The 115343-nt window shown below is 65.6% G+C and carries 101 protein-coding genes (2 of these 101 running past the window's edge); 49 read left to right on the top strand and 52 right to left on the bottom strand.

Annotated features, from left to right (window positions below):
- Both HWX87_RS19920 and HWX87_RS19915 read right to left on the bottom strand, forming a co-directional pair.
- A protein-coding gene (locus HWX87_RS19920; protein ID WP_176048709.1) for an MFS transporter crosses the window boundary here: on the bottom strand, positions 1-1088 show its 5' portion. Its footprint begins 187 nt before the window's first position; only the first 1088 of its 1275 coding nucleotides appear in the window; the start codon lies at positions 1086-1088; its stop codon lies off the left edge, out of view.
- Positions 1089-1287: 199 nt separating this feature from the next.
- Positions 1288-2508, bottom strand: a complete 1221-nt coding sequence (locus HWX87_RS19915) for an aminotransferase class V-fold PLP-dependent enzyme (RefSeq protein ID WP_176048708.1) — start codon at positions 2506-2508, stop codon at positions 1288-1290.
- A gap of 183 nt (positions 2509-2691) precedes the next feature.
- On the opposite strand from HWX87_RS19915, the gene HWX87_RS19910 reads away from it, so the two are divergent.
- The gene (locus HWX87_RS19910; protein WP_176048707.1) at positions 2692-3396 is read left to right on the top strand and encodes a GntR family transcriptional regulator; all 705 of its coding nucleotides are present in this window, start codon (positions 2692-2694) and stop codon (positions 3394-3396) included.
- Between the two features lie 49 nt (positions 3397-3445).
- Here HWX87_RS19910 and HWX87_RS19905 read toward each other — a convergent pair whose 3' ends face one another.
- From HWX87_RS19905 to HWX87_RS19875, 7 genes are all read right to left on the bottom strand, one after another.
- Entirely contained in the window at positions 3446-4516 is a 1071-nt protein-coding gene (locus tag HWX87_RS19905; protein WP_176048706.1) for a porin, read from the bottom strand.
- 66 nt (positions 4517-4582) lie between these two features.
- On the bottom strand, positions 4583-5683 hold the full coding sequence (locus HWX87_RS19900) for a porin (protein WP_176048705.1): 1101 nt from the start codon (positions 5681-5683) through the stop codon (positions 4583-4585).
- Positions 5684-5830: 147 nt separating this feature from the next.
- Positions 5831-7465 (bottom strand): aromatic amino acid ammonia-lyase, encoded by a 1635-nt coding sequence (locus HWX87_RS19895; RefSeq protein WP_176048704.1) that lies wholly within the window; start codon positions 7463-7465, stop codon positions 5831-5833.
- 17 nt (positions 7466-7482) lie between these two features.
- Positions 7483-8805 (bottom strand): MFS transporter, encoded by a 1323-nt coding sequence (locus tag HWX87_RS19890; RefSeq protein WP_176048703.1) that lies wholly within the window; start codon positions 8803-8805, stop codon positions 7483-7485.
- Between the two features lie 36 nt (positions 8806-8841).
- Entirely contained in the window at positions 8842-10482 is a 1641-nt protein-coding gene (locus HWX87_RS19885; RefSeq protein ID WP_176048702.1) for a urocanate hydratase, read from the bottom strand.
- A 15-nt stretch (positions 10483-10497) separates the two neighbouring features.
- On the bottom strand, positions 10498-11589 hold the full coding sequence (locus HWX87_RS19880) for a DUF917 domain-containing protein (RefSeq protein ID WP_176048701.1): 1092 nt from the start codon (positions 11587-11589) through the stop codon (positions 10498-10500).
- A gap of 260 nt (positions 11590-11849) precedes the next feature.
- Positions 11850-12740: a LysR family transcriptional regulator gene (locus HWX87_RS19875; RefSeq protein ID WP_176048700.1), complete on the bottom strand. Its 891-nt coding sequence runs from the start codon at positions 12738-12740 to the stop codon at positions 11850-11852.
- A gap of 99 nt (positions 12741-12839) precedes the next feature.
- On the opposite strand from HWX87_RS19875, the gene HWX87_RS19870 reads away from it, so the two are divergent.
- Positions 12840-14225, top strand: coding sequence for an amidohydrolase family protein (locus HWX87_RS19870; RefSeq protein ID WP_176048699.1), 1386 nt, complete (start codon positions 12840-12842; stop codon positions 14223-14225).
- The gene (locus HWX87_RS19865) at positions 14222-15499 is read left to right on the top strand and encodes a Zn-dependent hydrolase (protein ID WP_176048698.1); all 1278 of its coding nucleotides are present in this window, start codon (positions 14222-14224) and stop codon (positions 15497-15499) included. Before HWX87_RS19870 ends, HWX87_RS19865 begins: the two co-directional genes overlap by 4 nt.
- Positions 15500-15517: 18 nt before the next feature.
- Here the strand turns inward: HWX87_RS19865 and HWX87_RS19860 are convergent, their stop codons facing one another.
- From HWX87_RS19860 to HWX87_RS19840, 5 genes are all read right to left on the bottom strand, one after another.
- A complete protein-coding gene (locus tag HWX87_RS19860) occupies positions 15518-16540 on the bottom strand; it encodes an AraC family transcriptional regulator (RefSeq protein WP_176048697.1) in 1023 nt (340 codons plus the stop codon).
- 94 nt (positions 16541-16634) lie between these two features.
- Positions 16635-17831 carry a porin gene (locus HWX87_RS19855; RefSeq protein ID WP_176048696.1) on the bottom strand — a complete coding sequence of 399 codons (1197 nt, stop codon included), beginning with the start codon at positions 17829-17831 and terminating at the stop codon, positions 16635-16637.
- A 138-nt stretch (positions 17832-17969) separates the two neighbouring features.
- Positions 17970-19154, bottom strand: a complete 1185-nt coding sequence (locus HWX87_RS19850) for an MFS transporter (protein WP_176048695.1) — start codon at positions 19152-19154, stop codon at positions 17970-17972.
- A complete protein-coding gene (locus tag HWX87_RS19845) occupies positions 19151-20551 on the bottom strand; it encodes a D-arabinono-1,4-lactone oxidase (RefSeq protein WP_176048694.1) in 1401 nt (466 codons plus the stop codon). Before HWX87_RS19845 ends, HWX87_RS19850 begins: the two co-directional genes overlap by 4 nt.
- A 68-nt stretch (positions 20552-20619) precedes the next feature.
- Positions 20620-21846 (bottom strand): amino acid deaminase/aldolase, encoded by a 1227-nt coding sequence (locus tag HWX87_RS19840; RefSeq protein ID WP_176048693.1) that lies wholly within the window; start codon positions 21844-21846, stop codon positions 20620-20622.
- 430 nt (positions 21847-22276) lie between these two features.
- Here HWX87_RS19840 and plcR point away from each other — a divergent pair, with 430 nt between their 5' ends.
- A complete protein-coding gene (gene plcR / locus HWX87_RS19835) occupies positions 22277-22990 on the top strand; it encodes a phospholipase C accessory protein PlcR (RefSeq protein WP_176048692.1) in 714 nt (237 codons plus the stop codon).
- A 66-nt stretch (positions 22991-23056) separates the two neighbouring features.
- Positions 23057-24433 (top strand): pectin acetylesterase-family hydrolase, encoded by a 1377-nt coding sequence (locus HWX87_RS19830; RefSeq protein WP_176048691.1) that lies wholly within the window; start codon positions 23057-23059, stop codon positions 24431-24433.
- Positions 24434-24504: 71 nt separating this feature from the next.
- Here the strand turns inward: HWX87_RS19830 and HWX87_RS19825 are convergent, their stop codons facing one another.
- The 3 genes from HWX87_RS19825 to HWX87_RS19815 all read right to left on the bottom strand — a co-directional run bounded on the left by HWX87_RS19825 (position 24505) and on the right by HWX87_RS19815 (position 28598).
- A complete protein-coding gene (locus HWX87_RS19825; protein ID WP_176048690.1) occupies positions 24505-25632 on the bottom strand; it encodes a molecular chaperone DnaJ in 1128 nt (375 codons plus the stop codon).
- Between the two features lie 107 nt (positions 25633-25739).
- A complete protein-coding gene (locus tag HWX87_RS19820; protein WP_176048689.1) occupies positions 25740-26060 on the bottom strand; it encodes a DUF4148 domain-containing protein in 321 nt (106 codons plus the stop codon).
- A 153-nt stretch (positions 26061-26213) separates the two neighbouring features.
- Positions 26214-28598, bottom strand: a complete 2385-nt coding sequence (locus HWX87_RS19815) for a DNA polymerase II (protein ID WP_176048688.1) — start codon at positions 28596-28598, stop codon at positions 26214-26216.
- A gap of 450 nt (positions 28599-29048) precedes the next feature.
- Between HWX87_RS19815 and HWX87_RS19810 the strand changes: the two genes are divergently transcribed.
- From HWX87_RS19810 to HWX87_RS19790, 5 genes are all read left to right on the top strand, one after another.
- Entirely contained in the window at positions 29049-31907 is a 2859-nt protein-coding gene (locus tag HWX87_RS19810) for a type VI secretion system Vgr family protein (protein WP_176048687.1), read from the top strand.
- A complete protein-coding gene (locus tag HWX87_RS19805; protein WP_176048686.1) occupies positions 31904-33928 on the top strand; it encodes a phospholipase D-like domain-containing protein in 2025 nt (674 codons plus the stop codon). The genes HWX87_RS19810 and HWX87_RS19805 overlap by 4 nt, the downstream gene beginning before the upstream one ends.
- 2 nt (positions 33929-33930) lie before the next feature.
- A complete protein-coding gene (locus HWX87_RS19800; RefSeq protein ID WP_244137715.1) occupies positions 33931-35238 on the top strand; it encodes a sel1 repeat family protein in 1308 nt (435 codons plus the stop codon).
- An 81-nt stretch (positions 35239-35319) separates the two neighbouring features.
- Complete coding sequence (locus tag HWX87_RS19795) at positions 35320-36357, top strand: sel1 repeat family protein (RefSeq protein WP_176048684.1); 1038 nt, start codon at positions 35320-35322, stop codon at positions 36355-36357.
- Between the two features lie 207 nt (positions 36358-36564).
- Positions 36565-37482, top strand: a complete 918-nt coding sequence (locus tag HWX87_RS19790; protein WP_176048542.1) for a hypothetical protein — start codon at positions 36565-36567, stop codon at positions 37480-37482.
- A gap of 97 nt (positions 37483-37579) precedes the next feature.
- Here the strand turns inward: HWX87_RS19790 and HWX87_RS19785 are convergent, their stop codons facing one another.
- Positions 37580-38560 carry a LysR family transcriptional regulator gene (locus HWX87_RS19785; protein ID WP_176048683.1) on the bottom strand — a complete coding sequence of 327 codons (981 nt, stop codon included), beginning with the start codon at positions 38558-38560 and terminating at the stop codon, positions 37580-37582.
- A gap of 102 nt (positions 38561-38662) precedes the next feature.
- On the opposite strand from HWX87_RS19785, the gene HWX87_RS19780 reads away from it, so the two are divergent.
- A complete protein-coding gene (locus HWX87_RS19780; protein WP_176048682.1) occupies positions 38663-39037 on the top strand; it encodes a nuclear transport factor 2 family protein in 375 nt (124 codons plus the stop codon).
- A 148-nt stretch (positions 39038-39185) separates the two neighbouring features.
- Here the strand turns inward: HWX87_RS19780 and kdgT are convergent, their stop codons facing one another.
- A complete protein-coding gene (gene kdgT, locus HWX87_RS19775) occupies positions 39186-40205 on the bottom strand; it encodes a 2-keto-3-deoxygluconate transporter (protein ID WP_176048681.1) in 1020 nt (339 codons plus the stop codon).
- 280 nt (positions 40206-40485) lie between these two features.
- On the opposite strand from kdgT, the gene kduI reads away from it, so the two are divergent.
- From kduI to kdgR, 3 genes are read left to right on the top strand one after another with little or no spacing between them, the layout of a single operon-like run.
- A complete protein-coding gene (kduI, locus tag HWX87_RS19770; RefSeq protein ID WP_176048680.1) occupies positions 40486-41322 on the top strand; it encodes a 5-dehydro-4-deoxy-D-glucuronate isomerase in 837 nt (278 codons plus the stop codon).
- Positions 41323-41326: 4 nt separating this feature from the next.
- Positions 41327-42133, top strand: a complete 807-nt coding sequence (gene kduD, locus HWX87_RS19765) for a 2-dehydro-3-deoxy-D-gluconate 5-dehydrogenase KduD (protein ID WP_176048679.1) — start codon at positions 41327-41329, stop codon at positions 42131-42133.
- 58 nt (positions 42134-42191) lie between these two features.
- Entirely contained in the window at positions 42192-43073 is an 882-nt protein-coding gene (gene kdgR / locus HWX87_RS19760; protein WP_176048678.1) for a DNA-binding transcriptional regulator KdgR, read from the top strand.
- A gap of 16 nt (positions 43074-43089) precedes the next feature.
- Here the strand turns inward: kdgR and HWX87_RS19755 are convergent, their stop codons facing one another.
- From HWX87_RS19755 to HWX87_RS19745, 3 genes are all read right to left on the bottom strand, one after another.
- Positions 43090-44694, bottom strand: a complete 1605-nt coding sequence (locus HWX87_RS19755; RefSeq protein ID WP_176048677.1) for an EAL domain-containing protein — start codon at positions 44692-44694, stop codon at positions 43090-43092.
- A 499-nt stretch (positions 44695-45193) separates the two neighbouring features.
- The gene (locus HWX87_RS19750; protein ID WP_176048676.1) at positions 45194-45499 is read right to left on the bottom strand and encodes a hypothetical protein; all 306 of its coding nucleotides are present in this window, start codon (positions 45497-45499) and stop codon (positions 45194-45196) included.
- A 50-nt stretch (positions 45500-45549) separates the two neighbouring features.
- The gene (locus tag HWX87_RS19745; RefSeq protein WP_176048675.1) at positions 45550-46596 is read right to left on the bottom strand and encodes an AraC family transcriptional regulator; all 1047 of its coding nucleotides are present in this window, start codon (positions 46594-46596) and stop codon (positions 45550-45552) included.
- 94 nt (positions 46597-46690) lie between these two features.
- On the opposite strand from HWX87_RS19745, the gene HWX87_RS19740 reads away from it, so the two are divergent.
- Positions 46691-47716 (top strand): sterol desaturase family protein, encoded by a 1026-nt coding sequence (locus tag HWX87_RS19740; RefSeq protein ID WP_176048830.1) that lies wholly within the window; start codon positions 46691-46693, stop codon positions 47714-47716.
- 36 nt (positions 47717-47752) lie between these two features.
- On the top strand, positions 47753-48433 hold the full coding sequence (locus HWX87_RS19735; protein ID WP_176048674.1) for an alanyl-tRNA editing protein: 681 nt from the start codon (positions 47753-47755) through the stop codon (positions 48431-48433).
- Positions 48434-48457: 24 nt separating this feature from the next.
- On the opposite strand, the gene HWX87_RS19730 is transcribed toward HWX87_RS19735, so the two are convergent.
- From HWX87_RS19730 to HWX87_RS19720, 3 genes are all read right to left on the bottom strand, one after another.
- Complete coding sequence (locus HWX87_RS19730; protein WP_176048673.1) at positions 48458-50083, bottom strand: histidine-type phosphatase; 1626 nt, start codon at positions 50081-50083, stop codon at positions 48458-48460.
- Positions 50084-50262: 179 nt separating this feature from the next.
- Entirely contained in the window at positions 50263-50697 is a 435-nt protein-coding gene (locus HWX87_RS19725; RefSeq protein ID WP_176048672.1) for a phosphatase, read from the bottom strand.
- A 325-nt stretch (positions 50698-51022) separates the two neighbouring features.
- Entirely contained in the window at positions 51023-52381 is a 1359-nt protein-coding gene (locus HWX87_RS19720) for an NAD(P)/FAD-dependent oxidoreductase (RefSeq protein ID WP_176048671.1), read from the bottom strand.
- A 100-nt stretch (positions 52382-52481) separates the two neighbouring features.
- On the opposite strand from HWX87_RS19720, the gene HWX87_RS19715 reads away from it, so the two are divergent.
- Positions 52482-53435 carry a LysR family transcriptional regulator gene (locus HWX87_RS19715; protein ID WP_176048670.1) on the top strand — a complete coding sequence of 318 codons (954 nt, stop codon included), beginning with the start codon at positions 52482-52484 and terminating at the stop codon, positions 53433-53435.
- A gap of 21 nt (positions 53436-53456) precedes the next feature.
- On the opposite strand, the gene HWX87_RS19710 is transcribed toward HWX87_RS19715, so the two are convergent.
- Positions 53457-53654, bottom strand: a complete 198-nt coding sequence (locus HWX87_RS19710) for a hypothetical protein (RefSeq protein WP_176048669.1) — start codon at positions 53652-53654, stop codon at positions 53457-53459.
- A gap of 193 nt (positions 53655-53847) precedes the next feature.
- On the opposite strand from HWX87_RS19710, the gene HWX87_RS19705 reads away from it, so the two are divergent.
- The gene (locus tag HWX87_RS19705) at positions 53848-54765 is read left to right on the top strand and encodes an AraC family transcriptional regulator (RefSeq protein ID WP_176048668.1); all 918 of its coding nucleotides are present in this window, start codon (positions 53848-53850) and stop codon (positions 54763-54765) included.
- 295 nt (positions 54766-55060) lie between these two features.
- Positions 55061-55948: an NAD(P)H-binding protein gene (locus HWX87_RS19700; RefSeq protein WP_176048667.1), complete on the top strand. Its 888-nt coding sequence runs from the start codon at positions 55061-55063 to the stop codon at positions 55946-55948.
- 34 nt (positions 55949-55982) lie between these two features.
- Here the strand turns inward: HWX87_RS19700 and HWX87_RS19695 are convergent, their stop codons facing one another.
- Both HWX87_RS19695 and HWX87_RS19690 read right to left on the bottom strand, forming a co-directional pair.
- The gene (locus HWX87_RS19695) at positions 55983-57185 is read right to left on the bottom strand and encodes a benzoate/H(+) symporter BenE family transporter (protein WP_176048666.1); all 1203 of its coding nucleotides are present in this window, start codon (positions 57183-57185) and stop codon (positions 55983-55985) included.
- Positions 57186-57370: 185 nt separating this feature from the next.
- Positions 57371-58396, bottom strand: coding sequence for a fatty acid desaturase (locus tag HWX87_RS19690; protein WP_176048665.1), 1026 nt, complete (start codon positions 58394-58396; stop codon positions 57371-57373).
- A 244-nt stretch (positions 58397-58640) separates the two neighbouring features.
- Between HWX87_RS19690 and HWX87_RS19685 the strand changes: the two genes are divergently transcribed.
- Positions 58641-59465: a PhnD/SsuA/transferrin family substrate-binding protein gene (locus tag HWX87_RS19685; protein WP_176048664.1), complete on the top strand. Its 825-nt coding sequence runs from the start codon at positions 58641-58643 to the stop codon at positions 59463-59465.
- Between the two features lie 46 nt (positions 59466-59511).
- On the opposite strand, the gene dbpA is transcribed toward HWX87_RS19685, so the two are convergent.
- The 5 genes from dbpA to HWX87_RS19660 all read right to left on the bottom strand — a co-directional run bounded on the left by dbpA (position 59512) and on the right by HWX87_RS19660 (position 64414).
- Entirely contained in the window at positions 59512-60909 is a 1398-nt protein-coding gene (gene dbpA, locus HWX87_RS19680; RefSeq protein WP_176048663.1) for an ATP-dependent RNA helicase DbpA, read from the bottom strand.
- Positions 60906-61103 carry a hypothetical protein gene (locus tag HWX87_RS19675; protein WP_048243036.1) on the bottom strand — a complete coding sequence of 66 codons (198 nt, stop codon included), beginning with the start codon at positions 61101-61103 and terminating at the stop codon, positions 60906-60908. Before HWX87_RS19675 ends, dbpA begins: the two co-directional genes overlap by 4 nt.
- Before the next feature lie 265 nt (positions 61104-61368).
- Positions 61369-63030 carry a malate dehydrogenase (quinone) gene (gene mqo / locus HWX87_RS19670; RefSeq protein WP_176048662.1) on the bottom strand — a complete coding sequence of 554 codons (1662 nt, stop codon included), beginning with the start codon at positions 63028-63030 and terminating at the stop codon, positions 61369-61371.
- 522 nt (positions 63031-63552) lie between these two features.
- Positions 63553-63840, bottom strand: a complete 288-nt coding sequence (locus HWX87_RS19665; RefSeq protein ID WP_176048661.1) for a hypothetical protein — start codon at positions 63838-63840, stop codon at positions 63553-63555.
- 85 nt (positions 63841-63925) lie between these two features.
- Positions 63926-64414 (bottom strand): Lrp/AsnC family transcriptional regulator, encoded by a 489-nt coding sequence (locus tag HWX87_RS19660; RefSeq protein ID WP_078041221.1) that lies wholly within the window; start codon positions 64412-64414, stop codon positions 63926-63928.
- 129 nt (positions 64415-64543) lie between these two features.
- Here HWX87_RS19660 and HWX87_RS19655 point away from each other — a divergent pair, with 129 nt between their 5' ends.
- On the top strand, positions 64544-65581 hold the full coding sequence (locus HWX87_RS19655; protein ID WP_176048660.1) for a histone deacetylase family protein: 1038 nt from the start codon (positions 64544-64546) through the stop codon (positions 65579-65581).
- A 70-nt stretch (positions 65582-65651) separates the two neighbouring features.
- Positions 65652-66794, top strand: a complete 1143-nt coding sequence (locus tag HWX87_RS19650; protein ID WP_176048659.1) for a branched-chain amino acid ABC transporter substrate-binding protein — start codon at positions 65652-65654, stop codon at positions 66792-66794.
- Positions 66795-66899: 105 nt separating this feature from the next.
- Here the strand turns inward: HWX87_RS19650 and HWX87_RS19645 are convergent, their stop codons facing one another.
- From HWX87_RS19645 to HWX87_RS19630, 4 genes are all read right to left on the bottom strand, one after another.
- Positions 66900-67484 (bottom strand): fasciclin domain-containing protein, encoded by a 585-nt coding sequence (locus HWX87_RS19645; RefSeq protein ID WP_176048658.1) that lies wholly within the window; start codon positions 67482-67484, stop codon positions 66900-66902.
- Positions 67485-67611: 127 nt separating this feature from the next.
- Positions 67612-68334: an anti-sigma factor gene (locus tag HWX87_RS19640; protein WP_176048657.1), complete on the bottom strand. Its 723-nt coding sequence runs from the start codon at positions 68332-68334 to the stop codon at positions 67612-67614.
- Positions 68331-68987, bottom strand: a complete 657-nt coding sequence (locus tag HWX87_RS19635) for a sigma-70 family RNA polymerase sigma factor (protein WP_176048656.1) — start codon at positions 68985-68987, stop codon at positions 68331-68333. The genes HWX87_RS19640 and HWX87_RS19635 overlap by 4 nt, the downstream gene beginning before the upstream one ends.
- A gap of 593 nt (positions 68988-69580) precedes the next feature.
- Positions 69581-70450, bottom strand: coding sequence for a mechanosensitive ion channel family protein (locus HWX87_RS19630; RefSeq protein ID WP_176048655.1), 870 nt, complete (start codon positions 70448-70450; stop codon positions 69581-69583).
- 332 nt (positions 70451-70782) lie between these two features.
- On the opposite strand from HWX87_RS19630, the gene HWX87_RS19625 reads away from it, so the two are divergent.
- The 3 genes from HWX87_RS19625 (at position 70783) to HWX87_RS19615 (ending at position 75951) form a co-directional block, all read left to right on the top strand.
- On the top strand, positions 70783-72147 hold the full coding sequence (locus tag HWX87_RS19625) for a M23 family metallopeptidase (RefSeq protein ID WP_176048654.1): 1365 nt from the start codon (positions 70783-70785) through the stop codon (positions 72145-72147).
- A gap of 100 nt (positions 72148-72247) precedes the next feature.
- Positions 72248-72553 (top strand): hypothetical protein, encoded by a 306-nt coding sequence (locus tag HWX87_RS19620; RefSeq protein WP_176048541.1) that lies wholly within the window; start codon positions 72248-72250, stop codon positions 72551-72553.
- Positions 72554-72645: 92 nt separating this feature from the next.
- Positions 72646-75951 carry an autotransporter outer membrane beta-barrel domain-containing protein gene (locus tag HWX87_RS19615; protein ID WP_176048653.1) on the top strand — a complete coding sequence of 1102 codons (3306 nt, stop codon included), beginning with the start codon at positions 72646-72648 and terminating at the stop codon, positions 75949-75951.
- 70 nt (positions 75952-76021) lie between these two features.
- On the opposite strand, the gene HWX87_RS19610 is transcribed toward HWX87_RS19615, so the two are convergent.
- Positions 76022-76861: an AraC family transcriptional regulator gene (locus tag HWX87_RS19610; protein WP_176048652.1), complete on the bottom strand. Its 840-nt coding sequence runs from the start codon at positions 76859-76861 to the stop codon at positions 76022-76024.
- Positions 76862-77044: 183 nt separating this feature from the next.
- Here HWX87_RS19610 and HWX87_RS19605 point away from each other — a divergent pair, with 183 nt between their 5' ends.
- Entirely contained in the window at positions 77045-77566 is a 522-nt protein-coding gene (locus HWX87_RS19605; protein ID WP_176048651.1) for an Rrf2 family transcriptional regulator, read from the top strand.
- A 73-nt stretch (positions 77567-77639) separates the two neighbouring features.
- Here HWX87_RS19605 and HWX87_RS19600 read toward each other — a convergent pair whose 3' ends face one another.
- From HWX87_RS19600 to HWX87_RS19585, 4 genes are all read right to left on the bottom strand, one after another.
- Positions 77640-78845, bottom strand: a complete 1206-nt coding sequence (locus HWX87_RS19600) for an NAD(P)/FAD-dependent oxidoreductase (RefSeq protein ID WP_176048650.1) — start codon at positions 78843-78845, stop codon at positions 77640-77642.
- Between the two features lie 356 nt (positions 78846-79201).
- Entirely contained in the window at positions 79202-79936 is a 735-nt protein-coding gene (locus HWX87_RS19595) for a fucose-binding lectin II (protein WP_176048649.1), read from the bottom strand.
- Between the two features lie 152 nt (positions 79937-80088).
- Positions 80089-80922, bottom strand: a complete 834-nt coding sequence (locus HWX87_RS19590; protein ID WP_176048648.1) for a fucose-binding lectin II — start codon at positions 80920-80922, stop codon at positions 80089-80091.
- A 120-nt stretch (positions 80923-81042) separates the two neighbouring features.
- The gene (locus HWX87_RS19585) at positions 81043-81432 is read right to left on the bottom strand and encodes a fucose-binding lectin II (RefSeq protein WP_059237917.1); all 390 of its coding nucleotides are present in this window, start codon (positions 81430-81432) and stop codon (positions 81043-81045) included.
- Between the two features lie 940 nt (positions 81433-82372).
- Here HWX87_RS19585 and leuA point away from each other — a divergent pair.
- Together leuA and HWX87_RS19575 are read left to right on the top strand one after the other, a co-directional pair.
- On the top strand, positions 82373-84082 hold the full coding sequence (gene leuA, locus HWX87_RS19580; protein ID WP_176048828.1) for a 2-isopropylmalate synthase: 1710 nt from the start codon (positions 82373-82375) through the stop codon (positions 84080-84082).
- Positions 84083-84217: 135 nt separating this feature from the next.
- Positions 84218-84622 carry a peptide ABC transporter ATPase gene (locus HWX87_RS19575; RefSeq protein ID WP_176048647.1) on the top strand — a complete coding sequence of 135 codons (405 nt, stop codon included), beginning with the start codon at positions 84218-84220 and terminating at the stop codon, positions 84620-84622.
- A 168-nt stretch (positions 84623-84790) separates the two neighbouring features.
- Here the strand turns inward: HWX87_RS19575 and HWX87_RS19570 are convergent, their stop codons facing one another.
- Positions 84791-85300 (bottom strand): GNAT family N-acetyltransferase, encoded by a 510-nt coding sequence (locus HWX87_RS19570; protein WP_176048646.1) that lies wholly within the window; start codon positions 85298-85300, stop codon positions 84791-84793.
- Positions 85297-85590 carry a DUF1778 domain-containing protein gene (locus HWX87_RS19565; RefSeq protein ID WP_176048645.1) on the bottom strand — a complete coding sequence of 98 codons (294 nt, stop codon included), beginning with the start codon at positions 85588-85590 and terminating at the stop codon, positions 85297-85299. The genes HWX87_RS19570 and HWX87_RS19565 overlap by 4 nt, the downstream gene beginning before the upstream one ends.
- Before the next feature lie 146 nt (positions 85591-85736).
- Between HWX87_RS19565 and HWX87_RS19560 the strand changes: the two genes are divergently transcribed.
- The 4 genes from HWX87_RS19560 (at position 85737) to arsH (ending at position 88518) form a co-directional block, all read left to right on the top strand.
- Entirely contained in the window at positions 85737-86072 is a 336-nt protein-coding gene (locus HWX87_RS19560; protein WP_176048644.1) for a metalloregulator ArsR/SmtB family transcription factor, read from the top strand.
- A 22-nt stretch (positions 86073-86094) separates the two neighbouring features.
- Complete coding sequence (locus HWX87_RS19555; RefSeq protein ID WP_176048643.1) at positions 86095-86589, top strand: arsenate reductase ArsC; 495 nt, start codon at positions 86095-86097, stop codon at positions 86587-86589.
- A 70-nt stretch (positions 86590-86659) separates the two neighbouring features.
- Complete coding sequence (arsB, locus tag HWX87_RS19550; RefSeq protein ID WP_176048642.1) at positions 86660-87730, top strand: ACR3 family arsenite efflux transporter; 1071 nt, start codon at positions 86660-86662, stop codon at positions 87728-87730.
- A 65-nt stretch (positions 87731-87795) separates the two neighbouring features.
- Positions 87796-88518: an arsenical resistance protein ArsH gene (arsH, locus tag HWX87_RS19545; protein WP_279612969.1), complete on the top strand. Its 723-nt coding sequence runs from the start codon at positions 87796-87798 to the stop codon at positions 88516-88518.
- 366 nt (positions 88519-88884) lie between these two features.
- Here arsH and HWX87_RS19540 read toward each other — a convergent pair whose 3' ends face one another.
- Positions 88885-89484, bottom strand: coding sequence for an NAD(P)H-dependent oxidoreductase (locus HWX87_RS19540; RefSeq protein ID WP_176048641.1), 600 nt, complete (start codon positions 89482-89484; stop codon positions 88885-88887).
- A 137-nt stretch (positions 89485-89621) separates the two neighbouring features.
- Between HWX87_RS19540 and HWX87_RS19535 the strand changes: the two genes are divergently transcribed.
- On the top strand, positions 89622-90512 hold the full coding sequence (locus HWX87_RS19535; protein ID WP_244137714.1) for a LysR family transcriptional regulator: 891 nt from the start codon (positions 89622-89624) through the stop codon (positions 90510-90512).
- A 34-nt stretch (positions 90513-90546) separates the two neighbouring features.
- On the opposite strand, the gene HWX87_RS19530 is transcribed toward HWX87_RS19535, so the two are convergent.
- The 3 genes from HWX87_RS19530 to HWX87_RS19520 all read right to left on the bottom strand — a co-directional run bounded on the left by HWX87_RS19530 (position 90547) and on the right by HWX87_RS19520 (position 93703).
- Positions 90547-91356 carry a TlpA disulfide reductase family protein gene (locus HWX87_RS19530; RefSeq protein ID WP_176048639.1) on the bottom strand — a complete coding sequence of 270 codons (810 nt, stop codon included), beginning with the start codon at positions 91354-91356 and terminating at the stop codon, positions 90547-90549.
- Positions 91357-91900: 544 nt separating this feature from the next.
- The gene (locus HWX87_RS19525) at positions 91901-92491 is read right to left on the bottom strand and encodes a DUF4410 domain-containing protein (protein ID WP_176048638.1); all 591 of its coding nucleotides are present in this window, start codon (positions 92489-92491) and stop codon (positions 91901-91903) included.
- Positions 92492-92713: 222 nt separating this feature from the next.
- The gene (locus HWX87_RS19520; protein WP_176048637.1) at positions 92714-93703 is read right to left on the bottom strand and encodes a hypothetical protein; all 990 of its coding nucleotides are present in this window, start codon (positions 93701-93703) and stop codon (positions 92714-92716) included.
- A gap of 198 nt (positions 93704-93901) precedes the next feature.
- Between HWX87_RS19520 and HWX87_RS19515 the strand changes: the two genes are divergently transcribed.
- From HWX87_RS19515 to HWX87_RS19505, 3 genes are all read left to right on the top strand, one after another.
- Positions 93902-94627, top strand: a complete 726-nt coding sequence (locus tag HWX87_RS19515) for a class I SAM-dependent methyltransferase (protein WP_176048636.1) — start codon at positions 93902-93904, stop codon at positions 94625-94627.
- Between the two features lie 93 nt (positions 94628-94720).
- Entirely contained in the window at positions 94721-94972 is a 252-nt protein-coding gene (locus HWX87_RS19510) for a type II toxin-antitoxin system Phd/YefM family antitoxin (protein WP_176048635.1), read from the top strand.
- Positions 94972-95391 (top strand): type II toxin-antitoxin system VapC family toxin, encoded by a 420-nt coding sequence (locus HWX87_RS19505; protein ID WP_176048634.1) that lies wholly within the window; start codon positions 94972-94974, stop codon positions 95389-95391. Before HWX87_RS19510 ends, HWX87_RS19505 begins: the two co-directional genes overlap by 1 nt.
- Positions 95392-95580: 189 nt before the next feature.
- Here the strand turns inward: HWX87_RS19505 and HWX87_RS19500 are convergent, their stop codons facing one another.
- Positions 95581-96618, bottom strand: a complete 1038-nt coding sequence (locus HWX87_RS19500) for an aldo/keto reductase (RefSeq protein ID WP_176048633.1) — start codon at positions 96616-96618, stop codon at positions 95581-95583.
- 119 nt (positions 96619-96737) lie between these two features.
- Between HWX87_RS19500 and HWX87_RS19495 the strand changes: the two genes are divergently transcribed.
- The 3 genes from HWX87_RS19495 (at position 96738) to HWX87_RS19485 (ending at position 99472) form a co-directional block, all read left to right on the top strand.
- A complete protein-coding gene (locus tag HWX87_RS19495; protein ID WP_176048632.1) occupies positions 96738-97625 on the top strand; it encodes a LysR family transcriptional regulator in 888 nt (295 codons plus the stop codon).
- Positions 97626-97799: 174 nt separating this feature from the next.
- A complete protein-coding gene (locus tag HWX87_RS19490; RefSeq protein ID WP_176048631.1) occupies positions 97800-98099 on the top strand; it encodes a metalloregulator ArsR/SmtB family transcription factor in 300 nt (99 codons plus the stop codon).
- 20 nt (positions 98100-98119) lie between these two features.
- Positions 98120-99472, top strand: coding sequence for an aminotransferase class V-fold PLP-dependent enzyme (locus HWX87_RS19485; protein WP_176048630.1), 1353 nt, complete (start codon positions 98120-98122; stop codon positions 99470-99472).
- A gap of 3 nt (positions 99473-99475) precedes the next feature.
- Here HWX87_RS19485 and HWX87_RS19480 read toward each other — a convergent pair whose 3' ends face one another.
- Positions 99476-100393 carry a LysR substrate-binding domain-containing protein gene (locus HWX87_RS19480; RefSeq protein ID WP_176048629.1) on the bottom strand — a complete coding sequence of 306 codons (918 nt, stop codon included), beginning with the start codon at positions 100391-100393 and terminating at the stop codon, positions 99476-99478.
- A 144-nt stretch (positions 100394-100537) separates the two neighbouring features.
- Here HWX87_RS19480 and HWX87_RS19475 point away from each other — a divergent pair, with 144 nt between their 5' ends.
- The 4 genes from HWX87_RS19475 to HWX87_RS19460 all read left to right on the top strand — a co-directional run bounded on the left by HWX87_RS19475 (position 100538) and on the right by HWX87_RS19460 (position 107904).
- Positions 100538-101761 (top strand): Zn-dependent hydrolase, encoded by a 1224-nt coding sequence (locus HWX87_RS19475; RefSeq protein ID WP_060221451.1) that lies wholly within the window; start codon positions 100538-100540, stop codon positions 101759-101761.
- A 118-nt stretch (positions 101762-101879) separates the two neighbouring features.
- The gene (locus HWX87_RS19470; protein WP_176048823.1) at positions 101880-102347 is read left to right on the top strand and encodes a cupin domain-containing protein; all 468 of its coding nucleotides are present in this window, start codon (positions 101880-101882) and stop codon (positions 102345-102347) included.
- A gap of 328 nt (positions 102348-102675) precedes the next feature.
- Entirely contained in the window at positions 102676-105141 is a 2466-nt protein-coding gene (locus HWX87_RS19465; protein ID WP_176048628.1) for a GH92 family glycosyl hydrolase, read from the top strand.
- Between the two features lie 114 nt (positions 105142-105255).
- A complete protein-coding gene (locus HWX87_RS19460) occupies positions 105256-107904 on the top strand; it encodes a GH92 family glycosyl hydrolase (RefSeq protein ID WP_176048627.1) in 2649 nt (882 codons plus the stop codon).
- A 60-nt stretch (positions 107905-107964) separates the two neighbouring features.
- Here HWX87_RS19460 and HWX87_RS19455 read toward each other — a convergent pair whose 3' ends face one another.
- Positions 107965-108639 (bottom strand): metalloregulator ArsR/SmtB family transcription factor, encoded by a 675-nt coding sequence (locus HWX87_RS19455; RefSeq protein WP_176048626.1) that lies wholly within the window; start codon positions 108637-108639, stop codon positions 107965-107967.
- A gap of 72 nt (positions 108640-108711) precedes the next feature.
- Between HWX87_RS19455 and HWX87_RS37895 the strand changes: the two genes are divergently transcribed.
- The 3 genes from HWX87_RS37895 to HWX87_RS19440 are packed head-to-tail and all read left to right on the top strand — an operon-like array spanning position 108712 to position 110943.
- Positions 108712-108861: a hypothetical protein gene (locus HWX87_RS37895; protein WP_208456542.1), complete on the top strand. Its 150-nt coding sequence runs from the start codon at positions 108712-108714 to the stop codon at positions 108859-108861.
- 4 nt (positions 108862-108865) lie between these two features.
- Positions 108866-110107, top strand: a complete 1242-nt coding sequence (locus tag HWX87_RS19445; RefSeq protein ID WP_176048625.1) for an MFS transporter — start codon at positions 108866-108868, stop codon at positions 110105-110107.
- Positions 110108-110121: 14 nt separating this feature from the next.
- Positions 110122-110943, top strand: a complete 822-nt coding sequence (locus HWX87_RS19440; RefSeq protein ID WP_176048624.1) for an SDR family oxidoreductase — start codon at positions 110122-110124, stop codon at positions 110941-110943.
- A 479-nt stretch (positions 110944-111422) separates the two neighbouring features.
- Here HWX87_RS19440 and HWX87_RS19435 read toward each other — a convergent pair whose 3' ends face one another.
- The gene (locus HWX87_RS19435) at positions 111423-112853 is read right to left on the bottom strand and encodes a PLP-dependent aminotransferase family protein (RefSeq protein WP_176048623.1); all 1431 of its coding nucleotides are present in this window, start codon (positions 112851-112853) and stop codon (positions 111423-111425) included.
- A 92-nt stretch (positions 112854-112945) separates the two neighbouring features.
- Here HWX87_RS19435 and HWX87_RS19430 point away from each other — a divergent pair, with 92 nt between their 5' ends.
- The 3 genes in view from HWX87_RS19430 to moeB are tightly spaced (at most 40 nt apart) and all read left to right on the top strand, a layout consistent with a single transcriptional unit that may run on beyond the window.
- Positions 112946-113881: an EamA family transporter gene (locus HWX87_RS19430; RefSeq protein WP_205713874.1), complete on the top strand. Its 936-nt coding sequence runs from the start codon at positions 112946-112948 to the stop codon at positions 113879-113881.
- Between the two features lie 30 nt (positions 113882-113911).
- Positions 113912-114325 carry a Mov34/MPN/PAD-1 family protein gene (locus HWX87_RS37890; protein ID WP_244137713.1) on the top strand — a complete coding sequence of 138 codons (414 nt, stop codon included), beginning with the start codon at positions 113912-113914 and terminating at the stop codon, positions 114323-114325.
- 40 nt (positions 114326-114365) lie between these two features.
- On the top strand, positions 114366-115343 hold the 5' portion of the coding sequence (gene moeB, locus HWX87_RS19425) for a molybdopterin-synthase adenylyltransferase MoeB (RefSeq protein WP_208456540.1). The gene runs 441 nt beyond the window's last position; only the first 978 of its 1419 coding nucleotides appear in the window; its start codon is at positions 114366-114368; its stop codon lies off the right edge, out of view.

The following is a 115343-nucleotide window of genomic DNA, read 5'->3' as shown; positions in this document are numbered from 1 at the left end:
AGCGCCGAGCCGGAATTCATCATCCCGCTCGCGGTGCCCGAGTATTCCGGTGCGATGTCCATCGGCACGGCCCACATCGGGCCGATCGTCATTTCGGCGAAGAAGAACCCGGCCGCGAGGCACGCCATCGACACGTACAGGTCGTGCATGAACAGCAGCGGCAGCAGCGACAGCAGCGTGAACAGCATGCAGATCGACACCATCCAGCTGCGTGCGCGCTTGAGGCTGCCGGTGCGCGCATAGATGCGGTCGGTGACGATGCCGCCGAGCGTGTCGCCGATCACGCCCGCGAAGAACACCGCGGATGCGAACACGGCCGATTTCTTCAGGTCGAGGTCGTAGCTGTGCAGGAAGTACTGCGGAATCCAGCTCAGGAACAGCCACAGCGTCCAGCCGTAGCAGAAGTAGACGATCGTGACGGGCATCATCCGGCGGAACAGCGGGCCCCACGGCACGGTGGCGGGCTTCTGTTTGGGCGGCGGCAGCGCATCGAGTTCGGCCTGCGTGATGCGCGGGTGATCCTTCGGATGCTCGGTGTAGACGAGCGCCCACACCGCGACCCACACGATGCTGATCACGCCGCAGATGTAGAACGATTCGCGCCACCCGTACACGGCCATCACCGCGACGACGGCGGCCGGCGCGACCGCGTTGCCGACGCGCGAAAACGCATGCGTGATGCCCTGCGCGAAGCCGCGTTTCTCGCGCGGCACCCAGCGCGACATTGCCGACGTGGCCGCCGGGAACGTCGCGCCTTCGCCGAGCCCGAGCAGCAGGCGCGCGGCGAGCAGCGACGCGAGGCCGCCGGCCATCCCGGTCAGCAGCGTCGCGACGGCCCACAGCAGCCCGCATGCGAGCAGCGTGCGGCGCGCGCCGAAGCGGTCGCTGACCCAGCCGCCGATGATCTGGAATACGAGGTACGGATACGCGAACGCGGAGAACACGAGGCCGATCTCCGTCTTGTTCAGCCCGAATTCCTTGCCGAACCCGGCGGCGGCCGTGCTCACGTTCACGCGGTCGAGGTACGTGATGAAGTACATCACGCATAGCATCACCAGCACGATGCCGGTCGCTCGGAACAGCTTCATGTGTCGTCTCCTGGATGTTGTCTGGCTTGCTGCCCGTGCCGGCGTCGAGGCCGGCATCTGGGCGGGTCGTGCTGATGAAGCGGGGCGGGCGCGCGTCGGCAGCGGACGGTGCGCGTCGTGACGACTGCGTGCGGCCGCCCGTGAAGAGGAACGGGTGCGTCGGGCGGCGCGCCGGGATCGCGCGTGCTGCCGTCCGCGCTCAGGCCGCCGCGCGCAGCGCCGGCGTGTGCGTGTTCGACGCGAGGTAGTCCATCGCCGCGACGACGCCGCTCGCGGCAACCGGCACGCCGGCGAGCTTCAGCCCCATCTCGCAGCCGGTGAGCGTGGCCATCAGCGTGAGGTCGTTGCAGTCGCCGAGATGGCCGATGCGGAACATCTTGCCGCGCATCTTGCCGAGCGCCTGCCCGAGCGACATGTCGAAGCGTTCGTAGATCAGCTTGCGCACGGCGTCCGCGTCGACGCCGTCGGGCATCATCACGCCGGTCAGCACGGGGCTGTAGACGGCCGGGTCCGCGCACTGGATCTCGAGACCCCATGCGCGCACCGCGCGGCGCGTCGCTTCCGCGAGCCGCTGGTGGCGCGCGAACACGTTGTCGAGCCCTTCGCCGAGGATCATGTCGAGCGCTTCGGCCAGCCCGTACAGCAGGTTGGTGTTCGGCGTGTACGGCCAGTAGCCGTTCTTGTTCGCCTCGATGATCTCGTGCCAGCCCCAGAACGCGCGCGGCAGCCTGGCGTGCTCGCTCGCCGCGAGCGCCTTCGGCGACACCGCGTTGAAGCTGATGCCCGGCGGCAGCATCAGCCCCTTCTGCGAGCCCGACACCGTCACGTCGACGCCCCATTCGTCATGGCGGTAGTCGGCGGACGCAAGCCCCGAGATCGTGTCGACCATCAGCAGCGCCGGGTGGCCGGCCGCGTCGATCGCGCGGCGCACGGCCGCGATGTCCGAGGTGACGCCGGTGGACGTTTCGTTGTGCACCACGCACACGGCCTTGATGTCGTGCGCTGTGTCGGCGCGCAGGCGCGCTTCGATCATGTCGGGCTGCACGCCGCGACGCCAGCCTTCGATGCCCGGCAGCCCGAGGAATGCGGGCTTCAGGCCGAGCGCCTCGGCCATCTTCTTCCACAGCGTCGCGAAGTGGCCCGTTTCGAACATCAGCACGGTATCGCCGGCGCTCAGCGTGTTGGTCAGCGCGGCTTCCCACGCGCCGGTGCCCGACGCCGGGTAGATGACCACCGGCTGGGTGGTCTTGAAGATCTTCTTGATGCCCGCCAGCACCTTGAGGCCGAGCGCGCCGAATTCGGGGCCGCGGTGGTCGATGGTCGGATAGCTCATCGCCCGCAGGATGCGGTCGGGCACCGGGCTCGGCCCCGGAATCTGCAGGAAATGGCGGCCGGACGGGTGGAAGTCGAGTTGCAGCATGGTCGTTCTGTCTCCTTGGTTGCATTTTGAATTTTGCATGCAAAATACTTTAGCAGAGGGATCGCAGCAGAACCAAGCGCTGATTTCGCCGAAAATGCCGGTGTTTACCCGACATTGGCGTGGCGATATTCGGGTCGGGCGAGTTGCAGTAGAATCGCGGGAAGCAAGAAGGAAGGACTTTGCATGCAAGATTTGAATGATCTGGAGCATGCCGGCGGCGCGCCGGCACTGCCGAAACTGGAGCGGCAACGGCTGCACGACACGGTCGTCGAGCACCTGCGCAAGTTCATCGTCGAAGGCGTGCTGACGCCCGGCATGCGGCTGAACGAGCGCGAGTTGTGCGAGACGCTCGGCATTTCGCGTACGCCACTGCGCGAGGCATTCAAGGTGCTGGCGTCCGAGGGGTTGCTGGTGCTGTCGCCGAACCGCGGCGCGAGCGTGTACCGGATGAGCGAATCGGAGATCCGCGAGACGTTCGAACTGATGTCGGGGCTGGAGGCGTTTTCAGGCGAGCTGGCCTGCGAGCGCATCACGCCGGCCGAACTCGCGGAGATCAAGGCGCTGCATTACTCGATGCTCGCGTGCCGGATGCAGAACGATCTGCCCGGCTACTACAGCCGCAACCAGGAAATCCACGACCGCATCAACGAGGCCGCGCGCAACTCGGCGCTGCGCGGCACGTACCAGGCGATCAACCGTCGGATCATGTCGATGCGGTTCCGCTCGAACCAGCACGTCGAGAAGTGGGATCGCGCGGTGCACGATCACGAGGAGATGATCAAGGCGCTGGAGGCGCGCGACGGCAAGGCGCTCGCGGCGATCCTGCGGCGGCACTTGCTGGAGAAGCGCGACGCGGTGTTGCTGCTGCACGCGGAAGTCGACGCGTAGTCGCCCGCCGCACACGAACGGTCTTGGCGCCGCGTTGGCGTGTGCCGGCTCAGAATGCCGTGCGCAGGCCGAGCCCGGCCGAATCGCCGCTCCCGTAGCCGCTCGCACGATCGCGCATGAACGCGACGTAGACGTCGGTCCGTTTCGACAGCCGGTAGTCGTAGCCGAGCGCCCAGGTCGTTCTCGACGGGCGGTCGCGCCCGTGGCTCTTCGCGGCCATCACCGACGCGAGCACCGTGCCGAAGCCGATCGGTACCGCTGCGCCTACCTGCCCGCTGTGCGTGCCGAGCCCGCCGCCGTCGATCGCGTCGTGCACATACTGATAGAACGCGGTGAACTTCACGACCTTCAGGTCGTAGCCGACGCCGGCCAGCACGGCGTCCTGCTGCGTGAAGCCGGTGATGGCGGCGTTCAGGTCGCCCGGCGTCCGGTCGTACTTCGCCTGCTGATACGCGAGCGTCGCGCTGAACGCGCGGCGCCCGTCGTAGGTGACGCTGCCGCCCCACTGGTTCGCGCCCGCGTGGCCGGGCGCGTTGCCGGTCGCATAGATCAGGCTCGCCTGCAGCGCGTGCTCGCCGGGCGTCGAAACCAGCACCGAATTGCTCCAGCCGTTGTCGCCGACGAGGCCTTGCCCCGATACGCCCTTGTACATCTGGTTCAGCGCCGGCGAAAAACCGAACGACGTCGAGAACGGGTTGAAGCGCACGACCGAGACGTAATACGGCGTCGTGTTGCGTCCCGCGCGCAGCACGCCGTACGGCGTCGCGACGCCGACATACGCGTTGCGCCCGAAGAACGTATCGCCGCTGAAGCGGCCGGCGCCGCCGTTCGACGGGCGCATGAACGCTTCGAGCGCGAACTGCAGCGCATAGCCGCCGCCGAGATCCTCGCGGCCGCCGATTCCCCAGAAGCTCGTCGTGAAGCCGCCCGAATTCATGGCATACGCGCGCGGCTTGCCGAGGCTCTTTTGCGTGCCGACATAAACGTCGGCCAGCCCGTACAGCGAGACGGACGACTGGGCCGTGGCGTCGTCGGCGATCGTACAGGCGATCAGCGATGCGCCGACGGTCGACAGCAGCCGGCGGCGCCTGCCGGCGCCCCGGATCAGATGAATAGGCATACTGATTGAATGGCGTGAAGGAAGAGAGGCCGGACGGGTGCGCGGCGGCACCCGTCGAACGGAGCGTCAGAACACGTGGCGGATACCCGCGCGCCCGACGGCCTGCTTCTGGTTGCTCGACGGATTGAAGCCCGCGATCTGCGCGACCGGCGCGTCGCCGGCCGCCTTCTGGAACGCCCCCATCACGTAGACGCTCGTGCGCTTGGACAGCGCGTACTCGACGCTCAGGTTGAACTGGTGATACTTCGGTTCGGCATTCGTCGCGTGATCGCGGCCCGTCGTGTACGTGTAGCCGGCGCCGACCGTCACGGCCGGGGTCGGCGTGACGAGCGTCGACAGCTCGTAGTTCTGGAACGTCGCGTCGTGCCCCGCGCTGCCCTGCTGGAAGTTGGTGTTCGTGAAATCGGCAAGCACCTTGAGCCACTGCACGACCTGATACGACGCGCCCACGCCGAACACCTTCTGCGCGCGCGCCGCATCGAGGTAGTTGCCGTAGATCGCGTTCGTGAAGCCCGGATAGTTCTGGTAGCCCTGCGTCGACACGCCCGGGTTGTTGATCCGCAGATAGCCGATGCCGAAGCCGACCGGGCCCGCCGCGTAGCTCGCGCCGACGCTGAACGTCGCGTTGTCGGAGAAGCGGCCCGGCTGGCCGCCGAACGCATAGAGGCCGCCGAACGTGATGCCCGCGATCGTCGGGCTGCGGTACTTGACCGCATTCGAGATCGGGAAGCCGTTGTCGGTGTTGTCCATGTCGTTCGGGTGCGCGAAGTAGTAGCCGCCGATGTTGCCGTTCAGCGTGAACGGCTCGACGTAGTCGACGATCGAATCCCACTGGCGGCCGAGCGTGAGGGTGCCGAGCTTCGTGTCGTTCAGGCCGACGTATGCGTTGCGCGAGAACGCGAGCCCGCTGCCGAGGCGGCCGGAGTTGAGGTCGAAGCCGCTTTCGAGCCGGAAGATCGCGCTGAGGCCGCCGCCGAGATCCTCGGTGCCGCGCACGCCCCAGCGGCTGCCGGCCGTCACGCCGGACGCGAGCTGCACGAGATGCTTGCCCTGCACGTTCGACACGTAGTCGACGCCGTCCTCGACGATGCCGTACAGCGTGACGCTGCTTTGCGCGTGAGCGGTAGCGGCCGCGGCGAGCGGCAGCGCGAACAGGATTCTTTTCATGATGATGTTCCGGTGCGGGATGGTTGAAAGACAGCGAGCGGCGGTGCGATACGAACGGACCTTCGGGTCCCGCACCGCGATCGGACGTCGATCGCGGCGGCGGGCGGGACAGCTGACGGATGAAGCGACGGAAGGGCGGTGCGCCGCTCAGTCGCGATACGCGCGCAGCAGCGTATCGGCGGCGCGGAAATCGGGCGTGAGCGGGCGGTCGCGCTGGAGGAACGCGACCTTGGCGCGCAGTGCGCGATACAGCGGCAGCGTGGCCGGCGCGAGCGTGAACGACGGCTGCTTGCGCTGGCGCAGGTCGATCGCCTGCGATGCCTCGATCAGTTCGAGGCCGAGCAGCGTGTAGCTCGCGTCGATCTGCTTCTGCACGCGCTGCACGACGTCGGGCGCGTTCGTCGCGATGTCCTCGATGCCGCCGGCAACGGGCAGGTAGTCGAGCGACACGGGCATCGCGAGCGACTTCACCGTCATCGCGAGCGCGGTCGGCGGCTTTTCCATCGCGCCGAACGCATGCACGGTGTCCTCGGTTCCGAGGAAGCGCGAGAGGCCGGTGAGGTGCGGGTCGTTCAGCTTGACGATGCGTTGCGCGGACGCGAGCGCGTTGTGGCCGAGCGCGAGCCCGAGCTGTTCGAACGCGAGCACCCACGGCAGCGGCTCGAAGTTCGCGCTCGGCAGCACCGCGCCACCACCGTCGACGTAGCCGGCCGCATCCTGCGCGCGGGTCGACTTCGGCGTGACGCCGACCGCGACGCCCGGATTGTCGTCGCTCGAATTGAGCTGCACCTGCAGCAGCGCACGCGCCTCGTCGTAGGTGCGATCCTCTTCGCCGAGCAGGTAGACGCCGGAGCGGAAGCTGAGCGGATCCTGCAGCGGCCGGTCCGGATCGCGATTCCACAGGCTGCTGCCCGCGAGCAGCGTGCGCAGAGTGGCGCCCGCGCGCAGCGTCGCCGGGAACGGCCGAAGCGCGAGCGTGTCCTCGCGGAACGGCGACACGTTGCCGTTCAGCCCCTGCAGGCTCAGCGCGAACACGACCTTCGACACCTGCGCGAGCCGTGCCATGTCGGTGAGCGCCAGCGCGCCCATGCCGGCCGAATACGCGTTCGAGCTGAGGATCGCGAGCGCGTCCTTGCCGTACGGGCGGATCGTCGTGATGCCGGCCGACTTCAGCGCGCCGGCGGCCGCGACCTTGCGGCCCTGGTAGTACACGTCGCCTTCGCCGAGCATCGCGAGGCCGACATGGCTCAGGATCGTGATGTCGGCTTCGCCGATCGAGCCGTCCGCCGGCATCGCGGGCGTGACGCCGCGATTGAGGAACTGCGCGTACGCGTCGACGATCGCCGGCTGCACGCCGGCGCCGCCGTCGAGCATCGCGTTCAGGCGGGCGGCCATCGCGGCGCGCGCCACGCGTACGCTCATGTCGGGGCCGACGCTGCCCGAGTGCGCGTGGATCAGCCCGATGTTGAAGCGCGTCGACGCGTCGATGACTTCCTGCGACAGCTTGCCGTGCGCATCGACCATCTCGCGGTCCTTGTTGAGACCGACGCCGACCGTCAGCCCGTAGATCTGCTGGCCGGCCGCGGCGGCCTTCAGCAGCACGTCGTGAGCGGCGACGACGCGCTGGCGGGCGGCCGGCGCGATCGACACGGCTTCGCCGTCGGCGATGCGGGCGATCGATTCGGGCGTGGCGGACCGGCCGTCGAGCGTGACGTCCGCAAAGGCCGGGACGGCGGCGAAAAGTGCGAGCGCGACCGCGCTCCGCATGAGGAAGCGTTGCATGAAGCAGTTCTCCGAATTCAGGCGTGACGTGACGTGGAAGACAGCGCGGCGATCGACACGAGTGCGATGACGCTCGCGACCATCACATACCAGGCAGGCGCGAACGGGTTGCCCGATCGTTGCGTGAGCCACGCGAGGATCGCCGGCGCGAAGCCGCCGAAGATCGTCGTGGCGATGTTGTAGGACAGCGACATGCCGGTCGCACGCACGCGGGTCGGGAACAGCTCCGACAGCGCGGCGGGCGCGACACCCGTGAAGATCGCGACCATCACGCAGAACGCGCTTTGCACGACGATCAGCGCGGCGAGCGTGTGCACGTCGGCGAGCCAGTGCAGCAGCGGATACACCGACACGAGCATCAGCGTCGCGCCGGCCGTCAGCACCTTGCGCCGCCCGAAGCGATCCGACCAGCTTCCGGCGCACACGCAGGTGACGGCCATCAGGCAGTTGCCGACCAGCGACGCGATGAACGCATCGCGCCCGTCGAAATGCAGCGCGCGCTGCACGTGCGTCGGCATGTAGATCACCAGCGCATACACGCACACGGCCCACAACACCGAGAACCCGGTGCCGACCACGAGCGCGCGCGGATAGTCGCGCACGACCTGCAGCAGCGGCGTCTTGCGCTCGGCCGGTGCATGCGCGGCGCGTGCCATTTCCGCGCGGAAATGCGGCGTTTCGTCGAGCGTCTTGCGCAGCCACAGGCCGACCGGCGCGATCGCGAGACCGAGGATGAACGGAATCCGCCAGCCCCAGTCGCCGATCTGTTCGCGCGACAGCGTGAGCGTCACGGCCGTGGCGACCAGCGCGCCGAGGATGTTCGACGCGGCCATGCTCGCCTGCAGCCACGATGCGTAGCGGCCCTTCTTGTCCGCCGGTGCGTGCTCGATCAGGAACGCCGCGGCGCCGCCCACTTCGCCGCCGGCCGAGAAGCCTTGCAGCAGCCGGCCGCACAGGATCAGCAGCGGCGCGCCGATGCCGATCGCCGTGAACGGCGGCGCGAACGCGATGATGCCGGTGCCGGCCGCCATCACGAGGATGGTCAGCGTCAGCGCGGCCTTGCGGCCGGCGCGATCGCCGTACACGCCGATCGCGAGCGCGCCGAGCGGCCGTGCGATGAAGCCGATCCCGAACGCCATGAACGCCTCGACCAGCTCGGTGCCGGTGTTGCCGCGATGGAAGAAGTTCTGCGCGATGTACACGGCAAAAAACGCGTAGACGGAAAAGTCGTACCACTCCAGCGCGTTGCCGATCGACGCCGCGGCGATTGCGCGCCCGGCACGCGAGGCGGGGGGCGACACGGCCGTGGCCGTGTCGAGGGGAACCGCGGTTTGCTTCACTTCGATCTCCTGTCTTGTCGTCGTGCGAGCCGGCCGTTACAGCCGGATGTGCGGAATCTGCTTGCGTTCCGCTTCGTCGAGCGCTTCTTCGTAGCCGGCATCCGCGTAGCGGATCACGCCGAGCGCGGTGTCGTTGGTCATCGACAGCGTCAGCCGCTCGTTCGCCGCCGCGCTGCCGTCGGCCACGACGGTGACGCCCGCGCTCGTCATGTAGCCGCTGTAGCCGCCGCCGCCCGAATGAATCGCGACGAGATCGGCCATCGACGAGCAGCTCATCATCGCGTTCAGCAGCGGCCAGTCGGCCACCGCGTCGGAGCCGTCGCGCAGGTTCTCGGTCATGATGTTCGGGTGCGCCATCGCACCGGCATCGAGGTGGTCGCGGGTGAACGCGACCGGCCCGGCCAGCACGCCGTCGCGCACCATCGCGTTGACCGCGAGCGCGAGCCGCGTACGCTCGCCGTGGCCGAGCCATGCGATGCGCGCCGGCAGCCCTTCGAACGGCACGCATTCGCGGGCGCGCTGGATCCAGTTCGTGACGATCCGGTTGTCCGGAAAGTGTTCGAGCAGGTAGTCGTCGATGATGCGGATGTCGTTCGGGTCGTTCGACAGCGCGATCCAGCGGAACGGGCCGATCGCGCGGCAGAACAGCGGGCGCAGGAATGCCTCGGTGAACACCGGGATCTCGAACGCGCGGGCGACGCCGCCGTCCTTCGCATGCGTGCGGATCAGGTTGCCGTTGTCGAACACGATCGCGCCGCGATCCTTGAAGCCGAGCATCGCTTCGACGTGCCGCACGATCGACGCGCGGCTCGCGTCCATCAGCTTCGTGCGGTCGCGCTCGCGCAGCGCGCGCACTTCGTCGAGCGTGAAGCCCGACGGCACGTAGCCGTAGACGAGATCGTGCGCGGCCGTCTGGTCGGTGACGATGTCGGGCACGACGCCGCGCGCGAGGATCGCCGGGAACACGTCGGCCGCGTTGCCGAGCAGGCCAACCGAGATCGGCTCGCGCCGGGCCTGCGCGTCGCGGATCAGCGCGAGCGCCTCGTCGAGATCGCGCGCCTGCCGTTCGAGGAAGCCGATCTGCAGCCGCTTGTCGATGCGCGTCTGGTCGATCTCGACGACGAGCGTCGCCGCGTTCGCCATCCGGCCCGCGAGCGGTTGCGCGCCACCCATTCCGCCGAGGCCGGCGGTCAGGATGAAGCGTCCGCGCAGGTCGTTGTCGAAATGGCGCTCGGCGATCCGCGAGAAGATTTCATACGTGCCCTGGATCACGCCCTGCGAGCCGATGTACTGCCAGTCGCCGGCCGTCAGGCCGCCCCAGCAGATCAGGTTGCGGCGTTCCAGTTCGTAGAAGTGTTCGGCCTTCGCCCACTGGCCGATCAGGTTGCAGTTCGCCATCACGACGAGCGGCGCGCTCGCGTGCGTGCGCAGCAACGCGACGGGCTTGCCGGACTGGACGACGAGCGTGTGGTCTTCGTCCATCGTCTTCAGCGTGTGCACGATCGCGTCGTGTGACGGCCAGTCGCGCGCTGCGCGGCCGAGCGCCGCGTAGACGATCAATTGTTCGGGGGCCTCGCCGACGGCGAGCACGTTCTCGAGCAGGCGCAGCAGCGCTTCCTGGCGCCAGCCCTTGCAGCGCAGCGTGTTGCCGGACGTGACTTCGAAAGTGCGGGTCATGGTGTCGCCTCCCGTTCAGCGCGCGAGCGCATAGTCGGCGATCGAGATGCCGAGCGCGGCTTCGACCGGCGGGTACACGGCCGGATCGAATACCGACGACGACAGCGGAATGTGCGCCTTCGCCACGCGCAGCACGTGGATTTCCATCCCTTCCTTCAACTGTCCGGCGCTGACCGGGCGGCCTTCGGCATCGAGCGTCGTGATCACGTCCGGGTAGGTCGCGATCCGTGCGCCGTGCGCGTCGTCCACCGCCATGTGTTCGTTCATCACGTGAATGACCGCGCGTTGCGCGCCGCTGCCGAGGTAGACGAGGCCGACGTCGAACGCTTCGCGCGTGTATTCGAGCGTGTTGCGCTCGACCTTGCCGCTCGCGATGATCTCGCCGTGCGTGGCCGCGCAGATCGCATCGATCACCGCGCTGCCGCCGCGTCGCTCGGCGTCGATGATCGCTTCACCGAGTGCGAGCGCGCGGCTGATGCCGCCGAGCGCCGCGTGCTGGCGAACATACGATGCGCGAATCGGGTTGCGGCAGCTCGCGATGAAGCCGCCGGCCATGTCGGCCGCCTTGCGCAGCACCGGCGACACCCGCGCGGTCGCGCCGCGCACGACCACTTCCATGTACGCATGCTGCGAGCGGTTGCCGCCGGCCGCCGCCTGGATCATCGGCGCGGTGCTCGATGCGAGGCCGAGCGAGCCCATGTCACCAGTCGGATGCGCACGGATGTCGCCCACCGCGTCGACCACCTTGGTGCCGAGCAGCGCGGACGGCAGCCACGCGTTCAGCGTGCTCGACATCCCGTTCTGCCCGATGATGAGCCCCGCGAGCGGCTCGCCGAGCGCGTCCTGGACGAGCTGCGCGGCCTTCACGTAGTCGGCGCCGAGCATTTGCCAGTCGGTGAGGCCGCCCGGCGCGCCGATCGCGGCGGCCGTGGCGATCCATGCGTCGTCCGGCAATTCGTCGATGCTCACCAGTTCGGGGCGGCCGATCGTGACCGCGAGCGTGCCGAGTTCACGGCCGTGGTCGGCCCAGCCGCCGCCGCCGCATGCGAAAACCGAACCGCCCTTGACGGCGGCTTCGACGTCCTTCGAAGACAGAATGCGTCCCATGTGTCGTTTGTCCTGAGAGGGAAAAAGGGCTGTACGCGCCGGCCGGAAAGCCTTGTGTGGCGGTACTGTCCAAACGATTCTAGGGACGCCGAATATTGAGCGTTATTGCTATTTTATGGAGACTTCATAACGCGATGTTAAGCGTAGGGTAATCCCGGTGACGCCCGAGCGGCGGGCTGCCGGCGCCGCGATCGGCGGCCGTCGGTGCGACGGCGAAACGCAGGCTGGACAACGGTTTCAGCCCGTTTCGGCACCGGAATTCATGCATTTGCGGAGAGCGTATGAAGTGTGTCGATGAACTCGTGCGCGAGCCGCGACAGCGGTGCGAGTACGGGGTGCAGCACGCTGACCGGCGCGGAAATGGTCGGCACGATCGGCTTCACGACGATCTGCGGCCACACGGGCCCCGCGACCGTCAGTTCGTCGATCAGCGCGATGCCGGTGCCGGCCTGCGCGAGCGCGCAAGCGACATGCGCCTGCTGCACCTCGATCTTGACCTGCGGCACGAGCCCTTCGTCGCTGAACAGCCGCCGCACCAGCTGCCCGAGCGGAATGTCGCTGCCATAGCCGATCAGCGGCTGGTTCGCGAGATCGCGCACGGCCAGCGTCTTGCGGCGCGCGAACGGGTGCGATGCGGGCACGGCCGCGACCATCCGGTTTTCATAGAGCGGCTGGCTCTCGACGTTCGGGTGCGTGTCCTGCAGGAACGCGATGCCGAGTTCGACCTGCTGGGTGAGCACCGCTTGCAGCAGCACGCTCGGGATCATCGTGTGCAGGATGATGCGCACGTCGGGAAAGCGCTCGTAGAACGCCGCGATCGCGCGCGGCAGCAGCGATTGCCCGAGATTGGGGCTGCACGCGATGCGCAGGTGGCCCATCCGGTTCTCGATCAGGTCTTCCGCGATTTCGTTGACGCGCTGCACGCTCTGGTACACCGCGTTCACTTCGACGAACAGCCGCTGCGCTTCAGGGGTCGGGTAGAGCCGCCCCTTGATGCGCTCGAACAGCGCGAGGCCGAGCCGTTGTTCGGCATACGAAATGAGCCGCGAGACGGCCGGCTGCGACACGTGCAGCAGCTTCGCGGCGCCGCTGATCGAGCCGGTCAGCATGATGGCGCGAAACACCTCGATCTGGCGCAGGTTCAGACGCACAGCCTTAACTCCATGTTATGTGGGGGTAATAAATCGGCATGAGACATTCTGGCAGAGCGCTGCCTAAACTGCTCGTGATCAAAAAAGCAGGAGGCGAAGATGAGCGAATTCGAGCAGGTAGTGCGCGGCCGGCTGGTCGATGCGCGCGAGGTGGTCGACGACGGCTGGCTCGCGATCCGCGGCGGACGGATTGCCGCACGCGGCGCGGGCGTGCCGCCGGCGGCGCGCGACACGATCGATGCGCGCGGGCAGTGGGTGCTGCCGGGCGTCGTCGACGGGCAGGTGCATGCGGCCAGCCAGGCCAACCAGGAGGGGCTCGGTCACGCGTCGCGTGCGGCTGCCGCGGGTGGCGTGACGGTGATGGTCGACATGCCGTACGACGATCCGGAACCGGTCGCGTCGCGCGCGCAGCTCGACCGCAAGATCGCGGAAGCCGAGCGTGACTGCCACGTCGACGTCGCGCTGTACGGCACGCTCAACGCGAAGCATGGCCTCGAAGCGGTGGCCGGGCTGATCGACGGCGGCGTGTGCGCGTTCAAGTTCTCGACGTTCGAGGCGACGCCCGGCCGGTTCCCGCGCGTGGAAGAGGACGTGCTGTACGACGCGTTCCGGCTGATTGCGCCGTCCGGCCTCGCATGCGGCGTGCACAACCAGATGCAGGACATGACGCGCAAGAACGTCGCACGGATGATCGAAGCGGGCGATACCGGCTGGGACGCGTTCCTGCGCGCACATCCGCCGCTGATCGAGAACCTCGCGACCGCGTTGATCTACGAGATCGGCGCGGAGACGGGCGCCCGTGCGCACGCGGTGCACGTGTCGACGTCGCGCGGCTTCGCGCTGTGCAACATGTTCCGGCAGGCCGGCCATCGCGCAAGCATCGAGACCTGCGTGCAGTACCTGATGCTCGATCACGAGACGCATACGAAGCGCTTCGGCGCGAAAACCAAGCATTACCCGCCGATCCGGCCGCGCGCCGAGCAGGACCTGCTGTGGACGCACATCGCGCGCGGCGAATGCACGTTCGTGTCGTCGGATCACGTGAGCTGGGGGCTCGAACGCAAGGGCGACCCGAACGTGTTCCGCAATGCATCTGGCGGCCCGGGGCTCGAAACGTTGCTGCCGGCATTCTGGACCGGCTGCGAACAGCGTGGCATCGCGCCGACGCGCGTGGCCGAACTGCTGGCGACGAACCCGGCGCGGCACTTCCTGCTCGACGACCGCAAGGGGTCGCTCGACGTGGGCGCCGATGCGGATTTCGTGATCCTCACGCCGGAGCGTTATGCGTTCGATCCGTCGCACAGCCTGTCGGCCGTGCAGTGGAGCGCATTCGAAGGGATGGAATTCACGGTGCGGATCGCCGCCACCTACTGTCGCGGCGCGCTCGTGTACGACGGCGCACGCATCGTCAATCCGGCAGGCTCGGGCCGCTTCCTGAAGCCGCACGGCAGCCGGCCGATCGCTACGCAACAGGAGCAAGCTTGAACCCGACGACTTTCCCTTTCCCGCCGCTGAACGCCGAACGCCTGAACGCGCGCGTCGAGCAACTCGCGCGCTTCACGCGGCCCGACGTCCCGTGGACGCGCCGCGCATTCTCGCCGCTGTTCACGGAAGCGCGCGCGTGGCTCGCCGCGCAGTTCGCCGAAGCCGGGCTCGCGGTATCGATGGACGCCGGCGGCAACCTGATCGGCCGTCGTGAAGGCAGCGGCCGCCGCACCAAGCCGCTCGTCACAGGGTCGCATTGCGACACGGTCGTCGGCGGCGGCCGCTTCGACGGGATCATCGGCGTGCTGGCCGGCATCGAGGTCGCGCATACGCTGAACGAGCAGGGGATCGTGCTCGACCATCCGTTCGAGGTGATCGACTTCCTGTCCGAAGAACCGAGCGATTACGGCATCTCGTGCGTCGGCAGCCGTGCGCTGTCGGGCGTGCTCGATGCCGGCATGCTGCGCGCGACCAACGCCGAAGGCGAAACGCTGGCGGAAGCATTGCGCCGCATCGGCGGCAACCCGGACGCGCTGCGCGAACCGCTGCGCGCGGCGGGCAGCACGGCCGCGTTCGTCGAGCTGCATATCGAGCAGGGCCCCGTGCTCGAAACGCGCGGCTTGCCGATCGGCGTCGTGACCAACATCGTCGGCATCCGGCGCGTGCTGATTACCGTGACCGGCCAGCCCGACCATGCGGGCACGACGCCGATGGATATCCGCCGCGACGCGCTCGTCGGCGCCGCGCACCTGATCGAGGCCGCGCACGCGCGCGCGTCGGCGCTGTCGGGCAATCCTCACTACGTCGTGGCGACGATCGGGCGGATCGCGATGACGCCGAACGTGCCGAACGCGGTGCCGGGCCGTGTCGAGCTGATGCTGGAAGTGCGCAGCGACAGCGACGCGGTGCTCGACGCTTTCCCCGAGGCGCTGCTGGCCGGTGCGGCCGCGCGCCTCGATGCGTTGCGCTTGAGTGCAAGCGCCGAGCACGTGAGCCGTGCGCGCCCGACCGACTGCCAGCCGCTCGTGATGGATGCGGTCGAGCAGGCGGCCACGCAGCTCGGTTATCCGAGCATGCGCCTGCCGAGCGGTGCGGGGCACGATGCCGTGTACGTCGCGCCGACGGGGCCGATCGGAATGATCTTCATTCCGTGCCTGGGCGGCCGCAGTCATTGCCCCGAGGAGTGGATCGAGCCGCAGCAGCTGCTCGACGGCACGCGCGTGCTGTACCAGACGCTCGTCGCGCTCGATCGTTCGCTGGCGGGCGGGGCGTAACGACTGCGGGCGGCGCGCTTACAGCGCTGTCCGCTGCCCCTCTCGTGGCCCGTGCCCCGTCCAGCGCTTGAAAGCGCGGCGGAAGTTGTGCGCATCGCTGAACCCGACTTCGTGCGCGACATCCTCGATCGACAGCCGCGGGTTGCTCAGCAGCGTGAATGCGCGCTTGCGGCGGATCGTGTCGATCACCGTCTGGTACGACACGCCCTGGTCGGCGAGCCGGCGCCGCAGCGTACGCTCGCTCATGCACAGCTGCGCGGCGATCTCGGCGAGCGATGGCGTATGCCGCAGGTCGCGTCGCATGATCCGTTCGATCGATTCGAGAAACTCGGTGCCTTCCGGTTCGGGTGGCAGTGCGTCCTGCAGGAATTCGAGTACCTGGCGATGCGCAAGCGGATCGTGTGTCGCGATCGGGCGGTGGCCGAGCGACGCGTCGCACGACAGCAGGTTCTGCTCCTGCTCGAAGCGCACCGGGCACGAGAACACGCGTGCGTACTGCTCGGCGTAGGGCGGCGGCGGGTAGCTGAGATCGATCACCTTCGGCTGGAACGCGGGGCCGGCGAGCGAGCGCCCGATCTTCATGAAGCTGCCGAATGCTTCCTCGACGAGGAACGCCTCGATATCCGGTTCGAGAAAGACGTTGGTCGCGCGGATCGACAGCGTGCGCGCATCCGACACCAGGTCGAAGCGCATCAGCGGCCCCGTGTGGCGCTGCAATTCGAGGCCGACCGTGATCGCGTCCTTCAGCGTCGGGCTCGTCAGCATCGCATAGCCGACCAGCCCGATCGATGCGATCGTCTCGCTCGTGCCGAGTTCGAGGCCGAGCGCGCGCCCCGGCGCCATCTCGAGCGCGCGGCGGATCATCGTGCTTGCCTGGCGCAGCGAAATCCGGCACGACGGATTCGACAGGTCGGCGACGTCGAAGCCGAGCCCCAGGCACAGCCGGGTGGGGTCGATGCCCAGTTCCTTGCTTGTCTCCGCGAGGCACCGCAGTAAATGGACCGGCAGATTCGCCGTCGTATAACGGGCGGTATCGTCCATGAACGCTCCGTGTTTTTTTCCACGGATTGTACTCGTCCCGCCCGGCCGGGGTGCCGCCCCGGCCGTTATCGCCCACATGCCACGCGACCCCGCGTCAGAAGTAGTGGCGCAGGCCGACCGTCGCGCCGAGCTGCGTGGTGCTCGTGCTCGGCGCCTGCCCGTTCACGCCGACCAACTGCGCGCCGACCAGCCCGCCGCGGTAGATCGCGTAGTCGACTTCCGCGTAGAGCATGCTGCGCTTCGACAGGCTGTAGCCGGCGATCACCTGGAACTGGCGCGCGCGGCCGTCGAAGTCCGACGTGTAACCCGATTGCTGGGTCCACCACGCGTTGACGGCCGCCGTGAACGCCGGCGTGAAGCGGTAGGTCAGCCCCGCGAGCGCCATCTTGCGGCGGCGGAACCCGCCGGGCGTCGTCGGGTCGACCACCTGCGCGGGCGAGATGATGCCGAGCCCGGCCAGGTCGGTCGGGCTGAACGGGCCGTTCTCGAACGACGTGAAGTCGTTGTCGCGTGCGTTCTCGATATAGCCGGCGTTGACGGTTGCGTTGCCGATCGTCACCGAGCCGCCGCCCGTGTAGATGTCGAATTTCCCGTGCGTGACGTCGTCCCAGCTGCGCATGAACGATGCGCCGACCGTGAACGGTCCCTTGTCCGGCGCATACGCGGCGGCCGCGCCGAGCTGGCCGCCGTTCACGCCGCCGCCCGCGTGGCCGCCCGGCGCGTATTGCGCGAGCAGGTAGAAGCTGCCGAGCTGCGCGCCGTACTGGATCATGTTGCTGGTGCGCGCACCCGCGAGCATCGTCTGCTCCGGCTTGAACAGGTTGAAGTACGGGTCTTGCGGGCCGGCCCACAGGTTCGAGCCGAAGGTCAGCGACACCATCTCGAACGGCACGTTGTACTGGCGCCCGAGCGAGAGCTGGCCGAGCGACGTCGACGTGAGCCCCACGTACGCGACCTGGAAGAAGTTCGGCGAGCCGGCCGGCACGATGGCGCCGCTGTTCGGGCCGAAGTGGCTTTCCACGTTGAACTGGGCGGACAGCCCGCCGCCCAGATCCTCATTGCCCTTGAGGCCCCAGTAGCTTTCGGTCAGGCCGCCGCCGTCGGCCATCGAGATCTTGCGGCCGGTCGATACCGGCGTGCCGTCGGCGCCATAGGACACGCCGTGCGTCTCGTAGCGGATGCCCGCATCGATTACGCCGTAGAGCGTCACGTTGCTTTGCGCGTGCGCGCCGGCACCGGCCAGGACCATCATCGCGCAGCACGCCGCGCGAATGCTATCGGGACGATTCATTCTTCTGGACTCCACATCGGTCAGGGGGCCGGCAGCCTTGCACTGCCGGAAACGACTGTAGAAAACCAAATTTGCGCGGGCCACGGCCGTGGCGGCCAATCTCGTGGTGCGTCGCGGCCACGCCGTTGCGCAGTGCGGTCAGGACGACGCGCGGGCCACGGCGCCCGAATCGGCGCGACGCAACGCGATGCGCACGCATGGCGCGGCCGCCAGCACGGCCACGCACAGCACGTGGGCGACATGCGTGCCGCCGAAGCGGTCGAGCAGCGCGCCGGACAACGCGGTGCCGATACCGGCCGCGAAGAACGTGACGACGAGCGTGCGCGCGACGAGCGAGCCGTCCGGGTCGACGTCGGACAGCATCCCGGTGAGGAACGGCACGATCACGAAGAACGCGCTGTTCAACACGAACTGGCTCAGGAAGTACGCGCTGCCGCCGCGCGCGGCGAAGAACCATTCGATCGACCCGATCATCGCGAGCTGGGCGGCCCAGATCAGCACGAGGCGGTGCTTGTGGCTGGCCGGATGCGACGGAATCGCCGCGCCGACGAAGCCGAGCAGCGACGACACCGACAGCAGCACGCCGATCGTCGTCGGCGACAGCCCGGCGCGCTCGCCGACGAAGCCGGCAATTGCCCATTGCGACGCCTGCACGCCGTACACGAGCGCGGTCACGACCCAGATCGCGACGACCGGTCGCCACGGCAGCGCGTGGCCGCGCACGCGGGCTTGCGACTGCGCGCTCGCGAACGCGTCGATGCCGCGGATCGCGGGCGCCAGCACGGCGACGACGGCCGCCAGCAGCGCGAACACCCAGCGGCCGAGCCACGCGGCCGGCAGCGCGGAGATCAGCACGAGGATGCCGCCGTTGATGCCGCCCGCGAGCAGGTTGATTTGCCCCCACAGGCGGTCGGTCGACGCGCGCTGCGACACACCCGATGCGACGACGACGAACAGCATCCCTTCGAACAGCCCTGTCATCCCGCGCGCGGCGGCCGCCGACACGACGCCGGGCGCGACCGCGCTGGCCGCCTGGCCGACGATCGTGCCGACGATGCCGGCCAGCGTGAACGGCCGCGCGGCGCGCGCGATCCGGTGCGACAGCAGCGCGCAACTGATCGCGATGCCGAGGATCTCGGCGCTGACGAGCGCGGTCGCGGTGCCTTCGTCGAGCCGGAAGCGCGTCATCACGGCCGCGACGAGGAACGGCGACAGGATCAGGCCGTTGGTGGCCGCCGCGAATGCGAGCGCGAGGCGCACGACGGCGCCGGTCGACGGATCGGGGCGCGACTGTGCGGCGGGGTGCAGCGTGGCGGTGCTCATGAAGCCTCCTGGCTGGAACGCGGCCGATCTTGCGCGACGCTGGCCGTTTCGTGCATCGGGTGTGTCCCTCGGCGGCCCGTCGAAGCCGGCGCGGGCGCCGATGAGCTTTGCTGCAGCCCGAACAGCGTGCGCAGGTACGGCGTCAGGAAGCGGCCGTGCGGGTCCATCCGTTCGCGCAGCGCGAGGAAGTCGTCCCAGTGCGGATAGCACGCGGCCAGCTCGGCGGCGCGCAGCGCATGCACCTTGCCCCAGTGCGGCCGCCCGCCGTGATTGCGGCAGATCGCCTGCACGCCCGAGAAGTACGCGTCGAACGGCATCCCGCGATACTGGTGCGCCGAGATGCGCACGCTGTCGCGCCCGTAGTCGGGGCTCAGCCAGATGTCGTCGCCGCGCACCCAGCGGTATTCGATCGGGAACATCAGCGGGAAGCTGCGGCGCGCGATGAAGTCGCGGATTTCGCGCAGCGCATCGGCGCCGCGTTCGGCCGGCACCGACCATTCCATTTCGTTGAAGCGTACGCGACGTACCGTCGACAGCATCGCGTAACTCGCATCGACATGCCGGCCTGCCGACACGGTGGACGCGCACAGCCGGCTCAGCGCCGGGCACAGCGACGGCACGCGCCGGCCGAGCCCGCATAGCGCGCCGAACACCGTGTTCTCGAGGAACGACTCGGAGGCGCGGCTTGCCCAGTGCACGGCGTTGGCCGGCTCGTCGGTCATGTCCCACGCCTTGGTCAGCACGGTGTCGGTGTGCGGGAACCAGTAGAACTCGAACGAGCGATGCTTCGCGATCAGCGCGTCCGCTTGCGCGAGGCAATCGTCGAGCCGCATGCCGCCGCGTTCGAGGCGCAGGTTGAACGCCGGCACGAGGCGCAGGCCGATCTCGGTCAGCACGCCGAGCGCGCCGAGCCCGATCCGGCCGCCCGCGAACAGGTCGGGGTGCGTGTCGGCCGTCGCGCGGATCTCGCTGCCGTCCGCGCACAGGAAGGTCAGACTGTCGATCTGCGTCGCCAGGTTGCCGAGCGTGATGCCGGTGCCGTGCGTGCCGGTGCTGGTCGCGCCGGCGATCGACTGCACGTTGATGTCGCCGAGGTTTTCCATCGCGAGACCGTGCGCGGCGAGCGCGGGGCCCAGCGCCCACAGCCGCGTGCCCGCATGCACGCGCGCGACGCGCCGGTCGCGGTCGACGTCGATCACGCCCTGCATGGCGTCGAGCGACAGGATCACGTCGTCGGTCTGCACGAGCGGCGAGAACGAATGACCGGCACCCGCCGCGCGCACGGTGGCGCCCGAAGCCGCCGCATCGCGCAGCACGGCCGCAAGCGCGGTGCGCGACGCGGGCGTCGATACGGTTGCATCAGGACTGCAGACATATCCCGACCAGTTGCGCCACATGCGTTGTCTCCTTGGGTTTCGTTTGAATGGTTGGGTTTGAGCGGTCTGCATGAGGGCCACGCAGCCCGCTAGAAGAAGCTCTTGCCTTCGCCGCGATAGGTGGGCGCCTCGCCGACCACGCGGCCGCCTCGAATCAGCAGCAGCGTGTTGAAGCGCTCGCACAGCTCGCCGGCTTTCGCGTGGCGGAACAGGATCGGATCGCCAATGGCCGGCGCGAAGCCGGGTGGCACACGCACGGGTGTCTGCACTTCTCCCGCGCCCTCGTTGGCGATCAGCGTGCAGCCGGCCGGTAGCCACGGGCGCGGCAGGCGGCTCTTGCCGGCCGGGCCGGACGCGACATAGCCGCCGCCGGAGCAGGTCGCGATGCCCGGCTGCGGCATCCGCACGACCGGCAGCGCGAAGCCGGCGGCCGGCTGCGCATGGAATGCCGCGTAGTGATCGAACAGCGCCGGCGCATAGAGGCCGGAGCCGGCCGCCAGCTCGGTGACGGACGCGTCGCCGAGCGTGCTCTCGAAGCTGCCGGTACCGCCGCCGTTCACGAAACGCAGCGCGTGGCCGGCTGCCGCGAGCGCCTGCACGGCGGCCTGGCGGCGCGCATTGATCTCGCGCGCCGAGCGGCGCTTCAGGTGTCGCACCAGCGCGTTGCGTGCACCGCCGCCCGGTTCGGTGTCGGCGACGCCGGCAATCTGCCCTTCGTAGCCCATCAGCCCGTCGAGCCGCACGTGCTGCCGCTCGCGAATGCGGTTGGCGAGCGCGAGTGCGCCGGCCACGTCGCGCACCGGCGAGCGGTACATGCCGAAGTACAGGCCCGGATACGCCGATGACATGTCGAGATCGATCGCGAGCGGGATCGTGACGCGTTCGTCGTGCGCGATCCGGTCGATCGCGTCGACCTGAGCGCCGTCGTCGACCATCAGCGTGATCGAGCGGCCCAGCCTGAGTTGCGCGGCCACCGCGCGCAGGTCGTCGGGCTCGACGGTCGGATAGGCGACGACGATGTCGTCGAACCCGCCGTCAGCGAGCCACGCGGCCTCCGCGGCCGAGTAGCACAGCAGTCCCTGCATGAACGGGCCGGCGGCCAGCACCGCGCCGATCAGCTCGCGCGAGCGCACCGACTTCGTCGCCAGCCGGATCGGCATGCCGTGCGCGCGGCGCTTCAGGTCGGCGAGATTGGCGTCGAGGCAATCGAGATCGACGAACGCGGCCGGGAGCCGGCGGCCCGCGAGCGCGTCGCGGTAGTAACGGTAGTCGCGGACGGCCGCAGGGGCGCGAAGCGGAAGGTCTGCACGGCTCATGGAACGGGCTCGGCTGGTTCGGGTGTGCGTCGCGCCGACCGTTCGGCGCGTGTCGGAAATCAGCATAGGGCTGGCCAAAATGGTGACCAAGCGCTGAGCGGGTCGTTAGACGGGTCCGATCCGGCCATCCGTATCGGCCACGCCGCACGAGTGCCGCCGCGCGTCGTCCGGCTGGACCGTGCCTTGCTTGGCGTTGCGGCTCACAGGACGCGCACCGGCCCGAACCGCCGCCGCACGGGCGTGGCGCGCGACCTGCCGCGTGTGCCCGTGCGGCAACGAAATGCGTTTCAAACGTTTTGCCGGGTGCGGCCGATGCGAGCAGGTTTAGTGCCTGCGTTCTAGCGCCGCTTTTGACTGCATGCCGGATTCGACCTAGAACCTACTCGCGGATGCACCGGCGCAGAACGGCATGACGTGACGAGGAGGCGACGTGAAGAAGAACAGGGCACTCTGGCGGCGCACAGGCGCGATCGCGGCGATCGGCGTGGCCGTCGTTGCAATCTGGCGATATGAAGCAGCGACACCGGCGCAAGCCGCGTCATCGGGCACGACGGCTGCGACGGCGAGCGCGCAGCCGGGCGCGGCCGATGCGTTCGGCACCGGCGCCGCGACGCCCGGCCCTGAAGAGCGGCGGCTCGATGTCGACGCGCTGCGCCGCAGCCTCGCGGGGCGCCCCGACGCCGATGCCGAAGTGAAGCGCATCGTCGCGTTCGCGCGGTTCCGCGACGAAGTCGCCGCGTACGGCGATCGCCGCAACAGCCTGCCGCAGGCCGAGCGCGATGCGCTCGCTCGCCGGATTCTCGACGAACTCCCCGACCATGTCGCACGCAACGAAATCGTGCCCGTGCAGGCTGAAGCGCTCAGCGCGGCGCTGCTGACCGACACCGAGGCCGATCCCGCGACGCGCAGCGCGGCGATCCGGTCGATGCGCGCGCAATGGGATACGTATGCGCAGCAGACGGTCGGCCCGTCGCCCGCGCAGGATCCGCGCTATCTCGCGTACGAGCAGCAAAGCCGCGACGTGGTCCGGCAGGTTCAGGCGAGCGTTGCCGATCCCGACCAGCAACAGACCGTCATCGCGCAGCGCCTGCAGGCGCTGCGTGTCCAGCTGTTCGACGGCGCTTCACCGTCCGGCGCGCACTGAGCGCCGAATCTGCGACGCCGGGACGATGCCCGGCGGCCGCGTCATGTCCATCGACAAGGAGGGGAGATGTCCACAGCACGATGCCTGCTGCGCGTCGCCGTCGCGACGCTGCTCGGTTGCGCGGCACTGAACGGCCACGCGGCCGACACGACCATGCCGGATCCGGCGATTCCCTATTATTCGTGGTACGAAGTGACGTTGCCGGAGAGCAGCGGCGCATCGTGCGGCAACGGCACGCCGATGCGCTTCTACATCAATCGCGCGCAGTCGGACAACCTGCTGTACATGATGGAACCGGGCGGCGCGTGCTGGAACTACGGCACCTGCACGCAGACGTCGACCGGCGCCGAGGCCGGCCTCGGCGGCTTCAATCCGGACGGCATCCCGCACAACTACATGAACGGCACCGCGAACGAGAGCCTGCTGTCGTCGTTCCTGTCGCCGCTGCTCACCCGCATGGATCTCGCGCACATTCTCGTCGGCGAACCGAAGGTCGAGACGCAGCAATGGACACAGGTTTTCGTGCCCTATTGCACCGGAGATATCCACATGGGCAGCGCGGTGCGCAACTATACGTCGCCTTCCGGCGACTGGCGCCTCCAGCACTACAGCGGGCTGAAGAACATCCAGGCCGTCGCGCAGTGGCTGACGTCGCACGGCTTCGGCAAGCCGAACCGGCTGCTCGTGTACGGGATGAGCGCGGGCGGCTACGGCACGCTCGCGAACTACGCGACGCTGCGCAACACGCTGCAGCCGCAAGCGCACAGCTCGCTGCTCGACGATGCCGGCACGGTCTTCAACACGCCGTTCGATGCCGATGCGGCCGCGCATCCGTCGGTCGGCCTGTACGACCGCGTGCGCACCGAGTGGGGGATGACGGGCCCCGACGGGATGATCACCGTGAACAGCCGGCTGACCAGCCGTTTCGATCCGGGCAACATGGGGAGTGCGTACGCGGCGCTGTCGGCGACCTTTCCGCATGACCGCTTCGGTTTTTCCAGCTACCAGCGCGACAAGATCATCGCCGCGTATCACTATCGCGCGTTCGTGCCGGCCGTGATGGCGGCGCCCGACGATGCGACGAAGGATGCGCTGTCGCTCGCGATGTTCGCGAAGGAACTGGACGGTCTCAAGCAGACGCTGAACCCGTTGCCGAACTTCGGCTATTTCATGCCGTGGGCGCGCAACGACTTCATCGACAACCACCAGGTGACGGCCGTCAGCTTCACCGGGTCGGGGATCCACGAGAACGGCACCGATGCCGACATCGGCACGTTCGTCGACAACCTGCTGAACCAGCAGGACCCGGCCGATACGCCGGTGATGAAGGCGTTCCGCACGCAGCAGTGGTCGGACTTCACGTTCTCGACGTTTCTCGCGTGGATCGACAGCGTGTTCAACCTGACCGGCGAAGCGGGGCCGATCTCGGGGCACAAGGCGTAAGGCAGGGGCCGGGCGAGGGGGCGGCGGGCGGCGGCGTGGTGTGCCGCCGTTTCCGCAGGGTCGAACCGCGCCTAGAAAGAATCGTCGTCGAAGCGGGACGAAGCCGGCCGGCGCTTCATGTCCTTCAGCCAGTCCCGGACGTTTTCCGGATCGTCGAACTCGCGCAGCGCCACGGTCAGGTCGTGGTTGCTGCGCTGCATGCCGGCAATGTCGCGCGTGAGCATGCGCATCACGGTATCGGGCGCGACCTTGACCGACTGCGCGATCCCGTAAGTCCGCCGGAAGCCGGTTTCGACGTGCTGAATCTCCTGATCCAGCTCGCGGAGCTGTTCCTCCAGGATGCCGTTGTAGCGCGTCAGCCGCGCTTCGCTCAGGCCGTCGATCGCGCGCCGGTCGATCTGCTCGATTTCCAGTTGCAGTTCGAGCAGTTGCAGGAGATTGCCCTTCGCATACGCGTGGTTGACCCGCTGCATCAGTACGGTCTTGCGCTCCTGCTCCTGAGGATCGGTTTCGCGATCGGGGTGCAGCGCGCTCGCGAGCTTGCGATAGACCTCGCGGATCGACTTGCTCGATTCGGCCTGCTCGGCTTCGCGTTTGGCTGCGGCGGCCGATTGCCGGGGCGCTTTCTTGCGCTTCGCTCGCTGTGCTTCGCGGGCCTCGTGCTCGGCCATGTCGCGCCTGAACTGTTCGTCCAGCTCGGCTTGCATGCGCTCGGCGAGTTCGTCGGGCGACAGCGTGTCGAGATCGTCTGCCGGCGCAACGTCGGGAATCGGCTCCGGTTCCTGCTTTTTGGGTGCGCGGTCGGCCGCTGGACGGCCGTCGTCGCCCGATGCGCAGTGCCGGTTGTAGATGACTTTCAACTGCGCGTCGTCGCTGAAGTCGAGCAGGTTGCGCGCCATGTCGGCGATCAGCCCGGACAGCGTACGCTGCTCGGCCTTGCTCAAGCCCTTCTGCAGGAACGCGTCGTCGAGCAGATTGAGCAAGCGGATCCGCAACGCCGTCGACGCCTGTTCGAGCGGCAGCAGCCCGTCGACGAATTTCGTCTGGAAGGCCGGCATCACGGCGTCCCAGGCGCCAAGCCGTTCGCGCCGCTTTTCGATCTGCTTGACGAGCGTATTGAACGTGTTCTGGGCTTTCGACAGGCTGGCTGTCTCGTGTCCGGGTGCGATGGCGACCGCGGCACCGCGACGTGCGGTCATGATGAATGTCCTCCGGCCGCGGCGGGACGCGCGGCAGGCCGGTATTTTAGCCGGACGGGCCGAGGGCGGCCCGCAAGAACATCCGTCGCCGCGCGACCGGCGGCGCGTTACTGCTTCACCGTCGCGACGGCCGGCGCACCCGACTCCGTGCCCGGTGCGCCGTTCGACCCGTAGGCTGCTTCCGCGTTCTTGCGTTCGGCGAGGCGCTTGGCGGCCAGGCGTTCCTGCGCGGCGACGATGTCGCCCGGATAGTTCTCGCCGTCGGCCGCGATCGGCACGTAGCCGACCGATTCGAGGTCGAACAGCTCCTGGCGCACCTGGGCACGCGTGAGCGTCGAGTGCGACGATTGTGCGTAGGACACGGCCGGTGCGGCGAGGAGAGCGGTGGCGGCAGCGGCGGCGGCGATGGTGACGATGATGGATTTCACGGTTTCCTCAGACGGTTTCGTTACGGTCCGGCACGCATTTGCCTGGCTGAACCGACGAGACAAGTTTAGGAACCCGGACCGCCCGGATAAATGGGGAATCCGAGCCAGCTGTGTTACAGAACCAGCAAGAGTGGATGGGGTGGCGTCGTGGCGTCAGTCGCCGAACAACTGCCCCTGCCCGGAGATCACGCGCTCGAAATCGTCCCGCAGGAACGGCAGGATCGCATCGGCGACGGGCTGAAGCTGGCGGCTCAGGTAGAACGCATAGTCGATCGGCGAGCGCATCGTCTCGAGCGGCTCGGGGCCGGCCGTCGTCATCACGTAGCTGATCCAGCCGCCGCGCTGATACTGCAACGGCCGGCCCTGCGCGTGGTTGAACTCGTCGGCGATCCGCGCCGCGCGCACGTGCGGCGGCACGTTGCGTTCGTACTCGCGCAGCGGCCTGCGCACGCGCTTGCGGTAGACCAGCTGATCGTCGAATTCGCCGGACAGCGTGCGCTGTACGTAATCGCGAATGAAATCCTGGTACGGCTCGCGCCGGAACACGCGCCGGTACAGCTCGCGCTGGAACTGCTGCGCGAGCGGCGTCCAGTCGGTGCGCACCGTTTCGAGCCCCTTGAACACGAGGTCCTCGCCGCCGTCGGCCGTGGCCGAGAGGCCCGCGTAGCGCTTCTTGCTGCCTTCTTCCGCGCCGCGCACGGTCGGCATCAGGAAGCGGCGGTAGTGCCGCTCGTATTGCAGCTCCAGTGCGCTGTCGAGCCCGAAGTGGTCGCGCAGGTGTGCGTGCCACCAGCGGTTCACGTGCTCGACGAGTGCGCGGCCCTTGGTACCGGCTTCGTCGTCGCCGTGTGCGCGGCCGAGCCACACGAACGTCGAATCGGTATCGCCGTAAATCACTTCGTAACCCTGAGCTTCGATCAGCTCGCGCGTGCGGTGCATGATCTCGTGGCCGCGCATCGTGATCGACGACGCGAGGCGCGGGTCGAAGAACCGGCAGCCCGTCGAGCCGAGCACGCCGTAGAACGAATTCATGATGATCTTCAGCGCCTGCGACAGCGGTGCGTTGCGTTGCCGCTTCGCGTCGTCGCGGCCTTCCCATACACGGCGTACGACATCGGGCAGGCAGTGCGCGGTGCGCGAGAAGCGCGCACCGAGGAAGCCGGGCACCGATGCGTCGTCGCCGGGGTTCGCGAGCCCTTCGATCAGGCCGACCGGATCGATCAGGAACGTGCGGATGATCGACGGATAGAGGCTCTTGTAGTCGAACACGAGCACCGAGTCGTACAGGCCGGGGCGCGAATCCATCACGAAGCCGCCGGGGCTGTTCTGTCCCGTCACGTCGCCGAGGTTCGGCGCGACATAACCGAGCCGGTGCATGCGCGGCAGGTACAGGTGCGTGAACGCCGCGACCGAGCCGCCGGTGCGATCGGCCGCGAGGCCCGTGACGCTCGCGCGTTCGAGCGCGAAGGACAGCAGGTCGGCCTTGTCGAAGATGCGTGTGACGAGCTCGCAGTCCTTCAGGTTGTAGCGCGCGAGCGCGGGCTTGTCGTGATCGAAGCGGCGCTGGATCTCGTCCATCCGCTGGTAAGGGTTGTCGATCGACTTGCCTTCGCCGAGCAGCGCCTGCGACACGTATTCGAGGCTGAACGACGGGAACGTCCACGTCGCGGATTTCAGCATGTCGATGCCGTCGAGGATCAGCCGGCCGGCCGCGCCCGCGAAGAAGTGGTCGGGCTGCTGGCCGTGCGCGCGCCAGTCGAGCACGCTGCCGCCGCGCCCGAGCTTCAGCGGGATGCCGTATTGCTCCGAATGCGCATGCAGGATGCGCAGGTCGAACTGCACGAGGTTCCAGCCGATCACCGCGTCGGGATCGTGTGTTTCGAACCAGTCGTTGAGCCGCGCGAGTATCGCGGCTCGACTGTCGCAATAGTCGAGGTCGAAGTCCGGCGTGCCTGCGCCGCCGCTCGCGTCGCCGTTCGGCGGGCCGAGCATGTAGACCTGCCGTTGCCCGCAGCCTTCGAGTGCGATCGAATACAGCTCGCCGTGGACGCTGGTCTCGATGTCGAGCGACACGCAGCGCAGCGTCGGGCGGTAGCCGTCGGCGGGCTTCAGTTCGCCACCCGTCAGCGTGCCGTCACGGCCGGGCTGCCCGCGAAACTGCACCGAGGCCGTGATGAAGCGCTCCATCGCGTAGCGGTCGGGCGGCTGCACGTCGGCTTCGTAGACGTCGACGCCGGCCGCGGCCAGGCGCTTCTGGAGCCCGGACAGATGGCGGTAGCGCTTGCAATAGAGGCCGACGACCGGCCGCTGCCGGAAGTCGCGCAGCGCGAGCGGGCGCAGCTCGGCTTCGCGCTCGCCGGCCAGCGCGCGTTCGGCGAGCGCCTGCTGTTCGGCCGGGATGAACGCGACGGCTTCCTGCGGGCGCAAGCGTACGCGGCGCGGACCGTGTTCGGTTGCCAGCCAGAACTCGATCTCGATGCCGGATGCGGTGTCCCGCCAGTGGCGGGTGAGGATGAAACCCTGCTCGAACGCCGTCAAAACGCTTGCTCGTCGTGGATGCTCAGGCGGCGGATTTTAGCGCTTGGGCGGGGGATCCGCAGGCGCCGGGCGCCGGAGCGTCACGACATCAGGGCATCACGATGGCCGCATCAGCACCCGCATGCCCGGGGCGATGTACCGCGTCACTTCGCCGAACCCGGCGAAGTGGCGCGGGAAAGCGTGGCGGTCGCGCCCGATCCGTCGATGAATTCGATCACGGCGGGACGCGGCTTCGCGTTGCGCGGCGCGCGATGGCCAAGCGTCACGGTGCTGCCGGGATATAGGTGCGAATGGGTTGTGCGAAGCAGCAGGGCGCAATTACTAAATGCATTCATATGAATGAATGAACGATTACAGTTTTCAATTATTTGAATTCCTCCCGATTGACGTCACAGAATCGTCATTCGTAGAATCGTCAGTCAAGAACAACATAATTCTGAGAGAGGCGCTATGGATGCGCACAGCATGATCGGGACACTCACGGGAGGGCTGGTTCAACAGGAACGACTTCTCAAGCTCGATACACCGCTTGGCAGTAACGTGTTGATCCCGCACCGGGTGTTCGGGCAGTCCCGCATCGGTCGAGATTACCTGTTCATGATCGACTGCGTGTCGACGTCGAACGATGTCCAGCTCAAGACACTGATTTCGCAGCCCATCACGCTGTGGATTCAGCAGACCGACAAGACCTATCTGCCTCACCACGGCTACGTTCATACCGCGAGAAAACTCGGCGTGGACGGCGGCCTCGCGTGTTATCAGCTCAGTTTCTCGTCGTGGCTGCATTTCCTGAAATTCCGCCGCGACCAGCGTCACTGGCAAGACAAGAGTGTCGACGCGATCATTTCCGATGTGTTCAATGATCATCCGCAGGCACGCGGGATGTATCGCTTTGAACTGTCGCAACCGCTGCCTTCACGCTCCTACTGTCGTCAGGACGAAACCGACTGGAATTTCGTGCACCGGTTGCTCGAATCCGAGGGCCTGTACGGCATCTGGAAACAGGCGCAGGACGGAAAGTCGCATACGCTGGTGATCACCGATCGTCTTCAGACGCTCGAGCCGCTTGCGCCGGCAACCGTCGATTTCTCCCGCGCGAGCGTGCGTGGTGAAGTGGACGCCTTTACGCAGTGGGCCGGAACCCGGACGCTGCAGTCCGTCCTGCTGTCGACCCGAACGTTCGACTACAAGAATCCAGCCACGCCAGCCAATCCGAAGGCGACATCGGTTCCCACCATGGCCAATCAGGGCGATCTCCCGTTGCAGGCCGAGGTGTATGAATACACGGGCGGCTATACGTACCCCGAACAGGAGCGTGGCGACCATCTCAGCAAGATCCGCATGGAGGAATGGGAGTCGCAGGCCAAGCGTTACGACGGTGTCGGCGGCGTGCGCCGCATCGATGCGGGGCGGCGGTTCACGCTGACCGGGCATCCCGAGCATGATCAGGACGCGGCTGACCACCGGGAATTCGCGGTGATCGAGGTCGAGTGGATCATCGTCAACAACGTTCCGCTTTCCGGACACGAAGCGAATTACCCGCATAGCCTCTATCAGGCAGTGAAGCAGGCCGATGCGGACGACACGGACAAGCGGTTCTCCGTGTCGCATGCCGATGGCTCGACGGGTTTCTATCGAGTCGCCATCGAAGCGCAGCGCACGTCGGTCCCGTATCACAGCCCCCTCGAACACAAAAAGCCCGAAGCAAAGCTCGAATCGGCCATCGTTGCCGGTCCGAAGGGGGAGCAGGCGTATACCGACGACCTGAACCGGATCAAGGTGCTGTTCATCTGGGACCGGCACAACGAGGGCGACGAGCGGGCGTCGTGCTGGGTGCGTGTCGCGCAATCCGATACCGGCGACGGGTATGGCGGCGTGCACATGCCGCGCGCCGGCGAGGAACTGTTGATTGGCCATATCGGGAACGACATCGATCGTCCGATTGCGCTGCACCGGGTGTACAACGGGGGCGCGAAGCCACGATGGCATTCGAATGCCCTGCTGTCGGGTTACCGGTCCCAGGAATTCTCGGGGAGCGGCTACAACCAGATGGTGATGGACGATTCGACGGGCCAGAACCGCGTACACCTATACAGCAGCAGTACGAACGCGGCGTTGCACCTGGGCTACCTGATCGATCAGACCGACAACACGCGGGGCAGTTACCTGGGCAAGGGCTTCGATCTGAGTTCGGAGGCCTACGGTGCGCTGCGGGCCGGGCGAGGGTTGTTCGTGACGACGCACCCGGTCGCCAGTCAGCCGCTCGATACCACGTTGGCGACGCGTCAGTTGAACGGCTCGGTGAGTATCCTCGACGGCTTGTCGCAGGCGAGCGAAACGTCGAAGGCGGAAAGCCTGAAGGATGGGCACGACACGTTCAAGGCCTTTGCCGATGCGGCGCAGCACAACGAATCAGGGGCGACGGGCGGTGGCGGTGTGACAGCCGGCGGAGGGACGGGCGACGCCGGCGCGTTCAAGCAGCCCGTGATCCTGGTTGCCGCGCCTGCGGGCATCGGCCTGTCGACGCAGAAGTCGACGCACGTTGCAGCCGATCAGCACGTCAATATCGTCAGCGGGCAAAGCACGCACGTTGCGACCGGCAAGTCGCTCGTTGCCAGCATTACGGAGAAGCTGAGCCTGTTCGTGCAGAACGCCGGGATGAAGCTGTTTGCGGCGAAGGGGAAGATCGAGGTTCAGACTCATGCAGACAATGTCGAAGTGACGGCGCAGAAGTCGCTGTTGCTGGCGTCTGTTACGGAGAAGGTTCAGGCTTCGGCGCAACAGGAGATTTTGTTGACGTCGGGCGGCGCGTACATCCGGCTCAAAGGCGGCGACATCGAGATTCATGCACCGGGCAAAATCGACGTGAAGGGGGCGCAGCATGCGTTCAGCGGCCCGACGAGCATGGACGTGACCAATCCCGCGTTCAAGGATCTGCCGACGCGGCGGTTGATGCTGAATACGATGGCTTCGCCGTCTGCCACTGGTGTCGTTCCGGTGGGTATGCCATACAAGCTTTATGCGGACGGGGCGCTGGTCAAGCAGGGCGTGTTCGACAAGTCAGGGCAGTTGCCGATCGATCATCAGGTCACCACGCAGAAGTACACGCTGGAGATGGCCAATGGCGTGAAGCACGAGATTCCGGTGCCGGGGGAGTATCGGGATGCGGCGAATGGTGCGCTTGCGAATCAGGGGTTTCAGTATCACGAGAGCAGTACTGCCACGGATATCGAGCCGCCGGGTGATCGAGCTTTGAACAGAACGCGGTACAGTAACCTGCTCGGTACAGGGTCGGGAGACGATGCATGACAGACAAGACGATAACGACGCCGATGGCGCTCAACCATACTTCGACCGCATCTCCGACCTTTCCGTGGTTCGTGGACATCAACGACGAGAAAAAGGGCGTCGAGTTTCATCCGGTTGATTGCTCATACAGGCCGCTCGTGAACGGTCGGGAAGCGTTCGGGGCCGTGTATGACGCCATCTTGGCGGCGAAGTACAGCGTCGACATCATCTGCTGGGGGTTCCAGCCGTCGATGTACTTCAAGCGTGAGCTTGGGGTCGCTTCGATGAACATTGGTGAGCTGCTCGTTACGAAGGGGCTGCAAGGCGTTCGAGTTCGGATTCTGTGCTGGGCCGACTCTCTGGCAGTTGCCCAGTTCAGTGAGAATTCGACGCCTGGATTGAACTGGCTAAGAAGTCGGGCGTTTCAGAACGAGAACGACGCAGAGAGAGAATACGACCGCGCCTGGTACAAGGAAGCACGCAAGGTCTCTCCATCGCTTTATCGCGATGACTTTAAAGAAGAGATCGCCGCAAAACTGCGTGCGCGGCATGCGGCGGGTTTGCCTCCGCCACAGCCAGGAGACAAGATTCTCGGCATTCCGGGGCTGCCCTGCATCGAGATGGCGACGCGCGATTTCTCGTTGAAGGATCGCTGGGAAATCATCCATCGCGAGATGATGTTCCGGGACGACAAGAGCCTGAACGAGGAGGCCGTTACGGTCGGCTTTAGCAGCGAGCCTTCGCATCACCAAAAATCCGTGATGGTCGACTATGAATGGCCGGAGCATGCGGTTGGCTTCGTAATGGGCCACAACACGCTGGACGCATATTGGGACGACGATCAACATTCGTTTGCGCGGATGCATGCGCGCGCCGGTCGCAATGGCGCAACGCCGAGGCAGGACATGTCCGCGATGGTGACCGGGCCAATCCTTGAACACCTGAACGTAAATTTCTGTCGTGCGTGGCAACACACGACCAACATGGATTTGACGACGCCGCGACGGTCACTCGCCAAACGCCTCGCTGTCGACAAGAGTCGAGGGACGCCCTTGCGGGCGCAAATTCTGCGGACCCAATCGCAGGCAGCGGAAAACCGTCGTGATATCCGTTCGATGTACAAGCAGACGACAGATAATGCGACACGTTACATCTATATAGAGAACCAGTATTTCCGTTGGCCGCCGCTGGTCGATCACATCAAAACCGCAATCAACCGGCAGACCGGCGGTGGCCGAGACATCGGCAAGCACGGACCGCTTTACCTGTTCGTGGTCACCAATTCCAGCGATGATGCGTTGGACCATGGGCAGGTATCGACGTATCGGATGATGGAGTCGCTGGGCCATGCGGACACGATGCCCAACGTGACGAGAATGGAGCGCGATGATGTGATGCAGCAGCAACGCTGGGACTTGCAGACTCGGATCGACGGGGTGGACAGCGCCGTTCAGAACGCAAAGGTGTATGGTGCAGGGACGCCGGAGCAGATGGCGTCGTATTACGCAAAAATGGATGCGCAGAAAAAGAAGTTGCAGCAGCAATTAAATGAATTGGATGCCAAGATCGATGACAACAAGCGGGGAAAAATTATCCCTGGAGACATTCCTGGGCTCAAGACGCTAATATGCACGTTGGTTGCACCCGATTCCCCGGCCGGAAATTGGATGAACACATATGTACATAGCAAGATCATGCTGATCGACGATGTGTTCACGACTCATGGGTCTGCGAACGTTAACACGCGCAGCATGGAGGTGGATAGTGAGCTGAACATCGCGCACGAAAATGGAGACGTAACCAAGGCACTTCGGAAAAGACTGTGGACTATTCACACAAGATCGGCTTCCTCAAACTCGCAGGGTGGGGGCAAAGACATGCTCAGAGCCTATGCAGTGGGTGACGACATGGAGTCTGCATATGATTCTTGGAAAAGCCTTCTTTCGAATAATCAAAGGCTTATGAACTCAAAATCGCAATCGCCTACCGTTTCGATTGTTAGCTTTCAAACAGCTACGACCACGCGAAGCAAGCTCGATTAATCATGAATAGAGCTCCCATCGTCCTACTGTTTTTGTGCCTACTGGCAGCTTGCTCTAAGAGCGAAAATGCTATGAATTCGTTACCTGATGTGAGTGCTGTTCGTCTGAAACTTGCTTTTTCCTGCGTGCGTGAGGTCGATCATCTGCCACCTCTCGATCCTGATGCAGATAAATTATTCCAATACGGCCGGTATCTTGAGAAAAAAGATGGGCCAAAGGATTTCAATGATGTCGCTCGCTACTACCGGATTGCAGCAGCGCATGGACATTACAAGGCCAACCACAATCTACAAATTCTGATTTCGTCTGGCGCCACATCGTCACCTGATGCTGAGAAGGAAAGCGTAGATCTCGCCGAGCAACTGATTAAGGCAGGCGTACCTAGTGGCTATTACGATATTGGCCACTACCTGCTCAATGGCTACGGCCTCCAACACGATGAAGATGCTGGGCGCCGGTACATTCGTAAGGCGGCCGATCTGGGTAACGCTGATGCTCAGTATTATGTTGCAAACTTGCTCGACCCAGCCGATGCTGCGCCCGACATCGCTCGTCAGATGTTTCAATGTGCCGCGGAGCAGGGGCATGCTGAGGCGGCGAATTATCTCGGCGTGAGTCTGCAGATCGACAAGAAATTCAGCGATGCTGCCAAAGCATTTCAAATGAGCGTCGCAGCAGGAAGCAGTCAATCGGCGATTTTGCTTGAGAGCGCGTTTGACGCAAATGGTGGGAATGACCCAGTAAGTAATCTCGACGTTCACGCCGATCCTGAGCGTGTTCACCGATACAACGTTATCGGAAAATTTCTTCGAGCCAATGACGGCCGTAATCCCAAGGTTCCCGATCTCAACAATATCGTTCCGCTGCCTCCTGCAAAGCTCCCGACGTGGAACGGGACATTCCAGTGGCAGAAGGAGCAAGACGCAGCTACGCCGCCGCCGAAGCCTTCGGATGATTTCATCAACGAGATGGCGAAAACCAAGCATCTCGATCCTGCGACGGGACTACCGCTTCCAGGATCGACGGAAAAGACCTCACAGACTGATCAATCTGAAAGCGTCGCGTCCCGTCTGCCGTTGGGTACGGTTGCACACACCGGCCAATCCTGCCCGGAAGACGGCGTATGGTGCGCGAAGCTCGGTGCGGGTCAGGCTGGCGATACGACACGCCGATTCCTGAAGGGAGACGCCTTGCCGTCCGTCGTAGTGCATGAACCGAGAAAGCTGGCGGTGCTCGACAGCATGATGGGTACGCGCCAGCACGTCGAGCAAGTTGCATGGGAACTCGTTGCGTACCTTGAGCAGTCGTGATCGACTCATGCTGTTTGGCTGTTTGGCTGTGTGGCCAATCGCTCGCGCGATGACGGCCACACGAAGCAGGCTCGATTGAGCATGCGTGGAACGTCTATCGTCTTGCTTATTTCGTGCCTGTTGGCGGCGTGCTCGAAGCGCGAGAATGCTACGAGTCCGTTGCCTGACGTGAGTGCGGTACGTCTGAATCTTGCTTTCACCTGCGTGCACGAGGTCAACTATCTGCCGGCCGTCGATCCGGAAGCCGACAAGCTGTTTCAGTATGGTCGATACCTTCAGAAGCAGCAGGGAGAGAAGAATTTCAACGACATCGCGCGCTACTATCGTATCGCGGCGGCATACGGTCACTTCAAAGCCAATACGAATGCACAGAAGCTCGTTTCGCAAGGATTGGCTAGTTCGCCTGACGCGGCAAAAGAGACGATTGCGTTCGCAACCAAGCTGATTGATGAAGGGGTGCCAGGTGGGTATTACGACATCGGGCACTATCTCGAAGTCGGCTATGGTTTGAAGCAGGATACCGAGATGGCCTTGCGGTATTTCAGAAAGGCTGCTGACATGGGAAGTCCTGAAGCACAAACATATGTTGCCGAGCAGCTAGCGCCGCATGATCGAGCTCCCGAGATTGCGCTTCAAATGAGGCAGTGCGCAGCCGATCAAGGTAATGGAGATGCAGCAAATTATTTGGGGATAAACTTAAAAAACGATTCCAAATATTCGGATGCCGTTTCATATTTTCAAAGAGGTGTGAAGGCCGGGAGTGCTCAAGCTGCATTGGCGCTCGAAGACGGATTCAATGGACGCGAAGCATCAGATCGTCTTTCGTACCTTGCGCTTGCACATGATCCAGAACGCTCGCGTCGTTATCGTTCGATTGGTAATTTTCTCGATAGTAACGAGAGCCGCTACCCCAAAGTCCCCGACATCGACAAGATCGTTCCCCTACCACCCGCAAAGCTTCCCCCTTGGGATGGCACCTTCCAATGGCAAAAAGAACAGAATGCAGCCACGCCACCGCAGAAGCCCTCTGACGAACTCATCGACAAGATGGCGAAAGCCAAGCATCTCGATCCCGCGACGGGGCTGCCGCTTCCGGGATCGGCAGACAAGTCTTCATAGACTGACCAACCAGAAAACATCGCATCCTGCCTGCCGCAGGATACGGCCATGTACCGACCAAACTTGCTCGCAAGCTGACACACGAAACCAGGAACCGGCGAGCTTGACTACGGACCACACCGGTTTCACAAGCGCGACGCGTTACCGTCCCTCACCCGATTGGCCTGGCGCCGTACAACTGACAACCACATCGACCGCGGAGTCCACATGAATTCACCCAACCGGCCCGTCTCGCTACCTGGCGCGGCAGCTCTCGTCGCAGCGTTCATCATTACCGTGCTGTTTCTCTCCGGCCTCTACGTGCAGTTGACGAGGTTCTCGCTAGACTCGCAGATGGTGGCTATTCAGTTGACCAGTTTCATCCAGAACCTGGTGTTTCGAACCGGTCTGGTGTATCTGATCGTTCGCTGGCACGGCGAGCAACGCGATCAGCTCGCGTTCCGTCGCCCCGCACGGCTGCTGGCGGCCTACGCGTTATGCCTGCTGATCTGGCAGATCGCGCAGATATTCATCATCCAGATGGTCGTGGTGAGCGTGGCCGGCAACGGCATGCATCTGACGGCCACCTTGAAGCTCATCCCGCCGGTGAGTGCCGTCCTGTATGCAATCGTGGCCTGGCTTGCGTGGTGGTTCGTCACGCGCATGTTTCGCAACGACGCGTTACCCGATGCGCCCCGCGGTCACGCGACGCGGTACATCGCAGGCCTCGCGGCCTGGCTGTTCGCAAGCGTATGGCTGCTTTTGATGACGCAGACAGTGCCGATGCTGCTCGACACCTTCGACGACGACCTCATGCGCGTGATGTTCAGCTACGTTGGCGCGTTGGTGGTTCCCGCGGCGCTGATCTTTGCGGGCGCGAGGCTCGGCCTGCCTCGCGATCTCGTTCGACTGCACGGCTGGCGTTGGCTGGGCGCGTCGCTTGCGGCAATGGCATCCACCGCGGTTCTGTTCTATCTGGCGTTGCAGTTGCTTGGCGGCGTGCGTGGAATGGCCGTGTTGTCCGGGATGATGGCGATCGTTCTTCTCGGCGGGGCCTTCGTCGCCCATTGGGTGTGGTTCCGCGTGTTCTACGCTCCCGTGAGCCGCGGCACTGTCGAAACGCCTCGCGGGATGCCTTCGCCGTAGAAGCCGAACGCGGGGGAGGGCGACGCGCGATCCCGCGCGGGCCGACTGGCGTGCCGACTTCTCGGGGCCGTTGGCTGGAGGTGCGTCGGAAAGAGGACTATTCGCGATGCAACGTTGCGAGCACGGCCGATGACGGCCGCTCGCAAGCGCCATCGCCCTTTGACTGCAGCCCGGGCATCATCCCGACGACAAAGTCGATGAATGCTCTCACCTTGGCCGGAACGTGATTTCGACTGGGATAGTAGACATAAAGAGGGAACGTCTCGTCGCACCAGTCCGTCAGAATCGGCTCCAGCGTGCCGGCACGCAGGTGCGCATCGATTCCGAGGTCGATTATCTGAGCGATCCCGAAGCCCGCAACGCACGCGCCGATTTTCGTTCCTGCATCCGTGACGGTCAGGTTGCCGCTGACGGACACTTTCACTTTCTCGTCGTCACGCCAGAACTCCCAGTCGAAGGGTCGACCGGTAGCCGGATCGATGGCCAGGATGCATTCATGGCCGTCGTCGACCAGATCCTGCGGCGACCTCGGTCGACCGCGTTGCTCCAGGTAGGACGGTGCGGCCACTGTCAGCACCCGCGGACTGTACAGCCTGCGACAGATCAAAGTGGAAACGGTTGGCGCTCCAAACCGGATGGCGAGATCGAATCCGTCGCTGACGAGGTCCGACAGGTCGTTCCTGGTTTCCAGCTTCAGATGTAGAGCAGGGTAATCCTTCATGAACTGGGCCAGCTCCGGCGCCAGCACCAGGCGGGCGAACGCGGCATCGCATGCCACACGGAGCGTTCCGTTGACGATCGAGGTCTGGCCAGAGGCGCCGGCGGTCGCCTCTTCGATTCCCTGGAGCAACGGCAGCACCTTTGACAACAGCTCGCGGCCCGCGTCCGTCACTTCGACGTGCCGGCTGGTGCGATGCACGAGCTTCGCGTGCAGGCGGTCCTCCAGTCGCTGAATGGCGCGACTGACCGCAGGCTGGGTCTTGCCAAGACGAGATGCGGCACGGCCAAAGCTCCCGGATTCGGCAACGGCTGCAAGGACAAGCAAGCCGCTTACCAGTCCTCCGTCGAGGTCTTCCATGATCGATGTGTTCCTGTAATGGCAGCGATAACCGGGCCGCCGTATCCGAGGCGAGGACGATCGCTCACTATACGAGCCGTTCACTACCGAGGAAAGCCAGTCATGACCCAGACCCAAGCTGTCGTCGCCTTGATCGAGGATTATTTCAATTTGGCTTATGAGCCGCAGAGCCGTGACTTCAACAAGGTCTTTCACCCGAGCTGCCTGATTCAGTGGCTGGATGAAGGCCGGCTGCGCACCCTGTCGTCGTCGGAGTATGCGGCGCTCATCAACGGGAGGCCGAGTCCCCGCTCAACCGGCGCGCCAAGAGACGAGGCGATCCTCTCGATGGAAAACATCTCGGACAGCCTTTCAACGGCCACGGTGCGGGTGCGGATCGGGAACAGGCTGTTCAACGATCACTTCGCCATACACAAGGTGGAAGGCAGTTGGCTGATTGCAAACAAGGCGTCTGCCATCGTGCGTACGTTCGACTGAAGCGCCGCGCTGCGGATGCGACAGAGTCCGCGCAAACATCAACGAACAAAAAACCCGGGAAACGCTTCGATTTCCCGGGGTTTTCATGCCATCGAACATGGGTCGACTCGAAGCGGGTGCCGGGGACCAGACTCGAACCGGCACCACGTCAAACATGCCCCTCATGTTCGATCGGCGCGCCATGCCCCGCTCGCGCCGCAACGATAATCTGTACCCCTGACATTCTCGCCGCCCGCTTCGCCCACATCGCCGTCAGGATCGGCACGAGAATCGCCGTCACGAGGCAAGCCGTCGCGACGATCGCCGTCGCGGCCGGCACCATCGGTTTGAACTTCGGAATCATCTCGCCGATGATCGCCGGGTTCGCGACCGCGGCGCCGGCCGTCGACGACGCGGCAAGCCCGGCGGTTCCGTTACCGCCGCCAAGCAACTTGTCCGCCAGAATCAGCGGCGCACCCGTCACGACGATCACCGCGAGCCCGAGCGCGATGCCCGGCAGCCCGCTCTTCGCGATCACGTTGAGATCGATGCCGTTGCCGAGCGCGAAGCCGAAGAACGGGATCAGCGGATGCACGCAGCGCCCGAACAGCTCGCGCAGGTCTTCATCGAGGTTGCCGAGCGTGAAGCCGATCAGGAACGGCAGCACGGCGCCGACGAACAGCCGCGTCTCGAACACCGCGACGCCGGCCGCGCCGAGGATCAGCATGCTGACGAGCGGCCCCGATTCGATCGACATCAGCACGAACGCGCCGGCTTCTTCCTTGCTGCCGTACTGCTGCATCACGGCCGCATAGAGGCCGCCGTTGGTCATGTCCATCGACGTCGTGATCGCGAGCAACGACAGGCCGGCGAAGAGGCCCGTGCGGATGCCTTCGTCCGGGATGAACTGCGCGGCGATCAAGGTCGCCAGCCACGCGACCACGATCTTCGTCGCGAGCAGCGTGCCGGATTTGCGCAGCACGACACCGGTCGCGCGCAGGTTGATCGTCGCGCCCATGCAGAAGAACCAGACGGCGAGGATCGGCACCGTGCCCGCGATCAGGCCGTTGGTGAACGAGCCGAAGTACTTCCCGGCGTTCGGCGCGAACGTGTGCACGCACGCGCCGAGCAGCATCGGGACCAGCATGAGCCCGCCTGGAATGCGGTCGATGGCCTGTTTCAGCTTCACGTCTCCTCCGTGGACGTCGATGCGTCCCGTTGTCGAATGATGTCTGCTGACTGACTATAGAACATGATTCGGAACGATGGTCCGATTTTGATAGATTGATGGGTAGTCGTATACCCGTATCGTCATAAAATGCTGATAAAAAAGGGAATTTAAGGGCTGCTGCGCCGTGCTTTGTTTTCGGATCGACGTTCCGTATTTGTGGAATCTGTGCTTCAATTCATCGTATGACCGCCGCCGTTGCGGAGGCTGGCGGCACATTCAATCCCCACGGAGAACCGGCATGGAAGTGCGACAGGGCATACACGGCGAACACGCGAAGACGCTCGATACGGCCGGCCTGCGCCGGCATTTCCTGGTGGAGAACGTATTCGCGCCGGACGCGCTGTCGCTCACCTACAGCCACATCGACCGGATCATCGTCGGCGGCGCGTGGCCGGCCACGCGGCCGGTCGAGGTGCCCGCGTCGCTCGGTGCGGCGATGGGCGTGAGTCATCTGCTGGAGCGTCGCGAACTGGGGGCGATCAATATCGGCGGGCCCGGCTGGGTCGAGGTCGACGGGCAGCGTCATGCGGTGGGCACCGAAGAGGCGATCTACATCGGGCAAGGCGGGCAGGGTGTCGTGTTCGGCAGCGACGATCGCGCGCATCCCGCGAAGTTCTATCTGAACTGCGCGCCCGCGCACACGGCCTATCCGACACGCACGATCACGCTCGCGCAGGCATCGCCCGAAACGCTCGGCGATGCGGCCACGAGCAACCGCCGAACGATCTACAAGTTCATCGTGCCCGACGTGCTGCCCACCTGCCAGTTGTCGATGGGGATGACGAAGCTCGAACCCGGCAGCCTGTGGAACACGATGCCGTGCCATACGCACGAGCGCCGGATGGAGGTGTATTTCTACTTCAACCTCGCCGACGACGCGGCCGTGTTCCACATGCTCGGCGAGCCGCAGGAAACGCGCCACGTCGTCGTGCACAACGAGCAGGCGGTGATCTCGCCGAGCTGGTCGATCCATTCGGGCGTCGGCACGAAGGCGTACACGTTCATCTGGGGGATGGTCGGCGAGAACCAGGTGTTCAAGGACATGGATCACATCGCCGTTGCCGACCTGCGCTGACATCATGAAACGCGATACGTCCGATCTGCCTTCCACCGACGCGCGCACCGCGCTCGCCGGCCTGTTCGACCTGACCGGCAAGGTCGCGATCGTCACCGGCTGCAACACGGGGCTCGGCGCGGCGATGGCGGTCGCGCTCGCGTCGGCCGGGTGCGACATCGTCGGCGCGAACCGCTCGGCGCCTGCCGAGACATCGGCGTGCGTCGAGGCGGCCGGTCGGCGTTTCGTCGACGTGCGCGCCGATCTGTCGACGCTCGAACCGGTCGAGCGGATCGTCGGCGGCGCGGTCGATGCGTTCGGTCACGTCGACATCCTCGTCAACAACGCGGGCATGATCCGTCGTTGCGATGCACTCGAATTCACCGAGGCCGACTGGGACGCCGTGATCGACGTGAACCTGAAGAGCGTGTTCTTCCTGTCGCAGGCCGTCGCGCGGCAGATGGTGCGGCAGGGGCGCGGCGGCAAGATCGTGAACGTCGCGTCGATGCTGTCGTTCCAGGGCGGTATCCGCGTGCCGTCGTACACGGCGTCGAAAAGCGGCGTGCTGGGGCTGACGCGCCTGCTCGCGAACGAATGGGCCGCGCATGGGATCAACGTGAACGCGATCGCGCCCGGCTATATGGAAACCGACAACACCGCGCAATTGCGCGAGGACAGCCGGCGCAGCGACGAAATCCTCGGCCGCATCCCGGCCGGCCGCTGGGGCGTGCCCGACGATCTCGCGGGCGCGGCCGTGTTTCTCGCATCGCGCGCGTCGGACTACGTGCACGGTCATACGCTCGCCGTCGACGGCGGGTGGCTCGCGCGCTGACCGTGCCGCGCGGCGGACGCGTTATGCTCTCCCGATTCGCACTCACGGATTCACGGACATGACAGCAACGCCCAGGCAGCGCAAAGGCGATCAGGCGAACCAGGGGGCCGAAGCCGACACGTCGGCGGCAGGGTCCGCCGAAAAGGCCGATTCGGTCGCGGCCGTCGGCAAGGTCTTCACGATCCTCGCCGCGCTCGGCGATCGCCGCGAGATCGGCATCAGCGACCTGTCGCAGCATCTCGGCATGTCGAAGACGACGGTGCATCGCTTCCTGCAGACGCTGAAGGCGCTCGGCTACGTCGCGCAGGAAGGCGAGACCGACCGTTACCGGCTGACAATCCGGCTGTTCGAGCTGGGCAGCAAGGCGCTGGAAAGCGTGGACCTCGTGCGCGAGGCCGATCTCGAGATGCGCCGCATCGGGCAGCTGACGCGCGAAGCCGTGCACCTCGGCGCGTTCGACGAGGACGCGATCATCTACATCCACAAGATCGACGCCGATTACGGGCTGCGCATGCAGTCGCGGATCGGCCGGCGCAATCCGCTGTACAGCACCGCGATCGGCAAGGTGCTGCTCGCGTGGATGACGCCCGACGAAGCGCGCGCGGTGCTGGCCGGCATCGAGTTCAGGAAGTCGACCGCGAAGACGCTCGCGTCGGCGGATGCGGTGATGAGCATCCTGCCGCACGTACGGCAGCAGGGCTACGGCGAAGACAACGAGGAGCAGGAAGACGGCCTGCTGTGTCTCGCGGTGCCCGTGTTCGACCGTTTCGATCGCGTGATCGCGGGGCTGTCGCTGTCGTTCCCGACGATGCGTTGCGGTGCGGATACGAAAGCGCATTACGTCGCACTGCTGAAGGAAGCCGGCCAGGCGATTTCCGCGCGGCTCGGGTATCGTCCGCAAGCGGCAGGCGTGGAGCCGGCGACGGTCGCGCAGGATTGAGCGTGCGGCGTCGCCGCTACGCCGACGCCCACCCGAAATCGCGTTTCAGGCTCTCCGCGCGCTGCGGCCGCCGATACAGATAGCCTTGCGCATACTGAATCCCGACCGCGTGCAGCGCGCGATGCTGCGCTTCCGTCTCCACGCCTTCCGCGATGATCTTCAGGTCGTAGTGATGCGCGACGGCCGCGATTCCCTCGATCAGCCCTGCACCGCCGCCGTTCAGCTGCGCGACGAACTGCCGGTCGATCTTCACGTAGTCGAACGGGAAGCGCGACAGCATGTCGAGATTGCTGTGATGCGTGCCGAAATCGTCGATCGCGAACTTCGCGCCTTTCGACCGAAGCGCATGGAATATTTCGGTGGTCCGCGCATTCTTTTCGAGCAGGATGCGTTCGGTCACCTCGAGCACCAGCGTGAAGCCGGGCGGCAGCGCGTGGATCGCCTCCTCGACGACGGCCACGAACCGCGTACGCTCGAGATCCTTCGGCGCGATGTTCACCGCGATGCGCAGCGGCGCGGACGGCGTCAGCGCGGTGAGTTCGGACACGGCCGTTCGCAGCACGAATTCGGTCACCTTCGGCAGCACCGTGCTCGCTTCCACCTGCGGGATGAACACGGACGGGCTGATGGCCCCCCACTTCGGATGCTGCCAGCGCAGCAACGCTTCAACGCCGACCGTCCTGCGCGTCTGCACATCGACGATCGGCTGGTACACGACATGAAACTCGTTGTGACTGAGTGCGTGGCGCACGGCTTTCAGCAACAGCCGCCGTGGCGCCATCGCCAGCAGGTAGGCGGCCATCACGAGACCGTCGGCGAGCAGCACGATCGTCATGGCGATCAACCGGTAGTGGCCCTGGACGTGCGATGCATACTGAGCCGATGCGCCCACCGACACCGTGAACGGCCATCGTTGCGATGCAATCGTGGTGCCGCCGACGGGGCCTGCATCCGATTCCGGCGTGAACTTTCCTTGCTGGTCGAGACGGCCCGATCCGGCGACCGACAGCGTGGCGGTTTCCGTGCCGTTGCGGGCGCTCGGTGCGAGCGCATCGACCACGTAGTCGCCTTCGATCAGGTACAGGACACCCGCGCCGTGCGCCGTGGCGCGATACACGGCCAGCACCGGAATGCCATGCTGAAACGGCGTCTGGCGCAGCAGCGTGACGATCGTCGAACCCGGTGCGGGCTCGCGCGTGTACGCGTCGAGCGGCAGGTCGATGGCGCCGAGGGCCGACGAGCACATGACGCGGCCGTCGTTCACCAGCCCGACGGCGCGCAGGTAGCGCAGGCGAGTGCTCACTTCAGCCAGCGTCCGGAATATCGTCGCGCAGGGGCGCCCGACGAGCGCGGTCAGCTCGTCCGCATGCCGCAGGCGAACGCCGTCGAGGATGCGGTCCACCGTGGCCACGATGTCGTTCGCGACGACACGTTCCTGCGCGGTGACGGCATCGCGCGCGTAGCGGTCGGCAAGCACGATCGCGCAGGCGGGCACGAGCACGCAAACGATTACGGCGATGAAAAAGACTACCCGCGGCCACGCGCCGCTGCGCTGGAAAACGGACTTCGAGCCAGGTATGAGCGCCGACATTCCCGCGGTTGCCTTTGATGTTGTACGCATTGAGAGGCAAGTCGAACCGGTGAGTGCGCGTGCGGCGCGCACGCGTCATGCCCGGTCCGGGCGATCCGGCTCGCGCACGGTATCGCGATGCAAGCCGGGTCAGCGATCGTGACGGGCATCGGCGGCAGCCCCGTCAAGATCGGTCATGCAGTCCGGCGGCGTGCGTCAATAACAAGTGCATTCTGCGCATCTATATTGACGTAGCACACCGAAAAAAACCCCGACCGCATGGTCATGCGGCCGGGTCGAAAGACACCGTCTCTTGGCACGAGGATGGTGCGCGGCAAGTATAAGATGTGACGCGCTATTACGAAATATTGTTGATTAAAAATTGGTGCAGTTTTGTGATTGCGTCTCAAAAAGAAACATTGCCGCGAAATGCCGTTTTAGGCGACGTGTCGTCGCACGCATATCCGAAAGGATGGCGAAAGGAATGAGTGCCGCTGATGCGGAACGAGCGATGCAGGCGCGGCGCGCCGCAGGTGGCGCCCGTCGCGATTCAGAAATCGTTGCGCATCTTGTGAAGCAGGGCGCCGGGCGACTGGCGCGTGTCGACCGCGGTGAGGACATCGGTCAGGAACCACGGCAGGTTCAGTTGCGTATCCGAATCGCCGACGCAGATGCGGATCGGCGGGGCCTTCGACGGCGAGCGGACGTCCTGCATGGTCTCCCGTGACGGGACGCAGTTTTTCGCGGGTGCCTGAACGGGAACCGGCGCGGCGGCACCGGACGGTGCGCCAGCGGTTGCCGGCAAGCTGACGGCGGCAAGCAGGGTCAGGACAGCGGCAGTGGCAACGCGTTTCATGAGGATTCTCCGGCGATGCCCGTTCGACCGCGCCGGCCGGCGCGAGTTCGTCAGCCGCGCGCGACGCTTGCCGGCCGCGCCGGCTGCCGGCTGCGCCACTGCTGCGGCGATTCGCCGGTCCAGCGCCGGAAGGCGCGCGTGAATGCGCTGTGCTCCGAATAACCGAGCAGCCAGGCGACTTCCGCCAGCGTCAGCCGCGGATCGTTCAGGTGGTCGATCGCGAGCCGCCGCCGCGTGTCCTCGCGCAGGATCCGGTAGTTCAGCCCGAGTTCGGCCAGCCGGCGATGCAGCGTGCGCGACGACACATGCAGGTCGGACGCGATCTGCTCGATGCTGGCTTCGCCTTGCGTCAGCAAGCGTGCGACGGCTTCGCGCACCGACTGTTCGAGGTCGTCGGTCTGCCGCAACTCGGCGAGCAGCGCGCTCGCCTGGCGTTCCATCATGTGCCGCAGCGCGTCGTCCGGCTGTTGCAGCGGCTGCGTGAGAAGGTGCAACGGAAACGCGAGCCGGTTCACCGGCTGGCCGAACCGCACCGGGCAGCCGAAGTAGTCGACATACGGCCGTGCGTCACGCGGTGACGGATGCACGAAGCAGACTTCGTCGGGACCGTTGCGCGTGCCGGTGATGTTGCGCGCGAACTGGACGATCGCGGTCAGCGCCACTTCGTCGACGAGCGGGCCGAGCGGTTCGGGCGCATCGTGCCATTCGATCGCGACCGACGTCGCCTCGACGCGCACTTCCATGCGCGCGACGTTCGCGATCAGGTGTTCGTATTGCTGCCAGCGCGCGAGCGCGGCGCCGGCGTCGCGGCACGCATGCAGCGCATAGCCGAGTGCGCCGAGATGCGCGGGCGTGATCCGCTGGCCGACGTGCAGGCCGAGCAGCGGATCGTCGAGCGCGCCGACCGCGCGTTCGAGCAGGCCGCGCCAGTGCGCGCTCGCATACAGCGTCAGCCCGCGATCGTCCTCGGGCGGTCGCGCCTCGCCGAGCACGCGCGCTGCATCCTGGCCTTGCTCGGACAGATAGTCGAACAGCAGCCGCACGTAGGTGCTCGAGTAGTAGACGCGCTGGGTCGCGAGCGGAGAGGCGGCGGGCATGGCGGAAAGTGTCAAGTAATCGTCGGCAAGTGTCAACGCGGGTTGACCCGTGCGCGACCATACTGCGCGGCAGTTCCTGATCGAGGCTGCCGACATGCCGACCGAGTTGATGACGTGGCTCCATGCGTTCCTGGGTAACGACGTGGACTGGAAGCAGGTGTTGCTGATCGGCATGACGCCGGTGTTCCTGATCGCGTTCGCGATCGAATATGCGGTGATGACCGGGCGCGGGCGCCGTGAACCGTTTCGCGGGAAGGAGATCGTCGCGAACCTGTCGCTCGGCGCCGGCTATCAGGTGGCCGAGACCGTGATGGGGCTCCTGTTCACGGGCGCGATCTTCGCGTGGGTCTATCGGCACCGGCTGTTCGACGTGCCGGTGAACGGCTTCACGATCGTGCCGATCTTCGTCCTCGTGGAATTCTGCTACTACGGGTTTCATCGCACGTCGCACCGCGTGCGCTGGTTCTGGTCCGCGCACGTGCCGCATCACAGCGGCGAAGTGATGAACTTCACGACGGCGATGCGGCAGTCCCTGCTGAACGCGTTCGTCGGCGTGTTCGTGTTCTATCTGCCGCCCGTGTGGCTCGGCATTCCGCCGGCCGTCGTGCTGTTCCTGCTCGCGGTCGATCTCGCGTACCAGTACTTCGTGCATACCGAAGCGATCGGGCGGCTGCCGCGCTGGTTCGAGTACGTGTTCGACACGCCGTCGAACCATCGTGCGCATCACGGCCGCAATCCGCGTTATATCGACAGGAACTACGGCGGCGTGCTGATCATTTTCGATCGCATGTTCGGCACCTATGTCGAGGAAACGGAACCGGTTGACTACGGGATCACGCAGCAGATTCGTTCGTACAACTTCCTGGTTCTGAACGTACACGAGTTCGTCGACATGTGGCGCGACGTGCTCGCCCCCGGGCCGGTTCTGCAGCGGTTGAAACACCTGTGGATGCCGCCCGAGTGGGAGCGGCCGGGGCATCGGCCGATCCATACGTGGAGCGTCGAGCGCAAGGGCGAGGAAGACGAGGAAGGCGCAATGGCACCGCGTGCCGAGCCGGCCGCCGGCGCGACGGTTTCCGGGCGCAAGATCGTACAAGCCACCGGGACGCGCCCGGGCTAAGCTGGGGGTTTTCCTCGGCGAAAGGCGTGGCGGGCGATGACAAGGAAAGTATTCTGGGACGATCCCTACCGGACCACGCTGGATACCGTCGTCACGCACGTCGACGGCGAACGCGTGCGGGTGGATGCGACCATCTTCTTCGCGTTTTCAGGCGGCCAGGAAAGCGATGCGGGATCGCTGGGCGACTATCCGGTCATCCGGGCCGAGAAGCAGGGCCTCGACATCGTCTATACGCTTCCGCATGACCATGCGCTGCGCGTCGGGGATCCGGTGACCTGGCGCATCGACTGGGCGCGCCGGTACCGGCTGATGCGCCTGCACTTCGCGGCCGAAATGGTGCTGCAACTGGTCTACCGGCTCAGGCCCGGTATCGAGCGCATCGGCGCGCATATTGCGCAGGACAAGGCGCGCATCGACTTCGCGAGCGATATGAGCCTAGCGCCGTTGTTTCCGGAGATCGAAGCGGCTGCGGCCGATCTGTCGAAGCGCGACCTGCGCATCGTGACCGACTTCAGCGATGTCGACGCGCAGCGCCGCTTCTGGACGGTCGACGGCTTTGCGACGATGGCATGCGGCGGCACGCATCCCGCGACGACCGGCGAGATCGGCATGCTGACGCTCAAGCGCAAGAATACCGGGAAGGGCAAGGAGCGGATCGAGGTGATGCTGCTCGACCCGCAGGCGGCAGGCGGGCGCGCGACGATGCGGCTTGCGTGACCCGCGCCGCTCGTCACGCTTGCGTCACTGGTACCCGTAGCACTGCTTCAACGCCGCATAGTCGTAGAAGTGGCTGGCCGGCGCGATCTTCGCGCCGTCGCATGCGGCCTGGAAATCCGTCTCGCGCTCGTTGTACAGCATCTTCACGATGAGCCGTGCCCCGTTGCGATAGACATCCCACTGCATGTTCGCGGCCATCGGCGACACCTGGTCGCCGCGCCACGGGTTGTTCGCGTACGTGTAGGTCTGCGCCTGCGGCGTCGGCACGAACACGTTCTTCAGGTTCATGATCGACGCGAACGGAATCACGATTTCCGCGTGCGTGAAGCGCAGCTTCGCGGCGCGCGTCAGGTCGCCGTGCGTGATCGCGTCGACTTCGCGGAAGAAATCGTCCTGCAGCACTTTCGCCATCCGGTACGTAACGGGGTTTGCCTCCTGGATACCGGGCCCCTTCTGGTAGTAGTCCTCGGCATCTTGCAGATACGCGAGATACTGCGCCTGCTCGGCGCCGATGTACTTCTCCAGCGTGACGCCGCCGGTTTCCGCGGTCATCGCGGGCGCGATCTGCAACAGGTTGTACAGCACGTTCACCGCATCGACGGCTGTCGCGATCTTCGTCTTGCCGTCGCCCTTCAGCGTGTTGGTGAACTTGCCGTCGGTCGACGTGAACGCATAGGTGCCCGTGTTCGCGAACGTGTAGCCGTCGGTGCCGAGCTTCGCGATGAACGCCGGCGATACGAGTGCGGACAGCACCGTCTGTGCGACGTCGGCCGCTTGCGGTGCGGCCTTGATCGCCTTCAGCTTCGCGGCTACCGTCGCGTCGTTCGCATAGGCCTGATACGCCTGGCTCGCCTGATAGGTTGCGTAGTACGGATCGCTCGTATCGGTCACGAGATCGGTGGCTGGCTTCAGCGAGTGGAAATACAGCAGGAAGCGGTTGGTGCCGGCCGGCTGCGTGGCCGGCGCGTTCGCCGGATAGCCGGACGGCGCGGCGGGCAGCGTGATGGCCGGCGCCAGTGCCGGCTGAGCGGCGACGAGCGCCGCGGAGAAATAGGTCGAGCTGTCGACCGCGCGATCCTGGCCCGAGTTGACGACGACGACCTGCCGGTTGCCCGCCGCGAACAGCGTGGGCAGCCGTTGCGCGAGACGCGTGGCGAGCTGCTGGTGTTCGCGGATGCCGGTTTGCGTGAGGTTGCCGTACCCGGGCGTCGAGATGCCCGGCACGCCGTAACCGAGCAACGCGTTGGCCTTCATCATCGCGTACGTGTCGGCCTTGAGTTGCGCGCCGAGCGCGGTCAGCGCGCCGTCGGCCTCGGCCTTGAGCAGCATCGCGTAGATCGCGCCGTCGTACTTGAAGCCCGACAGTCCGCGCGAGCCGTGGCGCGCGACGAGTTCGGTATAGACGGGCGCATAGCCGGCAGGCGGCGCTTCGTAAGTCGCGGCATCCTGCTGCGGACGATACGGCGTCTTCGTCTGGTAGTAGGTTGCGGGCGCCGGTGTCGGCTTGGGCTGTGGTTGCGGCTGCGGTGCGGGCGTCGTGTTGCTGTCGTCGGCCGATGTGGCGCGCGGCGTCGAGTCGTCGCCGCCACAGGCGGCGAGCAGCAGGCAGGCAATCGTGAGGGCGGTGGCGGTGCGGGTCGGGCGTGTCATCGTGGCGGGCAGCGGACAGGACGATGCGCGTTCGCGTCGTCCTGTCTCCGGGAGAGTTCGGTCAAGCCCGGAAGTGTTGCAAGCGACTTTGACAGCAGAATGTCAGGATGCGGTCGGCTAATCGTCGGATTGCCGCCGGATCGATGCTGGCCGGCTGCTGCCGGCCCGTGTGCCGACGCTCAGTGCAGGCCGGCCGATGCGATCGAGCGCACGGTGTCGGTGATGTTCACGCAGCGCGACAGACCGAAATGCTCGGCTTCGCGGCGCTCCGGTTCGCTGCTCGCGATCGCGACCGCGCGTTCGGGCGGCACGCCGAGCGCCTGCAGCGCGACGTCGAAAGGATGCTGATTCGATCCGGAGTCCTGCTGATTGGCATCGGTGACGACGACCGAGAAGCGGTCGAGGTTCGCACGGCCGAACTGGCCTTCGAACATGTCGCTGAGCCGTGCGGCGGGCAGCGTCGTGACGAGACCGAGCCGATATCCTTCTTCCGATGCCTGGTCGAGCCACTGGATGATCGCGTCGCGTTGATGGCGCGCTTCGTGTGAATCCGGTGTTGCTTCGATCTGTGCGAATGCTGCGTCGAGACGGGTGACGATGGCTTCGATAACCACGGTGATTCCTCTTCAGAGACGTGATGATCCGTTCGCCGACGGGAATGCCACACACCTTAGCGTCGATCCGGAAAACGCGACCAATTAATATTTTTATCAGACTCATACGATTCGACTAATGAATCGGGTCGCGAGCCAGAGTGGGCATGGGATGCGTGTCTTATGGTGTTTTTCGCGCGGATTGCGTCGCATCGACGGCCTTCGATGTGATGCACCAGCGTAGCGCACAGTCTGAATGCATCGGGCATATGCATATAAAAAAACGGCATATCGGGCGATGGCCGCCCGATATGCCGTCATGCGATGCTCGCGTGCGAGTCGTCGCTCAGTGCAGCTTGATCGACGGCTGGTTGCGGCTTTGCAGCCAGTGGCTCAGCGACTGGAACAACGCGCGCTTCACGCCGACCACGCTGAACAGGTGCTTGCGGTACAGGAACTTGTACAGCCCGATCGCCGCCAGCCCGTCGACGATCAGCGAGCGCGAACGCACGCTGATGTCCGCCTGGTACACGGCGCCCGCATGCCCGAGCGACACGACGGTGCCCGCATCGTGGAACGTGAAGCCGGCCACCGGCTTGCCGGCGATGCGCCGCGCGAACGCGTTGACCAGATACACGGCCTGCTGGTGCGCGACCTGCGCGCGCGGCGGCAGGAATCCGCTCGCACCGGTCGACGGGCATGCCGCGCAATCGCCGAATGCATATACGTGCGGATCGTCGGGCGTCTGCAGCGTGTCGGTCACGATCACCTGGTTCGAGCGGTTGAGCGCGAGGTCGCCGATGTCCCGCAGAATCGCGGGGCCTGCGACGCCGGCCGCCCAGATCGTGATGTCGCTCGCGAGCCGCTCGCCCGTGGCGGTCGTCACGGCGTCCGCACCGACTTCCGCCACACGCGTATCGGTCAGCACGTCGACGTTCAGCGCGCGCAGCTGTGCGTGCATCTTGCCGGACAGCCGCGCGTCGAGCGCCGGCAGGATACGCGGGCCGCCTTCGATCAGCCGGATGTGCACGTCGCGTGCGGACACCAGCGCCTTGAAGCGGTACGTCGTCAGTTGCTGGACCGCGTGCCGCAGCGCGGCCGCCAGTTCGACGCCCGTCGCGCCCGCGCCGATCACGTTGATGCAGATCGGCGCCGCGCGCCGTGCCGGTTGCTGCTCGGCCGCGTGATTCGCCTTCGTGCAGGCCGCGAGGAACTTGCGGCGGAAATCCTCGGCCTGGTCGAGGTTTTCGAGCGGCAGTGCATGGCGCGCGGCGCCCGGCACGTTGAAGAAGTTCGTCACGCTGCCGACGGCGAGCACGAGATCGTCATAGCCGAGTTCGCGCTGCGGCAGGACTTCGGTGCCGTCCGCATCGTGCACGGCCGCGATCGTCGCGGTGCGGGCCGCGCGGTCGACCCGCTGCAGTGCGCCCTGCACGAAGCGGAAGCCGTGGCGCTTGGCCTGCGCCGCGTACTCGATCGTGTGCGAGGCCGGGTCGCGATGGCCCGATGCGGCTTCGTGCAGCAGCGGCTTCCAGAAGTGCGTCGGATAGCGATCGACGAGCACGATGTCGGCCTGGCCGCGACGTCCGATCGTGTCGCCGAGACGCGTCGCGAGTTGCAGGCCGCCGGCGCCGCCGCCGACGATCACGATGCGCGGCAGGCGCGGTGCGCGGTCCGTTGCAAGGTTGGGCGTGGTGTTGTCCATGTTGGGCTCCCGCTGAATGACGATTCGGATGACATTGCTCAAGAACCGACGATATAGTTTCGAACCCACTCGAACAATTTAATGTTTATAAGCGACTCATATGTATTCACTTATAGGAAAGACCGCGACGTTCCGGCAACTGAAGGCGCTGGACATGATTGCGCGGCTCGGCAGCGTGTCGCGCGCGGCCGAGGAGCTGAACCTGACGCAGCCGGCCGTGTCGCTCCAGGTTCGCCTGCTCGAGGAGGCCGTGGGCGCCGCGTTGCTGCAGCGGGTGGGGCGCGGCGTGCAGCTGACCGCGGCCGGCGAGATCGTGTCGCGCTATGCGCGCGAGATCCTGCATCTGTGGAGCGAGGCCGGCGACGAAGTGGCCGCGCTGACGGGCGACCTCGGCGGTACGCTGCGGATCGGCGCGATCACGACGGCCGAATACCTGATCCCGCCGCTGCTCGTCAAATTCACCGCGACGCGGCCGCACGTGAAGACGTATTTCAAGGTCGGCAACCGCGACGACATCATCCGCATGCTCGCAACGCATGAAATCGATCTCGCGGTGATGGGCAGCGCGCCGAAGGAGCTGCGTACGCACGCGGTCGAGTTCGCGAAGCATCCGATGGTGTTCGTCGCGGCGCCCGGCCATCCGCTGATGCAGCGCAAGCGCGTCGCGCTGAAGGATCTCGAATCCGCGCACCTGCTCGTGCGCGAACGCGGTGCAGGCACGCGCTCGACCGTCGAGAGCCTGTTCAAGAACGCGGGCCACCGGTTTCATGTGGGCTCCGAACTGTCGAGCAACGAGGCGATCAAGCAGATGGCCGAAGCGGGGCTCGGCATCGCGTTCCTGTCGTTGCACGCGTGTGCACTCGAACTGCGCACCGGGCTGCTCGGGCAGCTGCCGTTTCCCGGCAACCCGATCGAGCGCGAATGGTATGTGGTCACGCTCGCCGACCGGCGGATCTCGCAGGTGACGGGGCTGTTCCGGGATTTCCTGATCAAGCAGGGCGCGCCGGTGATCGACGGTGCGACGGTGGCGCCGCACGAGCGGCGGCGCAAGTAGGCGGATACGTTGACCGGCCGGTCAGACGAGCCCGAAATCGTCGTTGCTGTCGGGAATCGACGCGAGCAGCCGTTCGAGCCGGTACCAGCCGACGCGACGCAGGCACCAGGCGGCGATGGTGGTGCGGCTGGTGCGCGAGCGGGGATCGGACGAAGGGCGGGCGGCGGTGGAAGGCGAGCGCGCGATGAACGCCGCGCGTTGCGGGCAATAATGGGGCATGACGGTCTCCGTAGGTGTCGGATGGAGCGATCGTAAGCGTCGCGGCGCCCGCCGGCGCGCACGCAAGGATCATCCGGAGCAGAAACGGATGATCTTTTTCTGCTCGACCCGGGCGCGCCGCCGGCAGCCCGGCAGGCGGGCTGAAAACGCGTCACAATGCGCGTTCGACATCCCCATCCACGGGAGGAAGGCCATGAGCGATGCGATTCTCGCGGCGCCGGCGGACAACGGCGTCCCGGTCAGCCTGCGCTCCAGCCGCGGGCTGGGCTGGCAGGGCTTTGGCGCGTCGCTGCTGGAGATCCGCGCGGGCACCTACCGGATTCCGGCGGCCGAGCATCACCGGATCGGCGTGCATATCGGCTCGCCGGTTCGTGCGGATTGCGTGTGCGACGGCGAACGCGTGTCGCGCATCCAGGCGCACGGCGACGTCGACGTGATTCCGGCCGGCTTGCCCGGCCAGTGGACCGACAGCGCCGACTGCCGGATCCTGCACATCATGCTCAGCGACACGTTCGTGCGGCGCACCGTCGAGCAACTCGAACTGAAGCCGTCGCAGGCGCAGATCCGTCGCCGGCTGCAGGTGCGCGACCCGCGGCTGCAGCACATCGCATGGGCGATGGCCGCCGAACTCGAAGCGGAAGACGCGTCGGATCCGCTCTACGCGGAAAGCCTGTGCACGGCGCTCGTCGCGCGGCTGGTCGACGGCCAGCCCGCGTTCCGCGAACGCAGGCGCACGCTTGCGCCGAAGGCGGCCGCGCGGGTGATTGACTATGTCGAAGCGAATCTCGAGCGGCGCATGACGCTGGCCGAACTTGCGGCGCTCGTGTCGATCAGCGTGCCGCATTTCAAGGTGCTGTTCCGCGAAACGCTCGGGATGCCCGTGCACCAGTACGTCGTGCGGCGCCGGGTGGAGCGGGCGAAGGCGCTGCTGCTCGAAGGCCGGCTCAGCATCAGCCAGATTGCGCTGGAAGCCGGGTTTGCGCACCAGAGCCACATGGCGAACTGGATGAATCGCGTGCTCGGTGCGACGCCGACGGAGATCGCGCGGTCGGGGGCGCGGGGTGGGTTGCGGCTGGCGTATGACGGAGAGGGCGGCGGAAGCGGGACATAACGAAGCGATGGCACGGATTCGGATACGTGATTTCGCGTTTGATCCGAAGGCAATTGTCCAACAGGCTGCTGGCCAATTGTCACGCTCACCTTCCCTGTCTCGAGGGAGCTGCTGAAGTGCAACGTCTCATGATTGGCAGATCGTGCGATCCGGGGTGACAGGTGTTGCAACGAGCTGCTCGCATGGCGCGGCCATTCAACTCGTCATCCTTTCCTGCTCGATTCATCCCTCCCTGAGCGCCGTTCTGGCCGCACAACCCGACAATCACGACACCTTCATCCCCCAGGAGCGAATCGTGTTCGTGATCTTCGGAGCATCAGGCAACGTCGGCCTGTCGACCGTGACGACCTTGCGCAACGCAGGCCATTCCGTGCGCGCGGTGTTGCACGACGCGCGCCATCGCGACCGTTTCGTACAACTCGGCTGCGATGTCGCGATCGCGGAACTGACGGATGCGAATGCAATCGCCGCAGCAATCGATGGCGCACAGGCCGTGCAGATCCTGTGCCCGGTACCGGTCGCCGACCCCGATCCCGCCGCGACGATGACGCGAACGATCGACGTGGCGACCGCCGCGCTCGCCGCAAACCCACCTCCCGCACTGCTCGCGCTATCGGACTACGGCGCGGAGCGCGACGGCAATACCGGCATCACTCGCCTGTTTCATCATTTCGAGGAACGGCTGAAGACGATCCCGACGCAGCTGACGTTGCTGCGGTCGGCCGAGCATCTGCAGAACTGGGCGCGCGTCCTCCCGGTCGCGCTCGGCACGGGCGCGCTGCCGAGCTTCCACCATCCGGTCGGCAAGGTATTTCCGGCGGTCTGGGCGCCCGATGTGGGCGTCGTCTCGGCGCGGCTGCTGCTCGATGCACAGGAAGGTGGCAGCGGACCGCGCATCGTCAGCGTGGAAGGGCCGCGGCGGGTGAGCGTGACGGCAATCGCGGATACGCTCGGCGCGGCGGCCGGCCGCTCGATCGTCGCGCATGAGCTGCCGCGCGACACGTGGAACGCGACGCTGCTGCGCGCCGGGCTCAGCGAGCGCCATGCGCAGCTGATCGTCGATCTGTACGACGTGCACAACGCCGGCCAGATCGACGTCGAGGCAGGCGTGTCGGAGCGCGCTTACGGGACGACGCCGCCGGTAGATGCACTCTCGCAACTGGTGCGCCAGCACGCACGCTGATCGAAGCGGCAGCGCGTGGCGCACATGACAGACATCACGCCGCCCGCCGCACCTTGTTCAGCACCGCATACGACAGCGACCCGATCACGATCCCCCAGAACGCCGAGCCGAGGCCGAGCCACGTCATCCCCGACGCGGTCGCGAGGAACGTGATCACCGACGCTTCGCGGTGGTTCTCGTCCTCGAAGATCCCGTGCACGTTCGCGCTGATCGCACCGATCAGCGCGAGCCCCGCAAGGATCGCGACGAACGCCTTCGGCAGCGCGAAGAACACCGTGACGATCGTGCCCGCGAAGAGCCCGCCGATCAGGTAGAACGCGCCGTTCGCGAGGCCGGCGATGTAGCGCCGGTCCGGATCCTCGTGCGCGTCCTTGCCGGTGCACAGCGCCGCGGTGATCGCGGCAACGACGATCGTGATTCCGCCGAAGCAGGCGACGACGAGCGACATCACGCTGGTCGCGGTGATGATCGGGCGCGCCGGTGTGTGATAGCCGGACACGCGCAGGATGGTCATCCCCGGCAGGAACTGGCCGGTGAGGCTCACGACGACGAGCGGCAACGCGAGGCTGAGCGTCGTGCCGAGCGTCCATTCGGGCGCGATGAAGAGCGGGCGCGCGATGCTCGGCGACACGTTGCCGAGGTGCGTCATCCCGAGCAGCGTCGCGAGCGCGGCGCCCGTCAGCAGCACGAGCACGATGCTGTAACGCGGCAGCAGGCGCCTGAAGATCACGTAGGCCGCGATCATCCCGAAGGCGAGCACGGGCTGGTCCGACGCGGCGGAGAACGCATGCATGCCGAACGGCAGCAGGATGCCGGCCATCATCCCGCACGCGATGCCGCGCGGAATGTGGCGCACGAGCCGGTCGAAATAGCCCGTCACGCCGATCAGCAGGATGATCAGCGCGGCCGTGATGTACGCGCCGACGGCCTGGTTGAGCGTCAGTTGCGGAAACAGGCCGACGAGCAGCGCGGTGCCGGGCGCCGACCACGCGGTGATGATCGGCACCTTCATCTTCCAGCTCGCGAACAGGCCCGATACGCCCGCGCCGATCGAGATCGCCCAGACCCACGACGACACCATTTCATTGGACACGTGCGCGGCCTGCGACGCCTGGAAGAAGATCGCGAGCGGGCCTGCGTAGGAAATCAGGACAGCGAGAAAGCCTGCGGTGATCGCGGAAACGGACCAGTCGTTGCCGATCGTTCGGATCGTGCCGGGCGGGGAGTTCGGTTGCATCGTCGTCGGGGAATGCGGCGCGCGGCCGCGAGGCAGAGCCGGGGCGAATGATTGTTGGAAGCCCCGGATGAGCCGTCATTCTGGGCATTGCCGGCGCAATTGGCAATTCGCCGGCGAAGAACGGAATTGTCGGCGTTTCGTAAGGATTCGCGCAATCGTGGGTGGATCGATGGCCCTGCCGGGCGTCACGTACTGATCTGCAGCACCGTGTCGACCACGGCCACCTTCACCCCGCTCCCCGTCGACAGCGACGCCGTGCCTTCGTCGAACGGATGCACGGGCGTATCGGTCGGCGTCCACGCATGGCGCGCGAGCAACTCGCGATACCCGCCGCGGATCACGAAGCCGCCGCATTTCTTCACATACGCGTCGCGTCGCATCCGGTACGCACGCGGCAGGTCGTACCATGGCAGCTTCGGCAGGTCGTGATGAACGAGGTGGTAGTTGTTGTTCAGGTACAGCAGCCGCATCGCGAAGCCGGCCTCGTTGATCGTGATGCGAGCCTTCGGGTGCCGCGCGGCGCGGTGCTCGTACAGCGAGCGGATCATCGCGAGCGACAGTGCGGGCCACGTGACGGCCAGCAGGTAGTACCACCACGGCACGCCGATCGCCCATTGCAGCCATGCGAGCAGTACGACCACGCAGGCAACGTGCGTCATCCACATCGGCAGATAGCGGAAGTCGCCGCGCCGGAACGCGGCGACCGAATCGGCGACCGTCGCGACGATGGCGAGCGGCGGCCCGACGACGATTCGTCCGATGAAAGTCTTGCGCGCGACCGTCAGCGCACGGCGCCAGCGCGGCAGCCGCGCCCAGCGTTCGCGCGTCACGTAGTTCGTTTCGGGATCGACGCCCGGCACCGTCAGGTCTTCGTCGCGATGATGGTCGAGGTGCGTGTCGCGATACAGCGTGTACGGATACCAGACCGTCAGCGGCGGATAGCCGAGCAGCTTGTTCACGAACGCGGAGCGCGTCGGATGGCCGTGCAGCAGCTCGTGCTGCAGCGACATATGCCACGCGCCGAGCAGGATCAGCGGCGGCGTCGCGGCCGCGAGCGACAGGTGCCCGTCGCGCACGAGCAGCAGCACGGCAAGCCAGCCGCCGTAGATGACGGCGACCAGCAGCCAGGTCGGCCACTCGGTGCGGGCGGTGAAGCGGGCGTCGAGCGCGGCAATGGCGCGCGCGTGATCGACGTCGAAGTATTCGGCCATGGCGTTGCGGCGGGATGGATCGGGCAGTGCGGGGAACGAGCGATAGAACCGGGGCGCTCGGCCCGGGTGCGCAGGTGTCTCGCGGATCACGGTCGGCCTGCCCGGCATCGCGCACGATGGCGGCGCCGGCAGGCCCTCAAACGGTACCCGGCGGGCGCAGCACGGCCAACCAATCGATTCGTATTTGCTTATCGATGTGCGGCCGATAAGCATCGGGACCGCCGCCCGTGCGTAGAATGCCCGGATGAACCCATCGATCGCAGTACTGCCGATGTACAACGTGACGCCGCGCCACGCCGCCCTGTGGCGCGCGCTGTTGCGCGATGCGCTCGATGCGTTCGCGAAGGCGGGTGGCCCTGCCGGCGTCGCGCTGCCCGACGCGCCGTTCGACGACCTGCATGCGCTGTGGCGGCGCGACGATCTGCTGCTGTCGCAGACCTGCGGCTACCCGTACCGGATGCTCGGCGTGCGCGACGCCGTGCGTTTGATCGCGACGCCCGCTTTCGACGCGGACGGTTGCGACGGGGCGCGCTACAGCAGCGTGCTGGTCGTGTCGGCCCGCGTGCATGCGGGCGGCGCGACGACGCTCGCCACCTGTCGCGGGCTGCGGGCCGCATTCAACGGCGAGGATTCACACAGCGGGATGAACGCATTCCGGCACGCGGTCGCGCCGCATGCGCACGGCGGGCGTTTCTTCGGATCGGTCACGCCGTTCGGCTCGCACGTGAACGTGCTGCGTGCGCTCGCGTCGGGCGAAGCCGATTGTGCGTCGATCGACTGCGTGACGTTTGCTTATATCCGCGACGCGTTGCCCGATCTGCTGAAGGACATCCGGATCATCGGTGCGACGGCTTCCGCGCCGGGATTGCCGTTCATCGCATCGCGCGCGCTGCCGGAGACACAGGTCGGCGCGTTGCAGGACGCGCTCGATCGCGCGGCGGCCGCCGATGCGGAACGAGCGCGCGTGCTGAGGCTGAAGGGATTCGAACGGCTGCTACCGGCCGACTACGACACGATTGCACGGTTCGCGCAGGACGCGGCCGCGCACGGGTATCCCGAGCTGGCGTGATGCAAGGGGCGGCGCGCAACGGTGCGGCCGTTCGCGCCGCGTTCCGTTACTCCTCGTCCATCAACCGGACCTTGACCCGCTTGCCCTTGATCTTCCCTGCATTGAGCTTGCGCAGCGCGTCGTGCGCGACGCCGCGCTCGATCGCGACATAGGTCGAGAACTCGGTCACGTTGATCTTGCCGATCTGCTTGCCGTCGAACCCGGCGTCGCCGGTCAGTGCGCCGAGCACGTCGCCCGGGCGGATCTTGTCCTTGCGCCCGCCGAGGATCTGCAGCGTTTCCATCGGCGGCAGCAGCGTGTCGTTGCCGGCCGGCGTCAGCTCGGCGAGCGGATGCCATTCGACTTCGCGCTTCTGCGCCTGTTCGATCCCGCCGACGCGGCCCATCTCGTCCATGCTCGCGAGGCTCAGCGCCCAGCCGTCCTGATCCGCGCGTCCGGTGCGGCCGATGCGGTGCACGTGTACTTCGGGGTCAGGCGTCACGTCGACGTTGATCACGGCTTCGAGCTGCGCGATGTCGAGCCCGCGCGCGGCGACGTCGGTCGCCACCAGCACCGAGCAGCTGCGGTTCGCGAACTGGATCAGTACCTGGTCGCGTTCGCGCTGGTCCAGCTCGCCGTGCAGCGCGAGCGCGTGGAAGCCCTGCGCGTGCAGCACGTCGAGCAGGTCGCGGCACTGCTGCTTCGTGTTGCAGAACGCGATCGTGCTCACCGGCCGGAAGTGGTTCAGCAACTGGCCGACCGCGTGCAGCCGCTCGTTCTCGGTCACTTCATAGAAGCGCTGGCGGATCTTGCTGTCGTCATGGCGTTCCTGGAGCTTGATTTCCTTCGGGTTGCGCAGGAACTGCTGGCTCAGCTTCGCGATGCCGTCCGGATAGGTCGCGGAGAACAGCAGCGTCTGGCGCGTCGTCGGGCACATCCGCGCGACCTTCGCGATGTCGTCGAAGAAGCCCATGTCGAGCATCCGGTCGGCTTCGTCGAGCACCAGCGTGCTCAGCGCGTCGAGCTTCAGGTTGCCGCGGTCGAGGTGATCCATGATGCGGCCCGGCGTGCCGACGACGATGTGCGCGCCGTGTTCGAGGCTCTGCGCCTGCGGGCGCATCGGCGTGCCGCCGCACAGCGTCAGCACCTTCACGTTCTCCTCGGCACGCGCGAGGCGGCGCACTTCCTGCGCGACCTGGTCGGCAAGCTCGCGCGTCGGGCACAGGATCATCGCCTGCACGTCGAAGCTGCGCGTGTCGAGGCGCGCCAGCAGCGCGAGCGAGAACGCGGCGGTCTTGCCGCTGCCCGTCTTCGCCTGCGCGATCAGGTCCTGGCCAGCCAGCGCGATCGGCAGGCTCGCGGCCTGGATCGGCGTCATGTCGACATAGCCGAGCTGCGCGAGGTTCGCGAGCGCGGCGGGTGTCAGCGGCAGCGCGCTGAAGGGCGTGGCGGTCGGTTGCGTCATTCGAGGTCTCCGAGGTAAGGCTTGCCTTCCATCTGTTCGTAGACGACGGTGCCGTCGTCGCCCTCGAAGCGTTCGAGATAGTTGCGCGCGCCGCACAGCGGGCAGCGGAACAGCAGCCCCTGGCCCTCGTCCTTGATGACGACGTCGGACGTTTCCCACTGCGTGCCGCAGCTCTGGTTTCGGCAGGTAAACACGGTCTTTCTCCAGCTGAATTCGGTTGATGGCGCGCCCGGGCGGGCGCGGCAACGGCGGGCGGCGCTCGCGCGGCTCGGGCGCGGGCCGCACCGGCCGTCGCTTGGATGGCGTCGATGCGGATGATGGATCGGGCGGCGACAGGGTCGCGCGTGCCGCAATTCTAGCGGATGCGGGCGAGCGGCACGGCATATCCGACCGGTGCGCACCAAGAAAAACGGCCGCCCCGGAGGGCGGCCGTGCCGTGCGGCGCAGTTGCTGCGATGCTTACAGCGCCATGTCGGCCGATGCCTTCGCCGGGCGGGCCGGCGCGTTGCCGGTCGGCTGCGACGGCACGCTGACGTCGATCTTCGGCGGCGGCGACAGTTGCAGCACGTCGCTCGTGTAGGTCCATTCCTCGACGACCTTCGCCGGGCTGTCGTTCAGCTTCGTGCCGTAGCTCGGCACGATCTGGCGGATCTTCTGCTGCCACTCGGGCGTCGCGACCTTGTCCTTGAACACCTTCTTCATCAGGTTCAGCATGATCGGCGCCGCCGTCGACGCGCCCGGCGATGCGCCGAGCAGGCCCGCGATGCTGCCGTCCTGCGAGCTGACGATCTCGGTGCCGAGCTTCAGCACGCCGCCCTTGACCGGGTCGCGCTTGATGATCTGCACGCGCTGGCCGGCCTGCCACAGGCGCCAGTCTTCCTTCTTCGCGTCCGGGAAGTATTCCTTCAGCGCGTTGAAACGGTCGTCGTCGGACAGCATCAACTGGCCCGCGAGGTACTGAACCAGCGGGAATTCGTCGACGCCCACGCGCATCATCGGCGCGACGTTGTGCAGGTTGGTGCTCTTGGCGAGGTCGAAGTACGAACCGTTCTTCAGGAACTTGGTCGAGAAGGTCGCGAACGGCCCGAACAGGATGATCTTCTTGCCGTCGATGATCCGCGTGTCGAGGTGCGGCACCGACATCGGCGGCGAGCCGACCGACGCCTTGCCGTACGCCTTCGCGAGGTGCTGCTTCACGACGTCGGGGTTGTCGGTCACGAGGAACGAGCCGCCGACCGGGAACGCGCCGTAGTCCTTCGCTTCGGGGATGCCCGACGCCTGCAGCAGGTGCAGCGCACCGCCGCCCGCGCCGATGAACACGAACTTCGCGTCGACGGATTGCGGCGGTTCATCCGAGTGCAGCTTGACCCACGACACGTGCCACGTGCCGTCGGCATTGCGCGTGATCTCGCGCACTTCGCTCGACAGCGACAGCGTGAAGTTCGGCTGCGTCTTCAGGTAGCCGACGAACTGGCGCGTGATCTCGCCGAAGTTCACGTCGGTGCCGATCGGCGTCCACGTCGCCGCGACCTTCTGGTTGCGGTCGCGGCCTTCCATCATCAGCGGCACCCACTGCTTGATCTGGTCGTAGTCTTCCGAATACTGCATCCCGCGGAACAGCGGGCTCGCCTGCAGCGCTTCGTAGCGCTTCTTCAGGAAGCGGACGTTGTCGTCGCCCCACACGAAGCTCATGTGCGGCGTCGAGTTGATGAACGAGCGCGGGTTCTTCAGCACGCCCTGCTTGACCTGCCATGCCCAGAACTGGCGCGAGATCTGGAACGACTCGTTGATCTCGATCGCCTTCGAGATGTCGATCTTGCCGTCCGCCTTCTCCGGCGTGTAGTTCAGTTCGGCGAGCGCCGAGTGGCCGGTGCCGGCGTTGTTCCAGCCGTTCGAGCTTTCCAGCGCGACGCCGTCGAGGCGTTCGACCATCGTCATCGACCAGTCGGGCTGGAGTTCGTGCAGCCAGACGCCGAGCGTCGAGCTCATGATGCCGCCGCCCACCAGCAGGACGTCGACCTTCTTCGTATCGGCGGCGTGCGCGGACGATGTCGCGACGCACAGCGCGAGCGCCGACAGTATTACCCGTAACGTTTTGATCACAGCAGATCCCTTTTTCAACTTGGATGCATCGGTTTGCCAAGCCGCCCGGCGTGCGTTTCCATTGCGCCGAAACGCGGATCCGGAGATCCGGACCGCGAATCCGGAATTCCGGATCGGCGCTGTGCGCCGTTGCATTTGCGCACGCGAAGCCGTTCGGAAGGACACCTTCGGATCGGCTTCCCGCGGGCAGGCAAGCGCCTGCGTCGCGAGGGTGCGCAACGCGCCCGGGCCCTTGTGGCAAGCCTCGGCGGAAAGCGCTTCAGGCTGTGTGGAAAGGAGCCGCGCGCGACGCGTTTTTGCGGGGGCGGGGTGGCAAGGGGCGCGTAATATAACCGAACTCGGACAACGTGTCGCAGACGCCGAATGTCCCTGTTTTCGTGGGGTTTTTTGTGTGTCCGGGTTTCCGGAATGGCGGTGCGCGGCGCGGGAAAACTGGCGGGAGTCGGCGCCGCGAAACGTGGGCGGCGGGCACGCCGCGTACAGCGCCGGTCCTTCATGGAGTCGCGGCGTTGCACCGCGACCCGTTCACATCACCTCACTTCACTTCGCGCCGCCGTTTCGGCAAAACTGCTCGTAGACCTGCGCCGAATTCGCGAAGCCATGCGCTTTCGCGAGTTCCCACGGACGCTCGCATTGCTGCGTGCGCTCGCACCATGCGTAGCCGGCCGAGCCGATGCAGCCGTGTGCGTCGCGATCGCCGCCGACCATCGGCGGGGCCGCTTGTGCGGAGGTGTCGGCCGGTGCGGACGATTGCGCCGCACAGGCGCTCAACGCGAATGCGCAAGCGATCGCGGCGGCCAACGACGCGGAGGGAAGGTAAGGTTTCATCGGGTAGCGCTCCATGGGATGACGAACGACAGCGGATGCCCGTGCGCGGGCGCATGAACTCAGGCACTCAGGCACTCAGGAACGATCACGCGTCCGGCACCGGCACGCGCGACGAGAACTTCACCTCGCGCAACGCGAGGCTCGACTGGATCGACGACACGCCGGCCTGCTTTCTCAGCACGCGCTCGACGAATTCCGCATACGCATCGAGATCGGCCGCGACGACCTGCAGGATGTAGTCGGCCGCGCCGGTGATCTTGTGGCACGACGTGACCTCGTCGTGACGCCGCATCACCTCCTCGAAGTGATCCGAGTCCTGGTCCGAATGCATGTTGAACGTGACCTGCACGAACGCGAACACGTTCATGCCGAGCGCGCGCCGGTCGAGATTCGCCTGGTAGCCGGTGATCACGCGTTCGTCCTCGAGCCGCTTGCGGCGGCGCCAGCACGGCGTGACGCTCAGCGACAGCTTCTCGCCGAGCGTCGCATTCGACAGCGCGCCGTCTTCCTGCAGCAGGCGGAGCATCGCGCGGTCGACACCGTCCAGCTCAACTGAAGCGCGATTTTTGCTCATATCCGGTGTCCTGTAGACAGATTTCTCAAAATTGTACGAAACGAAGAGGTGGAAAGCAAAGTTATTGCCGGCTGGCGTCAATAAACTGTTGCCACCCCTTTCCCCTAGTCATCCCTGCAACGGTCAACCATGCTCACGGTCTACAGCAGCGATCACCACCTGCATCGCGGCGTCGAACTGAAGGACGGCGCGATCACCGAGTCGTTCGAAAACCCCCTTCGTGCCGAAACGGTGCTGGCGCAGGTCCGCGCGGCCGGCCTTGGCGACGTGATCGCGCCGCGCGTGTTCGACCGCGCGAGCTACGCTGGCGCGCACAGCCGGCGCTACGTCGACTTCCTCGCCGGCGCGTGGGACGAATGGACGGCGACCGGCCGCACCTGCCAGGCGCTGCCGCTCGTGTGGCCGGTGCGCGCGATGCCGGCTTCGGCGACGCTGCCCGACTTCATCGACGGCAAGCTCGGCTTCTTCGCGATGGATGCCGGCGCGCCGATCAACGCGGGCACGTGGGACGCGGTAAGCGCGAGCGCGAACTCGGCGCTTACGGGCGCCGACCTGCTGTCGGGCGGCGGTGCGCGCGCGGCGTTCGCGCTGTGCCGCCCGCCCGGCCATCACGCGGGCCGCGAGTACATGGGCGGCTACTGCTACCTGAACAACGCGGCGATCGCGGCGCAGCACGGCATTGCAAGCGGCGCCGCTCGCGTCGCGGTGCTCGACGTCGATTTCCACCACGGCAACGGCACGCAGGACATCTTCTACGAGCGGCCGGACGTGCTGTTCGCGTCGCTGCACGGCGAGCCGGCGGTGTCGTATCCGTACTTCTCCGGCTATGCGGACGAACGCGGCGCGGGGGCCGGCGAAGGTTTCAACCTGAACCTGCCGCTGCCGAAGGGCACGCAGTGGGACTCCTACTCGGCGGCGCTCGGCCAGGCCACGGCCGCGATCGCGAAGCACGCGCCCGACCTGCTCGTCGTGTCGCTCGGTGTCGACACGTTCGAGCACGACCCCATCAGCCATTTCAAGCTGCGTTCGCCCGACTACCTGCGGATCGGCGAATCGCTCGCGCGCCTGAACCTGCCGACGCTGTTCGTGATGGAAGGCGGCTACATGGTCGACGAGATCGGCATCAACGCGGTGAACGTATTACTGGGTTTCGAAGGGCGCGCATAAGCGCGTCGCATGACCTTCAACGAACGACGTATCCGGACACGAACGAAGCGCGACAAGGAAGGAGACAACCATGAATCGATATCGGAAGACGACACTTGCCACCGCGGCCGCACTGACCTGTGTGCTGTCCGCATTGCCGGCGCACGCTGACGAGGTCGTGCGCATCGGCCACGTCGCGCCGCTGACCGGCGCGATCGCGCACCTCGGCAAGGACAGCGAGAACGGCGCGCGCCTCGCGGTTGAAGAAATAAACGCGAAGGGGCTGACGATCGGCGGCAAGAAAGTCACGCTTCAGCTCGACGCGCAGGACGACGCGGGCGATCCGCGCACCGCGACGCAGGTCGCGCAGCGGCTCGTCGACGACAAGGTCGTCGGCGTCGTCGGCCATCACAACTCGGGCACGTCGATTCCGGCGTCGCGCGTGTATCGCGACGGCGGCGTCGTGCAGATATCGCAGGCTGCGACCAACCCGACGTACACGCAGCAGGGCTTCAAGACGACCTATCGCGTCGTTGCGACCGATGCGCAGCAGGGGCCGGCGCTCGCGATGTACGCGGCGAAGAACATGGGCATCAAGACGGTCGCCGTGGTCGACGATTCGACCGCGTACGGGCAGGGCCTTGCGACCGAGTTCGAGAAGGCCGCGAAATCGGCCGGGATGAAGGTCGTGTCGCGCGACGCGACCAACGACAAGGCGATCGATTTCCGCGCGATCCTCACGAAGATCAAGGGCGAGAACCCGGACGCGATCATGTACGGCGGGATGGATGCGACGGGCGGCCCGCTCGCGAAGCAGGCGCGCCAGCTCGGCATGCGCGCGAAGATCCTCGCGGGCGACGGCGTGTGCTCGACCGACCTGCCGAAGCTCGCGGGCCCGGCGTCGGACAATGTCGTGTGCTCCGAGGCCGGCATCGCGCTCGAGAAGATGCCGGGCGGCGCGGCATTCGCGAAGCGCTATGAAGCGCGCTACCACCAGCCGATGCAGGTGTATGCGCCGTTCTCGTACGACGCGGTGTACATCATCGTCGACGCGATGAAGCGCGCGAACTCGACGGATCCGGCGAAGGTGCTGGCGGCGATGCCGGCCACCGACTATCGCGGCGTGATCGGCGAAACGAGCTTCACGCCGCAGGGCGACCTGAAGCACGGCGCGATCTCGGTGTTCACGTACAAGAGCGGGAAGAAGGCGCTGCTGGATATCGTCAAGATGTGACCGACGTGGCGCGGCGCACGCGGGCGGCCCGCATCGGGAACGGTACGGCAGGCGCGAGACGGAATCACGTCGCGTCGCGTGCCGTTCCCGGTTGATCGCCCGGCGTCAGGGCAACAGCACGGTGTCGACCACGTGAATGACGCCATTGGATTGCATGACGTCGCCGATCGTCACGTGCGCGACATTTCCCTTGTCGTCGGTGATGGCCCAGCCCCTTGCGTCCTTGCTGACCATCAGCGGATCGCCCTCGACCGTCTTCAGCGTCGCCTTGCCGCCGCCCTGGTCGACCGCCATCGCCAGATCGTGCGCGGTGATGCGTCCGGGGACGACGTGATAGGTCAGTACCTTGACCAGCGTTGCCTTGTTCTCCGGCTTCAGCAAGGTTTGCACCGTGCCGGACGGCAGCGCGGCGAATGCCTCGTTGGTCGGCGCGAAGACCGTGAACGGCCCCTTGCCCGACAGCGTATCGACGAGCCCGCCGGCCTTCACGGCCGCGACCAGCGTCGTGTGATCATTCGAATTCACCGCATTCTCGATGATGTTCTTCGACGGATACATGGCGGCGCCGCCGACCTCCACGGTTTTGTCGCCGGACATCGAACCTGCCATCGCGGCAGGCGTGGTGGCGCCTAGCGCGATCGCGAGGGCAAGCAGCGTGGCGGCCAAGCTCGACTTGTTGCGGAATTCCATTTGCGTTCTCCCGAAAGATCGATGCTTCCGGCTGGAAGCAAACGGAGATACGCGTGGAACGGGGCGGCGGATGCATCCGTGACAGAGATACTTCGAGCCGCGACGGCGGCTCGCCCGGCAGACCCGCTCATGCGCCGGCGACGGCGCCCTTTGCCAGCACCGGCCCGGTCGGCTGCCCGGTCGGCGAACCGCCATGCGGTTCCAGCGACACGGCGAGTACCGCGCGAGCGTTCAGCGACACGAGCGCCGCGCGTGGCAACGGCACGACGGTCGGCCGGTCGGCGGCGATCAGGCCGAGGGACGCGGGCCGGCCATCGGGCGTAATCAGCCACAGTTCCGTCGAGCGATCGGCCGCGACTGTCGTATCGCTCGCCGGCACGATCACCATGCGCGCACGCTCGACGTCGACGGTCACGGTCCAGCCGGCGCCGCCGCCGTCCCGCACGAGGCTTGCCACCTTGTACGCGTCCTGGCCAGGCCCGGGGGCAGTCTGCTCGCGGACGGGCAGAACGGCCAGCACGGCGAGCGCTAGCGCCGCGACGCTCGAACCGATGCCGATCCAGCGCCACCCGCTCAGGTTGTTCCAGAAGCTGATGCGCGGCCGGGACGGCGTGGCGAGCCCGAGTCCCAGGTCGGACTGGATGCGTTTCCACACGTGCTGCTCGGGCTCGATCGCGACGATGTCGTCGTTCAGCGGCATCAGGTGGTTTTGCCAGCGCAGGACGCTCGCGGCCAGTTGCGGATCGAGTTGCATCGCCTGCTCGATTCGCCTGCGCTCCGCACCGTCGAGTACGCCCAGCACGTATTCGGCGCAACGGATGTCGTTCGGGCTGGAGAGTGGGGTATTCATCGTTCGAGGCATGCCTTGAGTTGGATCAAACTGCGCCGAATCCAGCTTTTCAGGGTGCCGAGCGGCACGCGCAGGCGTTCGGCCAGTTCCGCATAGGTCGCCCCCGCGAAGAACGCTTCGCGCACGACGCTACCCTGTGCGGCCGGCAGGTTTTCCAGACAGTGCTCCAGCCGGCGCCTCGCCTCGCTGTGCTCGGCGACCGCGGCGGGCGACGGCTGCTCGTCGGCGGTCTCTTCCATCGTCGACTCGTCGACCGGGACTTCGCGATGGCGCCGCAGCCGGTCGATCGCCCGGTTGCGCGCGATGGCCCCGAGCCAGGTGATCGCGCTGGCCAGCGCCGGATCGAACGTCGCCGCCCGGCGCCATACCGTGACGTAGACGTCCTGCAGCACCTCCTCGGCTTCACCGCGATCTCGCAGGATCGTCAGGCATACGCCGAACAGCTTCGCGGAGGTCCGGCGGTAAAGGATGCCGAACGCATCCTCATCGCCGGCGGCGACGTCGAGAAGGAACTGGTTGAGCTCCTCGCGGCGACGGCGCTCGGATTCGCCGATCGGCCGACTGCCGTCGAACGCAGGGTTGCCTCTCGTGTGCACGGTGTCCCCAAGTCGGTTGTCTGAAGAATCCGGGGTGATATCTGATGCGTGAGCCATCGTATCCTGATCCCTTTCGCGTCGGGGCGGGCACGCGGCCACGATCTCCGGGCCTGCCGATTCGGCATTTACGTGCCGGGCGTGTATCTGGATGCACGAGTCGCGAAAAAAACATGCGGGCTGGCCGCTCGATTGGCGGTGCGCCGTGGGCGCGGGCCATTTAGTGCGGGCGCGTGGGGGCACGGCCCGTTCAGATTGCAGCCACGTCGGTCGACTCGTTTCCGCATCGCAGCGAACCGGTATCGCGTGCCGACCGCAGGCGCGGACCTCAGGCCGCGATATCGGTGAACACGTCGTGGCCGACTACCCCAGGCACGAGGCGGGGCTGCCGCAGCCAGTCGAACGCGAGCTCGACGATGCGCGGCGTCGGCTGGCTGCAATGCAGCGACCCGAGCGATTCACGGTCGATCCACGCGCAATGCGCGATCTCCTGCGCGGGACGCGCGATCGCATCCGGATCGATGTCGGCGAGGAATACGTGATGCAGCTTGTGAGCGCCCGCGATCCGGAACAGATGGCGGGCGTTGCCGCTGCCGGCCGGTTATCGTTTCCGGGCGCGCAGCGCGTGATGTGCGGCGCCACGCCCGGACGTCTTACGAGGTATGCGCGCGCGTGCCGCTACGTTGCGACTCCGCATCGTGCACGATATGCAGCTCGCGCGTGCGGATCGGCAGCGCGCAGTTCGCGTCGGCGAGCGTCTGGCGCACCTGGCGCGCAAGGCGCCAGCGCATCGCCCAGAATTTGTCGGTGTGCGTCCATACGCGCATGTTCGCCACCACCGTGCTGTCGTCGAAGCGCATCACCATCACGTCCGGCGCGGGATCCTGCAGCACGTCGGGATCGGCGATGGCCAGCGCACGCAGCGCATCGAGCGCGCGATCGATATCGTCGTGCACCGACACTTCCACTTCGAGATCGAGGCGGCGCGTCGGATTGCGCGTGTAGTTGCGGATCGAGCTGCCCCACAGCGCGCTGTTCGGCACGTATTCGCAAATGCCGTCCGGCTTCGTGAGCCGCGTCATGAACAGCCCGACCTCGTCGACGGTGCCCGCGACACCCGTGCCGCCGTCGATGTAGTCGCCGACCTTGAACGGCCGCAACAGCAGGAGCATGATGCCGGCCGCGATGTTCTGCATCGTGCCTTGCAGCGCGAGCCCGATCGCGAGGCCGGCCGCACCGAGCACCGCGACGATGCTCGCGGTTTCGATGCCGAGCTGCGACAGCGCGCCGACGATCGCGACGATCCGGATGCCCCACACGGCGACGTCGCAGAGAATCGGCCGCAGCGTGTCGTCGACGCGCTCCTTGTTCGAGAGCAGCCGGTTCAGCCAGTTGCCGATGCGTTTGGACAGCCACCAGCCGGCGACGAGCAGCGCCAGGCCGGCGCACAGCTTGATGGAAAGGGTGGACAGCGCGTTCCACAGGAACGTCCAGCGTTCCGGATGAAGTTGATCGAGAAACATGCGGGATTCCGGTTGGGTGACAAGTTGCGCGATACGCGAGGATCCGGCCGCGTTCGGGCCGGCACGGGTTCGCGCGCAGGCAGCCTTCGACTGAAAACGTCATGCGATGGTTCGCACGAGTGCATGCATGGGGGCGGAGCGGCATGCCGTCGGACGGCGCGATCCGGATTTCGTTCTAGTACTAAGCGAAGGTTCCGGAAAATAAGATTCGTCCTATTTAGCCGTTTCAGGGACGCCGATACACTCGCTTTCGGGTTGCCGGATTGCGATGCAAGTTCCGCCGCGATACCCGGTTTCTTCCCGATTTTTCATTGATAGCGAGTGACGACGTCATGCGGTTCGACCAGCGTTTCCGTCTCGCACGCGAACAAGGTCAACCCGCCCGACGCGGCGCGTCGTGTTTCCCGATGCGTCGCGTGCTGTTGCGCGGCGTCATCGCGACGGCCTGCGTGGCCGGCGTTCACGGTGCGGCCGCGCAGGCCGGTCACGACGCCGCGCCCCTCGCGCCGGTAACGACCGACCTTGTCGACGTGCCCTTTTTCAGTTCCACGCGGACGACGTGGGGCGGCTTGCGCGCGTCGACGGCAGCGCCGCTTGATATCGCGTATCCATTGCATGCGTCGAACATGTCGACGAACACCGGTCGCGATGATCCGGTCGCTCGCTTCGGCGCATGCGTTGCCTACCGCGTGCTGTGCGAGGCGGCGCGTGACGCGGTCGAACGCGGCTACGCGTCGCGGTTCGACTACGGGCTGGCGTCGGCATTGCCCGCGATGGTCACGCAACCGGCGTTCGAACGGGGCGCGGTCGATCTGGCATCGGCCGAACCGTTCACGCTGGCCGAGCCGGATCGCGGCACGCGCGCCGGCACGATCGCCGGCAGCTTGCACACGTCGCTGGCACGTGCCGAACTGCCGGCCGGCGTTGCCGCGCAGATTGTCCGCATGCTCGCAGGACGCATCGATCCGAAGCTGCGCGGCGAGACCGGCGACACCTTCCGCGTCGCATTCGAACCGGACGGCAGCGCGACGCGGCCGGGCCGCGTGCGCGTGACGGCGCTCGACATCCGCTTTCGCGGGCAGCACGTGACGGGCGTGTGGTTTGCGCCGCAAGCGGGCTCGCCGGGCGCTTACTACGACCTCGACGGCATGCCGCTCGCCGGCGCCCGGTTTGCGATGCCGGTTGCCGCGAAGCGGATCAGCTCGCCGTTCGGCACGCGCGTGCATCCGGTGAGCGGCGCGCGTCACGTGCATTCGGGCGTCGATCTTGCGGCGCCGGCAGGCCGCGCGGTTCATGCATCGGAGCGCGGCGTCGTGACGTTCATCGGCACCGAGCCGCGCGGCTATGGCAAGTACGTGGTGATTCGCCATGACGGTGGCTATGCGTCGTACTACGCGCACCTGTCGGCGTTCGAGCCGACGCTGCGGACCGGCATGCGGGTCGTGCGCGGCCAGCGAGTCGGTGCGGTCGGCAGTACCGGGACGGCGACCGGCCCGCATCTGCACTTCGAGGTGCGCAGGCATGCTCGCCTCGTCGATCCCATCGCGCTGGTGCAGACGGCCAAGGCGGCGAAGCTGAAGGGCGAGCAGCGTGTCGTGTTCAACCGCGTGGCGCGGGATGCGCGCACGCAACTCGCTTCGGCTACGTGGGCGCAACCGGTCGCGATATCGAAGACTTCGGCGTCGCATGCGGGTTGATGGTTAGCCGGGCGCCGGTTTTCACGGCCGGCATTGCGTTATCGAGCACACACGTTGCCTGTCGCAGCGGCGTTGCTAATCGGAATGCGCGTGCGTTTGAATGACAGGTCTTCGTGCGAAGCAACATTACGGAATGGCGCGCGGCAAGTGCGCCGCCAATCATTCATCGAATTACGTCAAATTTTCCGGTTGCTTCGGAATGCGGCGCGATCCCCTTCGACGCGCTGAGCAAAGCCGGCAATTTCAACCGGCAATCCGTTTGATCCGGCTGTGGTGCCCACCACGCCTTCGTATGCTGCACAGCGGCAATTCCGTCTTCTTTATTTCCCGCTCCGAAATTAATCAAAGCGTGATTGCCGATATCACGCCATCGGATCTTGCGATTATTTCAAGGCAGGTGATATAACCCGTTTCACGCACCGGTTTGCTGCAATAACGTCACCAATAAAAGCGAGCGGAACGATGAAAAGAAAGACGCGGAACCTGGGTTTGGGTGGGATGGCGATCCTCACCGGCGCGATGCCGGTGGGCGCCTATGCGGCATGCTCGGCCACTGCGCCGGGCAGCGGAACGACGGTCACGTGTTCCGGCGCGAATGCGCCGTCGGTCGTGGCCGCGGCCGGCAGCACCAATGTGACGATCAATCTCGATTCGACCGTCACGGGCAGCTATGTGCTGACGTCCACACCGACCCCGTTCTCCGTCGATACGTCGAGCGCAATTACCAACAACGGCAACCTGTCGATGTCCGGCAACGGCACGGGCGTCGCGAACCGCGGTGCGGTGCTGCTCGGCGTGAACAGCGGCAACACGCTCACCAACGGTGCGACCGGCGTGATTTCGACGACGGGCCAATACAACGACGGGATGGCCGCGAACGGCAACAACAACACGCTCGTCAACAACGGCTCGATCACGACTACCGGCAACAATTCCTACGGGATGACGGCTGCGTGGGGGCAGAGCAACCCCGGCGCGTCGGGCAACCAGATCGTCAATACCGGCACCGTAACGACTTCCGGCAACAATGCGCGCGCCGCGTCGCTGCTCGGCGGCAACGGCACGATCACCAACAGCGGCACGCTGACGTCGAACGGCCGCGATGCGCCGGCCGTCTACATGCAGGGCAACAACGACACGCTGGTCAACAGCGGCACGATCCAGACGACCGGCACTGCGACGAGCGGTGGCAGCGTCGACGCGGTCGTGTCGAACACGCTCGGCAGCTCGTTCACCGCGACGATCACGAACCAGGCCGGCGGCAAGATCGTCAGCAACAGCGGGATCGGCGTGCGCTCGACCAATGGCGCGACCACGATCACCAACGCCGGGCTGATCCAGGGCGGCGGCGGTACCGCGATCCAGGGCGGCAACGGCAACGTGACGCTGATCCTGCAGACGGGCTCGCAGATCGTCGGCACCGCGAACGGCGGCGCGGGCGCGAACACGGTGACGCTGCAGGGCACGGGCACGGCGTCGAACGCGTTCACGAACTTCCAGAGCCTGACGATGGCCGGCACCGACTGGACGTGGGCCGGCACCGGCACGTTCTCGACCGCGCTCGTGCAGAGCGGCACGTTGAACCTCACCGGCACGCTCGGCACGACGACGGCGTCGGTCGTCGCCACGGTCAACGCGGGTGCGACGCTGCAGGCGAATGCGTCGAACCTGCCGCTGTCCGTCACCGACAACGGGCTCGTGCGCTTCCAGCAGGACAGCGCGGGTACGTACACGGGCACGATCAGCGGTTCGGGCGCGGTGGAGAAAACCGGCGCGGGCACGTTGACGGTCACGCCTTCTTCTGCCGGCGGCAACACGTACTCGGGCGGCACGACGATCAGGCAGGGCACGCTGTCGGTCGCCGCGGACAACGCGCTCGGCGCGGCGTCAGGCAGCTTGACGTTCAACGGTGGCACATTGCAGCTCGGTAGCTCGTTCAACCTGGCGTCGAGCCGTGTGGTGTCGATCACGCCCGGGGGCACCGGCACGATCGATACGCAGGGCTTTAACACGACACTGACGCAGAACCTCACAGGTAATGGCTCCCTGACGAAACTGGGCAGCGGCACGTTGACGCTGAACGGTCCGAGCAACGTCTCGGAATTCACCGACGTCAAGGCTGGAACGCTGGTGCTTGGCGATGGACTGGGTGGACCTGCCACGATGATCGGTGGCGGCATGGTGCGGATCGAGCCCGGTGCGACATTCGGCGGTTACGGCAGCGTGGCGGGCGATGTAGTGAACTATGGCACGGTTGCCGTCGCGAACGCATTGACCGGCCTCGCGAGCGGCCGCAACGGCAACCTGGAGATCAAGGGGCAGCTGACGAACGCGGGGCTCTTGCAACTGGGTGGCGCCGGCATTGGCAACACGCTGACGATCGTCGGTGCCGGCTACACCGGCCAGAACGGGACGATTGCGCTGAATACCTATCTGGCCGGGGACGGCGCGGCATCGGATCGGCTGATTGTCGGCGCAGGCGGTGTCAACGGCTCGTCGATGCTGAAGGTGACGAACGTTGGCGGCCCCGGCGCGCAGACAACGGGCGACGGCATCCAGGTCGTGCAGCTGAACAGTGGCGGGACGTCTGGCGCGGGCTCGTTCTCGCTGTCGGGCGGCACGGTGAGCGCGGGCGCGTATTCGTATTTCCTCGCGAAGGGCGGCGTGGCGAACGGCACCGGCGACAACTGGTACCTGCGCAACACGGTGCCGCCTAAACCGCAGCCGCCTGTGGTCGATCCCGGCCAGCCGACACCGCCGACCGAACCGCCGGTCACGGCGGCCGAAGGCACGCCGGGATCGATCGTCGAAGCCGTCGACAATGCAGGCGCCGGCGGCAACCCGGAACCGATCTACCGCCCCGAAGTGCCGCTGTACGCGGAAGCGCCGGCTGTCGCGCGCCAGCTCGGCCTGCTGCAGATCGACACGTTCCATGACCGGCAGGGCGAACAGGGCTTGCTGGCCGAGAACGGATCGGTACCCGCATCGTGGGCACGCGTATGGGGCGGCAAGAGCAACATCAAGCAAAAGGGCGACGTGACGCCGTCGTTCGACGGTACGGTATGGGGGATGCAGGTCGGCCAGGATCTCTACGCCGATACCACCGCCAGCGGCCATCGCAACCACTACGGTTTCTTCCTCGGCTTCTCGCGCGCAGTCGGCGACGTGAGCGGCTTTGCACTCGCGCAGCAGGACATGGGCGTCGGCACGCTGCAGGTCAATGCGTACAACCTTGGCGGCTACTGGACCCACATCGGCCCGGGCGGCTGGTACACGGATGCGGTCGTGATGGGCAGTGCACTCACGGTGCGCACGCATTCGAGCGACAACGTGAGCGGCTCGACGAACGGCAACGCGTTCACCGGTTCGGTCGAAGCGGGCTTCCCGATCGCGCTCGGTTACGGGCTGACGCTGGAGCCGCAGGCGCAACTGGTGTGGCAGTACCTGTCGCTGGACAAGTTCAACGACGGCGTGTCGGATGTCACGTGGAACAACGGCAACACGTTCCTCGGCCGGATCGGCGCTCGCCTGCAATATGCGTTCGATTCGAACGGCGTGAGCTGGAAGCCGTACCTGCGCGTGAACGTGCTGCGCTCGTTCGGCAGCGACGACAAGACGACGTTCGGCGGCGCGACGACGATCGGCACGCAGGTCGGGCAGACGGCCGGGCAGATTGGCGCGGGGCTCGTCGCGCAGCTGACGAAGCGCGGCAGCGTGTATGCGACGGTCAGTTACCTGACGAATCTCGGCGGCAAGCACCAGCGCACGATCACCGGGAATGCGGGCGTGCGGTGGGCGTGGTGATTGAAAGGGCAAGGATGCGTTGATCGGCCGGCCGCGGCGCACATCGTCGCGGCCGGTCCGCGCACGCCTCTCACGCAGCCGGTTCGACAGGCAACCAGATTTCCAGCACGCCGGCGCCCGTTACCGGATCGTAGTCGCCGCTGTAGCGCTCGAACTCGGGCGCGTCCACCGCCTTGAATCCCGACGTCGGCAGCCAGCCGTTCCAGATGCTGTAGAAGGTCTGGTGCAACGTCGAGATATGCCCGGCGTGTTCGAAGACCGCGTACCGCTGCGGCGCCAGTTCGACCCAGCGAAACGGCGCGGGCAGCCGGTCGCGGCTCGTGATTTCCACGCCCGCGATGTATTCGAAGCTGCCGTCCGCATCGGGGTTGCAGCATACGCCGTACGTCACGTCGCCGACCTGGCCGGGAAGGGTACCGATGTATGGGATGAACGCTTGCCAGAGCGCAGGAATCCCTTCGTTGGTTTCAAACGTATAGCGGTCGCTCATGCCGGCAATCAACCGCTTGCCGGCGGTTTCGAAGCGTGACGGCATCACGTCGATGATCTTCAGTTCTTTCATGCGAAGCGGCTCCACCAGAGACAACCCGTCGAGAGTGCGCCGTGCCCGCACGTCCTCGGGTGTCATGCCGAAGAGATCGCGGAAGGCGCGCGTGAACGCCTCATGGGAGCCATAGCCGGCATCGAGCGCCACGTGCAGGATGTCGGGCGCGCCTTGCGCCAGTGTCTGTGCCGCGCGCGTCAGCCGCCGCGACCGGACATAGCGCATCACCGGCCAGCCGGTATTCATCGAGAACAGGCGCGAGAAGCCGAAGCGCGACATGTCGCAACCGGCGGAAATCCTGTCGAGCGTCAGTTCCCTGTCCAGTTCGGTTTCGATCAACCAGAGTGCTTTTCCTACCGGGTTCATGGCGTGCCAATGAGGGTGTCGGGCGGACTATATGGTATCGGTGGCCGGCGCATTTGATCGTTCTTGCGCGTGCAAGCGGGCTTCGTCGAGAAAAAAGGAACGGATGTATCGTATGGCGCCACGAGTGACTTTGCCGCCGACCTGCGCTACGCTCGCAACTCCGATACCCCGAGTCGTAATAGCATGTCGTTCATCAGCACCGGCGTCGAGTATGGCCTGCATTGCCTGCTCTACCTTGCCGACACTTCCACGGGCGTGCGCGATGCTAGCGTGCGCGATCTGGCCGAGATGCAGGGCGTGTCCGTCGATTACGCGGCGAAGCTGTTCACGCGTCTCGCGAAGGCCGGTATTGTCGTGTCCAGCGAAGGCATTCGCGGCGGGTTCACGCTGGCGAAACCGCCGCGTGACATCTCCGTGCAGGATGTCGTCGAAGCGATCGACGGCGACAAGCGGCTGTTCGACTGCCGCGAGGTGCGCAGCCAGTGCGCGGTATTCGAGGGTGACGCACCCGCATGGGCCACGCGCGGCACCTGTTCGATTCATGCGGTGATGCAGGCGGCGGAACAGGCAATGCGCGAGGAACTGAAGAAGCAGTCGCTCGCCGATCTCGCCGAGCGTGCGTGGTCGAAAGCGCCGGCCAGTTACGGCCCGAAGGTGGTCGGCTGGTTTGCCGATCGCGCAGCGAGCCGCGGCGGCGAGCGCTGATTCGCGTTCGCATGCAACGACAACGCGCGGTGCGTTCACCGCACCGCGCGCATCATCGGCGCACGTGCGCCGCTCAGGCCACGACGATCCGCAGCGGATCCGCGGCCGTCAGCGCTTCCGCACGATCCGCGCGCGGCGGATAGATCCACACCGAATTGATCTGGTGCTTCAGCTTCTTTGCTTCAGCCCCCGTCAGTTTCACTTCGCGATCCCACCCCTCCGTATACACCGCGCCCCACGGGCCGAGATCGAGGCACGTCACGTACTTCGGCTGGCTGTACGGAATCTGTTCGAGACCCAACAGATCGGCCGCCACGTTGTGCCCGGCCGAACGGCCCAGGTTCATCGCGTGCTGACACGACATCATCGTGTGGTTGCCTGCATCGTCGGTTGCCGCATAGGCGACGTCGCCCGTCGCGTAGACGCCCGGCACGCCGTCGACCGCGAGATTGCGGTCGACATGCAGGCGGCCCGTCGCATCGCGGCGGCCCGGAATCTGTCCGGTCAGCGTGCTCGCGCGCAGGCCGGCCGTCCAGATCACGGTGCTCGATTCGATCCGCTCGCCGTCGGCCGTCGTGATGCCGCCCGCGTCGACCGACGCGACGCCGGAACCGAGCTTCCACGTCACGCCGAGCGTGCGCAGCGCTTCCTCGATGACGGGGCGCGGGCCTGCGCCCAGATCGGGGCCGATCGCGTCGTTGCGCTCGACGATCACGACCCGCACGTCCGTGTGCCCGCCCAGCGCGGCGCGCAGGCGGGCCGGCATTTCCGCAGCGGTCTCGATGCCCGTGAATCCGCCACCCGCGACGACGACCGTATTGCGTGCGACGGACGCCGGCTGCCGCGCGAGGTCGCGAAGGTGCGCTTCGAGTTCGACGGCTTCGTCGGTCTGGTCGACGCTGAACGCGTGCTCGGCGAGGCCCGGAATCGCCGGGCGGAACAGGCGGCTGCCGGTGGCCAGTACGAGGCGGTCGTAGTCGAGCGTCGACGCCTGACCGTCTGTACCTGGCACGTCGACGGCCCGGCGCGCGACGTCGATGCGCTCGACCGTGCCCTGGACGAACGTCACGCCGACCGCGTCGAAGATCTCGCCGAGCGGTGCGCGGAAATTGGCCGGGCCTTCTTCGTAAAGGCGCGGACGAACGTGCAGATGCGCGTCGGGCGCCACCACGGTGATCTCGACGTCGGTTCGACCGTGCAGGTCGAGCAGACGTGCCGCGCTCAATGCGCTCCACATGCCGGCAAAGCCGGCCCCGATAACAAGAATTCGCTGTGCCACTGTTCCACTCCGGTTGATTGATGCACGAGGTCGGTAGAACACCGACGTTGCCTCCCGCATCGATGCGCTCCATAACTACGATTCTATGAGTCGTAGTTATGGAGCGCAAGTCCTGTGTTCGGGGTGCGCCGGTGAAAAATCAGGGAGTGACCCGACGAAAGGCGATGGCGAGAACGGCAAGTGGCATCGACATGAGAGGGATGGAAGCGTGGCCGCACAAGCGTTGCGGGCTTGCCGCACGGGATCGGCGGCTTCTATGCGTCACGGCGGCGGGATGCATCGGGACAGGCGGTTGAGCCATGCCAACGCACATCGCCACGCCAGGCGGCGTGGCGATGATCGACAGGTTCTGCGACTTAACCGAGCGGCCAGTTCAGAATCGCGATGCCGTCGTTGTAGTCGCCATCGCCACCATCCTCCGACCCGACGAGCCCGAAGTAGGTCTTCTTGAAGATGTCGACCTGACGCGAGCCGATCTTCGACGGCTTGCCGTTCGCGGTCACGACCACGCGCACCTTCCCCTTGCCCGAGTTCACGATCTGCGTGTTCAGGTTCGCGTCCTGCGTGCCGGCGCCCTGGAACGTCGCGGCCGGCTTCGTGTTGTCGTCGACGAAGACCTCGATCGTCTGCCGTGCAGACGAATTGACCAGCGCGGTCACGCCGAACGCGATGTTCGGCGGCAGGTTGAAGATGCCGTCGCGTTCGCCGCCGCCGGTCGTCGTGGGATCCGGCTGCGCGGGTTGCGGCGTCGCTTTCGAGAAATAGTTGACCACCGCGCCGACACCGAACTTCGCCGCCGCGCCGGGCAGCACGCCGGGTGCCCCGGCCCACGTTACCGTACAGGCGACGACTTGCCCTGCCGCATCGGTTTTCACCTTGTTCTGCCAGCTGCCGACATCGAAGCTGTACGGGATCGTCGCGATATCGACGAACACGTCGTACTGCGGCAGTTTCTCAACCAGTTGCGCGGTCATGAACTGACGCATCCGGTCGAGCACGGCCTGGTCGCCGTTGGCTTGTACGGCGGTGGCGTCGTTGCCGGCGAGTTGCAGCAACGCATACAGATCGTCATGGGTAAACGGTTGTGACATGTCGTCCTCGTCTGAATGGAATATCTCGCGTCGCGCAGCCGGTGAGTGGAGGTCACCGTGCCGCGCGCGGAGCAAAGCGCGGGACTGCCCGAACGATTCGCAATGTGTGGTTGGCCTCGTCGCCATTGCGATGTGCCGTGACTGCCGATCGATCAGCCCAGCGGCCAGTTCAGGAACACGATGCCGTCGTTGTAGTCGTCATCCGTGCCGTCTTCCGACCCGACGATCCCGAAGTACGACTTCTTGAAGATGTCGACCTGCCGCGAGCCGAGCCGCGACGGCTTGCCGTTCGCCGTCACGATCACGCGCACGCGGCCCTTGCCGGAGTCGAGCACCTTCGTGCCGAGGTTCTGGTCCTGTACGCCGGCGCCCTTGAACGTGGCGGCCGGTTTCGGGTTGTCGTCGATGTAGATGTCGATCGTCTGGTCGTTCGCCGCGTTGGTGAGTGCGGTGACGCCGAACTTGATGTTCGGCGGGAGATTGAACGTGCCGTCGCGTTCGCCGCCGCCGCCGATGTTGCCGGCGCCGCCGGTTCCGCTGCCGCTGCCGGTTCCGGCACCCTGGTTCCCGCCGCCTTCCGACGACGATTGCGTGGCGGTATCGCCGATCGCGGAAAGGCTCGCGAACGAATCGATATGCATTGCACTGCCGCGCACGCTTTTCCACTGGCCTTTCACGAACGTGTGGCCGTCGGCAACGTCGATCGCGACGACGAGCGTGAACGGGATGCGGCTGGGGTTCTCCGGCACCTTGGAGAAGTACGAGAATGCGCCGTCCGCGACGATTCCCTTGTTGGTCGTAATGACGAAATAGATGCCGGGGAAGTTGTTGCCGGTCGCGTACGGCGTCGGCACGTTGAGCGTGACGAGCAGCTTGCCGTCGCGAATGTTCTCTTTCGCGAGGTCGAGATACAGGCCGGGGATGTCGACGTACGTCTCGGACGTCACGACGGGTGCGCTGTTGATCGAAGCCGAAAGGATGGGCATTGCGGTCTCCTGAGGGCGAAACGGGTTTCGCTTGGGAAGCGTTGCGATGAAAGGCATCGCCGCCGGGCGGCGCGATGGAGGGCTGCCCGGCTGACGTCGGTCAATCGGTCAGGCGCCGGCTCAGCCGATCGGCCATTGCAGTACGACGATGCCGTCGTTGTAGTCGCTGTCGTGGCCGTCTTCCGATACGACGATCCCGAAGTTGACCGTGTACGGCGAGCCGTCCGACTTCTTGCCGTTGATCGGCGCGAGGCGCGCGTCGGTGGCCGACGGCTTGCCGTTGACCGACACTTCGAAGCGGAGCTTGCCGTTGCCGGAATTGAGCGTGACTTCACGCGTGCCGTCGCGCGTCGTCAGCTTGTGATACGCGGCGGGTTCGGCGCTGTCGCCGATAAACAGCTTGATGTGCTGCTGCTCGGCGGCATTCGCGAAGAAAATCGCGCGGAAATCGGTATTCGGCGGAATCGAAAATTCGCCGGCACGGTTGGAAGACGTTTGAGAGTCGGCCATGCTTGCCTCCTGAGGAGTGTTGGATAAGGCGTGAGCCTTGTCGCGCAAACGTTTGCCGTTTGAAACGCGACGTACCAAGCATGGCGAAAAATAAATAAAAAAATATTCGAACGAGAATGGTTATTGTTCAGTAAATCGAAAATCAAGGTTAATCGATTTAATGAAATGTGATTAATGAATCGATTTTCGATGTATTCAGGTAATTATATCGATGCGCATATCGTTTTCTTGAACGATGCGTGGCCGTGCCGGAGAGGCGGGGGTACAGCGGACAATCGGGCTGCGGAGCAGGCGCTCGGCATTCGCATATGGCAGCGTTGTCGTTTCAACATCAGCATCTCGGTCGTGGCCGCGCCCATCGGCCACCGTCGAACGCCCACACCGAAGCCCGATTGCAAGGGGAAGGGGTGCGGCGACCGGCGAAGAGGATGGACCGACTCACTCCGAACATGAATAGGACCTCACCGGTGCCGCACCCGTGAAGCATATCGACGGGGCGGGGCGCCGCCTATCGGACAAGACTGATTTTGCGCGCATAAAACTCGTGCGATTCTTGCGCGCCCCGTTGACAGCCCCGGTCACCCTGTGATTTGATTCCGGCCATGCAAGCCGCCCAGTCCCTCTTCTCGCTACGACTACTAGCCCGTTTCTCCGGGCTGGGTCTGCGGCTGCGCGCTTTCCATCTGCTTCTTTCCTGAAGCGCCAGATTTCCCCCGTATCACCGACCTGGCCCCGGTTATCGACCGGCGCCTGAGTTCGTCTTTTTTCCGTATCGCTCCGCTCCGTCCCGGTCGCTCAACCGCCAAGGCTGTCGTTCGCCGTACCGCTTTGCCGTTGTGCCGTTTCATCGCTGTCACCGCTGTGCGCGCAGCCGGCCTCTCCCGCTGAAGGCCGCCGCGCCGCGGTTTCCCGACCAACCGACCGAGGACCGAACACCATGATGCTGAAGAACCCCGCGACGAAGTACCGACCGTTTACGCCCGTCAACCTGCCGAACCGCATGTGGCCGTCGCGCACGATCACGCAGGCGCCGATCTGGATGAGCACCGACCTGCGCGATGGCAACCAGGCGCTGTTCGAGCCGATGGACGCCGCGCGCAAGATGCGGATGTTCAAGACGCTGGTCGCGATCGGCTTCAAGGAGATCGAGGTGGCGTTCCCGTCGGCGTCGGAGACCGACTTCAACTTCGTGCGCGAGCTGATCGAAGGCGGCCACATTCCCGACGACGTGACGATCGAGGTGCTCACGCAGGCGCGCGACGACCTGATCGAGCGCACGTTCGAGTCGCTGCGCGGTGCGAAGCGGGCGATCGTGCACCTGTACAACGCGACCGCGCCGGAATTCCGCAAGATCGTGTTCGGCCTCGAGCGCGACGGCGTGAAGCAACTCGCGGTGAACGCCGCGCGCACGATCAAGCGCTTCGCCGACGCGGCGACCGATACGCAATTCACGCTGCAGTACAGCCCGGAAACCTTTACGGCAACCGAACTCGATTTCGCGAAGGAAGTCTGCGACGCGGTGTTCGACGTATGGCAGCCGACGCCCGAACGCAAGTCGATCGTGAACCTGCCGGCCACCGTCGAAGTCGGCACGCCGAACTTCTATGCGGACCAGATCGAATGGATGCACCGCAACCTCGCGCGCCGCGATTCGCTGATCCTGTCCGTGCATCCGCACAACGACCGCGGCACCGCGGTCGCGGCGGCCGAGCTCGCGGTGATGGCCGGCGCGGACCGCATCGAAGGCTGCCTGTTCGGCAACGGCGAACGCACGGGTAACGTCGATCTCGTGACGCTCGCGCTGAACCTGTACACGCAGGGCGTCGATCCGGGCCTCGATTTTTCGCAGATCAACGAAGTCGCGCGCACGTCCGAGGAATGCACGCAGTTGCCGATCCACCCGCGTCATCCGTATGTCGGCGACCTGGTATTCACCGCGTTCTCCGGTTCGCACCAGGACGCGATCAAGAAGGGCTTCGCGGTACAGAAACCCGACGCCGTGTGGGAAATGCCGTATCTGCCGATCGATCCGAGCGACCTCGGCCGCACGTACGATTCGATCATTCGCGTGAACAGCCAGTCTGGCAAGGGCGGTATCGCGTACCTGCTCGAGCAGAGTTACGGCGTCGTGCTGCCGCGCCGCCTGCAGGTCGACTTCAGCGCGGCCGTGCAGCGCCTGACCGACGACAGCGGGCACGAGGTGACGAGCGCGCAGATCTGGTCGCTGTTCCAGCAGGAATACGTCGAAGGCGATGCGCCGCTGCGCTACGTCGGCCATGAGCTGACCGAGCGCGACGGCCGCGAGACGATCGTGCTGACCGCGGACGTACACGGCGAGCGCCGCGTGCTGCGCGGCGAAGGCAATGGTCCGCTCGACGCGCTGATGCACGCGTTGCGGACACCGCTGCGCATCCAGCACTACGAGGAACGCGCGCTGTCGCAGGGCGCCGATGCGAAGGCGATCGCGATTGCGGAACTGGCCGGTTCGGGTGTGCGTGGCAGCGCGTTCGGCGTCGGCATCGACGCGAACCTGACGACGGCGTCGATCCGCGCGGTGATCAGCGGCATCAACCGCGCGTATGCGCGTGCCGACGACGCGGTGCAGGCGACGTTCTTCGACGTGGCGCGTGCGGTGAAGGCCGTCGCGTAAGCGGAGCGGTGATGGGTGCGCCGGCGTGACGCGAGCCTGACAAACCTGACAGGCGATGGCTTCGCATAACGAGCGTATCGTGCAAGCGGCGCGCGGGAGGTGTTCTCCGGCGCCCATCACCCTGAGGAGTGCGGCATGTCGAAAGAGGATTCCCTGAGGGGAGAGATCAAGGGGCAGGCACAGGCGGCGGACCGCCGCAACCTGGCGCGGCCGGCCGCGAACGGCGCGCTGTGGGCGCGCGGTCTCACGACGCAGCGCGTCGCCGACCTGTTCAGGACCTTGCCGGGATTGCCCGGCCACTGGATGCAGTTGCAGAACGAGGTCAACGCCGGGAATCGCTATTTCTACGGCGTGCAGAACGGCAGTGTGACGACCGAGGAAGGGAAGGCGCTGATTCGCTGGATCGCCAACGCGGTCGTGAGCGCCGCCGAGCATGCGTCGTTCGACTTCACGCTGCAGCAGTTGCGTTTCACCGCCGACATGGGCTGGCTCAAGCTCCAGCGTGTCAACGGGCGCGTGATGGTGTTTTCGCGGCCGTGAGCGCTGCGTCGGACCTGATGCGTCGCTGAAAGCGGAGGCTGGCGCCGGTGTCCAGGGCACCGACGCCAGCCTGTCGGGCCTGCGTGTACGAGAGCAGCGCAGGCCGAAGACGACGAACACTTCGACTGGAAGCAGTATGGGTCTGAACTGCGGATGCGATTCTTATCGTCACGCCTTCAATGCGGCATGTAAATCGGCCAAAGTAATCATCAGCGTCATCGGATCGAGCGGCGACGTTTCAAACCCCAAGCTCAGATAGTAGCGTTGCGCATCAGGCGACAGCGCGTGCGTAATCACCGCACGGATGCCAATCGCGTCTGCTGCCTGGGTGATACGCAGTCCGGCATCGCGCATGAGCCCGCGGCCAAGTCCTTTGTGCTGCCAGCTGCGATCCACGGCCAAGCGTGCAAGTACCACCACCGGCACGGGATCGGGCATATTGCGCCGAACCCGGCCCGGCGATGCTGTCAAATCCACCGCGCCCGAGGCCAATGCGTAATACGCCACGACTCTCTGATCGTCGCAAGCCACATAGGTCCGTGTCGCACCGCTGGCCTGGTTGCGGAGGGCGCGCCGTCTGAGCCAATCGTCGCGGGTTGGTTCGCCCGAGTCGAATGCAGTGAGCCAGCCAGACTGCGCATGGTCGAGCGTCAGCAGTGTCGGGGCGCGCAACGTCATGCGATCGGGCCATCCCAAGGCGCCGGTGTCTGCAACGTGCGGACCAGATTCGGATTTGGCGCGGGCGGCCGGTCGAGCAGTGCAACGAAAGCCGCCATCGCCTCGGGGCTGACTCGAAGTAATGCCGCGTCCAGCAACGCTTCTTCGGCGGCGGCCCGGGCTGCGGACAGGATGAAATCGGTGCGATTCTGACCGCGCACGGTCGCTGCGCGATCGATCAGGTCTCGCTCGTCAGGTTGAATGCGCAGATTCAGTGTGGTGCGCTGGGATCCAGTATGCGATGTGGGCATGAGGTACCTCTTGGGAATGGAAGAAGTATGCGTCCATCGCAATGACATTGTCATTACGCTATCAACCCGGTTGCAGAATATCGGGGAATGATTGACTGGAACCGAAGCGGCTTTTCATCCTTCCATATTTCGACTATTATCGAAATATGGAAACGAATCAGACCATCGCCGCGCTGTCGGCACTCGCGCACGAATCCCGCCTCGCCGTGTTCCGCACGCTCGTGCAGGCCGGGCCACAGGGCCTGCCCGCGGGGCAGATCGCCACGTTGCTGGATGTGCCCCCGTCATCGCTGTCCTTTCATCTGAAGGAGCTGGCCCATGCCGAGCTCGTCGCGAGCCGGCAGGAAGGCCGCTTCGTCATCTACAGCGCGAACTTCGCGACGATGAACGGCCTGCTGGCCTATCTCACGGAGAACTGCTGCGGCGGCAATCCGTGCTCGCCGATGTCCGCGTGTTCGACGTCGGGTACGCAATCCTGTTGACGCGCGTTCGCGCACCTCGCCCATGACCACCAACGTACTGATCCTCTGCACCCACAACTCCGCGCGCAGCGTGCTGTCCGAAGGGATGCTCAATCACTGGGCCGCGAAGCTCGGCAAGGATGTGCGCGCGTACAGCGCCGGCAGCGCGCCGAGCGGCAGGCTCAATCCGTTCGCGCTGGAAGCGCTGGCGAACGCCGGTATCGACGTGAACGGCTACCGCAGCAAGAGCTGGGACGAATTCGTCGGCGACGGTGCGCCTGAAATGCGCGTCGTCATCACGGTGTGCGACAGCGCCGCAGCGGAGACCTGCCCGTACTGGCCCGGCAGCCCCGTGAAAGTGCATTGGGGTTATGCCGATCCGTCGAATGCGCTGGGCGACGACGACGGGAAGCGCGTCGCGTTCGCACTCACGCGCGAGGCGATCGGCTACCGGATGCTGCAATTGCTGGCGCTGCCGCTCGATCGCATGAGCGATGCCGAACTCCAGGCGGCGCTGATCGACATTTCGCAAAACTGATCATTTACATCGCGGCGGCCTGCCGAAGCGCGAGCGCGCCGACTGCGATTTCAAGATTGATATCCGCCCCATGAACACGTCCGACGCCACTCCGGCAGGCAAGCTTGTCGCCAAGCCGTCCATCAATTTCTTCGAACGCTACCTGACCGTCTGGGTGGCGTTGTGCATTGTCGCCGGCATCGCGCTCGGCCAGTTGCTGCCGGGCGTGTTCCAGCAAATCGGCCGGATGGAATATGCACAGGTCAACCTGCCGGTCGGACTGTTGATCTGGGTGATGATCATCCCGATGCTCGTGAAGGTCGACTTCGGTGCATTGCACGAAGTGCGTCAGCACGTGAAAGGCATCGGCGTCACGCTCGTCGTGAACTGGCTCGTCAAGCCGTTCTCGATGGCATTCCTCGGCTGGCTGTTCATCCGGCATCTGTTCGCACCGATGCTGCCGGCCGGGCAAATCGACAGCTACATTGCCGGACTGATCCTGCTGGCCGCCGCACCGTGTACGGCGATGGTGTTCGTGTGGAGCCGGCTGACGGGCGGCGATCCGTTGTTTACGCTGTCGCAGGTCGCGTTGAACGACAGCATCATGGTGGTCGCGTTCGCGCCGCTGGTCGGGCTGCTGCTCGGGATGTCTGCAATCACGGTGCCGTGGGCGACGCTGCTTACGTCGGTCGTCCTCTATATCGTCATTCCGGTGATCATCGCGCAGGTGTTGCGCAAGCGGTTGCTCGTGAAGGGGCCGGCTGCATTCGACGCCGCGATGGCGAAGATCGGCCCGTGGTCGATCGCCGCGCTGCTCGCGACGCTCGTGCTGCTGTTCGCATTCCAGGGCGAGGCGATTCTCAAGCAGCCGCTGGTGATTGCGCTGCTCGCGGTGCCGATCCTGATCCAGGTGTTCTTCAATTCGGCGCTTGCCTACTGGCTCAATCGCGCGGTGGGTGAGAAGCACAACGTTGCGTGCCCGTCGGCGCTGATCGGCGCGTCCAATTTCTTCGAGCTGGCGGTTGCGGCCGCGATCAGCCTGTTTGGTTTCCATTCCGGCGCGGCGCTGGCGACCGTCGTCGGTGTGCTGATCGAAGTGCCGGTGATGCTGCTCGTGGTGCGCGTCGTGAACCGGTCGAAAGGCTGGTACGAGTGCGCGTGAACAAACAGGAGTATCCATCTGCATGAACGACGTCACGATTCATCACCGTCACGCGGAGGGCAAGCGTGCCTGATCTTCTGAATGACCTGCCGCAACTCGACACCGAATCGTTCCGCGTGCCGGACGCCGGCCAGTTGCGGCCAGCATCGCCATCCACGCATCCGCCGCGGTTCCTGCTTTTGTACGGCTCGCTGCGCGAGCGATCGTTCAGCCGCTTGCTGAGCGAGGAAGCCGCGCGCCTGCTCACGGCGATGGGCGCCGAGGTGCGTGTGTTCAATCCGAGCGGCCTGCCGCTGCCCGACGATGCACCGGAGAGCCATCCGAAGGTCGTCGAGTTGCGCGAGCTGGTGCAATGGTCGGAAGGCATGGTGTGGTGTTCGCCGGAACGGCATGGCGCGATGACCGGGATCATGAAGGCGCAGATCGACTGGATTCCGCTGTCGATCGGCGCGGTGCGGCCGACGCAGGGCAAGACGCTCGCGGTGATGCAGGTCAGCGGCGGCTCGCAATCGTTCAACGCGGTGAACCAGATGCGCGTGCTCGGGCGCTGGATGCGCATGCTGACCATCCCGAACCAGTCGTCGGTGGCGAAGGCGTTCGCGGAATTCGACGAGGCCGGGCGGATGATGCCGTCGGCTTATTTCGATCGCGTGGTGGACGTGCTGGAGGAACTGGTGAAGTTCACTCTGCTGACGAGGGACGTCGGGCCTTATCTCGTCGACCGGTACAGCGAGCGGAAGGAGAGTGCGGAGGAACTGTCGAAGCGCGTGAATCAGCGAAGTATCTGACGCATCTCGGTGCGGCGTGCACCGAACCCGCCGGGCCGAACCGATTCGACACGCTACGGCGGATCGATCGTGAGGTTCTCGAGCGCAAAGTGCGCGCGACACGTCCATCGCGTCGCGCCGCCGCGATGGAAAACGGCGACGCCGTCGCGAACGCTCATCCGTGCGGTCAGCGCGAGCACTGCGACGTCAATCTTGCGGAGAAACGAAGGGCGGCGCGCGCAGTGCGTGACGACATCACGCACCGCGTCGAAGGCGTGTGGATCAGTGAAGTCATGCGCCCGAGTGTACGGACGGTGCTTCGCCGGGCCTATCGGACGCATCTGATTCCAGTGTCGCGCGTCCCGCCGGCCGGCCTCGACCGGCGCGTTACGCGTGCAGCGCTTCCATCTGCCGGCGTGCGTGTTCCAGCCCGGCTTCGAAACCGTGCGGCTTCATGTCGAGCCCTTCCGCATAGACGAATTCCACATCGGTGATGCCCATCAGGCCGAGCACGGCCCGCAGGTACGGCGTGACCGCATCCGTATCCTGGCCGACGTGCACGCCGCCGCGTGAACTGAACACGATCGCGCCGACGCCTTCGACGAGGCCCATCGGGTAGGTCTCCGTGTACCGGAACGTCACGCGTGCGCGTGCGACGAGATCGAACCAGTTCTTCAACTGGGTCGGCACGTTCAGGTTGTACATCGGCGCGCCGATCAGCAGCAGGTCGCTGCCCTTGAGTTCGGCAATCAGTTCGTCGGACAACACGATGGCGCGTTGCGCGCGTTCCGTCGGATTCGCCGCGCCGCGCAGCGCGTGAAACAGCTCGCTGTCGAGCATCGGCAGGTCGGCGTCGACGAGATTGCGCACGATCACGTCGTCGGCATGGCCGTTGGCCTGGCGCTCGGCCAGGAAGGTGTCGATCAGCGCACCGGTTTGCGACTGGCTGCCGTTGATGCTGGATTTGAGGACGAGGATCCGGGCCATGAGGGGTGCTCCATTGCGAAAGTAAGGACTGGAATCGATCCTAGCATCCACTTTTTATCGCCAAAAGCGATAAGATCGACGCATTGTGTAGCGTATTTGTCCTTAATTGCATGCGAAACAACCTGAAAGGCATCGACGTGTTCGTCGCTGCGGTGGAAGCGAGCAGCTTCGCGCAGGCCGCCGAGAAACTGCACATCACGCGCTCGGCGGTAGGCAAAAGCATCGCGCGCCTGGAGGAGCGGCTGGGCGTCGTGTTGTTTCAGCGGACGACGCGCAGCCAGAGCCTGACCGACGAAGGGGCGTTGTTCTACGACCATTGCCTGCGCGCGATGGAGCAGATCCAGGCGGGCGAGGCGCTGCTGGAAACCGGCAAATGGCAGATGAAGGGGCGCCTGCGCGTGTCGATGCCGACGCTCTTCGGTCATCTTTGCGTGGCGCCGATCCTGATCGAACTGGCGAAGGCGCACCCCGAGCTCGATCTCGACCTGTCGTTCAGCGATCGCTCCGTCGACCTGGTCGAAGAGCGTTTCGATCTGGCGGTGCGCGTCGGCACGTTGCCGAACAGCAGCGGCCTGGTGGCGCGTCCGCTGGGCGAGCACCGGATGGCGTTCTGCGCGTCGCCGGCGTACCTGAGCCGTTGCGGCGAACCCGCAACCTACGAAGAACTCGAACGGCACAAGGCACTCGCCTATACGCGCTTCGGCCAGGTGCATCGCTGGCCCGTCATCGTCGAAGGCCAGCGCGTGGAATTGCAGCCCGCCGTTCGTCTGCTGTCCGATGACTTGAGCGCACTGATGGATGCGGCCGTTGCCGATCTCGGCGTCGCCTGGCTGCCGTACTGGCTGGTGCGCGACGCGCTGCGCGGCGGCACGTTGCGGGAGTTGCTGCCCGATCGGCCTGGCGTGATCTTTCCGATTCAGGCGGTATGGCCGTACACGATGCATCTTCCGCTGAAAGTGCGGGCCGCTGTCGATGCGCTGCTGGAACATCTCCCGGCCCGGCTCGCCGCGGTCGAGGCGCGGATGTGACGAAGCGATGCCGTTGCCTTTCGGCCGACGCGCGTTACTGGCCGAAGCGGTCCGCCACGGCATCCTTCAGCCGCGCTGCGGTGATCTCGCCCATGTGCGATTCGACGAGATTGCCTTTCGCATCGAAGAAGAGCGTCGTCGGCAGCCCGCGCGAACCGTAGGCCTGCATCGCGTGCAGCGTGCGGTCGAGCAGCACATGATCGAAACGCAGCCCTTTCTGTTCGAGGAACGCGCGCACCGCTTGCGCGTCTTCCCCCTGGTTGACCATCAGCACCGTCATCCCCGGATGATCCTGCTGCGCTTGCGCGAGGATCGGCATTTCGCGCTGGCACGGCGGACACCACGTGGCCCACAGGTTCACGACGACGGGTTTGCCCGCGAAGCGTTGCACCGGCACCGGCGTGGCGTCGAGCGCTTCGAGCTGCAGCGCGGCAAGCGGCGGCGCGCTGTGCTGCAACGTTGCGAGCGTGCCCTGCGCGATGCCCCATGCGGCGAGGCCCGCGAGCATGCCGGCCATCACCGGGCGACGCAGTGCGGGCAGGCGGCTCAGGCGCCAGCCCGCGAACACGAGCGCGGCCGCGATGCCGATGCGCCAGTCGAAGCCGCCGTCGCCGAGCGCGACGATCGAGCGCGGCGCGGCCGCGTAGTCGCGCCACCATTGCGCGACATAGCCGATGCGCGCGGCGAGCAGCCCGAGCAGCAGCACGTCGAGGATCAGGCTCGATGCGGTCTTGTGATGGCCGTCGGGCGGACGGCGCTGGATGACGCGCGCGACGAGCCACGCCAGCAACGCGGCGACGGCTACCGCGACGACGCGGATCGAGAAGGGACCGATGCTCAGCATGAAGGGATCAGGTTGGATGTAACGGTGCGGGGCGGATGGAGGGATTGTCCGCCGTGGCGACGAAGCCGTCGACAGGCGTGCGGCGTTTCGACTGGCTGCCGCGTATGCGGGTTCCGTTTGAGAACGTAACGGCGTATTGCGGATCCGGATGCGCGCGCCGGGTTCGAGACTGCGCGACGTTCATGCAGACGAAGCGCGAATCAGACCGGGCTGATGGTCGGTCGCGGGTGCTTCCACAACAATCGATACACCGGCTTGGAGTGGTGTCCTCCGGTATCCCGGGCAGGGATCTCTCCTTGATGGCCGCTCCCCCGCGAGCGGCCGCTTTTTTATCGTCGTGCGTGGCGGTGTGAATGCCTTGTGGCGGACGGTGGGTGTGGCCGCGCTCCGATGCATATCGGCTGGACCAACGGAACAGGAACGCTGCCAGATGCGAGCACAGGGCATGCACTCGCGCATTGCATGACGCCTGGTTTGCGACCGGCGAGGCCGTTGGTCGCAGGCGGCATGGAGTCTGCCGCCGTGGTTCGGCGGGCCTCGGGTCTTACAGCTTCTTCGACGCTGCCGATGCCGCGTCACCCTGCGCTGCCGCGGTCGCCGGATCGAGTGTCGCGAGCGTCTTCTCGGTGAATTTCTCGTACAGCCAGTCCATGCGCATGCTGTCGATACCGGCGATACCGCCGAGCGCATACGATGCCGACACCTTGAAGTGGTCGACCGGATGATTGTCGGCATCGGTGAACGTGACGGTGCCGTCGACGTAATCGCTGCCCGCCATGAAGCCGAACATGACGGCCGAGAAACTGGACCGCACACGAATACCGGTGACTTCGACGTTCAAATGCATCGCATCGGTAGCATCTGCTTTAGCCAGCAGCTTGCGTGCATCCAGTGCGCTTTCGATTTTCTCCTGCAGCTTTTTTGCGTCGAACTTCAGGTTGTCTTTCAACGCTTCCTGCGCGGCATTGTCCAGCGTGACCTTCACGATCACGGGCTTTGTACCGAATGTCGTCGTCGATGCGGTCACGGCGGCCCCTGCCGGATCGCTGGCGTCGCGCGTCACGCTGCTGGCGCAGCCCGACAGGAAGCCGATCGTCACGAATGCCAGTGCGGCATGACGGAATAGAGATTTCATGATTTGGTCTTTTGATTTGGGTTATTTGAATTGGCTCTGTGGCCGGTCTGAAATTTATCACGGAGCGATTCGATTCAAATAGTCGGATCGATCGAAAATCGCTTCGGTGTTTATGCGTCGCGGTGTTTGTACACCGATGAATAGCCGGGACAATGCACGGTGAGTGATGAATGGCGCTGGAGATTCGCTATTGCTTTCGCGGTGCCGTCTATTGACGGGTGATTACTGGCCGTTGCCGGATGCCGGTTCACCTAGCCGGTACGCCGTAAAGAACTCATACCACGGCGACCCTTCCCCGGCAGGCACGCGGAGTGCCGACGTACGCCGTTTCAGCGCGCCGAACACGTCGTTGATGAATACGGTCAGCGTCTGGTCGCGGAACGGTACCGGCTGCGCCCGCCCAGCGGCGAACGCACCGTACGCGATTGCCAGCAGGCGCGCCTGGTCATCGGTGCCCGCGATGGCTGCATCGATCGTTTCGACGAGACGCGGCCGGTCTTCGGCGCGCGATCCCGACAGGCACAGGAACATGAGCGCCGACAGTTCATGCAGATCCTTTACCTGCAGCAACGCAGGCAGCTGCGCGACGATCCGTTCAACGGGCTCTTCGCGCAGTGCATCGCCGAAATCGAGCACGGCGATCATCGGATTGCGGTCCGCTTTCAAACGGTCGAGCGCAGGCGCGCTGGCTGGCATCGCTGCAGGCGCAGACCGCAACGCATCGGCCACCTGTTGCGTCCAGTCCGGAAAGATCATCCGTACGTTGCCGAACTGCTCGCCGCCTTCCGCCGCCGGATTCCATCGATACACGATCGTGCCGCCGCGAATGAACGGCGAATACAGGTGTTCGGGTGTTTGCGGCAGCGGCCGCCGGTTGATCGGCAGCCAGGCGAGCGTCAGCCAGTCGTAGCGGCCGGTGGCGGGCACGGCAGGGCTCGAACTCGCGACGACCTGCCACGTGCCGCGATTCGCATAGCGGCGCCGCGCGTCGGGCACCGGGACGGTCTTCCCTTTCGCGGTGTCGAAGTAGGTCGTGCCGGTCACGTTCGTGCCGCTGTCCGCGGCCGGGGTGAGGGTGGAGATCACCCACGACATGCCGTCCGCCGAACGGTAGTCGGACGGCTTCAGCGTCGCGACGTCGTGCACCATGCGCGTTTCCGCCGCGACGGGGCTCGGGGGCAGATTGGCGGGCGCGGCCAGGATGCTCGGCATGGGATGTCCTCGGAATCGGGCGCGACTCGTCTCAAGGGGACGATGCACGGCGGCTCAGGTTGTTTTCTGTAACTGTAGGACTTCGCCGCCGGAAACGGAAACCGGCGAAGCGACGCGGCGCGACTTGCTCACGCGTTCCGCCGCTTCGGCTTACCATGCGCATCCTGAGCCAACGACGCACACCGGGCGGGAGCGCGCATGACCGACACGAAAGCCATCACCGAACACTGGACACAGGTCGCCGGCCAATGGATCGACTGGGCCGGCAAGCCCGGCCACGATGCGTTCTGGAAATACCGTGCGGGGCTCGCGGCCTATATCGGCCGCGACACCGGCCGCGCGCTGGAGATCGGCTGCGGCGAAGGCCGCGTGAGCCGCGAGCTGAAGGCGCTCGGCTACGACGTGACCGCAAGCGACGTGGTGCCCGCGATGCTCGACGCCGCGCGTCACGCGGATTCCGCGCATCGCTACGAGCTGGCCGACGCGGCGTCGCTGCCGTTCGACGCGGCCAGCTTCGATCTCGTGATGGCGTACAACGTGCTGATGGATCTCGACGACATGCAGCGCGCATTGAACGAGGCGCGCCGCGTGCTGAAGCCGGGCGGGCTGCTGTTCATCTCGCTCGTGCATCCGTTCCGCGATCGCGGCGGCTTCGCGGGGCTGCAACCCGATGCGCCGTTCGTGCTGAAGGGCAGCTATTTCGGGCGCGAGCACTTCGACGGCGTGGAAACGCGCGACGGGCTGTCGATGCACTTCGCGGGCTGGTCGCTGCCGCTGCAGGCGTATATGGAAGCACTGGAAGCGGCCGGGTTCGCGATCGTGTCGCTGCGCGAGCCGCCGCCCGACCAGGCCGATACGGACCAGTTGAAGCAGTGGGCGCGCGTGCCGCTGTTTCTGTGGATCAAGGCGCGGCCGGTGGGGTGAACGGATCGATGATTGCTGTGGCTTCACGCGGGCGTCACGTCGTTTATTTTATTGTAGTAACATACCTACATTGACGTGTTTGAGGAGTCCGCGATGACCATTACCACTCTCTCGAGTCGTGAACTCAACCAGGACGTGACCAAGGCGAAGAAGGCGACAAAAGACGGCCCGGTGTTCATTACGGACCGCGGCAGGCCTGCTCATGTGCTGCTGAGTTTCGAGGAATACCAGCGACTCACGCAACAGAGGCGCAACATTGCCGATGCACTGGCAATGCCCGGTGTCGAAGACATCGAGTTCGACCCTCCGCGCGCGGACATCGCAATCAAGCAGGTTGACTTCTGATGATGTTCGTTCTCGATACCAATGTCGTTTCGGAGCTTCGGAAGGTGAGAGCGGGCAAGGCGGACAGGAATCTGGCGGCCTGGAGTTCGACCGTCGACGCCCCGACGCTTTTCGTTTCTGCCATCACGATCATGGAGCTTGAGACCGGTGTCTTGCAGATCGAACGCAGAGACCCGGTGCAGGGCGCGCTTCTCAGGGCCTGGCTTGATGGACATGTCCTGCCCGAGTTCGCCAGTCGCGTATTGCCCGTTGATACGGCAGTCGCTCAACGATGTGCGCGGCTCCATGTACCGGATCGACGGTCCGAGCGGGATGCGCTCATTGCCGCAACGGCGCTCGTGCACGGCATGACTGTCGTGACGCGCAATGTGGCCGACTTTGCCGCGACCGGCGTTGCCATCGTGAATCCGTGGGATTGAACGAATCACTTATCCCGCACGCACCGGGAGAATCGGCTTACGGCCGGTGCAAAACGCTCCTGTTGTAAAGGGCGAAGCGTTGTCTGGAGGGCGGTGTCGGTGGATTCGTCCGGGCTGGAACTCGGCCAAGCAAGCGTGCCGGCCTGACACAGTCACGCAGGCACGCAACCGCGTCGCCGCTGCCGCCCCTTACCCGCGAATCGGCGGATTGAGCTGGGCGAAACCCGCCTGCCGGCGATACGGGAAGTACGGATAAGGCGCTTCCACGGCGCTCGCCGCATCGAGCTTCGCGACCTGCGCATCGGTCAGCGCCCAGCCTGCCGCGCCGAGGTTCTGCCGCAACTGTTCCTCGTTGCGCGCGCCGATGATGACCGACGACACGGTCGGCCGCTGCAGCAGCCAGTTCAGCGCGATCTGCGGCACCGTCTTGCCGGTTTCCTCCGCGATCGCGTCGAGCACGTCGACCACGTCGTACAGGCGTGCGTCGTCGACCGGCGGCCCGTAGCTGGCCGTTTCATGCAGGCGGCTGCCTTCGGGCAGCGGCGCGTTGCGCCGGATCTTGCCGGTGAGCCGGCCCCAGCCGAGCGGGCTCCACACGAGTGCGCCGAGGCCCTGGTCGGCACCGAGCGGCATCAGGTCCCACTCGTAGTCGCGGCCGACGAGCGAGTAGTAGACCTGGTTCGCCACGTAACGCGACCAGCCGTGCCGGTCGGCCACAGCCAGCGACTTCATGATCTGCCACCCCGCGAAGTTCGACACGCCGATGTAGCGCAGCTTGCCCGCGCGCACGAGATCGTCGAGCGTCGACATCACTTCCTCGACCGGCGTGCCCGCGTCGAACGCGTGCAGTTGCAGCAGGTCGATGTAGTCGGTGTCGAGGCGGCGCAGCGCATCGTCGACGGCGCGCACCAGCCGCGCGCGCGACGTGCCCGCGTCGTTCGGGCCGCCGCCGGTCGGCAGGCCCGTTTTCGTCGAGATCAGCACCTGGTCGCGACGCCCCTTGATCGCGGCGCCGAGCACGCGCTCGGATTCGCCGTCCGAATACACGTCGGCCGTGTCGAACAGGTTCACGCCGGCTTCGAGGCAGATGTCGATCAGGCGGCGCGCTTCGTCGATGCCCGTGTTGCCCCACGCGCTGAACAGCGGGCCGGTGCCGCCGAACGTGCCGGCACCGAAGCTCAGGACGGGAACCTTGAGGCCGGAGCGGCCGAGGGTGCGGTATTCCATGGCGGGTTTCCTTTGGATGGTCGAACTGCCGAGGGGGCAAGCGTCGGCACACTGTATCGCTTGCGGATATTTCGGATAATTGGGCAGACTTCGAAAATATCCTTCGGAAGAGGCGAACAATGCTGCTCGACAATCTCGCGCTGTTCCTGCGCATCGTGGAGAAGGGCGGGCTGGCCGCGGCGGGCCGTGAGTTCGGGCTGTCGCCGGCCACGGTGTCCGAGCGGCTGACGGCGCTCGAGCACCATTACGGCGCGGCGCTGCTCACGCGCACGACGCGCGCGATCAGCCTGACCGACGAGGGCCGCACGCTGGTCGACGGCGCGCGGCGCCTGCTGGCCGAAGCCGACGAACTCGAAAGCCGTGTGCGGCTGGGCGTGCAGACGCTGTCGGGGCCGGTGCGGCTGAGCGCGCCGGCCGATCTCGGGCGCGAGCGCGTCGTGCCAGTCGTCGATGCGTTCCTGGCCGAGCACCCGGGTGTGACGGTCGACCTGCATCTCGGCGACGGTTACGTCGATCTCGTCGGGCAGGGGCTCGATTTCGCGATCCGCCGCGGCATGCTCGCGGACAGTTCGCTGCGCAGCCGCTCGCTCGGCCGCGCGCGGCGCGTGGTGTGCGCGTCGCCCGCGTATCTCGCCACGCACGGCACGCCAACGCATCCGGACGATCTCGTTTCGCACGACTGCATCGTGATGCGTTTCGGGCCGGACCTGTATGCCGACTGGCCGTTCAGCATCGATGGCGAACCGAAGCGCGTGATGGTGCGCGGCCGCCGCGTGGCCAACGACGGCGCGCTCGTGCGCGCGTGGTGCATCGCGGGGCATGGCGTCGCGCTGAAGTCGCTGGTCGACGTCGAGCAGGATCTGGCGTCCGGCGCGCTCGTCGAGATCCTGCGCGACTTCTCGCCAGGCGACGTCGACTTGCAGATCGTGTATCCGGGCCGTGCCGCGCAGCCGAGGCGCGTGCGCGCGCTCATCGACAGGCTGGCGCAGGCGCTGAGCGTGGCGTAACTCGGGTTACCCAGGCTGTCGCGAAACGTTGAAGCAGCGATCCCGTTGCGCTTGCATTGCGTGTCGATGCGACATCCTTGCAGGCCACATCGCGAGCTGACATCGTCCTTCAAACCGATTGCCCACGTTTCGTCATTTAGCTAATATTCAAAACGTCAAACGAAACCGCACCCCATGGACGACGTTACCCGCATCAGCGCCTTGGCCAACGAAAGCCGTCTGGCCGTGATGCGCTGGCTCAAGCAGCCGCGCAAGCATTTCCCGCCGCAGCCGCACGGCGATTTCGACGAGCTCGGCGTGTGCTGCACGTACATCACCGAGAAGCTCGGCATCGCGCCGGCCACGACCACGCGCCACATGCGCATCCTCGCGGATGCCGGGCTGGTGCGGGCGACCCGCGTCGGCAAGTTCACGTACTACAAGCGGATCGACGGCGCGCTGCAGCAGCTCGGCGAAGATCTCTCGCAACTTTGATTCCCATCGAGGCAACCGACATGGACGAACTTGCACTGCTGGCCGACGCCGACCGGCGCGCGCATGCGTATCTGGCCGCAACCGGCGAGCGACGCGTGTTTCCCGACGCGGCCGCGCTGGCCGGCCTCGCCGCATTCGACGAGCCGCTGCCCGACGCGGGCCGCCCGGCCGACGACGTGCTGCGCCTGCTCGACGAGCACGGCACGCCCGCGACGGTGGCGTCGAACGGCCCGAACTACTTCGGCTTCGTGATCGGCGCGGCGCTCCCGGCTGCCGCTGCTGCCGAGCGATTGATGCTCGCGTGGGACCAGTGCGCGTCGTCGTACGCGAATTCGCCGGTCGCGGCGACGATCGAGCGCCAGGCCGCGCGCTGGGTCGTCGATGCGCTCGCGTTGCCCGAAGGCAGCGCGGTCGGGTTCGGCACGAGCGCGACCGCCTGCACGCTCGTCGCGCTGGTGGCCGCGCGGCGCACGCTGCTCGCGCGCAAGGGCTGGGATATCGACGCGGACGGGCTGATCGGCGCGCCCGAAGTGAAGGTCGTGATCTCCGCGCTCGCGCACATCACGGTGAAGAAGGCGCTCCGTGTGCTTGGCTTCGGGATGAAGCGCATCGTCGTCGCGCCGGTCGACGCGCACGGCCGCATCGACCCCGCCCAGTTGCCGCCGCTCGACGACATGACGATCCTCTGCGTGCAGGCCGGCGAAGTGAACACCGGCGAATTCGATCCGTTCGCGGCGCTGATTCCGCCGGCGAAGGCGGCCGGCGCATGGGTGCACGTGGACGGCGCGTTCGGCCTGTGGGCGCGCGCATCGTCGAAGCGCGCGCTGACGGACGGCATCGACGGCGCGGACAGCTGGACGACCGACGGCCACAAGTGGCTGAACACGCCGTACGACGGTGCGATGGTGATCTGCCGCGACGCGGCCGCGCTCGCCACCGCGATGAACAGCGACCCCGTCTACCTGAGCGGCGCACAGGATGCGCAGAAGAACCTGAACCTCGAATTCTCGCGGCGGGCGCGCGGCATTCCCGTGTGGGCTGCATTGCGCGCGCTCGGCCGCGCCGGCGTGGCGACGATGGTCGAGCGGCATTGCGCGCAGGCGGCGCGGGTTGCGGACGGCCTGCGTGCGGCCGGCTACGAGGTGCTGAACCGCGTCGTGCTGAACCAGGTGCTCGTGCGCGCCGGCACCGACGACGAAACCGCCGCGATCCTCGAAGCCGCGCAGGCATCGGGCGACGTGTGGTTCGGTGCGACCGTGTGGCAGGGGCGGCCGGCGTTCCGGATCAGCGTGTCGTCGTGGCGCACGGAAGATGCGCATATCGACCGGCTCGTCGCATTGCTGACGGAGCTGCGCGGCGTGCACGTGCGCTGAGCGTCATGCGGCGTCCGTGCCCGTCACGGCGGCAGACGCAACCTTCAGGCATTCGATGAAATGCAACGCGGCCGGCGTCAGCAGCGCATGCCGCCGCATCACGATCGCAACCGTCAACGCAGGCATCGGCTCGGCGAGCTCCAGTACGACGATGCCGCGCGACTTGCGTTCGACATCGGCGAGCGGTCGCGCGAATACGCCGAGCGCATCCGTCTGCGACACGAGCCCGAGCGTCGCCGCAAACGACGGGCAGTGGACCACGCGCTCCGGCACGTCGATGCCGAACGGCTCGAAGATCGAGCGGACCAGGTCGTCCCCGCCGTCGCCGTAGCGCGGCACGCACCATTGCGCATCGACGAGCTCGCGCAACGAACGGGCGCGCGCGAGCCGATGCCGGTTTTTCGCGACGACCGCGAACGCCGTCCGGAACAACGGAAGGCTCGCGAATTCGTCGGGGTCCGGCATCGCGTTCGACAGCTGATGCGTGACGATGAAATCGAGCGAGCCGTCGCGCAGCCGCGCGAGATCCGTCGCGGTCAGTGCGTCGTCGACGTTCAGCGTCGCGCCGGGCAGGTCGCGCGTGAACGCGGCGAACGCGCGCGGCAGGACCGTCAGCGCAGCCGTCGGACTGACCGCGATCGACACCGAGCCGGTCGTACCCAGCCGCAATTGTTCGATTTCGTCGCGCGTGCGCTGGATCTCCTCGACGATCAGCCGCGCGCGAATCGCGAACGCAGTGCCGTAATCGGTCAGTGCGATCCCCTTGACGCTGCGCACGACGAGCGGCACGTCCAGCTCCTGTTCGAGCTCGCGCACGATACTGCTGATGGCCGGTTGCGTGACGCCGAGCGCACGCGCCGCGCCGCGAATGGTGCGATGCTCGGCGACCGCGAGAAACGCGTCGAGCTGCTTGAGCTTCATGAGCGAGCGATCCGGATGCGAAGCAGGCACGGGGTTCCGGGCGGAACCTCGGGTGACAAGGAAAATCTATCGTCCATAAAGAAATCTTGGATTTTTCTTATTGGATCGAGTGTATATGCTCGGTGCTTTTCAGGAGCGGTCACGATGATTCTCGTTAACCAGCAAAGACTGTGGGATTCGCTGATGGAGATGGCGACGATCGGCGCGACCGCGCAGGGCGGCAGTTGCCGGCTCGCGCTGAGCGACGACGACGCGCTGGGCCGGCGCCGCTTCATCGCGTGGTGCGAGGAAGCCGGTTGCGAGATCCGCATCGATCCGATCGGCAACGTATTCGCGCGCCGGCCGGGCACGGAACCCGGCTTGCCGGCCGTGTCGTGCGGCAGCCATCTCGACACGCAACCGCTCGGCGGCCGCTTCGACGGCGTCTATGGCGTGCTCGCGGGCCTCGAAGCGATTCGCACGCTGAACGAGCACGGCATCGTGACGCGGCATCCGATCGACGTCGTCGCGTGGACCAATGAAGAGGGTTCGCGCTTCACGCCGGGCATGATGGGCTCGGCCGTCTATGCGGGCACGCTCGATCTCGACTACGCGCTGGATCGCCCCTGCATGCAGACGGGGGCGCTGCTGCGCGACGAACTCGAACGCACCGGTTTCGCCGGCCCCGCTCGCGAGCGGCAGATGCCGAAAGCATATTTCGAAGCGCACATCGAACAGGGGCCGGTGCTGGAGCAGGCCGGCTTGCCGATCGGCGTCGTGACGGGCGTGCAGGGCATCTACGAACTCGACGTCACGGTGACCGGCTTCGAGTCGCATGCGGGCACGACGCCGATGAGCGTGCGCCGTGACGCGATGGGTGCGGCGGCCGCGATGATCGCCGCGATCATCGAGCACGGCCACGCGTTCGATGCCGACGCGCGCGTGACGGTCGGCCATGTCGCGTGCCAGCCGAATTCGCCGAGCACGATACCGGGCAAGGTGCGCTTCAGCGTCGACGTGCGTCATCCGTCGCGACCGGCGCTGCAGCAACTGGTTGCCGACATCGAAGCGATCTGCTTGCAGCGCACCGCGCTGCGCGGTGCGAGCGTGGAGGTGCAGACCATCGCCGAATACGAGCCGGTGGTGTTCGATGCGGACTGCGTCGCGCGCGTGCGGCAGGCAACGGCCGCCGCCGGCTATCCGTACCTGGAGATGTGCAGCGGTGCGGGGCACGATGCGGTGAACCTGTCGTACGTCGCGCCGTCCGCGATGGTGTTCGTGCCGTGCAAGGCCGGCTTGAGCCATAACGAAGCGGAAGATGCCGATCCGGTGCATCTCGCGCAAGGCGCGTCGGTGCTGGCGAACCTGCTGGCCGATTGCGCGCGTTAGCCGCGTGCGACGGCGGTGTGGAGCCACGGCTGCCGGCGTGAAAATATCGGACAATAGCCGCTGCGCGCGCCGCGCCGGCGCAGCGCTCAACCGAAGCATTCACGCTTGCGAGATCCCCATGTCGACTCCCTTTCCCCGGGAACTGCTGAAGGCCGCCGATATTGCGAAGATGGAACCGACGCGCGCGGTGCATTCGCTGAATCCCAATGCCGTCCGACTCAAGCGACAACTCAGCGACCTGACCGGCCTGACGCAATTCGGTATTCACCTGCTCACGCTGATGCCCGGTCACGAATCGGCCGAATATCACCGTCACCTGTACGAAGAAGAATTCGTCTACGTGCTGTCCGGCACGGGCTCGGTCACGATCGGTGAACGCGTCAGTGAAATCGGGCCCGGCGATTTTCTGGGCTTTCCGCGCGGCGGCGAAGCGCATACGGTGCAGAACACCGGCGATGCGCCGCTGGAGCTGCTCGTCGGCGGGCAGCGGCTCGAACACGATGTCTGCGAATACCCGCGTAGCGGCAAGCGGCTTTATATCGCCGGTGAGCTTGAGGACTATGTCGAGCTGCCGAAACAGCCGTGATCGCCAATCGCATTCGCAATGTCGAATTCCGTATAAAAAACTGAATCGATTGCCTCTTGTTTAGATAAACAAAATAAAAATTCGTAAAAATACGGGGTAGAGAAACCGCGTTTATTTGGGCACGCTTGTGCGCATTGTCCATTCCCGGGTGCCGGCATTTCGATCTGCCGGCGCGCCTTTTTCAGGCACCCGAATGCGGAAATAAATACACGCGTCCGGCAGTTTCGACCGATTGACCGCGTACGCGACAAGTCACGGAAAGATTCCTGATTTAAAGCTCAGTAGTTCGAACCAAAAGCTTGATTCAAGAACGAAGCGGAGACAGGCGATGTCGAGGAACTTGGGGTTGGGAGCGGCGCTGCTGGCGCTGTGCGTTGGCTTGGCTGCGTGCGGCGGCGATGGCGACTCGCCGTCGGCAGCCGCTTCGAATCTGTCGGCCGCAGCGCGGTCGCCGGGCAACGAAGACGGCAACGGCGGCAACGACAACGGCAATGGAAGCGACAACGGCAACGAAGCAGCGAAAAAGAACGCCGACATTCGCGTCGTTCAATACGTCAATCCGCTGATCGGCACCGACTACGCGACCGACCAGCCGGCCGACCCGGTCGGCTCGGGTCTTGGCGGCGGGACGTTCCCGGGGCCGACGGTCCCGTTCGGGATGATGCAGTGGAGCCCGATGACGCCCACTGCGCAATACGACAGCCGCAAAGGCGACGGCTCCGGCTTCTCCGGCGGCTACTGGTACGGCGACACGTCGATCAACGCATTCAGCATCCTGCACCTGAGCGGCACGGGTTGCTGGGCGAACGGCGGCTACCTGAACGTGATGCCGCAACTCGCGCCCGGCGACGCCGGCTCGCCGGCCAGCTTCAATCACGCGAACGAAACCGCGCAGGCCGGCTATTACGGCGTCACGCTCGGCAACGGCATCAAGGCCGAGCTGACGACGACGGTGCGCACCGGCTTCGCGCGCTTCACGTATCCGGTGCTCGCGAAGGGGCAGCAGGCGACCATCGCGATTGATCCGACCGTGCAGAACAACCGCTCGCAGGGCACGACTGCGGATACGGTGAAGCAGGTTGGCGATCGCGCGCTGTCCGGCACGATCGCGGGCAGCGGTTTCTGCTGGGCCGGGCACGCGGTGCCGCTCTACTACTACGCGGAATTCAGCCAGCCGTTCGCGGCGAAGCCGGCGCTGGCCGCGAACAGCCCGCTCACCGTGACGTTCGCGGTCGACAAGCAGCACCCGGCCGTGATGATGAAGCTCGGCATCTCGTTCGTCAGCGAGGCGAATGCGAAGGCGAATCTCGACGCGGAAAATCCGGGCGATGAAGCGCACGGCCGCGCGGGCTGGCATTTCGACAAGGTGCGCCGCGCAGCCAGCGATGCGTGGAATGCACGCCTGAACGCGATCCAGGTGAAGGGCGGCAGCGACGCCGACAAGACGAAGTTCTATACCGCGCTGTATCACGCGTCGCTGCATCCGAACGTGTTCAACGACGTGAACGGCCAGTATCCGGACTTCTACGCGTCGAACGGTGCATCGGCCGCGCCTACGCGTCAGGTCGAGCGCGGCCGCACGATGTACGCGAACTTCTCCGGCTGGGACATCGACCGCTCCTTCATGCAGTTGCAGGCGCTGCTCGATCCGGTGCGGACCAGCGACATCGTGCAGTCGCTCGTGCTCGATGCGAAAGCGTGCGGCGCGTTCCCGCGCTGGGCGTACTTCAATACCGAGACGGCCGTGATGCCGGGCGATGCGGGTTCGATCATCGTCGCGAACGCGCATGCATTCGGCGCGACGAACTTCGACACGCAGGCCGCGCTGTCGATCATGAAGACCAGCACGGCGCCGGGCGCTGCGTGCGCCGGCACGCCGGTGATGGGCAGCCGCGCGGACTACGACCGGCTCGGCTACGTGCCGTCGTCGGGTTCCGGCGACAACCAGACCGCCTCGAACACGCTCGAATATGCGGTGCGCGACTTCGCGGTGTCGCGCTTCGCGACGGCGCTTGGCGATACGGCGACGGCCGGCACGCTGCTGAAGTCGAGCGGCAACTGGCAAAACCTGTTCGACAAGAACGCGATTCAGCCGAAGACATCGGCGGGCGCCTGGGTCACCGACGGCACCGGCTTCATGGAAGGCAACTCGGAGCAATACACGTGGTACGTGCCGCACGATCTCGGCGGCGTGGTCGCGCAGGCCGGCGGCGCCGCGTCGGTCGTCAACCGGCTCGACACGTTCTTCACGCACCTGAACATCGGCACCGTGCAGCCGTACTTCTACGTCGGCAACGAAGTGACGATGGCCGTGCCGTGGGTCTATGCGTGGGCCGGCGCGCCGTCGCATACGCAGCGCGTGCTGCACGCGTCGCTCGCGAACGAGTTCGGCACCGGTGCGGCCGGGCTGCCCGGCAACGACGATCTCGGCGCGATCTCGGGCTGGTACGTGTGGGCCGCGCTCGGTCTCTACCCGGTCGTGCCGGGCGTGAGCGGGCTCGCGGTATCGAGCCCGCAGTTCGAGAAGATCGTCGTGCGCGTCGGGCAGAAGGACGGCAGCTATCGGCTGCTGCGCATCGTCGCGCCGGGCGCGGGGTCGGGCGATACCGCGTCGTTCTACGTGAAGTCGCTGAAGCTGAACGGCGCTTCGTGGCCCGGCGCATGGCTGCCGCTGGAGCACATCGCGAAGGGCGGAAAGCTGACGTATTCGATGACGGCCGATGCGAGCGCCGCGACGTGGGGCACCGACGCATCCGCGATGCCGTCGTTCCCGCAGGCGGCCAGCGCGCCCTGAGTTGACGCAACACGTCGCGAACGGGAAAACACATCCGGCACGGGCGGGATACGGAGGAAGTTCAACGAGCGGTCCTTGCGAACGGGATCGACACTGAGAGGGAGGGACGAACGGATGAAGCTGCGTCATGTGGTGGGTATCGGGTGCCTTGCCGTGTTGTCGGGGTGCGGGGGCGATCAGGCTTCGACGGATGCGAGCGTGCTCGCGCAGATGTCGAACGCGCAGGGCAACCAGAACGACCAGGGCGATCAGAACGACCAGGGCGAGAACGGCGGCGTGGGCAGGCGCTCGGTGCTGCGCAGCGTCGATCCGATGATCGGCACCGCGAATCTCGACATCAACGCGGACTGGAGCAGCGGCGTGCGCGGTCACGGCCACGTGTATCCGGGCGCGACCGTGCCGTTCGGCATGGTGCAGCTCGGGCCCGACACGACCGGCGGCACGCACACGCTGCCCTGGAACTGGGATCGCACGTCGGGCTACCAGTACGACGATCCGCTCATTACCGGCTTCACGCATACGCACCTGTCGGGCACCGGCATCGGCTCGGGCGGCGAAGTGCGCTTCCTGCCGACGCTGGCGCCGGTCGACACCGCGACGCTGGCGAAGGTGGCGGCTGATACGTCGATCACCTACAACGCATCGTTCAGCCACGACGACGAAACCGCGAGCCCCGGCTACTACCGCGTGAAGATGGCCCCGGTCGGCAGCGGCAATACGCCGTGGAACGTCAAGGGCGCGAAGATCGTCGCCGAGATGACGGCCACCACGCATGCGGGCGTGCATCGCTACACGTATTTCCCGAGCGCGGCCGCGCAGAAGCGCAGCATGATCGTCAGTATCGACAACCCGATCGGCGGCTCGACCGCGAGCGGCAAGATCCAGGTGATCGATGCGCAGACGATCGCCGGCTGGGAAATCACGAACAACTGGGCGAACAACAAGCCGACGTATTTCGTCGCGCGTTTCTCGAAGCCGTTCGATACGAAGAACGTCGCGTTCAGCGCCGACGGCTTCAAGGCCTACCTGACGTTCGCCGATGGTAACGATGGCGGCGGCGCTGTCACGGTGAAGGTCGGCATCTCGCCGTCGAGCATCGCGGACGCGCAGGCCAATCTCGCGTCGGAAGTCGGCGCGAAGTCGTTCGACCAGGTGCGTGGCGCGGCAGAGCGCGTGTGGAGCGCCGCGCTCGACCGGATTCATGTCAAGGGCGGCAGCGCCGACCAGCGGACGATGTTCTACACGTCGCTGTATCGCACGATGCTCGCGCCGACGGTCTACAACAACGCGGACGGCAGCTACGTCGGCACCGATTCGACCAACGACGGCACGACGTCGCCACCGACGACGAGCAAGCATGCGAATCCGGGCTTCGACTATTCGTCGACGTTTTCGCTGTGGGACACCTTCCGCGCCGAGTCGCCGTTGATGACGCTGGTGCAGCCCGAACGTGTCGACGGCTGGGTCAAGTCGCTGCTGACGCAATTCAAACAGAACGGCAAGGGCGAACTGCCGGTGTGGCCGCTCGCGCAAACGGAAACCTTCACGATGGCCGGCCACCCGTCGATTCCGCTGATCGCCGATGCGTACCTGAAGCATCTGACGAGCGCGGGCATCGACGACATCTGGACCGCGTTGACGACCACGCAAGGCGCGAGTGCGCACGGTTTCGACCAGTACCGGCAGAGCGGCTACGTGGTCGCCGGCGACAACGCCTCGGTGTCGACGACGCAGGACTACGCGTTCGACGACTGGGCGACGGCCGCGGTCGGCAAGGCGGCGGGCAAGGGCACGGCCGATTACCGGCCCTACCTGCAGCGCAGCCAGAACTACCGGAACGTGTTCAATCCGGTGCTGAACAACGGCTGGAAGTTCTCGCAGCCGAAGGATGCGCAGGGTAACTGGGTGGCGGGCTTCGACCCGACGGCGGCGGAAAAGACGGACTTCTCCGAATCGAATTCGTGGGTCGATACGTGGAACATCTTCCACGACTTCCCCGGCCTCGTTGCGTTGCTCGGCGGGAAAAGCCAGTTCATCGCGCAGCTCGATCGCACGTTCGATCCGGCCAACCCGCTGACCTTCCTCAACAACCAGGGCTTTCCGGACCTGACCGGGCGCAGCGGGCAATTCTTCGCGGGCAACGAGCCGGCGAACCACCTGCCGTATCTGTACGCGGTCGCGGGCATGCCGTCGAAGACGCAGGATCGCGTGCGTACGGTGATGGACGACATGTATTCGCTGACGCTGACGGCCGGCGATCGCGCGCTGTTGAGCGGCGACAGCCTGAAGGCTGCGCTGGCCGACCCGCGCCGCGTGCGTGATTCGGCCATTCCCGGCAATGACGATTGCGGGCAATTGTCCGCGTGGTACGTGCTGTCCGCGCTCGGCATCTATTCGCTCAATCCGGTCGGCGGCGTGTTCTACCTCGGCACGCCCCTGTTCGAGGAAGCGACGATCGACATCCCGGTCGCATCGGGAGGCGGAGACGGCAACGCATTGAAGTTCGGCGCGATGCGGCGTTTCAAGGTGACCGCGCATACGGCCGGTGGCGGCGCACCGTCAGCGGTGAATCGCTACGTCCAGTCGGTCAGCCTGAACGGTACGCCGCTGCATCGGCCGTACATCACGTACGACGAGATGAAGGCCGGCGGCAAGCTCGACTTCGTGATGGGGACGACGCCGAACGACGCATGGGTCAGCACCTGGAACGGGCAGGATCCCAACAGCGCGCTCGCGCCTTCACTGGCGTTGGCGGGCAAGTAGCAGCGGGCAAGTAGCAGCAGGCAACGCCAAGCGGCCCGCATCGACGCGGGCCGCATTGCTTCATCCGGCGGTGTCGGTCTCGACCGCGAGGCCGGCCGCTTTCCACTCCGGAAATCCGTCTTCCAGCCGTGCGGCCTTGAAGCCGCGCGCGCGCAACGCGGCGACGGCCTCGACCGCAAACACGCAGTACGGGCCGCGGCAGTAGGCGACGATTTCCGCCCCGGCCGGCAACTCGTTCACGCGCGCATCGAGTTCGGACAGCGGGATGTTCAGCGCACCTGGCAGGTGGCCTTGCGCGTATTCGTCCTGCGGACGCACGTCCAGCAGCGTGACGAGGCCGTCCGCGAGCCGCGCGGTCAGTTCGTCGCGCGACACGGGCTCCAGTGCATCGCGCGCGTGGAAGTAGTCGCCCATCACTTTGTTGACCTCGGCGACGTTGCGTTCGCCCACGCGGCCGAGCGCCTTCATCAGCGCCACGACCTCGCTGTCGCCGGCGAGGCGATACACGATGTGCTTGCCGCGCCGCTCGGTATCGACGAGGCGCGCGCGCCGCAGAATCTGCAGGTGCCGCGACGTGTTCGCGAACGTCATTCCCGACAGGGTCGTCAGGTCCTCGACCGACCGCTCGCGCTGGGCGAGGTGCTCCAGCAATTCGAGCCGGTTCGGATGGCCGATTGCCTGCGCGACCTCGGCGAGGCTCGCGTAAATCGCTTGCTTGGGTCCCGTGCTTGACACGTGGCCGCTCCTCGATCAATCATTCATCAAATTGATTGAATGTTACTGCATTCGCGGGATGAGAGCAATTCGATGATCCTCGGACAATTCCTGCATTCCGACACGGGTGGCATTTCATACCTGTTCGGTTGTGGCGACAAGGCGAGCGGTGCGCCGCCCGTACCGCCGGCCGCCGCGCAACTGCGCGCGCTCGACGCGGGGCGTGGAGCGGCGGGAGGCTGACGCGATGGAGAACGCAGCGGTGGCGCGCGGCGGGCGCGCAGTTGCGCTCGGGCTGCGCGAGAACGGGTGGCAATTCGCGCTGCTCGTGCTGGTCAACGCGTTCGTCGGCGGGATGGTCGGCATCGAGCGCACGGTCGTGCCGTTGATCGGTTCGGAGCAGTTCCATCTCGAATCGACCGCGTTGATCACGTCGTTCATCGTCAGCTTCGGGCTGGTCAAGGCGTTCGCGAACCTCGTGTCGGGCCAGCTGGCCGATACGTGGGGACGCAAGCGCGTGCTGATCACCGGCTGGCTGTTCGGCCTGCCCGTGCCGTTCATGATCATCGCGGCGCCGAACTGGGAATGGGTGATCGCCGCGAACGTGCTGCTCGGGTTGAGCCAGGGGTTCGCGTGGTCGATGACGGTGATCATGAAGGTCGACCTCGTCGGCCCGAAGAGCCGCGGCCTCGCGGTCGGCCTGAACGAATGCGCCGGCTATTTCGCGGTGGGCGCGACCGCGTTCGCGACCGGATATCTCGCGAGCCGCTACGGATTGCGGCCGACGCCGATTTATCTCGGCGTGTTCTACGCGATCGCGGGCCTGCTGCTGTCGATCCTCGTCGTGCGCGATACGCGCGACCACGTGAGGCTCGAAAGCGGCCGGCTGGCCGGCGCGTCCGTGCTGTCGTTCCGCGAAGTCTTCATGCTGACGTCGTTCCGCGATCGCAACCTGTTCGCGGCATCGCAGGCCGGCATGATCAACAACCTCAACGACGGGATGAGCTGGGGCATCTTCCCGCTGTTCTTCACGACGCTCGGGCTCGGCATCGAGCGGATCGGGATCCTGAAAGCCGTTTATCCGATCGTGTGGGGAAGCTGCCAGATCGTCACGGGGCCGCTCAGCGACCGATGGGGGCGCAAGGGCCTGATCGTTGCGGGGATGTGGGTGCAGGCAGCCGGACTCGCGTTGACCGCGCTCACCGGGCAGTTCCGCTGGTGGCTCGTCGCGAGCATGCTGCTCGGCCTTGGCACCGCGATGGTCTATCCGAGCCTGATTGCGGCCGTGTCCGATGCGTCCGAGCCCGGCTGGCGCGCGCGTTCGCTGAGCGTGTACCGGTTCTGGCGCGATCTCGGCTATGCGATCGGCGCGTTGTCGGCCGGCCTGATGGCCGACCGCTTCGGTTTCGCCGCGGCGATCCTCGTGGTGGCCGCCGTGACGTTCGCGTCCGGAGGCGTCGTCGCGATTATGATGCGGGAACGCCACTGACAGGGTTCCCCGATATGGACGCGCCGCTTCCACCGATCTCTGCCCCGATTTCCGAAACGGAGCCTGAAACCGAAACCGTCGCCGCGCCGCGCGCGTCGCGTCTGCACCGGCCTGTCGCGCTCGTCACCGGATCGACGTCGGGGATCGGCGCGGCCATCGCGCGTCGCCTGACGGCGGACGGCTACGCGGTGATCCTGCACTCCCGCAGTTCGGCCGAGACGGGCCGCGCGATGGCGCGCGAACTCGGCGGGGCCTACGTGCAGGCCGATCTCGCCGACGACGCCGAACGCGTGCGGCTGATCCGCGACGCGCTGGCCGTGCACGGGCGGCTCGACGTGCTGATCAACAATGCGGGCGTCAGCCGCGTGATCCCGCATGACGATCTCGCCGCGGCCACGCCCGACGTGTGGCGCGAGATGCACGAGATCAACGTGATCGCGCCGTTCCGGCTCGTTGCCGAAGCGCAACCCGCGCTGCTCGAAGCGGCGTCGCGCGGGCGGGCCGGTTGCGTCGTGAACGTCAGCTCGCATGCGGGCGTGCGGCCGAAGGGCGCGTCGATTCCGTATGCGGCGGCGAAGGCCGCGCTCAATCACACGACGCGGCTGCTCGCGCGCACGCTCGCGCCGGCGATTCGCGTCAATGCGGTCGCGCCGGGGCTGGTCGATACGCCGCTGACCGCCGACTGGACGGAAGCGCAGCAGCTCTGGCGCGAGCGCGCGCCGATGCGCCGTGCGGCGACGCCGGACGACATCGCGCAGACGGTCGCGATGCTCGTCGCGTCCGATTACGTGACGGGCGAGATCGTGATGCTTGACGGGGGAATGAACCTGACGTGACGCGGGGATGTGGTGTCACGGCCGGACAGCCGCGCGCAGTTGTCATGCGCGATGCGGCTGATTGAGGAATGGCGAGTCGAGTACAACACCCAGCGAACTCATAGTCCGCTTGGCTGTCTGACGCCCGCGCAGTTCGCCCGGGCGCACGACGCGAAGCAGCAGTTTTTTTACCTCGGACTTGCAGTTCGGACTAAAACCGGGGGCAGGTCACTTACGCCAGGGGCGGGACGAGCCGGCTTGCCCGGGGCCTATTATTTTAGGTGGCTGGCTCATGATCTCAAGCGTATGGGCGTCACTTTAAAGAACGCGAAAATGGCTTGGAATTTTACTCCAGGCCACTTACTCGCCTCTGCGAATACACACCCGACACTGAGGTTCGGCACGCGTGTCGTGACGATGGTCAAGGCTTCCCGCGTGGGTGAGGGTGAATAGAGCTATGGTGGGTAGCGTGTCGTGCGTGGGTTTCTCGCATGCCTGGCCTACAGCGGGGTTTGCGACGGTTGCACCCCCCCGCGCAAGACCTCGCCGAGGCATTCGAATCCCTCCAAAAGCTTCGCCTCGCCGCCCGTCGCATTGCTAACGCTCGCGCGCACGAAGTGCGGTTCGGCACCGCGGCCAACGCTGAAAGCCTCGGCAATGCTGATGAGATGATGGCGTTGCCGTAACTGGTGTTCGACTTCCGCCGATCGCCAAGGGGCGGGGACTTCGATCCAGAAGTGCGGACTGCGATCGTGCGTCCGATAGTTCAAGCCATCGAGGAGGTGGCTGACCAACGCTTTGCGGCGTTCGATTTCATCGATCTGTTGACGCAGTAACGCGCGGGCGGTTCCATCTTCGATCCAACGACTGGCGATCTCCAGGCCCAGTGGCGCAGCCATCCACGAGCTGGCGCGAATGGCAGCGGCCTGGCGGCTCACCAAGGGGGCCGGCACGTGAAGAAAGCCGGCGCGCAGACCTGCCGCCACGGCTTTGCTCAGACTGCTGATAAGGACGCCGCGCTCAGGCGCGAAGTAGCTCAACGGCAGCGGGCGGTTTTCCATCAAGACGCCATGCGTCTCGTCCTCGATCACCATGAGGTTGTGCTCGCGACAGATCGACGCAATCGACTGGCGGCGCCCATGGGACATGACCGCGGTGGTCGGGTTTTGGATCGTTGGCGTGCAATACAGGGCGGTCACCCGGTTGGTCCGGCAGACGTCTTCGAGCGATTCTGGCACCAATCCCTCCTCGTCCATCGCGACATCGATCAGTTTGATACCCAGGAATCGCGCCAAGCCGACGAGACCCGGGTAAGTGAGTTGCTCGGTGACGAGCGTGTCGCCCGGACGTACCAAGGCCATCAGCGCGCAGAGCAAACCATGTTGGCTACCGTTAACGCAAAGCACCTGATCGGCGGATGGTGCAAATTCGCCGTGTGCAAGCCAACGTGCGCCGGCCTGTCGATGATGCGGCAGGCCCGTATCGGGCGTGTAGAGCATCAGCTCCTGGAGGGCACGAGGCGATTGCGAAAGTTGTGCGAGATCGCGAGCCAACAGCGCTGCCTCCTGCCCGGGAATATGCATGTTGCGACTCATGTCGTGGCACAGGGCGGGCGCATCGACGAAGTTGCGGAAGCCGGCGTCGCGCATTCGCTCCTGTTGGCGTGAGTGGACGTAGGTACCGTCGCCCACGCGAGCTACCACCAGGCCAAGCCGCTCCAACTCCGTGTAGGCCCGACTGACGGTGCCGGGTGTGACAGCTAAGGCGTCTGCGAAGACACGGTGAGGTGGCAATTTGGCGCCTTGCGCGATCGTGCCCGACTGAATGGCGTTCTGCAGCGCGTGTGCAAGACGCAGGTACTTGGGGCCCTGTCCATTTGCGAGTGCATTTCCAATGATTGACATGGTGTCAATATTTGTTTTGACAGTCATATTTGCCCCAATTTAACCTGTGATTTCAGTGCTTTGTATGAAAATCGCAAGGCTATTATCTCAGAATGTATTCGGTTTGGTGTATTGATATCATGTCAATTGCGATTCGGGAAAAGCGCGTGGCGCGGGACAGGTTGGGCGGGTTGGTGACGGCGTTGCTTTTCCTAATCGTCTGTCTGAGTTGGGGCACGACCTGGCTGGGCATCAAGATTGCGGTGGAGAGTGTGCCGCCGCTGACCGCTGCGGGGCTTCGCTTTCTGATTGCGTTTCCGTTGTTCGTGTTGTTCGCGCTCGTTCGACGAGAGCCGATCCTCTTTCCCCGCCATCAGTCCGGCTTCTTCGTTTTCGTCACGCTGTGTTATTTCGGCGTGCCGTATTACCTGCTCAACTATGGTGAGCTATATGTGTCGTCAGGGTTGACGGCACTGTTGTTCAGCAGCATGCCGGTGTTCATCCTGATTTTTTCGGCCGTGTTTCTGCGGGAGAAGATCTTCATTTCGCAGGTCGTGGGCATTGCCGTTGGTTTCGGCAGTTTGGCCATGATCATTCGCTCTCAAGGACTCCATCTCGATTACGGCGAGTTGTTCGGTGTTGTCGCCATCCTTGTCGCGGCCATCATGCATGCGCTTTGCTATGTGATCACCAAGCAGCGAGGCCGTGCGCTCAGTGTGATCACCTTCAATACGTTGCCTATCGGGATCGCCGGTGCTGGCCTCTTTTTTGCCGGCTTGGTGGTGGAGCACCCCGATCTTGCCAAGATCACGTCACGTTCCTGGGGCGCGTTGCTTTATCTCGGTCTTGCGGCATCGGTCGGCGGGTTCATTGTGTACTTCTTGCTGCTCAAGCGCCTTAGCCCGGTGATCCTTTCGTTCGTGTTCATCATCTTCCCGGTGTTCGCCGTGCTGATCGGCGCGTGGTACGAGCACGTGCCGGTATCGCATGAATTGATTGCCTATTCGGCGCTGCTTCTGGCGGGCTTTGCGATTACGAAGTTGCCGATCGAAACGTTGTACGCGCGAGGGAGGTAAGTCGACGTGGATGCACTAAATGAACGGAACTTGGCAATCGTCTATCAACACGCCGAGAAAACTTACCCGAAGGAGTGCTGTGGCTTTGTGCATTTCGATGGGCAAGTGCACGAGGGGGTGAACATCCAGGACGAACTGCACGCACGTAGTCCGGAGGTTTATCAGCGCAGCGCCAACTTTGGATACACGTTTTCCGTAGACGATACCGTCCTGTTGAACGAAAGCTTTCGCATCGACAATCCGGTGGCTGTCATCTATCACTCTCATCCGGACGTCGGTGCGTACTTCAGCCGTGAGGACATCGATAAAGCTCTGTACGACAGGCAACCGATCTATCCGGTGCAGTACCTGGTGATAGATGTGAAAGCGGGAAAGGCGAAGGGCGCGAAGTTGTTTGAGTGGCGCAACGGGCAGTTTGCGACGGCGCGTGAATTTGTGGTTTGAGTTTGTTGTTTGATTTGGAGTGGTGGAGGAGAAGCAGATCATGGATGTTCGAACAGTAATTTTCCCTGAAATACTCGGGCGCGTTGCCAAGCTGAATGACACCCGACTGATGGGGCGAGGCAACACAACGCGCGAGGTGGTGTTCGATATTTGCGAACAGCACCCGGTGCTTCGGCCGCACCTGTTCTATGCCAACGGGCATTTCAAGGAACATTTTCTGGTGACTTCCGCAGGAAGCTTGGTTGATCTCGACTCGCCACTCGAGAGTCGGGACGAGATCGAGATCATGCTTGCGACATCCGGTGGTGTCGATGTCGATCAGTTGACCAATGCAGAAGTGCAGCGCTACGTTCGTCACATCACCTTGCCGGGTGTCGGCCGTGAAGGACAGGCGCGGCTGAAGAAAGCGCGGGTACTGATTATCGGCACTGGTGGCCTTGGTTCACCTATTTCGCTGTACCTGGCAGCCGCAGGGATCGGTACGATCGGTCTGGTTGACTTCGATACCGTGGAAGTCAGCAATCTTCAGCGGCAGATCGTTCACGGGCATCAAACGATTGGTGTCCCGAAAGTCGAGTCCGCCAAGCGACGGCTGCTTGATCTGAATCCGCACATCGACATCAGGACGCATGCGTACGCGGTCGACAAGAGCAATGCCTATGACCTGATCGAGCAGTATGACGTTGTTGTCGACGGCACAGACAACTTTGCTTCCCGCTACGTCGTCAACGAAGCATGTGCACGCCAGGCGAAGCCGTTGATCTATGGCGCGCTTTATCGCTTCGATGGACAGGTAAGCGTGTTCAATTTGGCAGGCGGACCGTGCTATCGCTGCCTCTTTCCGAAGAGTCCTCCTCCGGAACTGGCCCCAAGCTGCAATGCAGGTGGGGTCATCGGCGTTCTGCCTGGCGTTATAGGGCTCCTGCAGGCAACGGAGGCGATCAAGCTCATCATGGGCTTGGGAAAGCCGCTCTCCGGAAGGCTTCTACGCTTCGATGCGCTAGGCATGGCGTTCTCG

It is taken from the genome of Burkholderia sp. BCC1644, assembly GCF_902833225.1.
In the GTDB taxonomy this organism is placed as follows: Bacteria; Pseudomonadota; Gammaproteobacteria; order Burkholderiales; family Burkholderiaceae; genus Burkholderia.
This window is presented reverse-complemented; position numbering and strand designations above follow the sequence as displayed.

What these genes read in the sequence shown, in the direction of transcription:
- HWX87_RS19915 (WP_176048708.1), bottom strand. Translation starts at nt 2,508, where the DNA reads ATGCTGCAACTCGACTTCCACCCGTCCGGCCGCCATTTCCTGCAGATT.
- HWX87_RS19910 (WP_176048707.1), top strand. Translation starts at nt 2,692, where the DNA reads ATGCAAGATTTGAATGATCTGGAGCATGCCGGCGGCGCGCCGGCACTG.
- HWX87_RS19905 (WP_176048706.1), bottom strand. Translation starts at nt 4,516, where the DNA reads ATGCCTATTCATCTGATCCGGGGCGCCGGCAGGCGCCGCCGGCTGCTG.
- HWX87_RS19900 (WP_176048705.1), bottom strand. Translation starts at nt 5,683, where the DNA reads ATGAAAAGAATCCTGTTCGCGCTGCCGCTCGCCGCGGCCGCTACCGCT.
- HWX87_RS19895 (WP_176048704.1), bottom strand. Translation starts at nt 7,465, where the DNA reads ATGCAACGCTTCCTCATGCGGAGCGCGGTCGCGCTCGCACTTTTCGCC.
- HWX87_RS19885 (WP_176048702.1), bottom strand. Translation starts at nt 10,482, where the DNA reads ATGACCCGCACTTTCGAAGTCACGTCCGGCAACACGCTGCGCTGCAAG.
- HWX87_RS19880 (WP_176048701.1), bottom strand. Translation starts at nt 11,589, where the DNA reads ATGGGACGCATTCTGTCTTCGAAGGACGTCGAAGCCGCCGTCAAGGGC.
- HWX87_RS19870 (WP_176048699.1), top strand. Translation starts at nt 12,840, where the DNA reads ATGAGCGAATTCGAGCAGGTAGTGCGCGGCCGGCTGGTCGATGCGCGC.
- HWX87_RS19860 (WP_176048697.1), bottom strand. Translation starts at nt 16,540, where the DNA reads ATGGACGATACCGCCCGTTATACGACGGCGAATCTGCCGGTCCATTTA.
- HWX87_RS19855 (WP_176048696.1), bottom strand. Translation starts at nt 17,831, where the DNA reads ATGAATCGTCCCGATAGCATTCGCGCGGCGTGCTGCGCGATGATGGTC.
- HWX87_RS19850 (WP_176048695.1), bottom strand. Translation starts at nt 19,154, where the DNA reads ATGAGCACCGCCACGCTGCACCCCGCCGCACAGTCGCGCCCCGATCCG.
- HWX87_RS19845 (WP_176048694.1), bottom strand. Translation starts at nt 20,551, where the DNA reads ATGTGGCGCAACTGGTCGGGATATGTCTGCAGTCCTGATGCAACCGTA.
- HWX87_RS19840 (WP_176048693.1), bottom strand. Translation starts at nt 21,846, where the DNA reads ATGAGCCGTGCAGACCTTCCGCTTCGCGCCCCTGCGGCCGTCCGCGAC.
- HWX87_RS19830 (WP_176048691.1), top strand. Translation starts at nt 23,057, where the DNA reads ATGTCCACAGCACGATGCCTGCTGCGCGTCGCCGTCGCGACGCTGCTC.
- HWX87_RS19825 (WP_176048690.1), bottom strand. Translation starts at nt 25,632, where the DNA reads ATGACCGCACGTCGCGGTGCCGCGGTCGCCATCGCACCCGGACACGAG.
- HWX87_RS19810 (WP_176048687.1), top strand. Translation starts at nt 29,049, where the DNA reads ATGGATGCGCACAGCATGATCGGGACACTCACGGGAGGGCTGGTTCAA.
- HWX87_RS19805 (WP_176048686.1), top strand. Translation starts at nt 31,904, where the DNA reads ATGACAGACAAGACGATAACGACGCCGATGGCGCTCAACCATACTTCG.
- HWX87_RS19800 (WP_244137715.1), top strand. Translation starts at nt 33,931, where the DNA reads ATGAATAGAGCTCCCATCGTCCTACTGTTTTTGTGCCTACTGGCAGCT.
- HWX87_RS19795 (WP_176048684.1), top strand. Translation starts at nt 35,320, where the DNA reads ATGCGTGGAACGTCTATCGTCTTGCTTATTTCGTGCCTGTTGGCGGCG.
- HWX87_RS19790 (WP_176048542.1), top strand. Translation starts at nt 36,565, where the DNA reads ATGAATTCACCCAACCGGCCCGTCTCGCTACCTGGCGCGGCAGCTCTC.
- HWX87_RS19785 (WP_176048683.1), bottom strand. Translation starts at nt 38,560, where the DNA reads ATGGAAGACCTCGACGGAGGACTGGTAAGCGGCTTGCTTGTCCTTGCA.
- HWX87_RS19780 (WP_176048682.1), top strand. Translation starts at nt 38,663, where the DNA reads ATGACCCAGACCCAAGCTGTCGTCGCCTTGATCGAGGATTATTTCAAT.
- kduI (WP_176048680.1), top strand. Translation starts at nt 40,486, where the DNA reads ATGGAAGTGCGACAGGGCATACACGGCGAACACGCGAAGACGCTCGAT.
- kduD (WP_176048679.1), top strand. Translation starts at nt 41,327, where the DNA reads ATGAAACGCGATACGTCCGATCTGCCTTCCACCGACGCGCGCACCGCG.
- kdgR (WP_176048678.1), top strand. Translation starts at nt 42,192, where the DNA reads ATGACAGCAACGCCCAGGCAGCGCAAAGGCGATCAGGCGAACCAGGGG.
- HWX87_RS19755 (WP_176048677.1), bottom strand. Translation starts at nt 44,694, where the DNA reads ATGCGTACAACATCAAAGGCAACCGCGGGAATGTCGGCGCTCATACCT.
- HWX87_RS19750 (WP_176048676.1), bottom strand. Translation starts at nt 45,499, where the DNA reads ATGAAACGCGTTGCCACTGCCGCTGTCCTGACCCTGCTTGCCGCCGTC.
- HWX87_RS19745 (WP_176048675.1), bottom strand. Translation starts at nt 46,596, where the DNA reads ATGCCCGCCGCCTCTCCGCTCGCGACCCAGCGCGTCTACTACTCGAGC.
- HWX87_RS19740 (WP_176048830.1), top strand. Translation starts at nt 46,691, where the DNA reads ATGCCGACCGAGTTGATGACGTGGCTCCATGCGTTCCTGGGTAACGAC.
- HWX87_RS19735 (WP_176048674.1), top strand. Translation starts at nt 47,753, where the DNA reads ATGACAAGGAAAGTATTCTGGGACGATCCCTACCGGACCACGCTGGAT.
- HWX87_RS19730 (WP_176048673.1), bottom strand. Translation starts at nt 50,083, where the DNA reads ATGACACGCCCGACCCGCACCGCCACCGCCCTCACGATTGCCTGCCTG.
- HWX87_RS19720 (WP_176048671.1), bottom strand. Translation starts at nt 52,381, where the DNA reads ATGGACAACACCACGCCCAACCTTGCAACGGACCGCGCACCGCGCCTG.
- HWX87_RS19715 (WP_176048670.1), top strand. Translation starts at nt 52,482, where the DNA reads ATGTATTCACTTATAGGAAAGACCGCGACGTTCCGGCAACTGAAGGCG.
- HWX87_RS19710 (WP_176048669.1), bottom strand. Translation starts at nt 53,654, where the DNA reads ATGCCCCATTATTGCCCGCAACGCGCGGCGTTCATCGCGCGCTCGCCT.
- HWX87_RS19705 (WP_176048668.1), top strand. Translation starts at nt 53,848, where the DNA reads ATGAGCGATGCGATTCTCGCGGCGCCGGCGGACAACGGCGTCCCGGTC.
- HWX87_RS19695 (WP_176048666.1), bottom strand. Translation starts at nt 57,185, where the DNA reads ATGCAACCGAACTCCCCGCCCGGCACGATCCGAACGATCGGCAACGAC.
- HWX87_RS19690 (WP_176048665.1), bottom strand. Translation starts at nt 58,396, where the DNA reads ATGGCCGAATACTTCGACGTCGATCACGCGCGCGCCATTGCCGCGCTC.
- HWX87_RS19685 (WP_176048664.1), top strand. Translation starts at nt 58,641, where the DNA reads ATGAACCCATCGATCGCAGTACTGCCGATGTACAACGTGACGCCGCGC.
- dbpA (WP_176048663.1), bottom strand. Translation starts at nt 60,909, where the DNA reads ATGACGCAACCGACCGCCACGCCCTTCAGCGCGCTGCCGCTGACACCC.
- HWX87_RS19665 (WP_176048661.1), bottom strand. Translation starts at nt 63,840, where the DNA reads ATGAAACCTTACCTTCCCTCCGCGTCGTTGGCCGCCGCGATCGCTTGC.
- HWX87_RS19660 (WP_078041221.1), bottom strand. Translation starts at nt 64,414, where the DNA reads ATGAGCAAAAATCGCGCTTCAGTTGAGCTGGACGGTGTCGACCGCGCG.
- HWX87_RS19655 (WP_176048660.1), top strand. Translation starts at nt 64,544, where the DNA reads ATGCTCACGGTCTACAGCAGCGATCACCACCTGCATCGCGGCGTCGAA.
- HWX87_RS19650 (WP_176048659.1), top strand. Translation starts at nt 65,652, where the DNA reads ATGAATCGATATCGGAAGACGACACTTGCCACCGCGGCCGCACTGACC.
- HWX87_RS19645 (WP_176048658.1), bottom strand. Translation starts at nt 67,484, where the DNA reads ATGGAATTCCGCAACAAGTCGAGCTTGGCCGCCACGCTGCTTGCCCTC.
- HWX87_RS19640 (WP_176048657.1), bottom strand. Translation starts at nt 68,334, where the DNA reads ATGAATACCCCACTCTCCAGCCCGAACGACATCCGTTGCGCCGAATAC.
- HWX87_RS19635 (WP_176048656.1), bottom strand. Translation starts at nt 68,987, where the DNA reads ATGGCTCACGCATCAGATATCACCCCGGATTCTTCAGACAACCGACTT.
- HWX87_RS19630 (WP_176048655.1), bottom strand. Translation starts at nt 70,450, where the DNA reads ATGTTTCTCGATCAACTTCATCCGGAACGCTGGACGTTCCTGTGGAAC.
- HWX87_RS19625 (WP_176048654.1), top strand. Translation starts at nt 70,783, where the DNA reads ATGCGGTTCGACCAGCGTTTCCGTCTCGCACGCGAACAAGGTCAACCC.
- HWX87_RS19620 (WP_176048541.1), top strand. Translation starts at nt 72,248, where the DNA reads ATGACAGGTCTTCGTGCGAAGCAACATTACGGAATGGCGCGCGGCAAG.
- HWX87_RS19615 (WP_176048653.1), top strand. Translation starts at nt 72,646, where the DNA reads ATGGCGATCCTCACCGGCGCGATGCCGGTGGGCGCCTATGCGGCATGC.
- HWX87_RS19610 (WP_176048652.1), bottom strand. Translation starts at nt 76,861, where the DNA reads ATGAACCCGGTAGGAAAAGCACTCTGGTTGATCGAAACCGAACTGGAC.
- HWX87_RS19605 (WP_176048651.1), top strand. Translation starts at nt 77,045, where the DNA reads ATGTCGTTCATCAGCACCGGCGTCGAGTATGGCCTGCATTGCCTGCTC.
- HWX87_RS19595 (WP_176048649.1), bottom strand. Translation starts at nt 79,936, where the DNA reads ATGTCACAACCGTTTACCCATGACGATCTGTATGCGTTGCTGCAACTC.
- HWX87_RS19590 (WP_176048648.1), bottom strand. Translation starts at nt 80,922, where the DNA reads ATGCCCATCCTTTCGGCTTCGATCAACAGCGCACCCGTCGTGACGTCC.
- HWX87_RS19585 (WP_059237917.1), bottom strand. Translation starts at nt 81,432, where the DNA reads ATGGCCGACTCTCAAACGTCTTCCAACCGTGCCGGCGAATTTTCGATT.
- leuA (WP_176048828.1), top strand. Translation starts at nt 82,373, where the DNA reads ATGCTGAAGAACCCCGCGACGAAGTACCGACCGTTTACGCCCGTCAAC.
- HWX87_RS19575 (WP_176048647.1), top strand. Translation starts at nt 84,218, where the DNA reads ATGTCGAAAGAGGATTCCCTGAGGGGAGAGATCAAGGGGCAGGCACAG.
- HWX87_RS19570 (WP_176048646.1), bottom strand. Translation starts at nt 85,300, where the DNA reads ATGACGTTGCGCGCCCCGACACTGCTGACGCTCGACCATGCGCAGTCT.
- HWX87_RS19565 (WP_176048645.1), bottom strand. Translation starts at nt 85,590, where the DNA reads ATGCCCACATCGCATACTGGATCCCAGCGCACCACACTGAATCTGCGC.
- HWX87_RS19560 (WP_176048644.1), top strand. Translation starts at nt 85,737, where the DNA reads ATGGAAACGAATCAGACCATCGCCGCGCTGTCGGCACTCGCGCACGAA.
- HWX87_RS19555 (WP_176048643.1), top strand. Translation starts at nt 86,095, where the DNA reads ATGACCACCAACGTACTGATCCTCTGCACCCACAACTCCGCGCGCAGC.
- arsB (WP_176048642.1), top strand. Translation starts at nt 86,660, where the DNA reads ATGAACACGTCCGACGCCACTCCGGCAGGCAAGCTTGTCGCCAAGCCG.
- HWX87_RS19540 (WP_176048641.1), bottom strand. Translation starts at nt 89,484, where the DNA reads ATGGCCCGGATCCTCGTCCTCAAATCCAGCATCAACGGCAGCCAGTCG.
- HWX87_RS19530 (WP_176048639.1), bottom strand. Translation starts at nt 91,356, where the DNA reads ATGCTGAGCATCGGTCCCTTCTCGATCCGCGTCGTCGCGGTAGCCGTC.
- HWX87_RS19525 (WP_176048638.1), bottom strand. Translation starts at nt 92,491, where the DNA reads ATGAAATCTCTATTCCGTCATGCCGCACTGGCATTCGTGACGATCGGC.
- HWX87_RS19520 (WP_176048637.1), bottom strand. Translation starts at nt 93,703, where the DNA reads ATGCCGAGCATCCTGGCCGCGCCCGCCAATCTGCCCCCGAGCCCCGTC.
- HWX87_RS19515 (WP_176048636.1), top strand. Translation starts at nt 93,902, where the DNA reads ATGACCGACACGAAAGCCATCACCGAACACTGGACACAGGTCGCCGGC.
- HWX87_RS19510 (WP_176048635.1), top strand. Translation starts at nt 94,721, where the DNA reads ATGACCATTACCACTCTCTCGAGTCGTGAACTCAACCAGGACGTGACC.
- HWX87_RS19505 (WP_176048634.1), top strand. Translation starts at nt 94,972, where the DNA reads ATGATGTTCGTTCTCGATACCAATGTCGTTTCGGAGCTTCGGAAGGTG.
- HWX87_RS19500 (WP_176048633.1), bottom strand. Translation starts at nt 96,618, where the DNA reads ATGGAATACCGCACCCTCGGCCGCTCCGGCCTCAAGGTTCCCGTCCTG.
- HWX87_RS19495 (WP_176048632.1), top strand. Translation starts at nt 96,738, where the DNA reads ATGCTGCTCGACAATCTCGCGCTGTTCCTGCGCATCGTGGAGAAGGGC.
- HWX87_RS19490 (WP_176048631.1), top strand. Translation starts at nt 97,800, where the DNA reads ATGGACGACGTTACCCGCATCAGCGCCTTGGCCAACGAAAGCCGTCTG.
- HWX87_RS19485 (WP_176048630.1), top strand. Translation starts at nt 98,120, where the DNA reads ATGGACGAACTTGCACTGCTGGCCGACGCCGACCGGCGCGCGCATGCG.
- HWX87_RS19480 (WP_176048629.1), bottom strand. Translation starts at nt 100,393, where the DNA reads ATGAAGCTCAAGCAGCTCGACGCGTTTCTCGCGGTCGCCGAGCATCGC.
- HWX87_RS19475 (WP_060221451.1), top strand. Translation starts at nt 100,538, where the DNA reads ATGATTCTCGTTAACCAGCAAAGACTGTGGGATTCGCTGATGGAGATG.
- HWX87_RS19470 (WP_176048823.1), top strand. Translation starts at nt 101,880, where the DNA reads ATGTCGACTCCCTTTCCCCGGGAACTGCTGAAGGCCGCCGATATTGCG.
- HWX87_RS19465 (WP_176048628.1), top strand. Translation starts at nt 102,676, where the DNA reads ATGTCGAGGAACTTGGGGTTGGGAGCGGCGCTGCTGGCGCTGTGCGTT.
- HWX87_RS19460 (WP_176048627.1), top strand. Translation starts at nt 105,256, where the DNA reads ATGAAGCTGCGTCATGTGGTGGGTATCGGGTGCCTTGCCGTGTTGTCG.
- HWX87_RS37895 (WP_208456542.1), top strand. Translation starts at nt 108,712, where the DNA reads ATGATCCTCGGACAATTCCTGCATTCCGACACGGGTGGCATTTCATAC.
- HWX87_RS19445 (WP_176048625.1), top strand. Translation starts at nt 108,866, where the DNA reads ATGGAGAACGCAGCGGTGGCGCGCGGCGGGCGCGCAGTTGCGCTCGGG.
- HWX87_RS19440 (WP_176048624.1), top strand. Translation starts at nt 110,122, where the DNA reads ATGGACGCGCCGCTTCCACCGATCTCTGCCCCGATTTCCGAAACGGAG.
- HWX87_RS19435 (WP_176048623.1), bottom strand. Translation starts at nt 112,853, where the DNA reads ATGACTGTCAAAACAAATATTGACACCATGTCAATCATTGGAAATGCA.
- HWX87_RS19430 (WP_205713874.1), top strand. Translation starts at nt 112,946, where the DNA reads ATGTCAATTGCGATTCGGGAAAAGCGCGTGGCGCGGGACAGGTTGGGC.